Source organism: Paenibacillus haidiansis (assembly GCF_036553665.1).
Taxonomy (GTDB): Bacteria; Bacillota; Bacilli; order Paenibacillales; family Paenibacillaceae; genus Fontibacillus; species Fontibacillus haidiansis.
Window position 1 is genome coordinate 1 of the sequence record NZ_JAZHPZ010000015.1, and the last position, 115,343, is coordinate 115,343.

102 protein-coding genes, 17 tRNA genes, 1 rRNA gene, 2 riboswitches and 1 other annotated feature are annotated in these 115,343 nt (G+C 52.8%); of the genes, 89 read left to right on the top strand and 31 right to left on the bottom strand.

Going from position 1 to position 115,343, the window contains the following annotated elements:
* The 18 genes from V3851_RS21575 to V3851_RS21660 all read left to right on the top strand — a co-directional run.
* Positions 1-178, top strand: a 23S ribosomal RNA gene (locus tag V3851_RS21575); the annotation flags it as partial.
* Positions 179-252: 74 nt separating this feature from the next.
* Positions 253-325 (top strand) — tRNA-Asn (locus V3851_RS21580).
* Positions 326-400: 75 nt separating this feature from the next.
* Positions 401-492, top strand: a tRNA-Ser gene (locus V3851_RS21585).
* 22 nt (positions 493-514) lie between these two features.
* Positions 515-589 (top strand) — tRNA-Glu (locus V3851_RS21590).
* A gap of 79 nt (positions 590-668) precedes the next feature.
* Positions 669-744 (top strand) — tRNA-Val (locus V3851_RS21595).
* A gap of 90 nt (positions 745-834) precedes the next feature.
* A tRNA-Met gene (locus V3851_RS21600) sits at positions 835-908 on the top strand.
* A gap of 34 nt (positions 909-942) precedes the next feature.
* Positions 943-1,019, top strand: a tRNA-Asp gene (locus V3851_RS21605).
* 22 nt (positions 1,020-1,041) lie between these two features.
* Positions 1,042-1,117, top strand: a tRNA-Phe gene (locus V3851_RS21610).
* Positions 1,118-1,136: 19 nt separating this feature from the next.
* Positions 1,137-1,212: transfer RNA gene (locus V3851_RS21615), tRNA-Thr, on the top strand.
* Positions 1,213-1,222: 10 nt separating this feature from the next.
* Positions 1,223-1,308, top strand: a tRNA-Tyr gene (locus V3851_RS21620).
* An 8-nt stretch (positions 1,309-1,316) separates the two neighbouring features.
* Positions 1,317-1,390 (top strand) — tRNA-Trp (locus V3851_RS21625).
* A 26-nt stretch (positions 1,391-1,416) separates the two neighbouring features.
* Positions 1,417-1,492 (top strand) — tRNA-His (locus tag V3851_RS21630).
* A gap of 22 nt (positions 1,493-1,514) precedes the next feature.
* A tRNA-Gln gene (locus V3851_RS21635) sits at positions 1,515-1,589 on the top strand.
* A gap of 6 nt (positions 1,590-1,595) precedes the next feature.
* Positions 1,596-1,670: transfer RNA gene (locus V3851_RS21640), tRNA-Gly, on the top strand.
* Positions 1,671-1,680: 10 nt separating this feature from the next.
* A tRNA-Cys gene (locus tag V3851_RS21645) sits at positions 1,681-1,754 on the top strand.
* Between the two features lie 10 nt (positions 1,755-1,764).
* Positions 1,765-1,850 (top strand) — tRNA-Leu (locus V3851_RS21650).
* A gap of 11 nt (positions 1,851-1,861) precedes the next feature.
* A tRNA-Arg gene (locus V3851_RS21655) sits at positions 1,862-1,938 on the top strand.
* Positions 1,939-1,971: 33 nt separating this feature from the next.
* Positions 1,972-2,051: transfer RNA gene (locus V3851_RS21660), tRNA-Leu, on the top strand.
* A 207-nt stretch (positions 2,052-2,258) separates the two neighbouring features.
* Here the strand turns inward: V3851_RS21660 and V3851_RS21665 are convergent.
* Positions 2,259-3,920 (bottom strand): thiamine pyrophosphate-binding protein, encoded by a 1,662-nt coding sequence (locus V3851_RS21665; RefSeq protein WP_331848614.1) that lies wholly within the window; start codon positions 3,918-3,920, stop codon positions 2,259-2,261.
* A 247-nt stretch (positions 3,921-4,167) separates the two neighbouring features.
* Between V3851_RS21665 and V3851_RS21670 the strand changes: the two genes are divergently transcribed.
* The 5 genes from V3851_RS21670 to nrdG all read left to right on the top strand — a co-directional run bounded on the left by V3851_RS21670 (position 4,168) and on the right by nrdG (position 10,419).
* Complete coding sequence (locus tag V3851_RS21670) at positions 4,168-5,841, top strand: formate--tetrahydrofolate ligase (RefSeq protein WP_331848615.1); 1,674 nt, start codon at positions 4,168-4,170, stop codon at positions 5,839-5,841.
* Between the two features lie 90 nt (positions 5,842-5,931).
* Positions 5,932-6,201 carry an ACT domain-containing protein gene (locus V3851_RS21675; protein ID WP_331848616.1) on the top strand — a complete coding sequence of 90 codons (270 nt, stop codon included), beginning with the start codon at positions 5,932-5,934 and terminating at the stop codon, positions 6,199-6,201.
* 26 nt (positions 6,202-6,227) lie between these two features.
* Entirely contained in the window at positions 6,228-7,583 is a 1,356-nt protein-coding gene (locus tag V3851_RS21680) for a PFL family protein (protein WP_331848713.1), read from the top strand.
* Positions 7,584-7,716: 133 nt separating this feature from the next.
* Positions 7,717-9,897 carry an anaerobic ribonucleoside-triphosphate reductase gene (nrdD, locus tag V3851_RS21685; protein WP_331848617.1) on the top strand — a complete coding sequence of 727 codons (2,181 nt, stop codon included), beginning with the start codon at positions 7,717-7,719 and terminating at the stop codon, positions 9,895-9,897.
* Between the two features lie 6 nt (positions 9,898-9,903).
* Positions 9,904-10,419 carry an anaerobic ribonucleoside-triphosphate reductase activating protein gene (nrdG, locus tag V3851_RS21690; RefSeq protein ID WP_331848618.1) on the top strand — a complete coding sequence of 172 codons (516 nt, stop codon included), beginning with the start codon at positions 9,904-9,906 and terminating at the stop codon, positions 10,417-10,419.
* Positions 10,420-10,449: 30 nt separating this feature from the next.
* Here the strand turns inward: nrdG and V3851_RS21695 are convergent, their stop codons facing one another.
* Positions 10,450-11,583 carry an AI-2E family transporter gene (locus V3851_RS21695; protein WP_331848619.1) on the bottom strand — a complete coding sequence of 378 codons (1,134 nt, stop codon included), beginning with the start codon at positions 11,581-11,583 and terminating at the stop codon, positions 10,450-10,452.
* A 191-nt stretch (positions 11,584-11,774) separates the two neighbouring features.
* Here V3851_RS21695 and V3851_RS21700 point away from each other — a divergent pair, with 191 nt between their 5' ends.
* Positions 11,775-12,254, top strand: coding sequence for a nucleoside deaminase (locus V3851_RS21700; RefSeq protein WP_331848620.1), 480 nt, complete (start codon positions 11,775-11,777; stop codon positions 12,252-12,254).
* A gap of 195 nt (positions 12,255-12,449) precedes the next feature.
* Positions 12,450-15,554, top strand: a complete 3,105-nt coding sequence (locus tag V3851_RS21705) for a glycosyl hydrolase (protein WP_331848621.1) — start codon at positions 12,450-12,452, stop codon at positions 15,552-15,554.
* Positions 15,555-15,626: 72 nt separating this feature from the next.
* On the opposite strand, the gene V3851_RS21710 is transcribed toward V3851_RS21705, so the two are convergent.
* The 4 genes from V3851_RS21710 to V3851_RS21725 all read right to left on the bottom strand — a co-directional run bounded on the left by V3851_RS21710 (position 15,627) and on the right by V3851_RS21725 (position 19,047).
* Entirely contained in the window at positions 15,627-16,493 is an 867-nt protein-coding gene (locus V3851_RS21710) for a YitT family protein (protein WP_331848622.1), read from the bottom strand.
* A 287-nt stretch (positions 16,494-16,780) separates the two neighbouring features.
* Positions 16,781-17,275 carry a cation:proton antiporter regulatory subunit gene (locus V3851_RS21715; RefSeq protein ID WP_331848623.1) on the bottom strand — a complete coding sequence of 165 codons (495 nt, stop codon included), beginning with the start codon at positions 17,273-17,275 and terminating at the stop codon, positions 16,781-16,783.
* Entirely contained in the window at positions 17,265-17,690 is a 426-nt protein-coding gene (locus V3851_RS21720) for a hypothetical protein (RefSeq protein WP_331848624.1), read from the bottom strand. Before V3851_RS21720 ends, V3851_RS21715 begins: the two co-directional genes overlap by 11 nt.
* Positions 17,691-17,769: 79 nt before the next feature.
* A complete protein-coding gene (locus V3851_RS21725) occupies positions 17,770-19,047 on the bottom strand; it encodes an ArsB/NhaD family transporter (protein WP_331848625.1) in 1,278 nt (425 codons plus the stop codon).
* A 355-nt stretch (positions 19,048-19,402) separates the two neighbouring features.
* On the opposite strand from V3851_RS21725, the gene V3851_RS21730 reads away from it, so the two are divergent.
* From V3851_RS21730 to V3851_RS21775, 10 genes are all read left to right on the top strand, one after another.
* Positions 19,403-19,699, top strand: a complete 297-nt coding sequence (locus V3851_RS21730; protein ID WP_331848626.1) for a hypothetical protein — start codon at positions 19,403-19,405, stop codon at positions 19,697-19,699.
* 57 nt (positions 19,700-19,756) lie between these two features.
* Complete coding sequence (locus V3851_RS21735; RefSeq protein ID WP_331848627.1) at positions 19,757-20,431, top strand: PspA/IM30 family protein; 675 nt, start codon at positions 19,757-19,759, stop codon at positions 20,429-20,431.
* A gap of 5 nt (positions 20,432-20,436) precedes the next feature.
* Complete coding sequence (locus V3851_RS21740) at positions 20,437-20,970, top strand: PspC domain-containing protein (protein WP_331848628.1); 534 nt, start codon at positions 20,437-20,439, stop codon at positions 20,968-20,970.
* 3 nt (positions 20,971-20,973) lie between these two features.
* Positions 20,974-21,675 (top strand): PspA/IM30 family protein, encoded by a 702-nt coding sequence (locus V3851_RS21745; RefSeq protein ID WP_331848629.1) that lies wholly within the window; start codon positions 20,974-20,976, stop codon positions 21,673-21,675.
* A gap of 109 nt (positions 21,676-21,784) precedes the next feature.
* Positions 21,785-22,435: a cell wall-active antibiotics response protein LiaF gene (gene liaF / locus V3851_RS21750; protein WP_331848630.1), complete on the top strand. Its 651-nt coding sequence runs from the start codon at positions 21,785-21,787 to the stop codon at positions 22,433-22,435.
* Between the two features lie 20 nt (positions 22,436-22,455).
* Positions 22,456-23,541, top strand: coding sequence for a sensor histidine kinase (locus V3851_RS21755; protein WP_331848631.1), 1,086 nt, complete (start codon positions 22,456-22,458; stop codon positions 23,539-23,541).
* Complete coding sequence (locus tag V3851_RS21760) at positions 23,525-24,169, top strand: response regulator (RefSeq protein ID WP_462686689.1); 645 nt, start codon at positions 23,525-23,527, stop codon at positions 24,167-24,169. Before V3851_RS21755 ends, V3851_RS21760 begins: the two co-directional genes overlap by 17 nt.
* 115 nt (positions 24,170-24,284) lie before the next feature.
* Entirely contained in the window at positions 24,285-25,115 is an 831-nt protein-coding gene (locus tag V3851_RS21765; RefSeq protein ID WP_331848632.1) for a YwmB family TATA-box binding protein, read from the top strand.
* A gap of 220 nt (positions 25,116-25,335) precedes the next feature.
* Complete coding sequence (zwf, locus tag V3851_RS21770; protein WP_331848633.1) at positions 25,336-26,889, top strand: glucose-6-phosphate dehydrogenase; 1,554 nt, start codon at positions 25,336-25,338, stop codon at positions 26,887-26,889.
* 490 nt (positions 26,890-27,379) lie between these two features.
* Positions 27,380-28,963: a peptide chain release factor 3 gene (locus V3851_RS21775; RefSeq protein WP_331848634.1), complete on the top strand. Its 1,584-nt coding sequence runs from the start codon at positions 27,380-27,382 to the stop codon at positions 28,961-28,963.
* Positions 28,964-29,049: 86 nt separating this feature from the next.
* Here V3851_RS21775 and sspI read toward each other — a convergent pair whose 3' ends face one another.
* Positions 29,050-29,283, bottom strand: a complete 234-nt coding sequence (gene sspI / locus V3851_RS21780) for a small acid-soluble spore protein SspI (protein ID WP_331848635.1) — start codon at positions 29,281-29,283, stop codon at positions 29,050-29,052.
* A gap of 128 nt (positions 29,284-29,411) precedes the next feature.
* On the opposite strand from sspI, the gene V3851_RS21785 reads away from it, so the two are divergent.
* The 4 genes from V3851_RS21785 (at position 29,412) to V3851_RS21800 (ending at position 34,330) form a co-directional block, all read left to right on the top strand.
* Positions 29,412-30,086 carry a potassium channel family protein gene (locus tag V3851_RS21785; RefSeq protein ID WP_331848715.1) on the top strand — a complete coding sequence of 225 codons (675 nt, stop codon included), beginning with the start codon at positions 29,412-29,414 and terminating at the stop codon, positions 30,084-30,086.
* A 27-nt stretch (positions 30,087-30,113) separates the two neighbouring features.
* Complete coding sequence (locus tag V3851_RS21790; protein WP_331848636.1) at positions 30,114-30,914, top strand: TrmH family RNA methyltransferase; 801 nt, start codon at positions 30,114-30,116, stop codon at positions 30,912-30,914.
* Between the two features lie 258 nt (positions 30,915-31,172).
* Positions 31,173-32,384: a MerR family transcriptional regulator gene (locus tag V3851_RS21795; RefSeq protein ID WP_331848637.1), complete on the top strand. Its 1,212-nt coding sequence runs from the start codon at positions 31,173-31,175 to the stop codon at positions 32,382-32,384.
* A 122-nt stretch (positions 32,385-32,506) separates the two neighbouring features.
* Complete coding sequence (locus tag V3851_RS21800; protein ID WP_331848638.1) at positions 32,507-34,330, top strand: FAD-dependent oxidoreductase; 1,824 nt, start codon at positions 32,507-32,509, stop codon at positions 34,328-34,330.
* A gap of 151 nt (positions 34,331-34,481) precedes the next feature.
* On the opposite strand, the gene V3851_RS21805 is transcribed toward V3851_RS21800, so the two are convergent.
* Together V3851_RS21805 and V3851_RS21810 are read right to left on the bottom strand one after the other, a co-directional pair.
* Entirely contained in the window at positions 34,482-36,116 is a 1,635-nt protein-coding gene (locus V3851_RS21805) for a response regulator (RefSeq protein ID WP_331848639.1), read from the bottom strand.
* Positions 36,117-36,134: 18 nt separating this feature from the next.
* Positions 36,135-37,895 (bottom strand): sensor histidine kinase, encoded by a 1,761-nt coding sequence (locus V3851_RS21810; protein ID WP_331848640.1) that lies wholly within the window; start codon positions 37,893-37,895, stop codon positions 36,135-36,137.
* Between the two features lie 324 nt (positions 37,896-38,219).
* Here V3851_RS21810 and V3851_RS21815 point away from each other — a divergent pair, with 324 nt between their 5' ends.
* From V3851_RS21815 to V3851_RS21855, 9 genes are all read left to right on the top strand, one after another.
* The gene (locus tag V3851_RS21815) at positions 38,220-39,575 is read left to right on the top strand and encodes an ABC transporter substrate-binding protein (protein ID WP_331848641.1); all 1,356 of its coding nucleotides are present in this window, start codon (positions 38,220-38,222) and stop codon (positions 39,573-39,575) included.
* A gap of 78 nt (positions 39,576-39,653) precedes the next feature.
* Positions 39,654-40,592: a carbohydrate ABC transporter permease gene (locus V3851_RS21820; RefSeq protein WP_331848642.1), complete on the top strand. Its 939-nt coding sequence runs from the start codon at positions 39,654-39,656 to the stop codon at positions 40,590-40,592.
* A gap of 15 nt (positions 40,593-40,607) precedes the next feature.
* Entirely contained in the window at positions 40,608-41,447 is an 840-nt protein-coding gene (locus V3851_RS21825) for a carbohydrate ABC transporter permease (RefSeq protein WP_331848643.1), read from the top strand.
* A gap of 17 nt (positions 41,448-41,464) precedes the next feature.
* Positions 41,465-43,285 carry a heparinase II/III family protein gene (locus tag V3851_RS21830; RefSeq protein ID WP_331848644.1) on the top strand — a complete coding sequence of 607 codons (1,821 nt, stop codon included), beginning with the start codon at positions 41,465-41,467 and terminating at the stop codon, positions 43,283-43,285.
* Positions 43,286-43,307: 22 nt separating this feature from the next.
* Positions 43,308-44,444: a glycoside hydrolase family 88 protein gene (locus V3851_RS21835; RefSeq protein ID WP_331848716.1), complete on the top strand. Its 1,137-nt coding sequence runs from the start codon at positions 43,308-43,310 to the stop codon at positions 44,442-44,444.
* Positions 44,445-44,493: 49 nt separating this feature from the next.
* On the top strand, positions 44,494-46,356 hold the full coding sequence (locus V3851_RS21840) for a DUF2264 domain-containing protein (protein WP_331848717.1): 1,863 nt from the start codon (positions 44,494-44,496) through the stop codon (positions 46,354-46,356).
* A 297-nt stretch (positions 46,357-46,653) separates the two neighbouring features.
* On the top strand, positions 46,654-47,925 hold the full coding sequence (locus V3851_RS21845) for a diguanylate cyclase domain-containing protein (protein WP_331848645.1): 1,272 nt from the start codon (positions 46,654-46,656) through the stop codon (positions 47,923-47,925).
* Between the two features lie 117 nt (positions 47,926-48,042).
* On the top strand, positions 48,043-48,783 hold the full coding sequence (locus V3851_RS21850; RefSeq protein WP_331848646.1) for an SDR family NAD(P)-dependent oxidoreductase: 741 nt from the start codon (positions 48,043-48,045) through the stop codon (positions 48,781-48,783).
* Positions 48,784-48,902: 119 nt separating this feature from the next.
* Entirely contained in the window at positions 48,903-49,463 is a 561-nt protein-coding gene (locus V3851_RS21855; protein ID WP_331848647.1) for a cysteine hydrolase family protein, read from the top strand.
* Here the strand turns inward: V3851_RS21855 and V3851_RS21860 are convergent.
* On the bottom strand, positions 49,432-50,277 hold the full coding sequence (locus tag V3851_RS21860) for an AraC family transcriptional regulator (RefSeq protein WP_331848648.1): 846 nt from the start codon (positions 50,275-50,277) through the stop codon (positions 49,432-49,434). The two genes, V3851_RS21855 and V3851_RS21860, sit on opposite strands and share 32 nt — an antisense overlap.
* Before the next feature lie 202 nt (positions 50,278-50,479).
* On the opposite strand from V3851_RS21860, the gene V3851_RS21865 reads away from it, so the two are divergent.
* Positions 50,480-52,663 (top strand): alpha-galactosidase, encoded by a 2,184-nt coding sequence (locus V3851_RS21865; protein ID WP_331848649.1) that lies wholly within the window; start codon positions 50,480-50,482, stop codon positions 52,661-52,663.
* Between the two features lie 363 nt (positions 52,664-53,026).
* Complete coding sequence (yunB, locus tag V3851_RS21870) at positions 53,027-53,875, top strand: sporulation protein YunB (protein WP_331848650.1); 849 nt, start codon at positions 53,027-53,029, stop codon at positions 53,873-53,875.
* A 61-nt stretch (positions 53,876-53,936) separates the two neighbouring features.
* On the opposite strand, the gene V3851_RS21875 is transcribed toward yunB, so the two are convergent.
* Positions 53,937-54,980, bottom strand: coding sequence for a M23 family metallopeptidase (locus tag V3851_RS21875; RefSeq protein WP_331848651.1), 1,044 nt, complete (start codon positions 54,978-54,980; stop codon positions 53,937-53,939).
* A 207-nt stretch (positions 54,981-55,187) separates the two neighbouring features.
* Here V3851_RS21875 and lipA point away from each other — a divergent pair, with 207 nt between their 5' ends.
* Complete coding sequence (lipA, locus tag V3851_RS21880; RefSeq protein WP_331848652.1) at positions 55,188-56,087, top strand: lipoyl synthase; 900 nt, start codon at positions 55,188-55,190, stop codon at positions 56,085-56,087.
* Positions 56,088-56,107: 20 nt separating this feature from the next.
* Entirely contained in the window at positions 56,108-56,470 is a 363-nt protein-coding gene (locus V3851_RS21885; protein ID WP_331848653.1) for a YutD family protein, read from the top strand.
* Positions 56,471-56,537: 67 nt separating this feature from the next.
* Here the strand turns inward: V3851_RS21885 and V3851_RS21890 are convergent, their stop codons facing one another.
* From V3851_RS21890 to ylbJ, 3 genes are all read right to left on the bottom strand, one after another.
* Entirely contained in the window at positions 56,538-57,998 is a 1,461-nt protein-coding gene (locus V3851_RS21890) for a S41 family peptidase (RefSeq protein ID WP_331848654.1), read from the bottom strand.
* A 55-nt stretch (positions 57,999-58,053) separates the two neighbouring features.
* Entirely contained in the window at positions 58,054-58,857 is an 804-nt protein-coding gene (locus V3851_RS21895; RefSeq protein ID WP_331848655.1) for an NAD kinase, read from the bottom strand.
* A 68-nt stretch (positions 58,858-58,925) separates the two neighbouring features.
* Positions 58,926-60,122 carry a sporulation integral membrane protein YlbJ gene (ylbJ, locus tag V3851_RS21900; protein WP_414859345.1) on the bottom strand — a complete coding sequence of 399 codons (1,197 nt, stop codon included), beginning with the start codon at positions 60,120-60,122 and terminating at the stop codon, positions 58,926-58,928.
* Between the two features lie 465 nt (positions 60,123-60,587).
* On the opposite strand from ylbJ, the gene V3851_RS21905 reads away from it, so the two are divergent.
* Both V3851_RS21905 and V3851_RS21910 read left to right on the top strand, forming a co-directional pair.
* The gene (locus V3851_RS21905; protein WP_331848657.1) at positions 60,588-60,971 is read left to right on the top strand and encodes a globin domain-containing protein; all 384 of its coding nucleotides are present in this window, start codon (positions 60,588-60,590) and stop codon (positions 60,969-60,971) included.
* 42 nt (positions 60,972-61,013) lie between these two features.
* Complete coding sequence (locus V3851_RS21910; protein WP_331848658.1) at positions 61,014-61,712, top strand: DUF2225 domain-containing protein; 699 nt, start codon at positions 61,014-61,016, stop codon at positions 61,710-61,712.
* Between the two features lie 37 nt (positions 61,713-61,749).
* On the opposite strand, the gene V3851_RS21915 is transcribed toward V3851_RS21910, so the two are convergent.
* Both V3851_RS21915 and V3851_RS21920 read right to left on the bottom strand, forming a co-directional pair.
* Positions 61,750-61,986: a hypothetical protein gene (locus tag V3851_RS21915; RefSeq protein ID WP_331848659.1), complete on the bottom strand. Its 237-nt coding sequence runs from the start codon at positions 61,984-61,986 to the stop codon at positions 61,750-61,752.
* The gene (locus V3851_RS21920) at positions 61,983-62,150 is read right to left on the bottom strand and encodes a YycC family protein (protein ID WP_331848660.1); all 168 of its coding nucleotides are present in this window, start codon (positions 62,148-62,150) and stop codon (positions 61,983-61,985) included. Before V3851_RS21920 ends, V3851_RS21915 begins: the two co-directional genes overlap by 4 nt.
* 101 nt (positions 62,151-62,251) lie before the next feature.
* Between V3851_RS21920 and V3851_RS21925 the strand changes: the two genes are divergently transcribed.
* From V3851_RS21925 to V3851_RS21935, 3 genes are all read left to right on the top strand, one after another.
* On the top strand, positions 62,252-64,054 hold the full coding sequence (locus tag V3851_RS21925) for a M3 family oligoendopeptidase (RefSeq protein ID WP_331848661.1): 1,803 nt from the start codon (positions 62,252-62,254) through the stop codon (positions 64,052-64,054).
* Between the two features lie 127 nt (positions 64,055-64,181).
* On the top strand, positions 64,182-65,162 hold the full coding sequence (locus tag V3851_RS21930) for a copper amine oxidase N-terminal domain-containing protein (RefSeq protein WP_331848662.1): 981 nt from the start codon (positions 64,182-64,184) through the stop codon (positions 65,160-65,162).
* A 376-nt stretch (positions 65,163-65,538) separates the two neighbouring features.
* Complete coding sequence (locus tag V3851_RS21935) at positions 65,539-65,946, top strand: O-methyltransferase (protein ID WP_331848718.1); 408 nt, start codon at positions 65,539-65,541, stop codon at positions 65,944-65,946.
* 80 nt (positions 65,947-66,026) lie between these two features.
* Here the strand turns inward: V3851_RS21935 and V3851_RS21940 are convergent, their stop codons facing one another.
* Positions 66,027-66,263 carry an alpha/beta-type small acid-soluble spore protein gene (locus tag V3851_RS21940; RefSeq protein ID WP_331848663.1) on the bottom strand — a complete coding sequence of 79 codons (237 nt, stop codon included), beginning with the start codon at positions 66,261-66,263 and terminating at the stop codon, positions 66,027-66,029.
* Between the two features lie 168 nt (positions 66,264-66,431).
* Positions 66,432-67,409 (bottom strand): aldose 1-epimerase, encoded by a 978-nt coding sequence (locus V3851_RS21945; protein WP_331848664.1) that lies wholly within the window; start codon positions 67,407-67,409, stop codon positions 66,432-66,434.
* A 141-nt stretch (positions 67,410-67,550) separates the two neighbouring features.
* Positions 67,551-67,818: a binding site (T-box leader), on the top strand.
* 43 nt (positions 67,819-67,861) lie between these two features.
* Between V3851_RS21945 and trpS the strand changes: the two genes are divergently transcribed.
* The 3 genes from trpS to V3851_RS21960 all read left to right on the top strand — a co-directional run bounded on the left by trpS (position 67,862) and on the right by V3851_RS21960 (position 70,640).
* A complete protein-coding gene (gene trpS, locus V3851_RS21950; protein WP_331848665.1) occupies positions 67,862-68,845 on the top strand; it encodes a tryptophan--tRNA ligase in 984 nt (327 codons plus the stop codon).
* A gap of 226 nt (positions 68,846-69,071) precedes the next feature.
* On the top strand, positions 69,072-70,019 hold the full coding sequence (gene cyoE, locus V3851_RS21955; protein WP_331848666.1) for a heme o synthase: 948 nt from the start codon (positions 69,072-69,074) through the stop codon (positions 70,017-70,019).
* Between the two features lie 21 nt (positions 70,020-70,040).
* The gene (locus V3851_RS21960) at positions 70,041-70,640 is read left to right on the top strand and encodes an SCO family protein (RefSeq protein WP_331848667.1); all 600 of its coding nucleotides are present in this window, start codon (positions 70,041-70,043) and stop codon (positions 70,638-70,640) included.
* Positions 70,641-70,665: 25 nt separating this feature from the next.
* Here V3851_RS21960 and V3851_RS21965 read toward each other — a convergent pair whose 3' ends face one another.
* Positions 70,666-71,013, bottom strand: coding sequence for a toprim domain-containing protein (locus V3851_RS21965; RefSeq protein ID WP_331848668.1), 348 nt, complete (start codon positions 71,011-71,013; stop codon positions 70,666-70,668).
* 411 nt (positions 71,014-71,424) lie between these two features.
* The gene (locus V3851_RS21970; protein WP_331848669.1) at positions 71,425-72,588 is read right to left on the bottom strand and encodes an MFS transporter; all 1,164 of its coding nucleotides are present in this window, start codon (positions 72,586-72,588) and stop codon (positions 71,425-71,427) included.
* A gap of 225 nt (positions 72,589-72,813) precedes the next feature.
* Here V3851_RS21970 and V3851_RS21975 point away from each other — a divergent pair, with 225 nt between their 5' ends.
* The 10 genes from V3851_RS21975 (at position 72,814) to V3851_RS22020 (ending at position 83,851) form a co-directional block, all read left to right on the top strand.
* On the top strand, positions 72,814-73,254 hold the full coding sequence (locus V3851_RS21975) for a hypothetical protein (protein WP_331848719.1): 441 nt from the start codon (positions 72,814-72,816) through the stop codon (positions 73,252-73,254).
* Between the two features lie 52 nt (positions 73,255-73,306).
* Complete coding sequence (locus V3851_RS21980; protein ID WP_331848670.1) at positions 73,307-74,458, top strand: transglutaminase domain-containing protein; 1,152 nt, start codon at positions 73,307-73,309, stop codon at positions 74,456-74,458.
* Between the two features lie 154 nt (positions 74,459-74,612).
* Positions 74,613-76,688: a peptidoglycan D,D-transpeptidase FtsI family protein gene (locus V3851_RS21985; RefSeq protein ID WP_331848671.1), complete on the top strand. Its 2,076-nt coding sequence runs from the start codon at positions 74,613-74,615 to the stop codon at positions 76,686-76,688.
* Positions 76,689-77,059: 371 nt separating this feature from the next.
* Positions 77,060-78,034, top strand: coding sequence for a metal ABC transporter solute-binding protein, Zn/Mn family (locus tag V3851_RS21990; protein ID WP_331848672.1), 975 nt, complete (start codon positions 77,060-77,062; stop codon positions 78,032-78,034).
* 51 nt (positions 78,035-78,085) lie between these two features.
* The gene (locus V3851_RS21995) at positions 78,086-78,844 is read left to right on the top strand and encodes a metal ABC transporter ATP-binding protein (RefSeq protein ID WP_331848673.1); all 759 of its coding nucleotides are present in this window, start codon (positions 78,086-78,088) and stop codon (positions 78,842-78,844) included.
* Between the two features lie 5 nt (positions 78,845-78,849).
* Positions 78,850-79,821, top strand: coding sequence for a metal ABC transporter permease (locus V3851_RS22000; RefSeq protein ID WP_331848674.1), 972 nt, complete (start codon positions 78,850-78,852; stop codon positions 79,819-79,821).
* The gene (locus V3851_RS22005; protein ID WP_331848675.1) at positions 79,821-80,708 is read left to right on the top strand and encodes a metal ABC transporter permease; all 888 of its coding nucleotides are present in this window, start codon (positions 79,821-79,823) and stop codon (positions 80,706-80,708) included. The genes V3851_RS22000 and V3851_RS22005 overlap by 1 nt, the downstream gene beginning before the upstream one ends.
* 223 nt (positions 80,709-80,931) lie before the next feature.
* Positions 80,932-81,684, top strand: a complete 753-nt coding sequence (locus V3851_RS22010) for a Cof-type HAD-IIB family hydrolase (protein WP_331848676.1) — start codon at positions 80,932-80,934, stop codon at positions 81,682-81,684.
* A 17-nt stretch (positions 81,685-81,701) separates the two neighbouring features.
* Positions 81,702-82,181 (top strand): DUF456 domain-containing protein, encoded by a 480-nt coding sequence (locus tag V3851_RS22015; protein WP_331848720.1) that lies wholly within the window; start codon positions 81,702-81,704, stop codon positions 82,179-82,181.
* A 23-nt stretch (positions 82,182-82,204) separates the two neighbouring features.
* Complete coding sequence (locus tag V3851_RS22020; protein WP_331848677.1) at positions 82,205-83,851, top strand: putative polysaccharide biosynthesis protein; 1,647 nt, start codon at positions 82,205-82,207, stop codon at positions 83,849-83,851.
* 31 nt (positions 83,852-83,882) lie between these two features.
* Here the strand turns inward: V3851_RS22020 and V3851_RS22025 are convergent, their stop codons facing one another.
* Positions 83,883-85,292: a DUF2515 family protein gene (locus V3851_RS22025; protein ID WP_331848721.1), complete on the bottom strand. Its 1,410-nt coding sequence runs from the start codon at positions 85,290-85,292 to the stop codon at positions 83,883-83,885.
* A gap of 140 nt (positions 85,293-85,432) precedes the next feature.
* On the opposite strand from V3851_RS22025, the gene V3851_RS22030 reads away from it, so the two are divergent.
* The 7 genes from V3851_RS22030 (at position 85,433) to V3851_RS22060 (ending at position 91,733) form a co-directional block, all read left to right on the top strand.
* Positions 85,433-85,795 (top strand): thioredoxin family protein, encoded by a 363-nt coding sequence (locus tag V3851_RS22030; protein ID WP_331848678.1) that lies wholly within the window; start codon positions 85,433-85,435, stop codon positions 85,793-85,795.
* 167 nt (positions 85,796-85,962) lie between these two features.
* Entirely contained in the window at positions 85,963-86,928 is a 966-nt protein-coding gene (locus V3851_RS22035; RefSeq protein WP_331848679.1) for a COX15/CtaA family protein, read from the top strand.
* Between the two features lie 144 nt (positions 86,929-87,072).
* On the top strand, positions 87,073-87,789 hold the full coding sequence (locus V3851_RS22040; RefSeq protein WP_331848680.1) for a Cthe_2314 family HEPN domain-containing protein: 717 nt from the start codon (positions 87,073-87,075) through the stop codon (positions 87,787-87,789).
* A gap of 114 nt (positions 87,790-87,903) precedes the next feature.
* A riboswitch (SAM riboswitch) is annotated at positions 87,904-88,054 on the top strand.
* 109 nt (positions 88,055-88,163) lie between these two features.
* On the top strand, positions 88,164-89,189 hold the full coding sequence (locus V3851_RS22045; protein WP_331848681.1) for a methionine ABC transporter ATP-binding protein: 1,026 nt from the start codon (positions 88,164-88,166) through the stop codon (positions 89,187-89,189).
* Complete coding sequence (locus tag V3851_RS22050) at positions 89,189-89,857, top strand: methionine ABC transporter permease (protein ID WP_331848682.1); 669 nt, start codon at positions 89,189-89,191, stop codon at positions 89,855-89,857. Before V3851_RS22045 ends, V3851_RS22050 begins: the two co-directional genes overlap by 1 nt.
* A gap of 67 nt (positions 89,858-89,924) precedes the next feature.
* Positions 89,925-90,791 carry a MetQ/NlpA family ABC transporter substrate-binding protein gene (locus V3851_RS22055; RefSeq protein ID WP_331848683.1) on the top strand — a complete coding sequence of 289 codons (867 nt, stop codon included), beginning with the start codon at positions 89,925-89,927 and terminating at the stop codon, positions 90,789-90,791.
* A 168-nt stretch (positions 90,792-90,959) separates the two neighbouring features.
* Positions 90,960-91,733, top strand: a complete 774-nt coding sequence (locus V3851_RS22060; protein ID WP_331848684.1) for an SDR family oxidoreductase — start codon at positions 90,960-90,962, stop codon at positions 91,731-91,733.
* A gap of 59 nt (positions 91,734-91,792) precedes the next feature.
* Here the strand turns inward: V3851_RS22060 and V3851_RS22065 are convergent, their stop codons facing one another.
* Positions 91,793-92,038, bottom strand: coding sequence for a NifU family protein (locus V3851_RS22065; RefSeq protein ID WP_331848685.1), 246 nt, complete (start codon positions 92,036-92,038; stop codon positions 91,793-91,795).
* Between the two features lie 94 nt (positions 92,039-92,132).
* On the bottom strand, positions 92,133-93,239 hold the full coding sequence (gene mqnE, locus V3851_RS22070) for an aminofutalosine synthase MqnE (protein WP_331848686.1): 1,107 nt from the start codon (positions 93,237-93,239) through the stop codon (positions 92,133-92,135).
* 201 nt (positions 93,240-93,440) lie between these two features.
* Between mqnE and V3851_RS22075 the strand changes: the two genes are divergently transcribed.
* Entirely contained in the window at positions 93,441-93,797 is a 357-nt protein-coding gene (locus V3851_RS22075) for a HesB/IscA family protein (protein ID WP_331848687.1), read from the top strand.
* A 467-nt stretch (positions 93,798-94,264) separates the two neighbouring features.
* Here the strand turns inward: V3851_RS22075 and V3851_RS22080 are convergent, their stop codons facing one another.
* The 4 genes from V3851_RS22080 to V3851_RS22095 all read right to left on the bottom strand — a co-directional run bounded on the left by V3851_RS22080 (position 94,265) and on the right by V3851_RS22095 (position 99,617).
* A complete protein-coding gene (locus V3851_RS22080; protein ID WP_331848688.1) occupies positions 94,265-96,040 on the bottom strand; it encodes an ABC transporter ATP-binding protein in 1,776 nt (591 codons plus the stop codon).
* Positions 96,027-97,802 (bottom strand): ABC transporter ATP-binding protein, encoded by a 1,776-nt coding sequence (locus V3851_RS22085; RefSeq protein WP_331848689.1) that lies wholly within the window; start codon positions 97,800-97,802, stop codon positions 96,027-96,029. Before V3851_RS22085 ends, V3851_RS22080 begins: the two co-directional genes overlap by 14 nt.
* Before the next feature lie 248 nt (positions 97,803-98,050).
* Entirely contained in the window at positions 98,051-99,250 is a 1,200-nt protein-coding gene (locus V3851_RS22090; protein WP_331848690.1) for an AI-2E family transporter, read from the bottom strand.
* 157 nt (positions 99,251-99,407) lie between these two features.
* Positions 99,408-99,617, bottom strand: a complete 210-nt coding sequence (locus V3851_RS22095; RefSeq protein ID WP_331848691.1) for a hypothetical protein — start codon at positions 99,615-99,617, stop codon at positions 99,408-99,410.
* A 169-nt stretch (positions 99,618-99,786) separates the two neighbouring features.
* Here V3851_RS22095 and V3851_RS22100 point away from each other — a divergent pair, with 169 nt between their 5' ends.
* Together V3851_RS22100 and sda are read left to right on the top strand one after the other, a co-directional pair.
* The gene (locus V3851_RS22100; RefSeq protein WP_331848692.1) at positions 99,787-100,452 is read left to right on the top strand and encodes a YheC/YheD family protein; all 666 of its coding nucleotides are present in this window, start codon (positions 99,787-99,789) and stop codon (positions 100,450-100,452) included.
* Between the two features lie 271 nt (positions 100,453-100,723).
* Positions 100,724-100,864: a sporulation histidine kinase inhibitor Sda gene (gene sda, locus V3851_RS22105; RefSeq protein ID WP_331848693.1), complete on the top strand. Its 141-nt coding sequence runs from the start codon at positions 100,724-100,726 to the stop codon at positions 100,862-100,864.
* 385 nt (positions 100,865-101,249) lie between these two features.
* Here the strand turns inward: sda and V3851_RS22110 are convergent, their stop codons facing one another.
* Entirely contained in the window at positions 101,250-102,251 is a 1,002-nt protein-coding gene (locus V3851_RS22110) for an NAD(P)/FAD-dependent oxidoreductase (protein WP_331848694.1), read from the bottom strand.
* A 417-nt stretch (positions 102,252-102,668) separates the two neighbouring features.
* On the opposite strand from V3851_RS22110, the gene V3851_RS22115 reads away from it, so the two are divergent.
* A complete protein-coding gene (locus V3851_RS22115; protein WP_331848695.1) occupies positions 102,669-103,862 on the top strand; it encodes an NAD(P)/FAD-dependent oxidoreductase in 1,194 nt (397 codons plus the stop codon).
* Position 103,863: 1 nt separating this feature from the next.
* A complete protein-coding gene (locus V3851_RS22120; RefSeq protein WP_331848696.1) occupies positions 103,864-104,118 on the top strand; it encodes a hypothetical protein in 255 nt (84 codons plus the stop codon).
* A 96-nt stretch (positions 104,119-104,214) separates the two neighbouring features.
* On the opposite strand, the gene hemQ is transcribed toward V3851_RS22120, so the two are convergent.
* On the bottom strand, positions 104,215-104,961 hold the full coding sequence (gene hemQ / locus V3851_RS22125; RefSeq protein ID WP_331848697.1) for a hydrogen peroxide-dependent heme synthase: 747 nt from the start codon (positions 104,959-104,961) through the stop codon (positions 104,215-104,217).
* Between the two features lie 214 nt (positions 104,962-105,175).
* Between hemQ and V3851_RS22130 the strand changes: the two genes are divergently transcribed.
* The 3 genes from V3851_RS22130 to dnaI all read left to right on the top strand — a co-directional run bounded on the left by V3851_RS22130 (position 105,176) and on the right by dnaI (position 108,220).
* Positions 105,176-105,469, top strand: coding sequence for a YuiB family protein (locus V3851_RS22130; protein WP_331848698.1), 294 nt, complete (start codon positions 105,176-105,178; stop codon positions 105,467-105,469).
* A 231-nt stretch (positions 105,470-105,700) separates the two neighbouring features.
* Positions 105,701-107,224 carry a DnaD domain protein gene (locus tag V3851_RS22135; protein ID WP_331848699.1) on the top strand — a complete coding sequence of 508 codons (1,524 nt, stop codon included), beginning with the start codon at positions 105,701-105,703 and terminating at the stop codon, positions 107,222-107,224.
* 42 nt (positions 107,225-107,266) lie between these two features.
* Complete coding sequence (dnaI, locus tag V3851_RS22140; RefSeq protein WP_331848700.1) at positions 107,267-108,220, top strand: primosomal protein DnaI; 954 nt, start codon at positions 107,267-107,269, stop codon at positions 108,218-108,220.
* A 66-nt stretch (positions 108,221-108,286) separates the two neighbouring features.
* Here the strand turns inward: dnaI and V3851_RS22145 are convergent, their stop codons facing one another.
* On the bottom strand, positions 108,287-108,442 hold the full coding sequence (locus V3851_RS22145; RefSeq protein ID WP_331848701.1) for a YqzM family protein: 156 nt from the start codon (positions 108,440-108,442) through the stop codon (positions 108,287-108,289).
* 265 nt (positions 108,443-108,707) lie between these two features.
* Here V3851_RS22145 and trxA point away from each other — a divergent pair, with 265 nt between their 5' ends.
* Together trxA and uvrC are read left to right on the top strand one after the other, a co-directional pair.
* Positions 108,708-109,025 carry a thioredoxin gene (gene trxA, locus V3851_RS22150; RefSeq protein WP_331848702.1) on the top strand — a complete coding sequence of 106 codons (318 nt, stop codon included), beginning with the start codon at positions 108,708-108,710 and terminating at the stop codon, positions 109,023-109,025.
* Between the two features lie 118 nt (positions 109,026-109,143).
* On the top strand, positions 109,144-111,126 hold the full coding sequence (gene uvrC, locus V3851_RS22155; protein WP_331848703.1) for an excinuclease ABC subunit UvrC: 1,983 nt from the start codon (positions 109,144-109,146) through the stop codon (positions 111,124-111,126).
* Here uvrC and V3851_RS22160 read toward each other — a convergent pair.
* Positions 111,092-112,765: a CPBP family intramembrane glutamic endopeptidase gene (locus tag V3851_RS22160; RefSeq protein ID WP_331848704.1), complete on the bottom strand. Its 1,674-nt coding sequence runs from the start codon at positions 112,763-112,765 to the stop codon at positions 111,092-111,094. The genes uvrC and V3851_RS22160 overlap by 35 nt on opposite strands.
* A 310-nt stretch (positions 112,766-113,075) precedes the next feature.
* Positions 113,076-113,234, top strand: a riboswitch (cyclic di-AMP (ydaO/yuaA leader).
* Positions 113,235-113,303: 69 nt separating this feature from the next.
* Here V3851_RS22160 and V3851_RS22165 point away from each other — a divergent pair.
* Complete coding sequence (locus V3851_RS22165) at positions 113,304-114,638, top strand: TrkH family potassium uptake protein (RefSeq protein WP_331848705.1); 1,335 nt, start codon at positions 113,304-113,306, stop codon at positions 114,636-114,638.
* Between the two features lie 13 nt (positions 114,639-114,651).
* Complete coding sequence (locus tag V3851_RS22170; protein WP_331848706.1) at positions 114,652-115,314, top strand: potassium channel family protein; 663 nt, start codon at positions 114,652-114,654, stop codon at positions 115,312-115,314.
* Positions 115,315-115,343 lie beyond the last annotated feature (29 nt).

Here is a 115,343-nt window from a genome sequence, read left to right on the forward strand (position 1 = left end):
GCTGGGTAGCTAAGTGCGGACGGGATAAGCGCTGAAAGCATCTAAGCGTGAAGCCCCCCTCAAGATGAGATTTCCCAGTATGTAAGACCCCTTGAAGACGACGAGGTTGATAGGCTGGGGGTGGAAGTGCAGCAATGCATGGAGCTGACCAGTACTAATCGGTCGAGGGCTTATCCAAAGATAACTAAAATGCAAATTCAGTTTCGTATCCGGTTTTCAGGTGATCAATCATCTGAATATCTGATTTATTGTTCCCTGATAGCTCAGTTGGTAGAGCACTCGACTGTTAATCGAGTTGTCACAGGTTCGAGTCCTGTTCGGGGAGTCAAGTCCCCAGAAAGTGACGAATAGCTTCGATGTCTATTCCGATTACTTTCTGGGGGCCCCAACCAAATACTATGGAGAGGTGTCCGAGTTGGCCGAAGGAGCACGATTGGAAATCGTGTAGGCGTCACAAGCGTCTCGAGGGTTCGAATCCCTCTCTCTCCGCCATAATCTTTCTTTAATAATACATGGCCCGTTGGTCAAGGGGTTAAGACACCTCCCTTTCACGGAGGTAACAGGGGTTCGAATCCCCTACGGGTCACCATTTTCTAAAACTACATAGTTTTACGAAAGACTTGATTTAGTACCGATTGTTCTGGTACAATATGATTTGTGTTTCCCATGGAGGCTTAGCTCAGCTGGGAGAGCATCTGCCTTACAAGCAGAGGGTCGGGGGTTCGATCCCCTCAGCCTCCACCATATACTTCACCCCAAAAAGTGAAGTTGAGTCTCTGAAGCTTAGTCCGATTACTTTTCGGGGACCCCATAACGAAATAACCTTTTTACTGACGCGGGGTGGAGCAGCCCGGTAGCTCGTCGGGCTCATAACCCGAAGGCCGCAGGTTCAAATCCTGCCCCCGCAATTATCCCTTAATCGGGATGCAATTATCCTAGTGTGGAGCCGTGGTGTAGAGGCCTAACATGCCTGCCTGTCACGCAGGAGACCGCGGGTTCGAATCCCGTCGGCTCCGCCATTTTAAAACATCATGCAATTAAGGCTCGGTAGCTCAGTCGGTAGAGCAGAGGACTGAAAATCCTCGTGTCGGCGGTTCGATTCCGTCCCGAGCCACCATTCAACTGAATAGCAGTTAGCCGGTGTAGCTCAATTGGTAGAGCAACTGACTTGTAATCAGTAGGTTGGGGGTTCAAGTCCTCTCGCCGGCACCATTAGGAACATGGAGGCTTAGCGAAGTGGCCAAACGCAGCAGACTGTAAATCTGTTCTCTGACGAGTTCGGTGGTTCGAATCCATCAGCCTCCACCAGTTTTTAAAGGGGCATAGTTTAAAGGTAGAACAAAGGTCTCCAAAACCTTTGGTGTGGGTTCAATTCCTGCTGCCCCTGCCAGTTTTTTAGAAGTGAATATTAATATGGCGGTCGTGGCGAAGGGGTTAACGCACCGGATTGTGGCTCCGGCATTCGTGGGTTCAAGTCCCATCGATCGCCCCATATTCATCTAAAACTTCATTGTTGGGGATTAGCCAAGCGGTAAGGCAACGGACTTTGACTCCGTCACTCATAGGTTCGAATCCTATATCCCCAGCCATTTTAAGCGGACGTGGCTCAGCGGTAGAGCATCGCCTTGCCAAGGCGAGGGTCGCGGGTTCGATTCCCGTCGTCCGCTCCATTTATTATATGGCGCCATAGCCAAGTGGTAAGGCACAGCTCTGCAAAAGCTCTATCCCCAGTTCGAATCTGGGTGGCGCCTCCATCTTCTTTATGCGGGAGTGGCGGAATCGGCAGACGCACAGGACTTAAAATCCTGCGGTAGGTGACTACCGTACCAGTTCAAGTCTGGTCTTCCGCACTTTTGATTTTGTGCCCTTAGCTCAGCTGGATAGAGCGTTTGACTACGAATCAAAAGGTCAGGAGTTCGAATCTCTTAGGGCACGCCATTAAAGCTCGCATATGGAAACAATCATATATATGCCGGTGTGGCGGAATTGGCAGACGCGCGCGACTCAAAATCGTGAGGGAAACCGTGGGGGTTCGAGTCCCTTCACCGGCATCAAACTTGGAATTAAGCTCTTAGGGATGAGTCCCTAGGGCTTTTTTGTTGTATATAGAGAGGGCTGGGGATGATCAGGAAATGTTAGGATGGACACGTTATCTTTTAACTTGCCGCCCGGTTTGTAAGTCGGATTGTCATAAATATGACGGGGTTTTCAGAACTCCATACCGGGCTGCTTATTATGGTGCTGACATGGTACTTGCTTTATTTTTGAGTCTGAAAATCCGGATGCGTTATATTCGCCGTCGGGACATCAATCAAGTAAGGCTTGGAGATTAATTTTGCTTCCTCCAAGGCGGTGCGAAGCTCATCAATCGATTTTGCCCGTTTAGCAACCCATCCGGAAGCTTCCGCAATTTGGACGAAATTCGGATTGGAGATCTCAGGCCCAAATGTACTAAGCCGCTTCATCATCATTTTGTCCTGTTCCATTTGAAGGGTACCGTTATTGAAAACGACGACGGTGATAGGAAATCCGTAACGTGCGGCAGTTATCAAATCCGCCTGTACCATCCCTAATCCGCCATCCCCCGTAACACAAACGACTTGCCGGTTCGGGTATGAACATTTCGCCGCCATGGCGGAAGGCAACCCAAACCCCATTGTTCTCCAACGCTCTGACAGTACTAACTGCTGAGTTGTCCCTCTGAAATTTCTCAGAAGCCACAAGGTGACATCCCCTTCATCCAGCGCAATAATGGCATCATTATCCATGGTTTGTTCAATGGCGCCGACAATTGCCGCAGGATGAAGCGGTGACGATGTAATGGCGCGTTCGAGATTATTCTGGTCATTCCAGGCTTGTTTGCATTGATTCACGAGCTGCAGCCAATCGGGATGCGAACGATAGTCTCTCAAGCCTTCTGTAAGTGCTTGGACGATCTCTGCGATATTGCCGGCGATCCCGAATTGTGAGGGAATCACTTTTCCGAGCATTGATGTCCGTTCTTCAATATGGATCACTTGCGCATGTTCAGGGACTTTATGCTCCGGCCACCAGGATGTACCGATGGCTAGGACGAAATCGGATTGTTTGAATAGGTCGCTTGCAAAAGGATTTCCGCCTTCGCCCAAGCCATCGAGTTGATAAGGGTGAGAATGGGCTATAATCCCTTTTGCACCGTAACTCATGACAATTCCGCATCCCCAGGCGTCAGCCAATTTCCGGACCATGTCACCGGCGGATCTTGCCCGATTGCCGACAAGGATCATGGGGCGTTTCGCAGCAAGCATTAGGTTTGCCGCTTGCCGAATTTGCTCTGATCCTATGGCTTGATTTGCGATCCGAACCGGTTCGCGCGGTGTTACCCCGCAGGGAAGTGTCCATAGATCGGAGGGTATGGACAGATGAACGGGGGTCGTCTGATCCACCGCCGTAAACATGGCTTCTGTTAAGGAGTCGACAACAGCATCGGGATGAATGACGAGCCGGCTGAGTCCGGTAACCGCTTGAACCAGTCCTTGTTGGTCGATAAACTGCTTGTAGGCCGTTCCGATTTTCCGGGTGGGCGCTTGTCCGGAAATGGCTAAGAGGGGAACGCCATCCAAGTATGCATCTCCAAGACCGGTTATTAAATTGGTCAAACCGGGCCCCATTTGCGTGGCGCATACTGCGATGCGACCGGTCAATTTGGCTTCGGCGGATGCCATCATGGCAGCGACGGACTCATGCTTAACGCCGATCCATTCCAAATCATTCTGGCGGGCGAGACCATCCATCAAGCCGAAAATAGCGTCCCCTATCACCCCATAAATCCGTTTGACACCCCACAATTGCAGTTGCTTGATGATCACATCCGCAACATTTTGCATTTCGGTCCCTTTCGGGAATTTATTTTCTTGGGTAACATCCGTAAATATGCTCATTTGCTGACATCTCCTTACCTTTTTCTTAGTATGGATACGAAGGCTGTTCATTATGAACAGGCCTGGACGAATTTTCCGGCTTCCGTACCTTGCTAACGGAGCTTCTAAACCGCAAGACGGACCGATTCCGGGAGGATACGGGTGGGAAAAATAATATCATAGCCTGCTCAGCTTCGATTGGTGTAAGCTGTTTAAGAGCATTGGGAAATCCACGACTATTCTATTACTGAAAAGGTGGAAGTATAAAATGTCAGAAGTATTGAGCGATATTGCCATTGCACAAGCCAATGAAATGACGCCCATCGAGCTTGTGGCCGAGAAAATCGGTCTGCCTCAAGACAGCCTCGAATTGTATGGCAAATTTAAAGCCAAGGTTGATTATACGAAGATTTCTGCCGAAGAGAAGGCAAAGGTCATTCTGGTTACCGCGATCACGCCAACACCCGCCGGGGAGGGCAAGACAACTACGGTTGTCGGTCTTGGCGATTCGCTTAACCGGATCGGCAAGAAAGCCATCATTGCCTTAAGAGAGCCTTCATTGGGACCGGTATTCGGGATAAAAGGCGGAGCGGCCGGCGGCGGTTATGCCCAGGTAGTTCCGATGGAAGATATCAACTTGCATTTTACCGGCGATTTCCATGCGATTGGAGCGGCTAACAACCTGCTGGCAGCGCTGATCGATAATCATATTTACCAGGGGAACAGCCTCGGTATCGATGTGGGGCGAATCACCTGGCGGCGCGTTATGGATATGAATGACCGGGAATTGAGGAATATAACGGTCGGTCTGGGGGGCAGAACGAACGGCGTCCCCAGAGAGGAGGGCTTTGATATAACAGTAGCCTCCGAAATTATGGCAATTCTTTGTTTATCGACCAGCCTGGAAGATCTAAAGCAAAAGATCAGCCGCATCATCATCGGCTACAACAAAAATGACGAGCCGGTCACCGCTGGACAACTGCATGCGGAAGGAGCCATGACGGTTCTGCTCAAAGATGCCATTAAGCCGAATCTGGTGCAAACCTTGGAGCATAACCCGGCTTTCGTTCATGGCGGACCATTTGCCAATATTGCACATGGTTGCAACAGTGTACTGGCAACGAAATCCGCAATGAAGCTGGCCGATTATGTTGTGACGGAAGCCGGATTCGGCGCTGATTTGGGGGCGGAGAAGTTTATTAACATCAAATGCAGACAATCGGGCATCCGGCCGTCCGCCGTCGTTATCGTAGCCACGGTAAGAGCGCTGAAGATGCACGGCGGTCTCCCGATGGATGCTTTGCGCGATAAGAACGTCTTGGCTGTTGAGAACGGCTTGCCTAATTTACTGAAGCATATTGAGAACGTTACGCAGGTCTATGGCCTGCCTGCCGTCGTGGCTATCAATAAATTCCCTACCGACGATCCGGAAGAATTGGACCTGATTAAACGGAAATGTAAAGAATATGGAGTAAACGTAAGCGTGTCCGATGTATGGAGCAGCGGGAGCGCCGGCGGCGAAGAATTGGCGCGCGAGGTCGTCCGGCTGGCGGAAGAAGGGGAAAACAATTTCCGGTTCTTGTACCCGGATCAATTGCCGATTAAGGAGAAAATCCAACGGATTGTTGCCCAAGTATATGGCGGAGATGGTGTGGTGTTTACTCCAAGCGCCGAGAAGGAAATTGACGAGCTTGAGAAGCTCGGCTTTGGGAATCTCCCGGTTTGTATGGCCAAAACCCAATATTCCTTTTCGGACGAACCTGCCAAAATCGGCAGACCTTCCGGTTTCCAAGTAACGGTCCGAAAACTCAAGGTTTCGGCCGGAGCCGGGTTTATCGTTGTTTTGACCGGCGATGTCATGACCATGCCGGGGCTTCCGAAAATCCCGGCGGCCGAGAAAATGGATATTGATCAGGACGGGAAGATTACGGGATTATTTTAGAGTAAGAGTTACATTATCATAGCCTTTGCGTGCATTGCATGCTACCTTTTTATGAAGAGCTAAATATAACCGGGAGAGAGGATGAGCATTATGAGAGGGATCATAACTGTATTGGGAAACGACAAGGTGGGTATTATCGCAAAGGTGTGCAGTTATTTGGCAGAGCAGAATGTAAATATTCTTGATATCTCGCAGACCATTGTCCAAAATTATTTCAATATGATGATGATTGTCGATATTTCGGCGCCGGCCAAATCGTTTGAGGAGCTTGTGGTGGAGCTGCAGCAGGTGGGAGAAGAGATTGGTGTTCAAATTAAAATCCAGCACGAGGACATCTTTAATACGATGCACCGCGTTTGATAAAATGCCGAAGGAGGATTTACATGATTTCACTCGTTGAAGTGCAAGAAACAAATAAAATGATCCAGGAAATGAATTTAGATGTACGCACGATTACGATGGGAATCAGCCTTATGGATTGCGCCCATGAAGATCTAGGAACGTTTACGCGGAACATCTACGATAAAATAACTCGTACCGCCGAAAAGCTTGTGGTTACCGGCGAAGACCTGGAACGGCAGTTCGGCGTGCCGATCGTCAATAAGCGAATTTCCGTGACCCCGATTGCCATCGCCGCGGGCGGTGTTCATACCGACAGTTATGTTCCCGTCGCGGAGGCTTTGGACAAGGCCGCCAAAGAGGTGGGCGTGAACTTTATCGGCGGATTTTCGGCGCTTGTGCAAAAGGGGATGACCACCGGCGACCGGATTCTGATCGACAGTATTCCCGAAGCGTTGGCTGTGACGGAGCGTGTCTGCTCCTCGGTGAATATCGGCTCTTCGCGCAGCGGTATTAATATGGATGCTGTGAAGCAGATGGGAGACATCATTGTCCGGACGGCGGAAAGAACCAAGGACAGGGATTCGATCGGCTGCGCCAAGCTGGTTGTTTTCTGCAACGCCGTCGAAGATAATCCTTTTATGGCCGGTGCCTTTCACGGCGTAGGCGAAAGGGAGAGTGTTATAAATGTGGGCGTCAGCGGACCGGGCGTAATCAAGAGAGCATTGCAGGAGGTCAAAGGGCAGGATTTCGAAACACTTTGCGAGACGATTAAACGGACTGCTTTCAAAATTACCCGGGTCGGACAATTGGTTGCCCAGGAGGCCTCCAAGCGACTGAACGTTCCGTTCGGCATCATCGACCTGTCATTGGCCCCTACACCGGCGATAGGCGATTCCATTGCGGAAATCTTTCAAGTAATGGGGCTGGAAGAAGCGGGCGCGCCGGGCACGACGGCGGCTCTGGCGATCCTGAATGACAATGTGAAAAAGGGCGGTGTCATGGCTTCTTCTTATGTAGGTGGACTAAGCGGCGCCTTCATTCCGGTCAGCGAAGACCACGGCATGATTCAAGCGGTGGAGCGCGGCGCGCTGACGCTTGAAAAGCTGGAAGCGATGACCTGCGTCTGTTCGGTGGGCCTAGACATGATTGCCATTCCCGGCAGTACCTCGAAGGAAACTATCTCCGGTATCATTGCCGACGAGGCCGCCATTGGCATGGTCAACAATAAAACGACGGCCGTGCGCGTGATTCCGGTGATCGGCAAAGAGGTTGGAGAGATGGTCGAATTTGGCGGGCTGCTCGGATACGCGCCGGTCATGGCCGTGAATCCCTTTAACTGCGCCGGCTTCGTGAACCGGGGCGGGCGGATCCCGGCTCCGATCCACAGTTTTAAAAATTAACTATAGTGTCCATAATCACCGTGCGAATGTTCGGGAATATGCTATACTCTCTGGGCAAGCTTGGCCGAAGCCCTTCGGCTAGGCTTGTCCATTTGTATGTATGGCATAATTTTTATTGCAAAGGATGGACTTCATGTTAGTTGTAAAACGAGACGGCTCGGAAGTAGCCTTTAATCAGCAGAAAATCATCGACGCAATTTGCGCTGCCATGAACAGCACCAAGAAAAAGGTCGATTCGGAGCTGGCGCAAAAGATTGCCGACAAGGTCACCCGCAAAATCAGCAAATTCGAAAAAGTGGATATCGAACATATTCAGGACGAAGTTCAATCGGCGCTCATGAACAGCCGCAGAAAGGACGCCGCCGAGGCTTATATCGGCTACCGTGAAGTAAGAACCTTGAAACGGCGCGAACGCAGCAGTCTGGATAAGAAGGTACTGGGTCTCCTTGAGCTTACGAATGAAGAAGTGCTGAAAGAGAATTCCAATAAAGACGGCGCGACTATTCCGACGCAGCGCGATTTGCTGGCCGGGATTATGGCCAAGGATTTCGCTCAAACCTATATGATCCCGAAGCGGGTCGTCGAGGCGCATAACAGCGGGGATCTGCATTTTCACGATCAGGATTACAGCCCTTATTTCCCAATCTACAACTGTATGCTGATCGACCTCAAGGGAATGCTGGAGAACGGCTTCAAGCTCGGCAACGCCCAGATCGAAACGCCGAAGTCGATTACGACCGCAACCGCCATCACCGCCCAGATTATCGCCCAGGTGGCGAGCCATATTTACGGCGGCAATACCATTAATGAGATCGATAAGATCCTGGCGCCTTACGTGTTGGAGTCTTTTAAGAAGCATTACCGCAAAGGCTTGGAATGGCTATATATGCTGGAACCGGGCGAGATCGACGAGCTTGATATTTCCTGGGAAAACGAAGAATTACATAACAAGTACCCGCGCTGTCTGGATTATGCCAAAAAATTGACCGAGAAGGAAACGTACGACGCGTTTCAATCGCTGGAGTATGAAATCAACACGCTGGTAAGCGCCAACGGGCAAACGCCGTTCAGCACCTTTGGCTTCGGCCGCGGTTTGTCCTGGGCGGAGCGGCAAATCCAGATCGCCATCTTAAAGAACAGAATTCGCGGGCTGGGAAGAGACGGAAAGACGGCGATTTTCCCAAAACTGATTTTCGCCATGGAAGACGGCGTGAATTTAAGACCGGAGGACCCGAACTACGATATCAAGCAGTTGGCTTTAAAATGCAGCACGCTGCGCATGTATCCCGATATCATTTCCGTCCCGAAGGTTAAAGAGATTACCGGTTCGTTCAAATTTCCGATGGGTTGCCGGTCTTTTCTGGGCGTTTATGAAGAAAACGGGGAAGAGCTGCATGACGGCAGATTCAATATGGGCGTGGTGACCGTCAATTTGCCCCGCTTGGCCGTCAAGGCAGGCGGCTCGGAGGAGAACTTTTACCGGCTTCTGGATGAGCTGCTGGAGGTGTGTAAAGAGGGATTAATGTACCGCATCGAGCGTCTGACCGGGGTAAAAGCGAAGGTGGCTCCTATTCTGTATATGGAAGGAGCGGCGGGCAGCCGGCTGCAGCCCGAGGACACCATCGACCATCTGCTGACGAACGGCAGAGCGAGCATTTCTCTGGGATACATCGGCATTCATGAAACGATGATGGCCCTCTACGGGACATGTCTCTTCGACGATCCGGAACTGCGGAAGAAGGGTCTGCAAATCGTGGAGCATTTAAGCAAGAAGGCCGAGCAATGGAAAAATGAAACCGGCTACGGCTTCAGCTTGTATTCGACGCCTGCGGAGTCTTTATGCTACCGTTTTTGCAAATTGGACGAAGAGAAATTCGGCGTCATTGCAGGAGTTACGGATAAAGGCTACTATACGAACTCCTTCCATCTCGATGTGAATAAAAAAGTGACTCCTTTTGAGAAAATCGAATTTGAAAAAGATTATCCGCGTTATGCGAACGGCGGGTTTATCACCTACTGCGAATTCGACTCGCTGGTAAATAACCCCGAGGCTTTGGAAGCCGTGTGGGATTACGCCTATGAACGGGTGCCTTACTTCGGAACGAACACGCCGACGGACAAATGCCTGGAATGCGGTTTTGAAGGCGAGTTTGAAGCTACAAACAGCGGCTTCGAGTGCCCAAACTGCGGCAATGGTAATCCCAAGACCTCTTCCGTAATCCGGCGCTGCTGCGGTTATTTGTCGGAGCCGAGCCAACGGCCGTTTAATGCCGGCAAGCAGAAGGAAGTTCTCTCCCGCGTTAAGCATATGTGATATGTGATGACCATGTATATCGCGGATTACAAAAGATTTGACGTCATCAACGGAAAAGGGCTGCGCCATTCTCTTTTTACTTCGGGCTGTACGCATCATTGCAAGGGGTGCTTCAATGCCGCAACCTGGAATTTTAAATATGGGACACCCTATAGCAGTGAACTGGAAGAGCGGATTATCGCGGATTTGAATATGCCTGATGTGAACATTGCGGGCTTATCGATACTGGGCGGAGAGCCTTTTCAGAACGCCGACGGTTTGCTGGGGCTTGCCGCCCGGATTCGTCGCGACTGCCGCGGTAAAGATATTTGGATCTGGTCGGGCTACACCTTCGAGGAGATCATGGCCGATGCGGACGAAAGCAAACGGGAGCTGCTATCCTACTGCGATGTTCTTATCGACGGAAGATTCTTACTGGAACAGCGCAATTTGAAATTAAAGTGGCGGGGCTCCGAGAATCAGCGGGTGATCGATGTCAAGCAAAGTTTAATCACTAAACAGCCCGTGTTAATGAATTGCTGAAAATATACAAATAAAGAAGATGGCCGAGAGTCACTCCGGGCCATCTTCTTTATTTTCTTCTGCGGGGTTTGCTTCCAAGGAGGGTTCCTCCTTCGGTTGTTTACTCTTAAGGTAAGTATCGTAGAACTTGCTGACAATAATCTTAAGAATTAAATAGACCGGAATGATCAGCAGGATGCCGATGATTCCCCACAAATCCCCGCCCAACAGCACGAGGATGATCGTCGTGAGCGGATGAATATCCAGTTTTTTACCGAAAATGTACGGCGCGATCAAATTGTCCTGGATCTGCTGGGCAGCAAGCACGACGATAATTGACCAGACGGCCGTCGACGGAGATTCGATCAATCCGATAATGAAAATGGGCACGCTGGAGAGTATGGCTCCAATAAAAGGAATAAAGTTCATAATAACGGCTATTACCGTTAGCAAAAGGGCATAGGGCAGCCCTATAATCAGAAAGCCAACATACATTAACACACCTAGCGCAAGATTGACGATCACCCGCCCGACGATGAAGTTGCTGAGCGCATCGTCAATTTCCGCGACGATCGTATTTCCCTCCTGGCGGTAACGCGACGGAAACAAGCTTACAATGCGGCGGCCAAATTTTCCGCCCTCTTTTAACATGTAATACAGCATGATCGGGAACGTAAATAAGATGATAGCGAAATCGGAAACAAAGGAAAACAGCCCGGTGACATAATTAATCAACAGCGAGAAACCTTTATTCAAATATTCGGTTATTTTCGCAAACGGATTGGATTCCGCCGGAAACAGAGAAGAGAACCACGGGCTATCCGCCAACTTCACCAATTCATCGTTTAATGCGGCGAACAGACTGGGCGCATTGTTGACCAGATTGACCAATTGAGTTCGGAGCGATGGCCAAATCCCGGCAATAAAGCCTGTCAGCAAAACAAGTATAACGAGGTAGACAAGCAAAATGGCCAGCGTACGGTTCAGCTTCTTTCGCTCCAGCCAATTAATCAACGGGCGCAGCAGGTAATAAAAGAAACCGGCCAGCATCAAAGGAATGATGATAATACTGAACAACGACAGGATTGGGGTAAAGATGAAATTAACCTTGGATCCGAGAAAAATAATGCCGAGAACAAGCAAAATCGCAAGACAGATACGGATAAACAAATTTAGACGAGCCATAACTAATAGTACCTCCGTCATTTTCTATGAACTGATGGAACAATTTCTTTACGCAGTGAATAACGAAACGTTTCAAATTTAAAAAGTTGGTCCTCTGCCTATAAACTATAGCTTGCCAATTGGCACAGCCGGTATTCGATCGATTATAGTTAGGTTATAATGGCCTCAATAAACAAAAAGGAGAAAACCATATGACAGAAAAAGATCACAGCCATTGGATGGGAATTGCGATTCATGAAGCATATGAGAATGTTCTTCAAGGGGAAGGCGGACCGTTCGGAGCCATCGTGGTCAAGGACGGCAAAGTGATCGGAACGGGTCGGAACCGGGTAACCTCACTGAACGATCCGACGGCTCATGCGGAGGTGCAGGCGATCCGCGAGGCGTGCAGGCAACTGGGCGATTTTCAGCTTCAGGGGTGTACGATCTACACCAGCTGCGAGCCCTGCCCGATGTGCATCGGAGCGATCTATTGGTCGCGCCCCGACGCGGTGTATTATGCCGGCACGAAAGAGGATGCCGCCCATATCGGGTTTGACGATCAATTCATCTATGAGCAAATCGCCCGGCCGATGGAGGATCGTTCGATCCCCATGGCACAGATCGATACCCCCGACCGGCTGCTGCCTTTTCATGCGTGGAGCTCCTCTATCAAGAAAATCGAATATTAAACCCCGAAACCTAGGCTTAATGACCTCGAACCTCTGCCGTGTAATATGCGGTATGAGGTTCTTTTTTATGAAAACTCATGCAAAATATATTAATAAAACACAAAATAGGAATATATATCCTTTTAAGAAAAACTGCTATACTTTAAATTAAGCGCTTACAAAAATCTTGCTATTAAAATTTTAAGGAGGCAGACGATGAAGAAGCTTCGAAGTTTATTTGCAATTTCGTTGACGGCAAGCCTGATTTTGACCGCCGCGCCAACGGCATTCGGGGCTGCGGCAACCGGCGGCAACGGAACGAATAACGGCAATAAAACCGTGGACCTGGTCGACGCTGCGGCTACGGAAAGCACACGCTCCTTATTCGCTTATCTGCAAGAGGTCCGGGGCAAGCACGTGCTGTTCGGCCATCAGCATGCGACGGACGAAGTGCTGTCATCCCAGCCTCAAGGCGAGCCTCGCTCCGAAACTTATGCGGCAGTCGGCGATTATCCGGCGATGTTCGGCTGGGATACGCTGAGTCTGGAAGGTTACGAGAAGCCGGGAAATCTATCTTATACGCGGGAACAAAACCGCGATAATCTGGTTGCTTCGATGAAAGCGGCGTATAAAGCCGGAGGCGTGCTGGCCCTAAGCTCGCATATGCCGAACTTTGTGACCGGAGGGGATTTTTACGATACGAGCGGCAATGTGGTCAGTCACATTCTGCCCGGCGGAGACAAGCATGAGGAATACAATGAATTTCTCGATATGGTCGCCGATTTCGCCCTGCATTTAAAGGATGACAAGGGCAAGCCCATTCCGGTGATTTTCCGTCCGTTCCACGAGCAAAGCGGCGGATGGTTCTGGTGGGGGGCGCCTTATACGACCAAGGAGCAATATATCGAGATATACCGGTATACAGTGGAATATTTACGCGATGGCAAAGGAGTGCATAATTTCCTGTACGCCTTCTCGCCGGGAAGCCCGTTCAACGGGTTGGAAGAAACGTACCTGAAAACTTATCCGGGCGACGACTACGTGGATATTCTCGGCTTCGACACTTATTACGACGGCGCCAACCAAGGCTGGTTCGACGCAGTGATCGCCGATGCAAAGCTCGTGTCCCGAATCGCCGATGCCCGAGGCAAAGTCGCCGCGTTTACCGAGTTCGGCTATTCCGGCGTGAAGCCGACGGGGACGGCGGACAAACAGTTCTTTACGAAGCTGATCGCGGCGCTCCAATCCGACCCGGATGCCAAGCGGATGGCTTATATGCTAACCTGGGCCAACTTTAACTATGATTCGGTCTTTGTTCCATACCGGAATTCATTGCAGTACGGGGATCATGAGCTGCTCCCGGATTTTGAGAACTATTATAAAGACCCGTATACGTATTTCAGCCGTGATCTTAAGGGTGTGTATAACAAGAAAGTAAAGACGGCGAAGGAACGGCCGTTTATGCACATCGTTTCGCCGACGGGTCAGGAGACGATTCGAACGGCGGCTACCACCGTTCGGGCCAGAGTTTTAAACGAGAAGGTACGCAAAGTGGTTTACCTCGTCGGCGATTCAACGATAGAGCACAAAATGACCTTGAACGAGGCCGGCTTCTATGCGGCGGACTGGCAGCCCGCTCCGGAATTGAACGGGAAAGGGACGACATTGACGGTAAAAGTCTACGGCAAAGGGAACTCCGTGATGGAGCAGACGATTACGGTGTATGTCGGAATTGCGGAACAGGCGGTGGAGCGGTTTACGTTCGATCGGAATATCGACGGCGTACAAAGCAACGGGAATTGGCCAGAGGAGCTCGCGGCAAGCTTCTCGTATGCCGTATGGAACGGAGACGGCAAGCTGAAAATAGACGTTTCCGGGCTCCAGGCGGCGGACTCCTGGCAAGAGCTGAAAATCGGATTCCCGAATTTGGCGCAGCGGGTGAACCTGCAGCAAGTGAATCGCGTCTCGTTTGAGGCCTGGATTCCCGTGGCTGCGGGCAGCGGCAATGGAAATGCTTCCTTGCGCGCAGCGGCGGAGCTGCCGCCGAGCAGCAGCAAATTTTTAACCGCAGCGGTCACGCCGCTGTCCGAGCTTGAAACCGTCACGGTGGACGGAATCCCTTATGCCGCTTATAAGGCCTCCATCGATTTGAACGATCCGGAGCAAATCAGCGCGGCCGAGGGGCTCCAGCTCGCTTTGATCGGCAGCTATTTGCATGACGCCGGGCCGATCTACTTCGACAATATTTCGCTGATTAACGCCTATACCGGCGAAAGCGACGATCCGACGCTGGTGGACGATTTTGAAGGCTATAAAGAAAGCAACGATTTGCTGCAAGCCGGCTACAGCCCAAGCGGAGACAACAATACGATCTCCCTTGACGACGAGCATAAGGCGAGCGGAGCCTACGGCTTGAAATTCGATTACAGCCTGGCCGGTCAAGGCTATACGGGAATAACCAAAGATCTCGGCAGCCGGGACTGGACGCAAACCGGCAGGGTGAAATTCTGGCTTCAGCCGGACGGCAGCGGCAAAAAAATGGTCGTCCAGGTTAAAGCGAATGATATTTACTTCGAGTATTATCCCGATCTGACCGATACGACGGCCCGCTGGGTCGAAGTTCCGTTCAAGGACTTCGCCGTCGCTCCTTGGGACACCGCTAACCAGGACAAGAAGCTGGATACCGACAATGCGAAAAAAGTGCAGGCGTTCTCGATTTACGTAAACGCCGTCGAAGGCGATTCGTACTCGGGGGAGAATCCGTTTAACAGTACGTTGTATGTGGACAGTATCAGCGCTGTACCCGGAGAGCCGGGCGATATACCGGAAGGAGAAGGTTCCGGGGAAGGACCGGGCGGCGGAATACCGGCGGGAACATTGTATGGGTTCGAAAACGGCACCGAGGGCTTTATCGTGGAACAGAATTATGCCAATGCGGAGGTACCTACAGTAACAACGGCTGTTTATGCGGAGGGAGCCCAAGCGCTCGCCACGGCCTTCGACCTGACGGAAGGTTCCAACTTCGAGGTGACGAAATATATCGATCTTGACTTAAGCGGCCATCAGAATTTAAGCGTTAAAGTGAAGCTTGCGAGCGGCTCGGCCAATGTGCTCCTGTATGTGAAAACGGGCAACAGCTGGCAGTGGTATGACGGCGGAACGGTATTGGTCGATTCCTCGGCGGCGGAATTCACAACCCTGGAGATTGATTTGTCCCAAATCGAGGAAGCAGGCTTAGTCAAATCGATTGGTCTGAAAGTGATTCAGACGGGGGGATCCGGTCAATCCGCTTTCTATGTGGATGACTTTTCCCTTTCCTAAATGTTATACAGAAAGCCGCCCCTTCCCGGATTTTGGGAAGGGGCGGCTTTTGTTCGGATGTAGCCCTGCGGCTTAATTTCCGGTCGAAATTTTGCATGCCGGATCGCAATTTTTGGCGATGGCCTTCAGGCGGGGCGCCTCCAGACGATGACATTTATATTTCAATATCCGGAGGGGATCACCGCTTTCTCTATCCGGAAGAGACCGGACTTCTTCCGCATCCCGGTTCAAATAGAGCGCGAGCTCTCTCTGGACGGCGGCATATTCCCGGCTTTCGATCCGCACGATGACGGAGGTGCCGATCCCGAAAAGCGGAATTTTCACCGTTTCATAGGCGAGAATATAGGCGGTTACCGAGTATACGGCCTGCTCGAAGCCGAAATGAAAGCCGGCGGCCAGCAGAATCGAGCAGTTTAACAGCAAAAGCAGGACTTCCGGCGACAGGCCTCGGCGGTTGCGAAATCTTTCCGCCGCCTTTTCCGCGGCTTTTTCCGCCGTATCGAGCGCCCCTCCAAAGCGAAGGGCGAGCCCGATGCCGAGTCCTAATGAGATGCCCCCGGCCAGGGCGGCCGGCAGCGGATTGCCCATTAGAGCGGGAAAAGGATGCAGTAAAATCGTAACCAGCGAAAGTACGAGCAATCCGCACGCGGTAAAGATCGTAAAGGACGTATCGGCGTTTTTTCGTCCCAGGACAAGCAACGGCAGGTTAAGCAAAAACAAAAACAACCCGAGTCTCATTTCCGTAGAGAGTGCGAACAGCGCGGATAAACCGGTCACCCCGCCTACCACAATGCCGTGCGGCATGAGAAACAATTCCAAGCCGACGGCGGCAAGTACGGCTCCAATGATGACGCCGGTAAATTTAACGAATGCGGGTTGAACCTTCATGCGGTGACGATGCTCGTTCATTGGAGAATCGGCGGTGAGTTTGTTTTTCAAGCTCACTCCTCCTTTCCAAAGCTAACGGCAGAGCAGAAATTTAATTAAATAGTACGAACAAGATGACATTGATGAACAATTTATATGAACGGAAGTTTATTACGCGGTTAAGAGAGGGATTAGCTATTATCCGACATGGAGGCAAGAGCAACATATCTTCAAGCGTGACGGGTGTTGGCAAGCGCATTTCGCCCGAGGGAAAAGTAAAAACGAAATTTTGGCGAAAGATCGTCAGGCGGCCGCGATCAGGGCGACCGCCTGTCAATCTCAAGCTCGGTACGACCCATTCACGCACTTCCAGTCATCAGGATATGTCTGATTTGCTGTTGGTGCAGACGTTCTCCGATCACGACTACAAGTGCGTCCGCCGTCAGCAATAAGTCCGGTCCCGGGTTGACGTGTTTTTTCTGATTCTTCTCGATCACGGCTATAATGGTAGCTCCTGAACGCTGACGGATCCGCAGATCGCCGATCGTTTTGCCGATGGCTTTATATTTTGGTTCAAGACGATACCATTCGATAATTAGGTCGCCGAGAGCGACTTCGATATTCTCCAGAGCTGTCGGTTGGTAAGTTACACCGCCGACAATCGCCGAGACGTATCTTGCTTCATCATCGTCCAAAGTGACCATAGAAATGCTGTCATCATGATTATCCTTATCATAATGATAAATTTCGCGCCGGCCGTCATCATGAATGATGATCGTCATTTTTTCGCCGCTGCGCGTTTCGATGACGAATTTTTTGCCTATGCCCGGTAATTCGGTTTCTTTAAGATTCATTTGCTTTTAGCCTCCAGTTCATAATAACCAATCCATGGTATTGTCGGAAAAACAATGCCTGAAAAAGATCCACATACATACTTGTAAATTTAATCGGCCGCAGCAAAATACGCTTCTTCATCAAGTAAAAGAGCGGGTAGAAAGAAAGCCGCGGAACGGCAAGCAGAATCAAAGCGTAGACAGGGAAAACGGAAACGATCGACTGGCTCCTGTCTAAGAATAGCTTGCCCTGTTGCGAAGAATTGAGACGTAAAGTTACTTTTTGAGGGCGGCCGGTATCCTCCGGCTCATAAACATCCCTTTCCATGCCATAGGGTACACCGCCAGGCAAAGAAAAGACAGGCAGGGAGGAAAGCATGAAAAAAGCGAAAAAGATCGCCAGAACAAAGGCGGTATTTTTGGCGCTCCGGTTCAAGCTTCACCCCTCCCTTCGTTTATAGCCAGATACTAAAAGGATAGCATACAATCCCTTTTTACTCAAAAGGTTTAGAGGTCTAAAAATAACGAATTAAGATATAAATACTGGCGATTGCGACGGATAAAAGCATTAGAGGAAATCCGTATTTTAAATATCTTACGAAAGAAATCGGCTCCCCTTCCTTGGCCGACATGCCGGCGGCGATCAGGTTAGCGCTCGCACCGATCAGGGACCCGTTTCCGCCGAGACAGGCCCCGAGCGCCAGGCTCCACCAAAGCGGTTCAAGATTGGTAACGCCCATGCCGCCCATATCTTGAATCAAAGGGATCATGGTAGCTACGAACGGAATATTGTCCAGAAATGCGGAAGCGATCGCGCTAAGCCACAAAATAAGCATGGAGGTAAAGAGCGCGTCTCCGCCGGTGAGATCCACGGCTTTCTCGGCCAGCAGTTTGATTGTGCCGGTCTCGATCAATCCGCCAACCAGTACGAACAAACCGATAAAGAAGAAAATCGTCGGCCACTCCACCGTCCGGAAAGCACGTTCCATCACGTGTTCCCCCGTCAGCAGCAGCAGGATGAACGCACCGGCCAGCGCAACCGTAGCCGATTCCAAATGGAAAGTCTGGTGCATGAAAAATCCGATCAGGGTTAGCCCCAGAATGACCAGACACTTGACTAGTAGTTTCCGGTCGGTGATAAGCCCCTCCAAACTCATGTTCATCATGCTTTCTCGGTTCTCTTTGGACGAGGTCAAGCTTTTCCGGAAAACTAAGATGAGAATCGGCAAGGTAACCGCCAAGATCAGGATGGCGACAGGGGCCAAATTTTGTAAAAACGCCATGAATGTCAGTTCTTTAACGGCACTACCGATCATGATATTGGGCGGATCTCCAATCAGGGTGGCTGTGCCGCCTATATTAGAAGCAATGATCAGTGAAAAAACATATGGAAACGGTTTGACTTTTAATTGGCGCGTGATGCTGAAGGCTACAGGAATCATTAATATGATGGTCGTGACATTATCTAAAAATGCGGAGCCGACTGCGGTTATTAAGGCAAGCAGCCAAAGAATGGTGATCGGATTTCCCTTGGCCTTTTTGGCCGTCCAAATCCCGATGTAATTGAAGAGACCCGTTTCCGCCGTCGTATTTACGATAATCATCATTCCGATCAGCAAGCCGAGTGTATTGAAGTCGATGTGGTGGATCGCCGATTCCTGATCGATGATGCCCAGTATAATCATCAGAACAGCACCCGTCATGGCAAGCAGAGTACGATGAATCTTTTCCGAAATAATCAGTGCGTAGGTCAGCAAAAAGATGCCGATAGCCCAAATGGCTTGGTGTTCCATAATTCCCCTCCTGAATGAATGACAGACCTTCGAATGCCTATTAGATTTACCATGAGGGGGCCTAATTAATCTGTATAAGCCTAAAAAAAGGCAAAAAGAGCCCGCAACATGGCAGGCTCCTCCGATAACTGTCGTTTTCTATTGTTTTCTTGTGCTTTTCACATTATATTATGAGGTCTTTGAATTGTAAAGACATGGGTACGTCAGGATCGCGAATCGCTTGTCTGGCTTGGGGCGGACCGGGACCTCGACTTAGGTCTAGGATGAAAAACCGTCCCCGGTCCGTTTTGAACAAACCCGATCCAACCTAAAATAGAGTCATAAGGTTGATTACATGAGAGGCGGTGATATTGAAATGAAAACAAATCGGTCCAAAGGTTTGGCGGTTATACTTATTGCTCTGGGCGTTCTGATCCTGCTGGGCAAACTGACCCCGTTTCTGGGGAACCTTTTCGGCCTCGTTGTCGCGGCTGCGATGATCGCTCTTGGTTACTACGGAATCCGGAGAGGCAATGCCTTCATGGGCTGGATCGTATTATTCTTCGGGGTGATCTACATGATTTCCAAGCTGGCCTGGCTGATCATACCAGTGCTCGGCATCGGGTTGATCGTATACGGGGTTTCCGCGTTAAAAGGCAGACGGGGTTACTGAACACATATAGGAACCATATTCAAAGTTTGACCGAAAGGTTAGGAGGGAAAGGTAGTCATGAGTGTTTTTCGTAGAGTACGGGATATTACGATCGCAAATTTGAACGAGCGTTTGGAACAATCGCAGGACCCGGTACGCTTGATCGACCAATTCCTGATTGAAACCCGCCAGGAAATCGCCGAGGCGGAGAAGCTGCATCATCAATATTCCGGGCACACCAAACAGTTGAAGCAACAGGTTGATCAGGCAACGACGATGCGAAATAAACGGGAAGAGCAAGCGCTCCTCGCTTTAAAGGCAGGGGAGGAACACCTCGCCAAGCTGGCGCTGCAAGAAAAGATGCTGTACGACGAGAAGATCGAGCAGTATTCCGATCTGTACACGCAAAGCTTGGAGTCGCTGCAGGAGCTGGAAAATCAGCTTCATGAGCTGAAAACCGAATATCAGATTGTTTACAGCAAACGGCAGTATTATTACGCAAGAATGGAAACTCTTCGTTTACAGCAGCGGATGAATCAACGGATGAACGATTACGGAATGCACGATGTGCCCAAGATGTTCAACCGCCTCGAAGACCGGGTATCCGATATGGAATGGGAGGCCCGCAGCCTGCGCGATCTGCGCAGAGCAGGCCAGGATTTTGTGAACCAGGCCGGATCCGTGATCCAATCGACTCTGGAACAGGAGCTCTCCCGCTTGAAGCAGAAGCTGAACAACAAAGGAGAGGAGTAATGTAGATGGCCAGATTATACCGTTCAAGACGGGACAGATGGTTTACCGGTCTGCTCGGCGGACTGGGCGAGTACTTCGGAATCAGTTCCACGGCGCTGCGGATTTTGACGATCATCAGCGTACCCTTTACGGGCGGAACGACGATTTTCATATACTTGATCGCCGCATTGGTGGTTAGCAAAGAGCCTTACCAGCCGTTCGATCCTTATTACAACAACGGTTGGCAGGGAAACGGCGGGGCCGGCGGATATGGCGGTCAGGGCGGTTATAACGGCTATGGCGCCGGAAATCCGGGGAATCCCGGCAGCCGAGGTTACGGTTACGGGCCTGGGCCCGGGCAACAGCCTCCGTTCAAAGGAAACCCGTTCCAAGGAAACAATCCTTACTCGGGCACCCCTGGTGCCGGTAGCCCCGGATTTGGCGGAGGCGAAGCCTCCAACCTGGATTCAATGATGGAAGATATCGAGAAGAAAGCGATGAAAAAAGAACTGGAAGAGCTTCGCAAGAAGCTATCCGATTACGAGAAGGGAGAAGTGTAAACAATGGGAGTATTCAAAAGAATTAAAGATATTACTAAAGCTTCGGTCAACGATTTGCTGGATAAGGTAGAAGACCCGATCGTCATGCTGAACCAATACCTGCGCGATATGGAGGCCGAAATCCGCGACGCCGAAGTAACGGTCGCCAAGCAAATGGCCAACGAACGCAGAATGAAGCAGCGCCTCGATGAAGCAGTGCGCATTTCCGCACAGCGGGAAGCCCAAGCCGAAGTCGCTCTGCGGAACGGTCAGGAAGATGTGGCCCGCAAGCTACTGGAAGAAAAGATCCAATACGATCAGAAGCAAACGGAATTCGCCAAACTGCATGCCGAGTCCGAGGCGCAAGCCAACGAGCTGAAACAGCAGCTTCATGAAATGAAGGACGAATTCTACAAGCTGCGCAACAAACGCAACGAGTTGGTCAGCCGTGCGCAAATGGCCAAGGCGAGAAAGCAAATGTCGCAAATCAGCAGCCTGCATACGATCGAAAGCGGCAACGCTTCGCTCGGATTCCACCGGATGGAGGAAAAGATCATGCAGCTGGAAGCCGAAGCGGAAGTGGCCGGTTCGGTATACCGCGGGACCTCGCCTTCGACTTACATCAGCCCGGCCGACGCCGAGAAGCAGCTTAAGGTTGACGCACAGCTTGAAGCCTTGAAAGCGAAGCTGAATCCTTCCGAAACACGCGAAGAAAGCGCAGAATAACAGCTACACAGTCCGTAGGACAATGTGGTATGCTAGACCATGGTGAAGCCATACGGCATGATAATGCCGTTATGGCTTTTCCAACTTATGAACCGGCAGGAGGTGCGGCATGGATAAGCGGAAAAGGTTCCTCGCCATCATATTGATTGGCATCGGCGTATTGATGATTTTCGGGAAATGGCTGAGCTTTTTAACCATCGTCGCCCTCTTTATTTTGGGGTATGGTATTTATAAGATTCGCCAGGGGGAGGAAATCCGGACCGGTTATATTTTGCTGGCCGTCGGCGGCGGGTTGATCCTGCTGGATAATTTCATGCTGGTCGTGGCGATTCTCATGATATCCTTGGGGTTTTATTATGCGAAGATCCGAAAAACACAGCCCCAGGGCAATTATATGCAAAAGCAAAGCATCACTTCCAGCCTCCATTGGGACAGAGACCCGTGGACGCTTCGGAATACGAGCATGTGGCATGTGCTGGGCGAGATCGATATCGATATGTCGCTCGCGATTATGGAAGGTTCAAGCAGTATTCTGATGTTTCAGGGGATCGTCGGCGATATTGATCTGGCCGTATCCGAGGATTACGGAGTGGAAATCGAGGCGTTCGTCCTGTTTGGACAAATCGAATTCGGGCATGACCGGGAAACGGGGATGATGAACCGGCTGCACTGGAAATCGCCGAATTTTGATCAGCGCGAACAAAAGGTGAAAATTATTATCTCCTATCTAGTAGGGGATATTGATATACGTTTAACTTGAGATAGGAGGATCGCTTTCGCATGAAAAACAAAAAGCAAGGGAACCTGGTTTCCCGCAGTATGCGGGAGGGGATCCTCCTTTGTTTTATTATGTTGGCTGTTATCGTATATGTGCTGTATACATACGGGTATTTCAAGCCGGCAGCCGGCTGGAAAACAGGGATCCAGGCGGGGCTGACGCTGCTGACCCTGCTCCTCGGGATCGGGGCGGCTTACGGCTTTTATCAGGGCTACCGCCAGAAGCGGAGGCTCGATCTGCTGCGGGACGCGCTGCTTCAATGGGAAAAAGGAAACCAGACCGGCGCGGTCCCCGAACTCGGCGACGACGAGATCGGCGGGCTCGGGGAGCAGCTGGAGCGGATCGGCAAGCGCTGGGAGGAGCAGGTCAGCTCGCTTCAGCGCCTGTCCACGCACAACGCCCAGCTTGCGGAGCAGGCTCGGGTATCGGCCATCGTGGAGGAACGCCAGCGGCTGGCTCGCGAGCTTCACGACGCCGTATCCCAGCAACTGTTCGCGATCTCCATGACGGCTACGGCCGTAGGGCGGACGCTGGACAGAGATTTTGACAGAGCCCGGCGGCAGGTGGAGTTGATCGAGGAGATGGCCTCCGTGGCCCAATCGGAAATGAGGGCCTTGCTTTTGCATTTGCGGCCAGTCTACCTGGAAGGCAAGGAACTGTCGCAAGGCTTGACCGAACTTGTCAAAGAGCTCAAAACCAAAGTGCCGATGGACCTCTCGCTGGAGATGGACGAGGAGCTGAATCTCGGCAAAGGCATCGAGAACCATCTGTTCCGCATCATTCAGGAGGCGATGTCCAACACGCTTCGCCACGCCAAAGCCGACAAGATGGAGATCCGGATTCACCGCAGAGGAGATACGCTGAAGGTGACGCTTCGCGACAATGGGGTCGGATTTCAGCTTGACGACAAGAAGCAGGCGTCTTACGGGTTATCGACGATGCAGGAGCGGGTGGGGGAAATCGGCGGGTCGATTCAGTTCATCACCGCTCCCGGCCAAGGGACGCGCATAGAAATTACGGTACCATTACTGAATGAAGAAAGCGGAGGGGACGATCATCATGGAGATGGAAATGGACAAGATGATTAAAGTGTTGCTGGTCGATGACCATGAAATGGTGCGGATCGGCCTGGCCGCCGTGCTGGGCACCGAGGAAGGCATCGAGGTCGTCGGGGAGGCCAGCAACGGCGAAGAAGGGATCCGGCTTGCTCAGGAATACAAACCGGATGTCGTATTGATGGACCTGGTGATGGAAGGGATGGACGGGATCGAAACGACCCGGCAGCTGCTCAAGCTGCATCCGGACTGCAAAGTGATTGTACTTACAAGCTATCTGGATGACGAGAAAATGTATCCGGTTATCGAGGCCGGCGCGTTCAGCTATTTGCTGAAAACCTCCCGGGCCTCCGAAATCGCCGAAGCGATCCGGGCTGCGGTCCGGGGACAATCCGTCCTCGAATCTCAGGTCGCATCCAAAATGATGAACCGCTTCCGCCAGCCGAAGCCGGAAACCCCGCTGCATGAAGAGCTTACCGAGCGGGAGATGGATGTCCTCCGTTTATTGGCGCAGGGCAAATCGAATCAGGATATCGCCGATGAGCTGATCATCGGGATCAAGACGGTCAAATTCCATGTCACGAACATTCTCGCTAAGCTGGGGGTCGAGGATCGGACCCAGGCGGCGATTTATGCTTACAAGAACGGATTGGCGGAGTAAGGGACTCCGCTGATCCGTTTATTTTTATGGAATTTTACTTTGTCATATAAATCCACTACTATCGGGAAAAGCTGATTTCATAGATTCATAGAATCACGGGGCGGAGGATAAGGGCATGCGGAATCCGGGAAGCAAAGGGAAGAACGGCGCGGTGGCGGGAGCGGGATGCGTTTTATTGCTGATTGTGCTTTTGTGGATGGGCAATTTCACGGATGAAGGAGCGGTGTCCGTATCCGGCAAACCCGGTGATTCCGTCGGGGCGGCAGCCGATCAATGGGACAAGTTGCTTGCTTTGGGGAAAGAATTGATCGGAGAGGAAATCCAGGGTACGGTTAAATGGCAGGGGGAGTGGAACACCTTGCTTGCACCGGAAGAGGCGGCGGGCGCGCTATCTTCCCGTTTGGGGTTTTCGGCCATGCAGCGTGATCTCGTGCAGGATCATACCGTTTATTATTCGACGGGGAGCGTTCAGAGGATCGCTTCTAAATTGACGGTAACACTGATTGGGGAAGGGGAATATTATGTCGTGCTCCGAATGGAGGGGCAGGGCCAACCGGCATTGGCCGAGATGAACTCTCAAATGTCGATATACGGGGAATCCCTGGCGGACGAGGGAGTCGTGGTCCGTTGGAATGCGGCATTGCAAGGAAATCTTGAAGAGACCGCCATAGATAGCTTCGGACAGGACAACGATGAAGACCGTGGATCGCTCGAGGCAAGAATTCAGAATGTGGAAAGTTATGTTTCGCGTGAATTAAAATTGGAGCCGTTGGAAAATTATAATGAGGTAGAGACCGTCAGCCGGACCTATTCCGTTCCCGGTTTCCCGGTGAAGGTCGCCAGCGGAGAACGGCAGGTTGCGCTGCAAATAGCGGTTCACCGCAATGCGGAAACCGGACAAGAGGAAATTTCAATCGGGTCCCCGCTGTTGACAGTGGAATATTAATTTATAAGCATCTCTATATAATCATAAATATTAGGTAAAAGTTAGATAAATATTAGATGAATTTTCGGAATTCATAACTTTTTTTGATATGAATGTGATGGCAACATTTTTGTGAATATGCTAAAATGACATCACATCCAGTGATGCCCTTGTAAGTAGGTATCATTGGTCGGGAATTGAATAAATATTCACTATATTACATAGAAAGAAATGAGGAGCCATGGCTGAATTTGAAAATCAAGAACCAGTGAAGACACCAGGGGCGGTATTTTTTATATTTGGGGCTACCGGAGATTTAGCTCGCCGTAAGCTCTTCCCCGCTATATATTCGCTTTATCGCGAAGGCAAGCTCGCCGAGGATTTTGCCGTGATCGGCGTGGCGCGCCGGCCGCGTACACAGGAAGAATTCCGGGACGATCTTCATCGTTCGATCGAGGAGTTTTGCCGTTACAAGGTGGAGGATACCGCGAGCTGGACGCGGTTTGCCGAGCATTTTTCCTATAAGTCTCTGGATATCAACAATGTCGACGGCTATCATGAGCTTCGCGATTTGACGGAATCCGTGGAAGCGCGGTTCGAGATTCCCGGCAACCGTCTGTTCTACCTGGCGCTTGCGCCCGAGTTGTTCGGCAGCGTATCCTTTAACCTGCAAAAGGGCGGGATGCTCAACAGCGGGGGCTGGCACCGGCTTGTCATCGAGAAGCCGTTCGGCTACGATCTGCTCTCTGCGCATAAGCTGAACGATGAGTTGAACCAGGTATTTAAGGAAGAGGAAATTTACCGGATCGACCACTATCTCGGCAAAGAGATGGTGCAAAATATCGAGGTCATCCGCTTCGCCAACGCTTTCTTTGAACCGCTTTGGAACAACAAGCATATCGCCAATGTGCAAATAACGCTCAGCGAAACTGTCGGCGTCGAAGAGCGCGGGGGTTATTACGATCATTCCGGAGCGTTGCGGGACATGGGCCAGAACCATATGCTGCAAATGCTCACGATGATCGCCATGGAGCCGCCTAGCCGGCTGTATGCGGAGGATATCCGGGACGAGAAGGTGAAGGTTCTCCGCTCCCTGCGTCCGTTCTCCTCTCCTCAGGATGTGAAGGAGAATGTGGTTCGCGGCCAATACGTCGAAGGCGAGAGCAAGGGCAAGAAGCTGCCGGGATACCGTCAAGAGGACAAAGTCGATCCGAATTCCAATACGGAGACGTATTTTGCGGCTAAAGTATATGTGGACAACTTCCGCTGGGCAGGGGTGCCGTTCTATATCCGGACGGGGAAACGCCTTCCGGTCAAAACGACCGAAGTCGTTGTGGAATTCAAGCAAATGCCGACGAATGTGTATCTTGGACAGAAGCATAATCTGGAGCCGAACTTGCTCGTAATTCGCGTTAATCCGATGGAAGGAATCTACATCAAGATCAACGCGAAGAAACCGGGCTCCGAGTCCGAGATCGAGCCGCAGGCAATGGAATTCTGCCAAAGCTGTCTGGTCGGCATCAACTCGCCGGAAGCTTATGAACGTCTCATTCTTGATGCGGCTCACGGCGATTCGACCTACTTTACCCGTTGGGACGAAGTAGCTACCGCCTGGGCGTTCGTCGACCGCATCGCTGCGGCATGGGCGCAAAATCCTTCCGACGTAAGCACCTATCCGGCCGGTTCTTGGGGACCGAAGGAAGCCGAAGAGCTGCTTGCCAAAGACGGCTTCCACTGGTGGCCGGTCAACGGACAGGAAGAAGACGACGTAGTTTGGGTTACGCCGAAGCCTTGAACTGAATAAATATGAAATCAGTTCTATATGAAATTTAACCGCCTTTGAGCCACGCTCAAAGGCGGTTTTTTGGGTCCAATTGAATTGTTGAGTAAGCTTGGGCAAGAGATCTAATTGGATGAGTTCGGTAGGATCGGCAAAACGCTCCTCGATTTGAATGATAAAGATCCGGCTGCGAAGGTGAGCATAGACCCCTTTAAAAGTGTTATAAAAAGAGCTATACTGAGGTAAGAATAAGTAAGGTGCCGTGTTCGACACACGACTCCAAAGTACATTAACTGCCTAAAGAGCAGTCGGCAACAAGTTGGGCCATGAAATAGACCGGTTCCTTGGGTGAGGGCGGTCTATTTCTTTTTAATGCAGGTAAGAAGCGTCAAAATGAATATGCCGAACATGACATGAACGAGATAGAATCGCGATCACTGCGTAAGTAACGCTAAAATATGCTACAATAAAAAATGTGACTTTGTGGAACGAGAGGAAAGTGAGAATGAGCAAAGCATTGGAACAACAACTGCAGCAGGAAGTGGACAAACGGCGCACGTTTGCGATTATCTCCCATCCGGATGCCGGGAAAACGACATTAACGGAAAAGCTGCTATTGTTCGGGGGAGCTATCCGGCTGGCCGGTTCGGTCAAGGCGCGGAAAGCCAGCAAGCACGCGACGAGCGACTGGATGGAAATCGAGAAGCAGCGGGGGATTTCCGTCACTTCTTCCGTCATGCAGTTTGATTATAACGGCCACCGTATCAACATTTTGGATACGCCGGGCCATCAGGATTTCAGTGAGGATACGTACCGTACCTTGACGGCGGCGGACAGCGCCGTGATGCTGATCGACGTCGCCAAAGGCGTCGAAGCGCAGACGATCAAGCTGTTCCAGGTCTGCGCCAAGCGGGGGATTCCGATTTTTACGTTCATCAACAAACTTGACCGCGAGGGCCGAAACCCGTTCGAACTGATGGAGGAAATCGAGCAGGTGCTCGGCATCCGCTCCGTCCCGATGAACTGGCCGATCGGCATGGGCCGGGAGCTGAGCGGGGTCTACGATCGGATGAAAAATCAGGTCGAGCTGTTCCAAGGGGACGACCATTCGAGCATTCAGGTCAAGAAGGTCGATGGATACGAGGATCCGGTCATCAGAGAGATGGCGGGAGATTATTTGCACGATCAGTTGTGCCAGGATCTGGAACTGCTGGACGTAGCGGGGGATCCGTTCGATCTGGAAAAGGTTAAACGCGGCGAATTGACACCGGTGTTCTTCGGAAGTGCGGTCAACAATTTCGGCGTCCAGACATTCCTGGAGAACTTCCTCCAGCTTGCTCCAAAGCCAGAGCCGCGCCGCAGCACGGCCGGACTCGTGGAGCCGACCAACGAGAAATTCTCGGGGTATATCTTCAAGATTCAGGCCAATATGAACCCGGCGCACCGCGACCGGATCGCTTTCATGCGGATCGTCTCCGGCAAATTCGAGCGCGGGATGTCGGTCAAGCATGTGCGGGCGGGGAAAGAGATCAAGCTGTCCCAGCCGCAGCAATTTTTGGCCCAGGACCGGGATATCGTCAGCGAGGCGTACCCGGGCGACATTATCGGTTTGTTCGATCCGGGGATCTTCCGGATCGGCGATTCGTTAAGTCAGGGCAGCGAGATCGTGTTCGACGAGCTGCCGACTTTTTCGCCGGAAATTTTCGCGAAGGTTACGGTCAAGAACGCGCTTAAACACAAGCAGTATCAAAAAGGGATCGACCAGCTTACGGAGGAAGGAACGATTCAGGTCTTTACGACAGTGGGCTTCGAAGATACACTGCTCGGCGTAGTCGGCCAGTTGCAGTTTGAAGTGTTCGAATACCGGATGAAGGGTGAATACGGGGTGGATGTCCAGCTTCAGCGGATGCCGTTCCAATTCGCGCGCTGGATTATCGCGGATAAGATCGACCCGTCGAAATTCCGCATCAATTCCACGCTGGTGAAGGACAAGAAAGGCAATTATGTCGCTTTGTTCGAGAATGAATACGCCATGCGTACGGCGATGGAAAAGAACCCGGATGCGAAATTCGTTGAAACGGCGCCATAAGCCGCTCCCATTTCTGCTAACGACAAAACAAGCCTTGCAGCGGCATGAAGACCATCCGCTGAAGGCTTGTTTTTTTGGGCGGATACTTATTTCAACGGTGTCGGCTCGGCTTGATTCAGCTGGCCTTGCAGTACGGAGATGAGCTCATCCTGCTTGGTACGGTCGATGTTTTTCCAAATCACCTCAAACACCACACCAAGCCCCGGCAAAGCCGCTTCCTGCGCGTCGATCGAACCCTCGATCATCTCGCGCAGCCCGCTTTTGCTTTTACCGTGAACTTTGTGCAGAACGGCTTCGCGCAAACTCATGACAATTGGCATCGATACCCCTCCTTGAAATAGTGATTGCCCAACGTTTAACCTTCCCGGCGGGGAGGGCAAAAATACAAGTTTGAATGACATTGTGATATACTATAGCAATCCATTATGATGTGTGGGATGGTGAAATGATGGCGAATAAGGAGAAGAAACAGTTTGCCGTAATCGGTATGGGACGCTTCGGTTTGAGCGTGGCAGACGCGCTAAGCGGGATGGGGTTTGACGTGCTCGCGATCGATTCGGACGAAGCGAGAACCCAGGCCGTTTCCAATATAGTAACCCACGCGGTATCGGCGGATTCCACCGACGAAGAAGCGCTGCGGGCGCTCGGGATCCGTAATTTCGATGTCGTGGTCGTGGCGATCGGCGAAGATATCCAGGCGAGTATCCTTACGACTTTGATTCTGAAGGATATGGGCGGGCCTCTGATTGTGGTCAAGGCGCAGAATGAGCTGCACGGGAAAGTGCTGCAGAAAATCGGCGCGGATAAAATCATTTATCCCGAACGGGATATGGGCTTGCGCGTTGCGCACCATTTGACTTCCCCGAACATCCTCGACTACATCGAGCTGTCCGATGAATACAGCATTGTCGAGCTTCGCGCGACGAAGGCCATGCTCGGCCAAAACCTGAAAGAGCTGAACGTTCGCGCCAAATTCGGCTGCAACGTGATGGCGATCAAGCGCGGAGCGAAGATGAATATTTCGCCGTCTTCCAGCGATCGGCTCGCCGAGGGCGATGTGCTGGTCATTGTCGGCGAGAAGAATGATCTGACCAAGATGGAACTGGCTTATTCGGAGGCCTAGATTTTCACATAAAGGAATGAATGATCGATGCAAATACTGTCTCCGCAAAATCCCCGGGTAAAAGAATGGGCCGGACTGCTGGAGAAGAAGCAGCGGGACAAGCAAGGCAAATACCTGATCGAAGGGATCCATCTCGTCCAAGAGGCGCTGGCCGCGCGGGCGGATATCGAGTGCGTGTGCTATGAGACGGAAGCCGGCATTCCGGCGGAGCTTGCCGAAGCGGCCTCCGCGGGGCTGGATGTGGAGTGGATTCAGGTATCCGCGGCGGTCATCGCCAAATGCAGCGATACGAAGACGCCGCAGCCGGTGTTCGCCGTGGTGCGCAAAGGCGGCGGAGATACGGAGCCGCTCCTAACGAAGGAGCGCGGTCTTGTTGTGGTGCTGGACGGCGTCCAGGACCCCGGCAACGTCGGCACGATCATCCGCACCGCCGACGCGGTCGGTGCGGACGGGGTCATCGTCGGCGCGGGCTGCGCCGACATCTACGGGCCCAAGGTGCTGCGCGCCACCATGGGCTCGGTGTTTCACTTGCCGGTGGTACACGGCAAGCTCGGCGAGCTGCTGCCGCAGGCCAAAGCGCGCGGCATCCGGCTGGCCGGCACCAGCCTGCAGGCGGCGGTGAATTGCTACGCCTACGATTTCACCGGGCCGGTATGGCTGCTGTTCGGCAGCGAGGGCGCGGGCCTGAGCCCGGAAGTTCGCGGGCTGATGGACGACGGACTGATCATCCCGATGCGCGGCCGGGCCGAATCGCTGAACGTGGCGATGGCCGCCTCTGTACTGCTGTACGAGGCGCTTCGGCAGCGGCATTATCCCGGCAGTAAATAAGCCGAATCAAGGAAAGCCTCCAACAAGGATCGTCCCTTGGGTGGAGGTTTTTTCGTATGTATTCATTCGTGTCCGAGACGACATTCATCACAACCAGAGTTTGCAGCGGCACTCCACGGGCCTTTTTTCCGGCGAGCAATATGAACGGCGCTTTTGAAAAGTAATCCCTTGGCAGGATTGAAGGCGGGAAAGAGAGAATATAAACTAAATGGTGAAAATTTTCACGTCAAAAAGACAATGCACTAAAGGAGCGCAAACATGAGAATCGGTGAATTTGCCAAAAAGAACAATATTACGCAAGATACCATTCGCCATTACATCGATTTGGGACTGTTGGTTGTTGAAAAGCAGGGCTCCTGGTACAAATTTAGCCAGAAGGACAGCTCCGACCTCGAGAAGATTTTCATCCTCAAGCAACTGGATTTTTCCCTGGGCGAAATTCTGAAGGTTCTTAGCTTCCACCGGCTCGAAGGAGATAAGAGCGCAGAATACCGGGATTTTTACCTCTCCTTTTTGGAAAGAAAAAAAGAACAGATCATGAAGGAACAGCAAAAATTCAGGGAGATCGATTTTCAGTTGAAAGACAAAATCAGCGAAATGAAACTGGATGAGGCGAAACAGGGGACGAGGCTCGGGTTCCCTTTAAGCTCAATCGCTTTGCTGCGCTGTCCCGACTGCAAAAATATGATGGATATCCGTAGCGGAACCTTGAAGACAAATATGATTCTGGATGCAGAGATTCAATGCGCATGCGGGTATTCGGCGGCGATTGAAGACGGAATTTACATAGACAAACAAATGGCGGCAACAAAGAAAAGACTGCCGACGAAGAAACAGTTCCTGGAGGCGACTTCACCCAGGTACATTAATTTTATGTATAACGGCTCCACCATTTTAATCGACTACATCCAAAGTTACGCAAGTGGTCCGAAATACATTTTGGAGCTTGACCATTGCATCGGTCGTTTCCTTATGCAATATATTGATGAGCTGCCGGATAACTGTACCTATATTCTCGTTTGTCAGGACCGGGCCAGAATAGCCGCCGTAAAAAATGATCTGCTGCAGCATAGGCATAGCCGGTTTATCTTTTTGTGTTGCGAAGAGGACCGCCTGCCGATTGCGGACGGAGCGATGGATATCGTCGTCGATCACGGGCTAAGCAGATCTTACGCCAAAACAACCGGCCGGTTTCTGCCGGAACGATTGGGACCGCTTCTTAAAGAGGAGGGGCTGATCGCAGCCTCGTTCCCTCACGCCGGGACTGAATTTAACGGCTCAGGGAATATCGATATCGGAACGGGAGAATATTTTCATAAAGATACGATATTGGAAAAGCTAAAGAAACTTCATTTCTCGGAACTGGATATTGCCGATATCGGCCCGATTATTGAGAGCAGTCCGTATATCGAAATGAAGGACCACGAACAATATTTGACCCTGTATGTCGGAAAGAAAACTTCGGGTTAACCCCATATTTTCCGCGATTACACACGTGCATTTTTTCACAAATATACCTTGACGTGGTGATCACCCGACGATTTACACTCATGATTGTGTTGCAAGAACCATCAATTCAAGGGGGAGAAGAAATGCAAAACTCATTGAAGAAGCTTAGTCTGGTATTTCTGGCGTTTCTACTGCTGTTTAGCTTGGGCTTGGCCGCCTGTTCTCGTTCCGCGTCAAATGACGAGGCGAATTCAGCCGCGACCTCAAGCTCGGGTGATGCCATTTATAAAGCGGGTACCTACACCGCAACGGCCAAAGGCAACAACGGCAAGGTAACCGTTGAGGTCGTATTCGACGATACGTCGATCGTATCGGTGACGGTTAAAGAAAATAGCGAAACGCAAGGTCTGGGCGATGCGGCTATTGAACGGATTTCCCAGCAAATTGTCGAAGGGCAGACATTGGCGGTAGATACGGTGTCCGGAGCAACCAATTCATCGAAGGCGATTCTGGCCGCGGTGGAGGATTGCGTGAAGCAGGCCGGTGGAAATGCCGATGCCCTTAAGATAGCCGCCGTTAAAGAGAACACGCCGCAACGGGAAACGGAGCTGACGACAGATGTCGTTATTATCGGGGCCGGCGGAACGGGCCTGGCCGCGGCCGGATCGGCTTTTGAACATGGGGCCGACGTGATTGTGCTGGAGAAACAGGCAAACCTGGGCGGTTCCACGGTACTATCCGGCGGAGGCATCTCCGCCACGGGCACCCGTTTTCAAGCGGAACTGGGGATCAAGGACACGCCGGAGTCCTGGATGAAGCTGTGGAAGGAACGCCAGAATACAAGCAACCCGGACAGCCGATATCCCGATTATGAGCGGGTTAAGACATATATGGACGATGCGGTGGATACGACGCACTGGCTGGTCGACTATATGAATCATAAATACGCGCGCGTGGAAGGCTACGGTGTTGATCCGGTGGCCCGCATCCATTTCCCGGAAGCGGGGGGAGCTTCCCTGATCGCAAACCTGGAGAAGACGCTGAAGGATAAAGGCATTGACATTCTCACCGAGACAAAAGCGACCGAAATTATCACGGACGAGAAGGGCGATGTGACCGGGGTTGTGGCCGAAAATGCCGAAGGCAAGCTGACCGTTCATGCCAAGAAGGTCATTATCGCCACGGGCGGCTTTGCCAAGAGTGAGGAGCTGGTGAAGCGGTTCGTGCCGGAATTCGCAGGCCATATCAAACTCAGTGCGGCCGCTGCCGGCAGCACGGGGGACGGGATCCTAATGGCGGAAAAAATTGGCGCGGCTCTCTACGAAGATCCATGGATCATCGGACTCGGGATGACGAGCCGGGTTCCCGAAATACGCGGGCTCGAATGGGATACGACCAAGGTGTTGGTGAATGAGAAAGGCGAGCGGTTCATGAATGAGAACCAGCACTATGCCATTGTTACCAATAAAGTCGCAGAGAACGGGCAAGTGTGGATGGTCATCGATTCCGGCGAGGCCAATGCCGAAACGGTAAAAACGCTCGAAAGCGTTCTTCCGAATGAGGAAGTCGCCACCGGCGGCACCATTGCGGAATTGGCCGCCGCGATGCAGGTGCCGGAAGCCGCGCTTGTAAAGACTATGGAGACTTTTAACGCCGGCGCGGCTTCAGGGAAAGACGCATTCGGAAAAGAAACGGCTACGCTTGTTGCCGTGAACAAAGGACCGTTCTATGCCATCAAATATTATCCCCAAACGATGGGTACGTTTGGCGGGGTGAAGGTTGACGAGCATTATCGTGTGGTGAGAGAGGACGGTTCCGTCATCAACAATCTTTACGCAGGCGGCGAAGCGGCGAACCGGTATCTTTACAACCAGGTTTACATGTCCGGCAGCGCCGTACAGTATGCGCTCACCAGCGGACGCCTGAGCGGCGAACATGCCGCGAAAGCAATTAAGGCCGGAGAATAGATAACAAGCAAATTGAGCGAAAGAACCTCAAACGCTACGATAAAGGTGGTGAAGTCACCCCTAGAATTCATCGGTTTACCCAGGGGGCCGATAGCTATTCTTAGGGGGAACTTCGATCTTTTCCCGGTTTTTCACGCAGTCGGCGGTTCACTTATATCTCTTGGGGATGCATCTGACGGGTGCTCCCCAAATTCTGCATATACTCCTTTGGCGAAACGCCTTCCACTTTTTTTAATACTTTGCTGAAATAAAAGGCGCTCTCATAGCCCAATTTTTGCGAGATTTCATAGATCCGACCTTCCCCGCGCTGCATCATTTCTTTGGCCGCTGCGATTTTGATCTCTGTAACATACTCCACAAAATTGATTTTTGCGGTTTTGGCAAACAGATGGCTCAAGTAGTTGGGGCTGAAATTGAATATATCCGCAACCTGCTTTAAGGAAAGCCTGCTGTTCAAGTTCCGCTTAATATACTCCTGCACATTCTTAACCACCTGCTCCTTATAGCTCTGCCGCCTGGAAGAGAGCAGCTCGCAGCAGCCGTCCCGGAATTGCCCGAGCCAATCGACCACGCCGTCAATCGTATGTTTTTGATAGATCGCACGGTAGCCTTCCGGTTCATCGCTGAAAATTTGTTCCACCAGGTTTTCACCGTCCGAAAGCAGGGAGGTCGCCATATACAATAAGTTGCAAGCGGCGTCCGTCGCGGGCACCAGCAGCTCGGATTGACCCTTTAAGCTCTCGATTAGTTTGGAAATGATCGAGTTCAAAGCCTGAATATCCATTTCCTCAAAAGCCCGGCGGATTTCCGAACGGGAAGACGAAAAGTCGAAGAGAGGGGGATCCGGCTCCGCTCTTTTATCCTGCGTGAAAAAGGCGAAGGACTGCTGATGAACCGTTGTCGGCAACGCTTTTCTGGCGGCCAGATAGCTCTCGTGCAGCAGGTAAGGATCGTTGACGCCAATTCCGACGCCCCCGATGATCGTTACGTTAAAATAATTGTGCAGCAACGTCGCCATATCTTGAAGCCGTTTTTCAACTTCATAGTGCCACCGCTTCGGGTCCGTTTCGGGCAGGGGCAGCGTGATCGCAAAATTGCGCAGGTCGAGGCTGGTAACGTAACCTTTTCCTGAGGCTGCCAGCGTATCCTTCACCATTTGAATCGTGCTGGTACATAAGGCAACCAGTTTATCGCCGCGTGGCGGGACCGTGTCCGGACCAAGAATGCGGCAGGTGCAGACCAGATAGGCCGGGGCATCCAGTTCCAGCTCAAGGTCCTCTTTTTGCAGGAGATACTGGTCTTTGCTTTCGAACAGATGGTTGAACAAACGGATGAAGAATTTGTCGCGAAGCCCCTGAATATTACTGCGGTACAGCAGATTGGGATGCATTTCCTCCCGCGTATACTCTTTGAGCAACGAGACCGCTCTTTGAACCGACTCCTTCAGCGTTTCCGGCGTCAACTCCAACTTGACCAAATAATCGACCGCTTGCACTTCAATGGCGCTGCGCGCGTATTCGAACTCTTCATAGCTGGTCAAGATAATGAAGAGCGGGAACCGCCCATGCCTCTTTCGTACGGAGCTCGCGACCTCGAGACCGCTCTTGACCGGCATTTTGATATCGGTCAAGACAATGTCTGGGCGAAGGGTTTCGATCATTTCCTCCGCCTGGGCGCCATTGTGGGCAATGCCGACAATTCCGATGTCAAGGTCTTCCCATCTCAGCATGGATTGGAGGCCGATACAGACCAGGGCTTCATCGTCGGCAATCAGCATTTTAATCATTCAACTCACCTCGCTTGGTCAATGATTGTACGATGAAAATTCACTCTTTCGGTGAGGAATCAAAATTTTCATTTTCGTATAAACCCCTTCCAGACTCTCAATAGATAGGCCGTATTTGTCGCCGAAGGTAAGACGCAGCCTTTCATTCACGCTGCGGAGCCCGACCTTTTCAAACAGTCCTTTGTCCCCCGCTTCCTGCGATGAGAGAATCTCGGCAACTTGCTCCCGGCTTAAGCCGATCCCGTCATCCTCGACCGTTACGTATACGCCGCCATCGCCTACGCCGCCACCGCCGCTTCGCCCGATCGCTACGATAATATGACCTTTGCCTTTAGGCTCAATACCATGAAAGATAGCGTTCTCCACCAATGGCTGCAGCGTGAAGCGGGGAATCAAACAGGACAATAAATCCTCATCTTCCACGCGCAGCTCCATCGCGATATTGTTTCCGTACCGGTATTTCTGGATCAGAAAATAGTCGTCCAGCATACTTATTTCGTCCCGCAGGGCCACGAGCTTCCGGGGGTCCTTGGCGATGCTTCGCAGCAGCCGGGATAAAGAGGTGGTCATCTCCGCAATTCCGGTCGCATTTTGGATCGTGGCCATCCATTTGATCGAATTCAGAGTATTGTAGAGAAAATGCGGGTTGATCTGGCTTTGCAGCATCCTGTATTCCAGGTCTTGCTTTTGTTTCTCGTCCGCCAGGCGTGTCTCCATTAACGTGACGATGTCCTGGGACAGACGGTTGATTCCCCGGCCGACATCGCCCAGTTCGCTGTTCCATTCGATATTTCGGTCAATCAGGAAATTGCCTTGCGCGATCTTATCGATCCGCTTTTTTAATTTTTCTACGGGAAGGCTGATGGTACGTGTCAAGTAATAAGTAATAATCCCGCTCAATACGATGACAAGAACTGCGACCCCCAACACCAGCAGGAGCCAAATATTCCATTGCGGCAGGAATTCTTTGTCCGATAATGTCTGCGAAAGAGCGACGCCCGGCCGAATCTGATAAGACACCGCGACTCGTTGCTCCTGTCCATCGGCATCAAGTAAGGACACATCGGTGAGGGAGCTTCCGGACCCGTCCTTGTTATAGCCTGAAAACCGGTACTTTGCGGAAGAGGGAAGTATCTTGCCGTCTTCGATATAATAATGCCGTTCGCCAAGCGTCAATAACAGTTGAGAATCCGCAGGCAGCGAATAGCCCTTCAGTTTGTCGGTAATGACCGACACATTCGCCAGCAGGTATACGGTTCCGATCCGGGCCGAACGTTCGCCGTAAATCGGGAGCACATACGGGATCGTGCCGGAGTTGGACAAAGGATCTTTGATCACCTGTTCCCATTCCTCGGTCGCGTCTTCCGTTAATCCCGGGAGCGTATGGATGTTATGAATGTTTAAGGGGACCGAGGCGCTGACCAGGTTATCGACCTGAAAAAATTTGTCCTTATGGTCCGTAACAATCAGTCTGCGCACATAGCCGTTCGAGCGGTTGACGCGGAAATCCTCCTGCATCGAAGCAAACACCTTAACGGCATCCATGGAACTGGCTTCGGGAGAGGTGAAATACTCCGTGAGCAGCGAATTCGTGGATGAATTCGTGCTGCAGGTCATGGCCAGGACGGACAAATTCAGCAGGTCCTGTTCGATAATATGGGATACCAGCTGCAAATTGAATTCGGTGGCCTGGATCGTTGTTTTACGCTGAAAATAAGCTATTAGTTCATAGCTGACATAGGACATGAGGGTCGCGATAAGCAGTGCAAAGGCAGCCATGAGCAGGATGATGCGGCTTTTGATGGTTGACTTCCTTCTCGTGGGAGATCACCTCTTCCAGCAAGTTTGAAGCGCTTTCATAGATAATATATAACAATAACACGATTCCTGAGCCGCGTCACAGGGATAAGTTTCAGAACCAACATTTTTACATGAATAAATCACAATTTTACAGGTTCACCATGTGGAGACGGATTGGAATAGAAAAGTGAAGGATTTTGATTCAAAAAATGTATGCCCTTTCATTTGGATATCCGATACGATACAAGTAGATTCGGCGTTGGCGAATCGGGAGTTGAAAACAGGAGGAAAAGGGGTTAAGAAATGAGACTAAAAAGATTCTTAGGAATTACCCTGGCAGCGATCCTTGCGATCGGGCTACTCGCCGGATGCTCGGGCACCAAGGGAAACGGCGCAGACACCGGAACGCAAAAACCGGACAATTCCGCGGCCGCTACGAGCGATACGGGCGGGAACGGGAGCGACGGCAATGATCCCGTTACTTTAAAATGGGCGCTGTGGGATTGGGAAGCCACCGCTTATTATCAGCCGCTGATCGATGCCTACAAAACGGCCCATCCGAACGTAACGATCGAGTATGTGGATTTGGGCTCCACCGATTATATGACGATGCTGAGCACCCAGCTTTCGGGTGGCGCCGATCTGGACATCCTCACGATTAAAGACATCCCGGGCTATGCGAACCTGGTGAAGCAAAACCACCTGGAACCGCTGAAGGGCTACATCGGCGAACAAGGCATCGACACCGCCAAATACGGCGGCACCGTCGAGCAGATTCAAGTCGGCGATGAAGTGTATGCGCTTCCTTTCCGCAGCGACTTCTGGGTGATTTACTATAACAAGGATTTGTTCGATAAAGCCGGGGTGCCTTACCCGACGAACGATATGACCTTGGAGCAATACGATGAGCTGGCGCGAAAAATGACGTCCGGAAGCGGGGCGGAAAAAGTTTACGGAGCCCACTACCATACGTGGCGCAGCGCGGTTCAGCTGTTCGGCATCCTTGACGGGCAGCATACGATTCTCGACGGCGAATACGATTTCTTGAAGCCGACGTACGAACGGATTCTGAAAGAGCAGGAAGACGGAATCGTGATGGATTACGCCACCCTGAAAACGTCCAGCACCCATTATTCCGGTGTATTTTACAATAATTCCGTTGCGATGATGAATATGGGCAGCTGGTTTATTGCCACCCAAATCGAGAAAGTAAAAAGCGGAGAATCGCAATCCAAAAATTGGGGCATCGTGAAATATCCGCATCCGGACGGAGTTGAACCCGGAACCACGCTCGGGACCATTACCTCGCTGGCCGTCAACCAAAAGTCCGAGAACAAGGAAGCGGCGCTGGATTTCATGAAATTCGTCACCGGTGAAGAAGGCGCGGCCGTGATTGCTGCGACGGGCACCATTCCGGCGATAACAACAGACGAAGTCGTCAACTCGATATCCTCCATCGAAGGCTTCCCGGCCGACGAGAACAGCAAAGCGGCTTTGTCGACGGCGAAAACTTATCTGGAAATGCCGATGCACGAAAAGAGCGCGGACATCGAAGTGATCCTCAACGAGGTGCATGACAGCATCATGACCGAAAATACGTCGATCGACAAAGGTTTGGAGGATATGAAAACACGCGTACAGCAGGTCCTGAACAACTAGGAAGCTTTGTTGCTGAGAGGGCGGGCTTGTCCCGCCCCTTTCATTTTGTCATCGTCACGAAGGTTTGGAGGAGAATAAATGCAAAACGAGACCATATTAGGCACACGGAAGGCGCAGAAACCGGGACTGAAGAAAAATATGAAGGACCACCTGGTCGCCTACAGCTTCATTGCGCCGAACTTTATCGGCTTCGCCTTGTTTACGCTGGTACCCATGATATTCGCCTTCGTCCTGGCTTTCGTCAAATGGGACGGGGCCAATCCGATGGATTTCGTCGGCCTCCGGAACTTTTCCCGGTTATGGGGAGATGCGACCTTTCACAAGGCGCTGTGGAATACGATTGTATACACTGTCGGCGTGGTTCCGCTGACGATGGTATGCGCTCTGGGTTTGGCCATTCTGCTGAATCAAAAAATATTCGGCCGCAATGCCATGAGAACCGTGTTCTTCTTCCCGTATGTCGCTTCGCTGGTGGCGGTGGCCGCGGTATGGAACTTCATTTTCAGCCCGACCATGGGACCGGTCAACCAAATTCTTCATACGGTCACCGGCCTACCGCTGGAGGAGCTTCCCCGCTGGGCCGCGGATAAAGACTGGGCAATGTTTACGGTGGTGTTGTTTACGGTATGGAAAAATATGGGATACTATATGGTTATCTATTTGGCGGGACTGCAAGGCGTCAATCCCGAACTGTATGAGGCGGCCGAACTGGATGGGGCGGGTGCCTGGAAAAGATTCCGCAATGTCACCATACCACAGCTTGCCCCGACCAGCTTTTTTGTGCTGATGATTCTGATCATCAATTCGTTCAAGGTTTACGATATATTCATCAACCTATTCGCCGGTGCCGACAACCAGCTTAACGATTCCACGAGGGTGCTTGTCTACCAAATCTATAACACCGCGTTTCGTTCCCTGGATTACGGCTATGCCAGCGCCATGGCGATCGTATTGTTCCTGCTCGTGCTCGGCGTCACGATCGTTCAATTCCGCGGCGAAAAGAAGTATGGACAATAGGAGGATGACAAAGATATGGTAGGGTCAAACAAAACAGTCAAAGTCGGCATATTGATGATCGCCTATATTTTGCTGGCTGCGGTCCTGTTGTGCATGCTGGTTCCTTATTTATGGATGCTGTCTTCTTCATTAAAACTGAATAAGGATGTCTTTACCTTCCCGATGCAGTGGATTCCCGATCAGCCGCGCTGGGAGAATTACGCGGATATTTGGACGAAGATCCCGCTTGGGAGATTCATTTATAATACTGCAAAGCTGTCGGTGATCGTAACCGTGCTGCAGCTTTTGACGTCGAGCTTTGCCGCTTATGCGTTTTCCAAATTGCAATTTAAGGGGAAAAACGCCTTGTTCCTCGGGTATATCGCGACGATCGCGATACCTTGGCAAGCCTACATGGTGCCTCAATTCATCATGATGCGTTCCATGGGGCTCAACAATACGCATCTCGCCATCATTTTGCTGCAGGCCTTCTCCGCTTTCGGAGTATTCCTGATGCGCCAGTTCTATCAAGGCATTCCGGATGAGCTGTGCGAGGCAGCGCGGATCGACGGGCTCAGCGAATACGGCATCTGGGCCAAAATCATGCTGCCTCTGTCGAAACCGGCATTATCCACATTGACGATATTTACCTTCGTATCGACGTGGAACGATTTCCTGGGGCCGATGATTTATTTGACCAAGACGGAACTAAAGACGATTCAGATCGGGCTCAGGATGTTTATCTCGCAATATTCGGCGGAATACGGCCTGATCATGGCTGCAAGCGTCATTTCCATCATTCCCGTGCTGATCGTGTTTTTGGGGCTGCAGAAATATTTCGTCCAAGGCATCGCCTCATCGGGAATCAAGGGCTGATAAGAGAGGAAACAGCGATGGATATCATCCCAATTTCTGACCAGGTGCGATGCATGCCTCCTGCCGGCCTGAATTTATATTATCCGGATGGAGACGGGGATGCGTTTTGGAGCGAGGTGCGAAGCGGCGAGGAATACACTGCGGATCTCGAAGAGATTCGTTCGGAAGCGGAGCGGCTGCTCGCCGTTCCGGCCGAGGCGTTGACTTATTCGTTATTTTCCCTGTTTGCCAGGCAGGGTACGAGGCTGGAGTACGAGCGGGAATATTTCGAAAAAAGAAGGCGGCTGAACACGTTCGCGATTCTCTCGCTGTTGGAGCCGCAGAGCGAACGCTACAAGGCGGCGCTGCTCGATGCGATCTGGGCGATCTGCGGCGAAGTGACCTGGTGCCTGCCCGCTCATATCGGCGAAGACCGGCCCGTCAAGGCCGCCATCGATTTATTCGCGGCGGAGACCGGCTTTACGCTGGCGGAGCTTCGCTTGCTGTTCGGCGAGCGGCTGCCGCAGATAGTGCGCACAGTGATCGCCGAGCTGGTGGATAAGCGGCTGTTCAGGCCCTTTTTGGAGAACGGGCCCTATGATTGGGAAGAGGCTGAACATAATTGGTCGGCGGTATGCGCCGGCTCCATCGGCTCGGCCGCGCTTCTGCTGCTGAACGAAGAGACGGACCGGGAAAGACTGGAGCGGATTTTGGAGCGGACGCAGCGCTGCATGGAATTCTATTTGCGGGGCTTCGGCGATGATGGCGCCTGCCTTGAAGGGCTCGGCTACTGGAATTACGGGTTTGGTTATTTCGTGTATTATGCCGACTTGCTGTACGGAAGAAGCGGCGGAACGCTGGACTGGTTCGCCGGGGAGAAGGTCCGCCGGATTGCCGGCTTTCAGCAGAAATGCTTCCTCGGCGGCAAGGCGGTCGCCAATTTCTCGGACGCGCTGCCGTATGCGAGCATTCATATCGGATTATCGCGATATCTGGCGGGTAAATATGCGGAAGTGGAATCGCCGCCGCTAGCTTTGCGGGCGGACTTTCGCGAGGACCATTGCAGCCGATGGGCCCCGGCGCTGCGCAACCTGCTATGGCGGAGCCGCGCCGGGAACCCCGCGGATTTCGGTTCAGGGGACTACGCGCTGCGGGATGCCGGCTGGCTGATCTCCCGAAGCGTTTCGGAGAACGGCGTATTCGGCTTCGCCGCCAAAGGGGGGCATAACGACGAGCCGCACAACCATAACGATCTGGGCCATTTCATTATGGCGGGCGGAGGAGCCTTCTTTCTGTCCGATCTCGGCTGCGGCGAATATACGAAGGATTATTTCGGCGAAGGTCGGTACGACTACGACTGCAACGGGGCGCAGGGGCATTCCGTTCCGATCATCGACGGGAAGTATCAGCCCGCCGGCCGCAGCCGGACCGCGACTATCCTGGATCAGTCTCTTTCCGAATCGGAAGTCAGAATGTCGGCGGAGCTGTCCGCAGCCTACGAATGCAAGAGACTGGAATCATTGACGAGAACCTGGGTGTGGCGCAAGATGGCATGGCCGGAGCTTGAACTGTACGATGCTTACCGGTTTGCAGCCCCGCCGGATCGTCTGACGGAACGTTTCGTATCGCTTTTAAAGCCGATCAAATCGGAGGAAGCGGGCGTGCTGCTCCTTCGATCGGACAGAGCTCTGGGCGTGGAACTGCATTATGATGTCAGGCATCTAAGGGCCGAAGTGAGCGAGCGGCCGTTCCGCAATCATTTCGGGGAGAACGCCTTCTGGTATGCGATAGATTTCCATGTCATCGAGCCGAAGGCAAACGAGGATGTATATTTTCTCTTCAAATTCGTACACATCTAACGGAGCGGAGGAAGAAATGACAATGGCAAAAGAGCGGGCATGGGTAAACGAGGCTTGGACGCGATCGCTGGACAAGACGCTGAGAAATGCGAGGAGGATCGGCTCGAATTTTCCGCACGCAAGCATGGGCGGAGCTTATGATTTGGCCGAGCCCGAATGGTGGACCGCCGGATTCTGGCCGGGGATGCTGTGGCTTCTTTATAACGGGAGCGGCGAGGAGGAATTCAAGCGGATCGCCGGGGAATGCGAGGCCAAGCTGGATCGCGTGCTGGACGCTTACGTACGGTTGGATCATGATCTCGGGTTCATGTGGACGCTGACGAGCGTAGCGAATTTCAAACTGACCGGCAATGAAGCCTCGCGGGTCAGAGCGCTCAAGGCGGCCAATTACCTAGCCGCGCGCTTTAACCTGAAGGGCCGGTATATTCGTGCCTGGAATCCCTGGACGGAAGGAGAGCGGAATGAGGGCGTGGCCATCATCGACTGCTGCATGAATATGCCCCTATTGTTTTGGGCTTCACGCACGAGCGGAGATCCGCGTTATTCCCACATCGCCGAGGCGCATTTGGATACGGTCGTGAAGCATTTTATTCGGGAGGACGGCTCCGTCCGCCATACTGTCCGGTTTGATCCGGTGACGGGCGAAATGCTGGAAGGGCTGGCGGGGCAGGGGTATGCCCCGGAATCGGCCTGGTCTCGGGGCGCGGCTTGGGCCATTTACGGCCTGACCCTGGCCTACCATCACACCGGCAAGCGCGGTTATTTGTCCGCGGCGCAGCGGGCGGCAAACTTCTTCCTCAGCCGCTTGCCCGTAGATGATGTGCCGGCCTGGGATTTCCGCGCGCCGGAGGAGCTTCGGCAACTTCGCGACACGTCCGCCGGTTCTTGCGCGGCCAGCGGCCTTATGTTGCTGGCCGAGAAACTCGGCGGCGAAGGTGCCGACGCAGAGGCTTACTTGGCGGCCGGCGAGCGGATCCTTAAATCGCTGTACGAGGCGTACGGCGATTGGGATAACCCTGCGGAGGAAGGTCTCTTGCTCCATGGAACCAGCAATTATCCGCAGGGTACGAATGTCGATGTCCCGCTGATTTACGGCGATTACTTCTTCGTTGAAGGGCTCGCGCGCTTGAAAGACAGTGGACCGTTTTACTGGGAATAGACCGCCCGAGGCGTCAGTCAACCAAAAAAGAGGAGAGGGCGTGGCATCCATGGAGGGCATTTTAAAGTCGATCGATCGCAATCCGCTGGAGAGCAAACAGCATCTTCGCGAAGCTTTGCGGCAACTGGTAAGGCCGCTGAAGCCGCTGTACGAGGCGGGCGGAAGCCGGCTGCCGATCAAAGGCAGCCATGCCGGATACGGGGAGAGCATTGCCGGAATGGAAGGATTCTCCCGCATTCTATGGGGGATCGTCCCGGATTTGGCGGGAGGCGGGACGGATGAATTATGGGAAGATTGCTTGCGGGGGATTATCAGCGGAACCGATCCGGAACATAAACAATACTGGGGCGATGTAGCGGATTATGACCAGCGGCTGGTGGAGATGGCCGTTCTCGGCATGGCGCTGTGCATGATTCCGGAACGGATCTGGGAGCCGTTCGGCGAGAAGGAGCGCCGTAATTTGTACAACTGGCTGAACTTGATCAATGCCCATCCTTGCCATGATTGCAACTGGCTCTTTTTTCATGTCATGGTCAATATGGGCTTCTACAAGACGGGACAACCGTACGACAAGGTTCAGATGGAGAAGAACCTGCAGCGCATCGAGGAATTTTATCTTGGGCGGGGCTGGTACAGCGATGGGGTTGGCGGACATAGCGATTACTATGTGCCGTTTGCGATTCAGTACTACGGTCTGATTTATTCCAAGCTGATGGAAAAGGAAGACCCCGAACGCTGCGGGCGCTTCAAGGAACGCGCCAAACAATTCGCTGGTGACTTCATTCATTGGTTTTCGCCGGACGGTTCTTCACTGGCATACGGGCGCAGCATGACGTACCGGTTTGCCCAGTCGGCCTTCTGGAGCGCATTCGCTTATGCGGAAGCCTACACCGATGTTTTCACTCCCGGCGTGGTAAAAGGACTTATCATGCGCAACCTGCGCTGGTGGTTCAAGCAGCCGATCTTTGACGCGGGGGGCATCCTTACGGTCGGGTATGCGTACCCGAATCTGGTGATGGCGGAAAACTACAATTCACCGGGGTCTCCGTATTGGGCGCTGAAAACGTTTCTTGTGCTGGCTTTGGGGGATCGGGACCGGTTCTGGAATGAGCCTGAACTGGAGTTGCCGCAGCTCCCTGCCTTGTCCGTTCAACCTGAGCCGCATCTGGTGCTCTGCCGCCAAGAAAGTACCGGGCATGTCACGGCCTTTAATGCCGGTCATTTGTCGACAAATGAGCACACCCATACCTCGGCCAAATACGAAAAGTTTGCTTATTCTTCGGCATTCGGCTTCAGCGTGCCCCGGGCGGAGTGGGGACTCGGCCAGGCGGCGATGGATTCGACGCTCGGGCTAAGCGAGCGGGACAATTTGTACCGCGTCCGTAGAGTGAATAAGGAAACTTGGATTCGCGGCCGCGTCTTATATGCGAAATGGCTCCCCTGGTCCAACGTGGAGGTGGAGACGTGGATCGTGGCCGGCTTGCCGTGGCATGTCCTGATTCACCGGATTCAGACTGGCCGCAGTCTGGATGCCGCAGAAGGCGGGTTTGCGCTCGGATTGCTGGACGAGGAGACCGTCACGGCGGACGGCCTCGGCATTTCCGCCGTAAATGCGGCGGGGAGTTCGGGAATATACGGGCTTCTGGGTTATACCGGGACGCTGGCGGTTTATCCCAATGCCGATACGAATCTGCTGCATCCCCGCACGGTTCTCCCGACGCTGACGGCATCGCTCGAGCCCGGAACCCATTTGCTGGCGGCTGCCGTTTATGGACAGCCCGGAACCGCCAAGACGCCGGAGCTCGAAGAGGCGCTGATCGAGCTGGGCGTTACCGTCGGGAATGACGGGTTGTCGATCAAATGGGAAGATGGAGAATCGTTGGGCAAAGACGTAATCCATTTACGGCGCTGATTTCCCTTTATCTATAGCGATGTTTTGCCGCATAACCAAGGCAACCCCCGGTTCTCTGGAACCGGGGGTTGCTGGCTTTTACTGGAAATGATTCGTTTGATCCGGGAGCACTGGTCGGTTCATTGATTACCCGGATCAGGCAAACGAAGAAGAGCAAAAAGTCCTGCTGAATTGACCGAATCCAATCGTTGCGGCTCATTTTTAGATCCATCGGTTCAAATTTTAAATTAAATCTAATAAAACCTATGATGGATTGTCGATAAATAAATGTTGAAAGGAAAGTGAAGGAGGAACTAAATGGGCGGGTTTTTGAGCGAACAATCCGTTGATATATATAAATCCATTCTTAATTACAATTCGGACGCGATTTTTATTCTTTCCACCGAGGGGAGAATAATGGATGCAAATCAAGGATTGACAAAAATATTGGGATATTTGAAAGAGGAAATCCTGGGTTTGCCTTATGCAAATTTGATCCTTCCCGATCAGATAGAAAAAGTAAATCAGTATTTTACTAAAGTGTTGCAGGGAATTTCGTACGATTATATAGCCGAAGCTATCGCCAAAAGCGGGGAGCAGGTATCTCTGCATGTAAAAAACGTACCTTTGCTTGGAGATGGGGAGGTCGTCGGTGTTTTCGGCATCGCCGTTGATGTTACAGAACAGCAGCAGTTGGAAAGGGCCCTCAAAGAAAGCGAGGAGCGCTACCGCCTCCTAGCGGAAAATTCGCTGGATCTGATCCAACTGGTCAACCTGGACGGAATCGTCACCTTTGCTTCCCCGTCCCACAAGATGGTTCTGGGCTACGGGCCGGAAGAGTACATCGGGAAATGGGTGTTCCACAGGCCGGATGAAGGGGTCGACACGGAGTTTCAGCTCATTTTTTTCGATATGGTCGTATCCCAAAGGCCGTTTACATATGAGATTGCCCGCCGGCACAAAGAAGGACATTCCGTGTGGGTGGAGCTCAAAGGGACGCCGATGTTCGACGAAGAGGGCCATTTTAATAATATGATGCTGGTCGGCCGTGAAGTCACCGAACGCAAAAACTATCAAAACCGGCTTGAGCAATTAAGTTATCACGACACATTGACCGGGGCTCCGAACCGCAGACTGTTCAGCGTCAACATCGAGCGGATATTGCGAGAGGACGATTCGTCGTTGCAAAAGCTTGCCGTCATGTTTTTGGATCTGGACAAATTCAAGCAAATCAACGACTCGTTGGGACACGACGCCGGGGATGAGCTTCTTCAACAATTCGTAAAACGGGTCAAAGAATGCCTAAGAGAATCCGATATTCTGGCCAGAATCGGCGGGGACGAATTCGTCGTTGCTTTGCCGGAATTGGATGAAGCGGGACAAGCCGTGACAATTGCGCAGGAAATCCTTCATTCGCTGCGCAGGCCATGGATTCTGTCCGATCATGAGGTCGTAACGACCTCCAGCATCGGCATCGCTTATTACGAGCAAGGCGACCGGGAAAAGGAATTGATTCAAAAGGCCGATACCGCGCTTTATCAAGCAAAGTCCGCAGGGAAAAACACATACCGGGTTTATAATTCGACCTAGTTTCGTTATGAGAGCCGGAATTTCGCCGCCGCTGCCGGTGCGCGGGTATTGCATCGCCCTGGGTTGGGGAGAATATAACGGAAAAATCACCAGTTACTTCGAGGAGGAATTCCGTAAATGACCCAATTACAAAACAAAGTGGCGATCGTAACCGGCGGGGCTTCGGGCATCGGGCTGGCTACGGTGGAGGCGTTTATCGCCAAAGGCGCCAAGGTGGTTATCGCCGACTATAACGAGCAAGCGGGAAAAGCGAAGGAGCAGGAGCTGCAAGGCAAGGGGGACGTGACGTTCATCCTGGTCAATGTCGCGGATGAGAAATCGGTCGAAAGCCTTGTTGCTGAAACGGTCAAAAAATACGGCAAGCTGGACATTATCGTCAACAATGCAGGGGTCGGCATTTTGTCCGCTACGCATGAACTTTCTTTTGAAGACTACAACAAAGTAATTACGATCAATCAGAACGGGGTATTTTACGGTGCCAAATATGCGATCCGCGAAATGCTGAAAACGGGCGGCGGCTCCATTGTCAACACGGCGTCTATTCTGGGGCATGTCGGGGAGGCCGGCGCTTTCGCGTATAATGCATCCAAAGGCGCCGTGAATCTCATGACCAAATCGCTGGCCCTGGAATATGCCGACAAAAATATCCGGGTCAACGCCATCTGCCCGGGGTATGTCGAGTCGGGGATGGTGAACAAGGAAGCGCTGGGCGACTTCTATGACGGACTCGTTGCAAGGCATCCGATCGGCAGACTCGGCAAGCCGGAGGAGATCGCGCATGCGATCGTGTTCTTGTGCGAGAATGATTTCACGACAGGGACCTCGTTATTGGTCGACGGGGGCTATACGGCGCAATAAATCAAACGACTTCTTCGCTGTCCGAAAGATTGGAACGGAACCGGTAAATTCGCGGGTTCGTTTCAGTCTTTTCTTTTTGTTGTGATAATATGGTTAGTAAATCGGAGGAGGAATCGCTAATGACGAACGAATTCAAACGGGCTTTAATCAACATCGATTATACGCATGATTTTGTCGCGGCGGACGGCGCTTTAACCTGCGGGGAACCCGGGCAGGCGATCGAAGAGGACATCGTGCGGATCACGCGGGAATTTATTCAAAACGGCGAGTATGTCGTTTTTGCCGTCGACCTGCACAAGATGGGGGATACCCTCCACCCCGAAACGAAATTGTTCCCGCCCCACAATATTGAAGGAACGGAAGGGCGCCGGTTGTACGGCGCATTGGAGGGATTATATCAGGCGCACAGCACGGAAGCGAATGTCTATTGGATGGACAAAACGCGGTACAGCGCCTTTGCCGGAACCGATCTGGAGCTTCAGCTCCGCGCAAGGGGAATCACCGAGCTGCATCTCGTCGGCGTATGCACGGATATCTGCGTGCTGCATACGGCGGTGGACGCCTACAATAAAGGCTTCAGCCTGGTAATTCATGAAGGAGCGGTGGCAAGCTTTGACCAGGAAGGTCATGCTTGGGCCCTGAGGCATTTCAAAGGTTCGCTCGGGGCGACGGTCCGCTAGAGTTTAAGCGGTACTGCCGCGGGGACAGGCCCATTTCTTTCTTAAACATTTTGGAAAAGAGCAGCGGGTCCTCATAGCCGACCGATCTGGCGATATCGCCGATCGACAGCAGGCTGTTGCCCATAAGCCGGCACGCTTTGTTCATACGGAAGCGGATCAGGTATTCCTGTATGCTGGAGCCGGTCCGCGCTTTGAATACCGCGCAGAGGTAGCTGCGGTCCAGGCCGACGAAATCGGCGATCTGGGCGATACTGATTTTATTCGCGTAATTCGTAACGATAAAATCGGTTACCTTCTGCACATACATATCATGCCGGCCGCCTTTCGGAGATGCGAAGGGTTCGGCCGGATTTTTTTCGGCCATGTGGGAGAACAGTGTGTAGAGCAGGGCCGTCAGCTTCAAATCGCGGCCGTTCCGCATCTCTCTCGATTCATGCATTTGCCGGATGCAGCTCTCGACCAGCATCGGGCTGATGCCGTCCAGAATGGGCGAATCCATCGTCAGCCCCGCTTCGCGCAGATGATTCTCCGCCAGGATCCCTTGGAAGCCGGCCCAGCCGTATTTCCAGGGATCTTCGGGATCGGCCCGGTAGTAAGTGACAACCCCGGGGGAGATCAGGAAGGCTTGTCCTTGTTCCAGCCGGTAGACGCGGCTTCCCGTTTCGAAGATGCCCCGGCCCGAAAGAATGAAATGAATGAGATAATGGTCCCTTACGGCCGGCCCGTAATCGTGCAGAGGCGCGCACTGCTCCATACCGTATTGGGTAATGTGCAGATCCCGAAACGCCGGATTCCCGGCTAAATATTCAATCATTATTCTTAACCCTCCGCTGATTAGTAAAACCCCATTATCAAGTACGGTAACATATTATTGCGGAAAAATCCTTGATAAATTCCAAGTTATCAATCATTATGACATATTTATATAGTGCCGTTCCATTTACTGCGGTAGCTCGGGGATTTAATATGAAAGAAAGCGCTATTAAAACTGATTTTTGAAAAAGGGGATTTACGCAATGACCATTCGTTACTATGAAGCCGAGGGAATATTTCATCTTCAATCGGAGCATATGAGTTACATCTTGCAAATTGTCAACGGTTACCCAGCCCATGCCTATTGGGGGAAAAAGCTGCGCATGGAAGAGCATCCGCAGAGCCTGATCAATCTCGGAGGCAGTCTTTGGCTGGACCGGCTGCCGCAGGAATACCCGCAATACGGCTCCGGGGATTTCCGCCATCCGGCGTACCAGGTCCGGCTTGCGGACGGGTCGAGAATCACGGAGCTGGTGTACCAGGGGCACCGGATTTTCAGCGGGAAACAGGCGCTGGAAGGGCTGCCCGCGGTATATACGGAAAGCGAAGACGAAGCGGAAACGCTGGAGCTTACGCTCAAGGATGCGTACAGCGGGCTGGTCGTGAAGCTGAGCTACAGCGTATTCCGGGATTCCGACGCGGTGGCGCGGTCGGTCCGGTTCGAGAATCAAGGCGAAGGCACGCTGCAGCTCTTGCGGGCGCTTAGCGCGAGCGTGGATTTGCCCCGCTCGGATTATGAAATGATCTATCTGGCCGGAGCCTGGTCGCGGGAAGCGCATATCCAGCGCCGTCCGCTCGGCCCCGGCGGGACGATGATCGAGAGCCGCCGCGGCGCGAGCAGCCATCAGCTGAATCCGTTCGTCGCCCTGGCGACGCCGGGAACGGATGAGAATCAAGGCGAAGTTTACGGCCTTAGCTTTGTATACAGCGGCAACTTCGCCGCCGAAGCGGAAGTGGACTCCTTCGGGTCGACCCGGCTCTCCATCGGGCTGAATCCGTTCGATTTCACCTGGGTGCTTGCGCCCGGGGAGACGTTCCAGACGCCGGAGGCCGTGATGGTGTATTCGGCAAGCGGGCTTGGTGAGATGTCGCGGACATATCACCGCCTGTACCGCACGCGGCTGTGCCGCGGGGTTCACCGCGACCGCGAGCGGCCGATCCTGGTCAACAATTGGGAAGGCACGTATTTCGACTTCACGACGGACAAAATCGAGGAGATCGCCAAGGCCGGGGCGGAGCTGGGTATCGAGCTTATGGTTCTTGACGACGGATGGTTCGGCAAGCGGGACAATGACCGCTCTTCCCTCGGCGACTGGACTCCCGACTTGCGGAAATTGCCGGGCGGGCTGAAGGATTTGGCCGACCGGGTCCGGGCGCTGGACATGAAGTTCGGCCTGTGGGTCGAACCGGAGATGATTTCGCCGGACAGCGATTTGTACCGGGCCCATCCCGACTGGTGCATCCATGTGGAAGGGCGGCGCAGAACGGAACAGAGATGGCAGCTTGTGCTGGACTATTCACGGGCCGAGGTGCGCGATTATATATTCGACACGCTGAGTGGAATATTCGGTACAGTGCCGATTTCCTATATCAAATGGGATATGAACCGCTTCCTGACGGAAGTCGGCTCGGCGGCGGCCGGGCCGGAGCATCAGTCGGAAATCGCCCACCGTCATATCCTCGGCCTGTACGAACTGCTTGAGCGGCTGGTGACCGCCTTCCCGGACATTCTGTTCGAGAGCTGCTCCAGCGGCGGCGGCCGGTTCGATCCCGGGATGCTCTATTACATGCCGCAAACTTGGACCAGCGACGATACCGATGCGGTGGAACGCCTGAAAATCCAGTACGGAACCAGCCTCGTCTATCCGGTCAGCACGATCGGCGCGCATGTGTCCGCAGTGCCGAACCATCAGGTGCACCGGATGACTCCGCTGAAAATGCGCGGCGATGTGGCGATGTCCGGCAATTTCGGCTATGAGCTGGATTTGACCAAGTTCACGGAGGAAGAGAAGGAAATCGTCAAAGCGCAGGTGAAGATGTACAAAGAGATCCGCTCGCTGGTGCAGCAGGGCGATTTGTACCGGCTGCTCAGCCCGTTTGAAGGCAACGAATCGGCCTGGATGTTCGTCTCGGCGGACGGCAAGGAAGCGCTCGCCTTCTATTTCCGGGTGCTTGCCGAGCCGCATGCGGCGGAGAAGCGGCTGAAATTTAACGGCCTGAATCCGGACTTCGATTATCGCGTGGAAGGCCCGGATATGGATAGCGGCAGTGCCGGCTCCGGCTCCGTATGGTCCGGCGACCGCCTGATGCAGCACGGTCTGGTCGTCCCCGAGCTCAAAGGCGATTATGCCAGCACGTCGTTCAGATTGACGGCGGTTCAGCGATAAAACTTGGCGGGCTTCAACGGTAGGATAGTCATTGCCATGATGAACTAGCTGTATTTCCTACAGTTATTTTTCTCGATAATCATAGTTACAGAAAATTAAATGGATAACCTGCAGTTATTTCCGCCTGTTCCGGACAAAAGGGACGCAAAGCCGGAAATTAGCTGCAGGTTTTCCCGTTATTTCGGTAAAGAGGCGCCTGAGCACCAAAATAACTGTAGATTATGCAGTTAGTTATGCGGCTTCCCGCGCTTGAACGATGGACCAGTGCAGTACCTACCCTTTGCACACCTTCTTCTTTTTTCGCTTTGTCCCGCATAACTTGTATAGAAGCTCCGCCGCGGACAGGGCAGGGGGGATGAAGCGATGCGGTTCAGAAGGGGATTTCGCAGCCGCAGAAGGAGATGGCAGATCAGACGGAGAGGAACGATAAGCAGGCGGAAATTATGGTTTATCGCCCTGATTATCGTATTTATTGCAGTCTTTCAGTTTTTTCAATATGTGGAGCGCCATATGAGAGAGCCGATTATGCATCTGGCGAAGATTCGGGTCAAGCAGATCGCTACGGAATCGATCAATGAGGCGATCACCTCCCAGGTGGCCAACGAACAGCAGGTCGGAAACCTGATTGACTGGAAAACCGACGATAACGGGAAAATCACGGGTTTTATGCTCAATTATTCGGCGCATATGCGAATTACTTCCGATACGATCCATACGGTCAGATCTACGCTCGACGAGGTTTCCCGGCTGTCGGAGCATATCCCGCTCGGCCAGGCGCTCGGCAGCCCGATTATCGCCTCCTTCGGTCCGGAAATTCCTATAAAGATCGAGCCTAAAGGCGATGTGAAGGTCGATCTGAACACGCGAAGACAGGATGCGGGAATCAACAATATTCTGGTCGAGGTTTATTTGCGCGTGCGGACGGAACTGGCCGTCGTCGTGCCTTTTGATATGGAGCCGCAGGCCGTGGAGACGGAAATTCCCGTTTCGTATCTGCTGGTCGTCGGCGATGTTCCGATGTATTATTACGACAGCAAAGGCAATCCGGTCGGGGAACAGGCCGGCGCGCCCAATATCGCGCTGCCCCCGGTGTCCGGAACGGCGGAACCATCCGAAGCAGAAACAACGGAACAAGGCCGAAATGGAGCCTCCGGGGAAGAGGAACACGGGCAGGAACCGGATACGGAGCCGACCGGCAAACCGGCGGAATGAATACGGCCGCTCACGAAGTGCTTTGCTTGCGCTTCGGGAGCGGCCTTGTCTTCATAAACGATCACTGTTTCTTTCCGTGGTCCGCCTGTTCCCACTGTTTGAGCAGGGGATACGGATCAAAAGCCCATTCCGCCGCTCCGGTATCCCGGTAAATGCCGTAGTGCAGGTGGGGCGGAAATCTGCCCTGCGTTCCGGGCGGGCCGTATCCGCTGCTGCCGACCCAGCCGATCGTTTTGCCCGGCTCGATGGTATCGCCGATTTCGATGTTTTTCGCGTAGCCTTGCAGGTGCGCGTAATAATGGTAGCGGTTGTTCAAATCGCGGATGCCGATGCGCCAGCCGCCGTACGGATTCCAGCCTTTCGTTTCAACAATGCCGTAGCAAACGCTGCGGACGGGAACGCCATAGGAGGCGAAGATGTCCGTTCCCTCGTGGGTCCGCAGACCGCCCCACCCGCGCCGGTCGCCCCAAGTGTCGCGGTAAGTGTATGTACTGCTTACGGGCAGCGGAAAAGCGTTCTCCAAGAGATCGACCTTGCCGTAGGTTTTGTAGATTTTCGCAAACTGGCGGATTCGCGTCACGGCGGAATCGTTCTGATAATACCGCCACAGGGCGATTCGGAAATCCTCTTCTTCGTAACCGAAACTGCCGATATACGACGCAAGTGTAAACAGCGCATCCCGGTCGTTGTCGGGATCGGCCGCGCCGTCGGCGGTGGCGTCTTTGCCGAGGCCGCCGAACAGCCCGATCGTCGCCGGAACCGTATCGGCGGGATTGGGGTTCAGCGGGCCAGCCCAGACAGCCTCCTTGAAGTTTAGGCCGATGAGCCGCTTCTTGGTCTTTTCCGCTTTTTTTCGCGGAGTGACCGTCCGTTCATATTGATCCACCGCAGCGAGCCAATACCACGGAATCTGCGTAAGCATCCCCGTTTCCCGGTACAGGCTGTACCGCTGTTCGTGTATGCTTTTGCCCGAGGATGACACCGGAGTTCTCGGGGCCCGGGCGCTAGCCGCGCCGAAGCCGGGAACCGTCGTCAGCGAAGCGAGCGCGATGATGCTGATAAGGCAGTGTACGACTTTCCTCCCGGATATGCCAAAAGATCTCAAGGTTAAGCTCTCCTTCCTTCGGTTGGGATGGCTGTCCCTTAGGTTGAGACAAATTCTGTGTTTTTATTCCATTTTTAGAATCGATTTCATCCGGATAAGTTAGTGCTTATAAATTTTAAATTTGACTTATAAAGTAGGTATTTCCAGACCATTCATGGTATAATAAATGGCGCTATAGCTTATTCCACGAGAAGGAAGGTTTCGGACTTGTCAAAACCCGTTAGCGAACCTAAACCGGACTGGATTCGAATTAAGCTGACCACCGGAGACAATTATCAGGACATCAAAAATATGATGCGCTCCAAAACGCTCCATACCGTTTGCGAAGAAGCGCGCTGCCCGAATATATATGAATGTTGGGCCAACCGTACCGCCACTTTTATGATTTTGGGCGAAACCTGCACCCGGGCTTGCCGCTTTTGCGCGGTGAATACCGGCATGCCGACCGAATTGGATCTCGAAGAACCGAACCGGGTAGCCGAGGCCGCCGTCAAGATGAACCTGAACCACTGCGTCGTCACCAGCGTGGCCCGGGATGATCTACAGGACGGAGGCGCCGCAATTTTCGCGGCGACGATTTCGGCGCTACGTTCCCGTTTGCCGCTGTGTTCGGTGGAAGTATTGATTCCCGATTTCCTCGGCAATGAAGATTCGCTGCGGATTGTGATGGAAGCGAAACCGGATATCTTGAATCACAATATCGAAACCGTCGAACGCCTGTCCGACCGGGTCCGGGCGAAGGCCAAATACCGCCGTTCCCTGGAACTCTTGTACCGGGCCAAGGCGATGAAGCCGGATATTCCTACCAAATCGAGCATCATGCTCGGAGTAGGAGAAGAATGGGAAGAAATTTTGCAGGCCATGGACGATCTCCGCGCGGTGGATTGCGATATTTTGACGATCGGTCAATATTTGCAGCCTTCGCCGCAGCATTTGCGCGTGGAGAAATACTATACACCGGAACAATTTGCGGAGCTCAAAGCCGAAGGCCTGAAGCGCGGCTTCAGCCACGTCGAGTCGGGGCCGCTGGTCCGCAGTTCGTACCATGCCCATGAGCAGGTCAAATCGGCAAAAAGACATAAAGACGGCATCACCGCTTCAACATAGCGGCCAAGGAGGTTGGGTCATTGATTCAAATCGGAAACAGAACGTACGAGCTGATTCAAAACTATAAGGATGCCTGGGATCCCGAGGCATTTAAGCAGAGATACAGCGAGGTGCTGGACCGGTACGACTATATTATCGGAGATTGGGGATACGAGAAGCTGCGGCTCAAGGGCTTTCTGCGCGACAATCATCCGAAGGCGAACCGGGATACGGCTTACTCCGGCATTACGGATTACATTAACGAATACTGTAATTTCGGATGCAAATACTTTGTTTTGCAAAAGGTGAAAGAAAATCATAAAGAACATCATAGAGAGCACGGCAAAGAACATCATGGCCACGCCAAACATGCCGGCGAAGAAAAAACGGTTCCCGAATCTTGATCGGGAACCGTTTTTTGAATAATGGCCTTCCGGATTACCGGATATGGTATAAGTGCTGAATGCTATGCTACCGGGTCAAGGTAATGGTTCCTTGATTGTAGCTCCATTTCAATTCAGGGAATTTCTTCTGGAATTCGTGCATTTCGACATATGCTTCGCCGTCTACGAGCTTGACCGTATTGGCCGCGATCGTAAAGCCTCCCTGAACGCCGCTGCTGTTCGTTATAGTCAGCTTCTGGTTCGAGGATGTCCAGGTGGTGTCCGCTTTGATCATGGCGGCGAGAATGCGGGAAGGTACATATACATTGTTACCGCTTTGGAACGTATCGACGTATCCGCTGAAAGCGACTCCGTTGAGGCTTAAGGAAGCGGCGCTTCCCTTCAGTTCCATGCTGCGCGCACCCGCTTTGTACAAGCCGGTAATCAGCTGGGCCGTAGGATTGTTGATCACTTCGATATCCGGCTTCAAGCCGACATGGTTGAAGTCGATCATGTTCGGCGTCAGGTAGCGCAACACCGTGAGCTTCAACGAGCTGCCGTTGGAGAGCGTGAACACATTTTGAATCCGGGCCTTGCCGTAGGTTTGCGCGCCTACGACCGTGGCGATCCCGTTGTCATGCAGGGCGCCGGTCAAAATCTCGGAGGCGCTTGCCGTCAGCTCGTTGGTCAGGATGACGACCGGCATGCCGATGTCCTGTCCGTCGGAAACGGTCACCGCCTCCAGCTCCCCGCTTTGGTCCGCAGTATACATCAGAGTGCCGCTTTCCATAAAATACGAGGCGATATTTGCTGCTACATCCACGTACCCGCCCAGATTATCCCTGAGATCGAGCACGAGCGATCTCATCCCTTGACCGCGAAGCTTGTCCAATTCGAGAGCAAACTCCATATCCGCCGTATCGGAGAAGGAAGATATCGCGATGTAGCCGATCCGCCCCGAGGAGAAATAGCTTCCCGTGACCGCAGGCAGGGAGAAGTGGGCGCGCTCGACGGGGATCGTCATGCTGCTGCCGCCGCGGGTGATATTTAATGTCACCTTCGTGTGTTCCTCACCCTGAATTTTAAGAATGTCCTCGCCGCTTACTACCGGGTCGCCGTCCACTTTGGCGATGATATCGCCCTTTTTCAGTCCGGCGGCGCTTGCCGGCGAATCCGGAAGGACATCGGTAACATACAGTTTGTTGCCCGTAAATCGAAGGGTTACGCCGATGCCGACATATTCCTGGTTGACGCCGTCCTCGAAATCCTTCAATTCCTCGGCGGTATAATAGTCGCTGTATGGATCGTCGAGCGAGTATACCATTCCGCGAATCGCATTTTCCAGAAACACATCTTTCTCTACACCTTCGATATTATACATCTCCAAATAATCGAGCACTTCCTGAAACGCCTGCAGCTCGGAAGCTTGCTGCGTCAATTCGGCGCCGGCATTGCTTTCCGCCGCTCTCGCCGCGTCCGGCTGGAGAAGCAGCGGGAAGGCGAGCAGCGGGACGAGTGCTTTTTTGCACAATTTGCTTAATTTCATCATAGCTGGTCCTCTTCTTTATTTAGTTTAGCCCTTTTAGTACATAGCCCCATCACATCTAACCCAAGAAGGCGTTGCGGACCCGGTTCCAGAAAGGGAAAGGCCGGTACCGGACAAAGCTGATTTTCTGCACGGCTACCTGACAGCGGACCGAAATGAGGTCATCCACGGGCAGATTAAGATGATCGATCGTAAGCATCAAATTTTGTTCTTTTCTGGAATAGATATCGCAGTGATGATGCTTCGGCAGTACCAGGGACGAGCCCATCGTCCGGAACACGCGATTGTTGATCGAAGCGATTTCCGAGATTTGCAGCGCCTCGATCGAAGGGTGGATCATGGCTCCGCCCAGGCTTTTGTTGTAGGCCGTACTGCCGGATGGAGTGGATACGCAAATGCCGTCGCCGCGGAACATTTCAAATAAATGATCATTGATGTCAACTTGAGCCACGACCGTTCCGTCAACGCTTTTGAGCGTAAACTCATTCAGGCAAACATAGGACGAGGTGCCCGATTTTTTGCGGATTTCCAGATCGACGAGCGGGTAGCGGACAATTCGCGGCTTCAATGTTCCTTCATCATTATGTCTGCACATCATTTGGATCAATTCCGGAATTTCATCCGCCCGCCAATCGGCATAGAAGCCGAGGTGGCCCGTATGCACGCCGACGAACGCGATCGACGGGATCCGGTCGATAAAGCTGTGGAAGGCATGAAGCATCGTGCCGTCTCCGCCGATGGATACGACGATATCCGGGGATTCGGCATCAAGCTGCAGCCCCTGCTCGGCCGCAAGTTTGTGGAAGGATTCGCTTAAATCAACGGACAGTTGATCTCCGCGGTCCAGAACGTAGTATCTCAAGATGACAGGCTCCTTTATTTTTCCTTTATGTAACGATCATAATCAATTCTGAAACAGAACACAATGTTTCATTTTTCAGTCTTTTTCTTTATATAAACGACGATCCGATGAATGATTACGGCAAGCAGCGATAAAATAACCAGTGATGCGGCAATGATCAGAAACAGGGTGAACATGCCGGGAACCGCGCCCCATCCCCGATGGGATCCAATCTCCAGAGCTTCCGGAACAAAAGCGGGCACCGATCCCATTAGCGGCCGCCACAGCAGCAGCAGAATGATGGAGGATAAAAAAGCGTGAATGATTCGCGCAATCAAAAAGGGAAAATAACGCAGGTCCGCTCCGTTTAGGATGCTGGCGACCTGGGCGTGGACCGACAGTCCTCCCCAAGACAGGATGAAGGCCGCTGCGGCGGCCTTGAACATCAGCGGCACCCCTTGCGGGGCGGCTGACGCTTTGGCGCCGAGCGTCACTTCAAAGAGGCCGCCGACCAGTGAATCGGCGAGCTCGGGAGGCAGCGCCAGAGCCGGCAGCAAGAGGCGGACTCCGCTATGCAGAACGTCTATGACCCGGGAAGCCGTCAGCACTTCCAGCATTACGGAGAAGAACACGACCAGCCCGCCGACGACGGTCATAAGCTTCAGCGAGGAGGCGATCGCCTGGCCGAGCAGCTCGCCGAGCCCGCGCCCGTCCAGCATGCGGGCTTCATGCATCGCCTTGACCGCCGCCCGCAGGCTGAACCGAGGGGCGGCCTCAGGCCCCGGGCAGGGCGCGGAATCCGGGGCGCCTGTCTCCGCGGTGGAAGGTGCGGCTTTGGCGCCGTAAAAGCGCATCAGAACGCCGACGAGCAGAGCGCTGCCGTAATGGGCGACGGCCAGTGCGCCGGCGAGCTTGGGATTGCCGAAGAAGCCGACGGACACGGCGCCGATCAGAAAGATCGGATCCGACGAGGTCGTGAAGGCGACCAGGCGCTCGCCCTCCTCGCGGCTCACGAGCCGCTCTTCTCTAAGCTTGGTCGTCAGCTTGGCGCTGACGGGATATCCGGAGGCGAAGCCCATAGCCATGACGAAGCCGCCGCTTCCCGGGATGCGGAACAGCGGTTTCATCAACGGATCAAGCAGCTTGCCGAGAAAATGTACGATCCCGAAGCCGAGCATGACTTCGGAGATGACGAAGAACGGAAACAGGGACGGGAACAGCACGTCCCACCAGATGGCGAGCCCTCTGACGCCGGCTTCCCAAGAGGCCCGGGGGAACCGCAGCATGAGGACCGCCAATGCCAATATGGCGATGACAAGCACAAATGTGCTTGAGCGATGTTTCGGATTCATAGCAGCGCCTCCACAAGGATCATAATGAAGTGTATGAATCGAAAGGGACAAACAGCACAAAAAAACAAAGAAAGCGGTTACAAATGGGGCTGTATTTTTCGCTTCTATATGATAAAATAGAACTACAAAATCGCTAACGGATGGAGTGTTGAAAATGAGTATTGTCGCCGGTGTTCTCGTATGCGCCTTCGTGTACGTCATTCGCGCTTCTCTCGTCCATTCCGGTGAAGAGGATTGGCGCAGCTATTGAATATCCCTCACTGCAAGAGGTTACCTGATACATGAAAGCCCCGTTTCGGGGCTTTTATTTTTTTGCCGTGTTTCTGGTATAATTCTGGTATAATAAGGTACAGTTGCAATCCGATTTGAACTACAACTTGAGAAAGATGGAGATGACCTGTGAATCCAAGCTTAAGCGTGTACGACAATTTGGGTGGAGCCACGGCGATTCGGCGTCTGGTGGAAGCCTTTTATCCGAAGGTTCAGGCTCATCCGCTGCTCGGCCCGCTGTTTCCCGAGGACATTACTCCGGTCATGGAGAAACAGTATATGTTTCTGACGCAATTTTTCGGCGGTCCCGCTTTATATTCGGAGGCGCATGGACATCCGATGATGCGGGCGCGCCATCTTCCTTTTCCGGTTACCCCGGAACGGGCGGAAGCCTGGTTAGGCTGCATGTCTGAGGCACTGGAGGAGATCGGGATCGATCTTCCGCTCCGCGAGGCTGTGCTTCAGCGTTTATCGGGCCCTGCTTTTCATTTCGTCAATACTACTGAAGAATGATTTGAACTTAATTTAGGGCGGATACGAAAGGAAGTTAGTCTAGTGGAATTGGAACCTCTATACCAGATCAAAGTGACATGCGGCAATTGCGAGCAGACCTTCTCGACTTCGCGTGTTCGGCCGAGCTTTAAACGGGCGGTGCGGACGGACACGGATTTCTGCGGATATTACCGGGCCGAGAACCCGGATTTTTATGTGGTGCGGGTGTGCCCTTACTGCGGCTTCGCCTCCACGGAAAATTTCAATCCCCGGCTCAGCGACATGCAGCGAACCAAGTTTTATGAGGGGATCGGCAGCAAATTCGTCCAGCGGGACTACGGCGGCCATCGGGACTGGGAAACCGCGCTGGAAGCGTACAAGCTCGGCTTGCTGTGCGCCCAAACGATCGGGGAAAAGGAGCGGATCGTCGCAAGCCTTCTGCAGCACATTGCCTGGCTTTACCGTTACCGGGAAAACCGCGAGCAGGAGCAGCGATTTTTAAAATTTTCCCTTGAATCTTATATTCGCGTCTACGAGCTCGAAGATTCGCAGGGAAGCGATGCCCGGCTCATGTATCTGATCGGCGAGCTTCACCGCCGGACCGGGAATTACAATGAGGCCGTTAAATGGTTCTCCCGCGTCATTAACGACAAGCGGATTATGGATGCGGCGATGATCCGGGCCTGCCGGGAGCAGTGGGCGGCCGTTCGCGAGGAAATGTTGAACGGGGGACAGGAATTGCCTGAAGAAATGCGGGGTTGAATCCAACCCCGCTGTTTCATTGCTAAGTGTTGAAAAATTAAGATTTGCGCAAAATAGTATCGGTCAGCAAATAATCGGCATCGCTGTCGAGGATCGTGACCTTGTTCCCGCAGCAGGGGAAAACGAGCAGCTTTTTTTTGCCTTCGCGGGCATTTTTTATATCCTGCGGTTTAATGGGAAGCAGAACATTATTGCTGTGGCAAAACGGGCATTCGAGCACATATACATCGCCCATAATAATATCGTAAGGCAGCGTTCTCTCGAAAGGGATCATGGGGTCTCGTCCGGCTTGGCGGTCGGTTCCCCGGCTTCTTTCTTGGCCAGCTCCGCGATTTTTTGGAGTAATATATGTTGTGGCATATGCATAAGATGCTCGATGGGCACCTTTAGTTCCGCAGCCAGTTTGATTGCCGTTTCCGGCGAGATTTGCAGCGGCATACAGATAACCTCCTAGTATTATGGAATCGAACATGTACTTATAGTTATACACTTTTATTCCGTCAGGTATCAATATGGCGGACAAGAAAGGATGAAAATAGATGGAACAATTAAAGAATCCGGCTACCCCAACCTGGGAGCTCGAATCGATTTTTCCGGGGGGCTCATCTTCGGAGGCTTTCCGGTCTTTCCTTGACCGGTTGGGAGCGGATCTCTCGGGGCTGAACGAAAGTCTGAAGCAAGCAGCGGCTCCGACGAACAGCGAAGAAACGAAAGCTTATGATAAAATCATCGCGGACTTGCAGTCGTCGGCCGCCCGGCTGATTGAAGCCGACAGCTTCGTCGGTTGTTTAACCGCGCAGGATCAGCACGACAAAAAAGCGGTGCAGCTTGCGGCCAAAGTCACCTCGCTTCGGGCGGCGTTTGAAAATGTGATGACCCTGTTTCAAAATGTGCTGCGGAAGACGGAAGATGCCGTATGGGAGGTCTGGATGGAGCGGGCCGACATCTCGCCCATCTCTTTCGTGCTGAGCGAGAAGCGCCATGCCGCTAAGGAGAAGCTGGCCCCCGAGCTGGAAAGTCTGGCCGCCGAGCTTGCCGTGGAGGGATATCATGGCTGGAGCCAGCATTATGATACGATCGTCGCCAAAGTAAGCGTTCCGTTTACCGAAGCGAACGGGGAGATCAAACAGTTGTCCGTCGGACAGGCGGCCAACAAGCTGGACGATCCGGACCGGAGCGTCCGCGACGCGGCATTCGCGAAATGGGAAGAGGCGTGGGGGAACGTTGCCGACTACTGCGCCGACACGCTGAACCGGTTGGCCGGCTTCAGACTTAAATTGTATGAAAAGCGCGGCTGGCACGATGTGTTGAAAGAACCGCTGGAGATCAACCGGATGTCGCGGCAAACCCTGGATGCAATGTGGCAAGTTATCGAAGAATCCAAGCCGATCTTCGTCTCGTATTTGGAACGTAAAGCGAAGCTGCTCGGCCTCGAGAAGCTGAATTGGAGCGATGTGGATGCTCCTCTGGGCGAAGCGACCGGCAAGATAACTTATGATCAGGCCGCCCGGGAAATCGTCAAGCAGTTCGGCAAATTCAGTCCGAAGCTGGCCGACTTTGCCGCGCAGGCGTTCAATAAGCGCTGGATTGAGGCGGAGGACCGTCCCGGCAAGCGTCCTGGCGGATTCTGTACTTCTTTGCCGGTCAGCAAGGAGACGCGGATCTTCATGACCTTTGGCGGAACCGTATCGAATATGGCGACGCTGGCGCATGAACTCGGCCATGCTTATCATCAATATTTGATGGATGAGCTGCCGCAGTTCAACCAGGATTACGCCATGAACGTTGCCGAAACGGCATCGACCTTTGCGGAAATGATCGTCGCCGACGCATTGGTGCAAAACGCGGCGAACGAGCAGGAAAAGATCAGCCTGCTGGCGGATAAAGTGCAAAGCGGTATTTCCTTCTTCATGAATATCCATGCCCGCTTCCTGTTCGAAACCCGGTTTTACGATAAGCGGAAACAAGGGATGCTGGACGCCGCGGAGCTGTGCGATTTGATGGAAGAAGCGCAACGGGAGGCATACCAAGGGGCTTTGGGAGGATACCATCCTCATTTCTGGGCCTCCAAATTGCATTTCTACATTACGGACGTTCCGTTTTACAATTTCCCGTACACTTTCGGATATATGTTCAGTACCGGAATTTACGCGCGCGCAATTCGCGAGGGTGCGGGTTTTGCCGACAAGTACGATGCGCTACTGATGGATACCGGGCGGATGACGGTCGAAGAATTGGCCGCCAAGCATTTGAACGCCGATTTGACCAAGCCGGACTTCTGGCGGGAAGCAATGTCGGTCGTGGTTGACGATGTGAAGCTGTTCCTCGATTTGACCAAATAAACCAAAAGCATAAACCTGTCCTTTGGCTGTGAAGCCGGAGGACAGTTTTTTTGTTTTCCTCTACAAAAATGACTTACCCGATTCCGATAATTAATGTCAAAGGCATAAATAAAGGAGGCATAATGTAATGAAAAAAATCTTGGCGATCGCTTTATCCTGCATCTTAGTAATGAGTTTAAGCGGTCCTGCAATGGCTAAAAACGACAAAGCCAATAAAGCGGACGCCAAAGTAGCCGAGCAGCAAGCAAAAGAAAGAGAAAAATCGGAAAAAGAAATCGAAAAGCAGCAAGAGGAAAAAGATAAGCAGATTGAAAAGGAAAAAGAAGAACGCGAAAAGGAACTGGAGAAGCAGGCAAAGGAAAAAAAGAAGCAGGAAAATAAGAATCGGAAAAATGAGGAACAGCAAGGGAAACCTACAGTAACCGAGGACACATACGGCATCGACGGACGGCAAGGCTATAAAGGCTTGCTTCGCGCCATCGAGAACGTGAAGGACAAGCCGGCAGGGGCTGTTGTCGCGGAAATTTTACTGACGAAATACGACTCCCAATTGACCGAAGAAGCGAAAGCCAAACTTGAGGCTATTATTGAAGCCGACGCCGCATTGTCCGAAGCGGCCAGTCTGCTGGATCAACAAGGGAGCGTAACCGACGCGGTTTATGTTCAAAAGGAAGCGATCCGAGCCAACAAGAAAAACCTGGATGCATACAAAAAGCTCGGAAAATATTACGAAAAGCTTGGCAAACATGGGATGAAGCTGTTCGTGAACGGGGAAGAGCAAACCCTTGAAACCGACCCTGTCGTTCAAAACGGCAGCAGTTTGATTCCATTCCGGACGATAGCAGAAGCCCTCCAAGCCGAAGTGGTCTGGAATCAAAAGAGTCATACCATCACAGTAATGAAAGACGATATTACAATCGTGCTGCAAATTGGCGGCAAGAAAGCCTATGTCAATGGCGTGGAGAAATCGCTGGACGCGCCGGCTCAAATCATCCAGAATACAACCCTTGTCCCTGCACGGTTTGTAAGCGAATCCCTGGGAGCAGAGGTGGTATGGGAACCGGAATTCCAAACGGTTGTCGTTTATGAAGACGAGGCTGCCGAATAAATCAATCCAAGGTCGGAGGAATAAATCCTTCGGCCTTTTTTGTTCCAAACGAGCATGCTTAGATCTCGTCCGGGGCGGGCAAGCTACGGAAGAAATCGCGATAAGGAGAAGAACTGCTCACTACAAAAATCGATGTGCTGAGGCTGGCATCCCGGTTTTTGAACATAGGAATAAAGTGATAATCCGCAATGTATCTTAGGGAGTGTCAAATAAATAATATTCATGACGAATATTGGAATAAAAAGGGGAAAAAGAAGTGTTTTATATAGTAATAAATAACCAATTTTGTTGTATATTGTTGAACGTCAAAAAGTAATCCCCTATAATCAGACGTAAGCCCTAGTATTAGGGGATTATAGGGGAAGGGAGGGTGAATATGCTAAATACCGAGCAGCTTTCACTCGCCAGACAAGTGGACATGGTTTTTAAAGAGTTGGAGACAGAGCTAAGCGGAATGACATCGGGCACCGTATTCATCCAAATCCGAAACAATTCGATCGGCAAATTCGGTATCCGTCATAATCCGATAGCGGGCAGGAACGGACATATGTCCGAGGAGGATAAAGGATTGTCCGCGACACAGCTGAATTCATTCCGGCACATGGCGATTGAGGCGTTGAAGTACAAACGGTACTGGACCCATGGCGAAATTAGCTATGATTTTGCGCTGCGGCAGGATACGATCATCGTTGATGCCGTCCTGGAATCCAATTATAATATGGCAAACCTGATGATCCAGCGATATCAGCGGAAGAATAAGTCCAATACATACCAAGAGATTTAAGTGTTTCCTGCATCAAAAAGACAGGCGACCTGCCGATGCAGACCGCCTGTCTCCCTATAGTTTAAATAGGGGAATGCCGATTACAGGTTCGAACGACCCGACAATTGCTGCTCCGCCAATTGTACCAGACGTTTTGTGATATAACCCCCGAGGGAGCCGGTTTCGCGGGAAGTGTAGTTCCCGTAGTAACCGTCTTGCGGGATTTGCACGCCCAATTCTTGTGCGGCTTCAAATTTCAACTGTTGCAGTGCAGCAGTTGCTTGAGGAACGACAAGGTTGTTAGAGCGGCTACCGCGGCCTTGGTTTTGACCTGCCATGTTTGTCACCTCCTTTGGCCTTTGTGATGTTAGTATGGTTTGTGAGGCCCAAAATATTCGGATGATCGTCAAACTAGAGCAGTGGTAATAATTGCATTTCTTATTTTAAAATCATGATAAAGAGCCCTACTCCGCTTTTCGGAATAGGGCTCTATCGCTTTCTACCGGCTAGGCTTCGTCCGCCGGATAGATTATATCCAGATCCACGTTCAGTTCAAGACTTTGGCCGGGCTTAAGGTCAATCAGACCGGTTTCCGAATCGGGAAGTCCTGAATTCGGGGCATCCGGCAGCCAAGTGTAAGGTTCGATGCATAGATATTCCCCGGCTTCTCCTTTGGTATAAAGTACCCAATGATTAAAGTAAGCCGGGTCGGCGGAATAATGCAGGCCGTAGCCATCGCTGCGCATCAATTCGGCCCGGACGGGCCGGTCGCCGATTTTGAACAAAGTGTCGAAATTCGTTCCCTGCAAGTTGAGGCCCTCGTTAAGGGCTTCAAGCTCTCCGAGCGGGGCAGTTCCCCCCGTAGGGATCAGTTCTTCGTCGGAAACATAAATTCCTTCCACCGGCAACTTAAGATTCCACTCCCCCGGTTCGCCGTCAATCAGGAACCAGGTGTGAAGCCCGAGCCCGAACGGGGCGGGGCGGTCGCCGAGGTGGCTTATTTTGAAGGTTTGTTTTAAGGATGAACCTTGAAGACGAAGCGTCATTTCCAATTTGAGCGGCATCGGATACTGACGCAGCCAATTCGGGTCGTCTTTCGTACTGAACTCCGTTGTGATGGCGCAGCCTTCATCGTCTTCATCAATGTCGCTGACACACCATGCCTGGGTGCGGTGAAGTCCGTGAATGTGATTATCGTTCGCCGTGTTGCGGTCGAACCGGTATTCCTCGCCGGCGTAAGTAAATTGGCCTTTACGAATCCGGCCCGGGGGAATCAACAGCGGAATGCCGAAATGATAAGGCTTTTGCAGATAAAATTCCAGATCGCCTTCCTCCGGACGGCGAAGCACATCGCGCTCCCGGATACGGTCCCATATTCTAATGACATTATTTCCAAGGCGGGGTAGCAGTGTGACTTCAAGATCGCGGCTATGTAAGATATACGTATCGTAACCGTTCCATTGCCCTTTGGTCACTTTTTTCATATCGTTGCTCCTTTTCCCACATAATAATCGTATCCCTAAGCTTGAGACTATAATAACACTTTTTCTTTGGGACGAAAAATGGATTTGACATGGCGCCTTGAGAAACTATATGATGATCCTATATTAATGGATGAATATTTGCTGAATGCGATGACAGGGACAAGTAAGCAAAAGCTCCTTTCCTGCAGAAAGCCGGTGGATGATGCGAACCGGAGGAAATCCTTTGCCGAATGGACCCTGGAGCGCCGGGCGGAACATGAGGAAGCTCTCTCTCCTTATAAGTATGCTGGCCGTCCGCCTCCACGTTACGGAGGATCAAGGCCGAGGAATGTAACGGCGAGGCGCACTTTGCCCCGCGTAAGCTCTTTCCCGGCGAATAAGGGTGGTACCACGGTCTCACGTCCCTTGCGGATGTGAGGCCTTTTTACTTTTACTTCCGGAGGCTGATAATAATGAAAAGAGTCCTTTCCGGCATCCAGCCCAGCGGCAAGCTGACGCTCGGCAATTATATCGGTGCCTTGAAAAACTTCGTTAAACTGCAGCATGATTATACATGCAATTTTATGGTGGTCGATCTTCATGCGGTGACGGTTCCGCAGGATCCCGCCGACTTGCGGGAGCAATCCGAAGCGGTGGCGGCGCTGTTCGTTGCAGCCGGCATCGACCCGGACAAAGCAAACGTGTACATGCAATCCCATGTACGGCAGCACTCCCAGTTGGGATGGCTGCTGACGACGCTGACCTCGATGGGCGAGCTCGAGCGGATGACCCAATTCAAAGACAAGGCGGCCGGCAAGGATTCCGTCGGCGCGGGCCTGTTCGTGTATCCGGCGCTGATGGCGGCCGATATCCTGATTTACAACGCCGATCTGGTCCCCGTAGGGGAAGACCAGAAACAGCATCTGGAATTGACCCGGGATTTGGCCGGACGGTTCAATCACCGCTTCGGCGATTACTTCACGCTTCCCGAACCGTACATCCCTAAAGTGGGGGCGCGGATCATGTCGCTGGACGACGCTTCGAAGAAAATGAGCAAGAGCAATCCGAATGTCGGCAGCGCGATTTACCTGCTCGATTCGCCTGACGACATCCGCAAAAAAATCAGCCGGGCCACAACCGATTCGGGGCGGGAAGTGAAATACGACCCGGCGAATAAACCGGAAGTGAGCAACCTGATTACGATCTACAGCCAATGCTCCGGCCTGTCGGTCGCCGAAATCGAGCGGCGCTATGAAGGGCAAATGTACGGACCGTTCAAGAAGGATTTGGCCGAAGTCGTGGTTGGGGAACTGGAGCCGATCCAGCGCCGTTACCGGGAAATCCGCGAATCCGGCGAAATCCGCAGCATCCTGCGGCAAGGGGCCGAGCGAGCGTCGGAAATGGCGGAGAAGACGCTTCGCGATGTTCAGCAATTGATGGGCTTTTTGCCGGAATGACGGATAAGATCAATAAAAATTAACGCTTTAGACTATCCGGGCAAGATTACTTGCTCGGATTTTTTTGTCACCAAATTGTCAAATACGCGGATTTCGATCAAATGATTGTCAAACATTTTTAGATATGGATGTGATAAAGTTAATAGTGAGGTCATAATTTTATTGATTTTTTGTGAATTTATTATATATGCAACCTCTATCTCAAATCAGGAGGTCTAAAGCACAAGTGGATAAACAATTGACTTATCAAGCGCCCGCGGACTCCGCGACGTTGTCCGTAAGACCTTCTCCTCCGGGAGAAACGGCAACGTGGAAGGATTTTGTGGCGCTGACCAAACCTGGAATATTGCGTTCCAATCTCATTGCTGTATTTGCCGGTTTCTGGGTGGCTTCCCATTGGCAGCTGCAATATGTAACCCTCATTCTAACCTTATTGGGAACCGTCCTTGTCATGGCTTCCTCCTGCGTGTTCAACAATTATTTCGACCGGGATCTCGATGCGAAGATGGCACGTACGAAAAACCGCGCATTGCCTATCGGCAAACTGTCCCCGAAAACGGTGCTTTGGTATGCCGTGATTTTGGGTGTTGTCGGGCTGTCGGTACTGTTCATCTTCTCCGGGCCGCTCGCCGGTGTTTTCGGTGCCGTCGGCATGTTCGTATATGTCGTCGTTTACACGCTCTGGCTAAAGCGGACCTCGACCTGGAGCACCTCCATCGGCGCCATTTCGGGCGCGATGCCTCCGGTGATCGGTTATGTTGCGGCATCGGGAAAAGTCGATCTCGGCGCGTTTCTGGTGTTCGCGCTGCTGTTCCTGTGGCAGCCGCCCCATTTCTGGGCGCTCGGCATCCGGCGCGTGGAGGAATACCGTGCGGCCGGCTTCCCGCTGCTGCCGGTAGTCAAAGGCATTCCAAGAACAAAGCTGCAGATGATCCCTTACCTTGTTTTGCTGATTCCCATTCCCGTTTTAATGTATGTATACAATTATACGGGCATGTGGTTTCTCGTGATCGGGGAGCTTTTGTCGGTGGCTTGGCTCTTTATGGCGCTTAAGGGCATTTCTTCAAAAGACGAAGCGGCCAACGACGCCTGGGCCAAGAAAGTATTTATTTTCTCGGTCAACTATTTGACGATCGCATTGCTTGTCATGATTTTGGATACCAAGTGGATGTAACGGAGGACGGAGGGCTTTACCATGACCCTTTTGAAAAAGTACAAATGGACCTGGATATTGCTGGCGATCTGTATCGTACTGGCGGGATACCTGCTGTGGGATACTTACGCCAAGCCGAAGCTGCCGGTGATCCGGCCGGTGGAAAACTTCAGCATGGAAAATGTGGACGGGAAAACCGTGACCCTGGAGAATACGAACGGCAAAGTGCGCCTGTTCTACTTCTTTTTCTCCAATTGTCCTGACGTATGTCCCATCACGACCTTCCGGCTGAGCCAGGTTCAGGATATCCTGAAGGAAAAGGGCCTGTTCGGCACGGACGCCTCGATCGTCTCCGTCACCTTTGATCCGGAACGGGATACTTTGGAGCAAATCAAAGCGTTCGGCGACAAATTCAAGGCGGATTATTCGGGCTGGTATTTTCTGCGGGGCGATCAGCAACAAACGATCGATCTGGCCATGAATTCGTTTAAAATATTGATCAACCAGGATCAGGACGGCAATTTCGTCCATATGGACCTGATCGGTTTGGTCGACCGCGAGGGCAATCTGCGCGAGATTTACCGGCCGGAAGTTTCGGCCGAAGAGATTGCCCGGGGGGTTGCGGACCTGGCCAAGGAATAAACACGCAGTGGATTATAACGGAAACCTAGAACGGGCTGGCCGGAGGATAAAGGATGTATTCCTCCAGGCCGGCCTTTTCCAATTGGGCGATAACGTATTCATCGGGCGTACCTTCGACGCCCGCATATCCCCGCCGGGTATAGATCTGCTCGGCATCCGGGAAAGCGTCCCGCAGCACGCCGCGGATTCTTTTGCCTGAAGGATCGTTATCCAGAAACAGAAAGACCTCGTCGTCCCGGACGCGTTTGCGGAGGTCTTCCAGCTTCAAGGTATTCAGCGTCCCGAAGGTGCAGTGAATCCGCACCTCCTCGCTAATCAGCCTGCGCAGCTTGCTGCGGTCGTTCTTGCCTTCCACAATGATGCTTACGGACAATCGGATCACCTCGGTCTTTCAAGTGCTGGAACTTTAATGAAAATGAATCAGTATTATTTAGTTTATACCGGGTGCACCGCATCATGCAAAAGGTGTGAAAGCTACAGTCAGGAAACACAAATAGAGCTGTTCCCGGGCAGCTGAGAAGCTACTTAAGGACAGCTCTATGCGCTGTTTTTTAACAGTAGAAAAACGGGGAGCGGAGGATAATTACGAGCAAAATGTACAGGACAAGGATCGCCCCTGTCGAAGTCCAAATACCTCCGACCGGCCCTGGACCATTACCGCAACCGTCAACGTGGCCCATAAGTTCACCCCACTTTCAAAACCGGGATCTTTACTACACGATATACTATGCGGGACTCCCGGCCATGCTCTGTGCGGCAGCCTACGGGTTAAAAATCTTGGCGCCTATAGATGATTCGGTCCCACGGCAGCGGGAGGAACCGGCGTGGTCGCGGATTTGCGGGGCGGAATGAACAAGAGCACGGTCATCAGCAGGAGAAACGCCAGGAAATAGGGCGAGTGGGAATTGTGCAGCATCCCCGCCGCGATCGGCCCGACAAAGGAGCCGACGGACATGGCGATCGATTGCAGCGAAAACACGGTGCCAAGGCGCTTGCCGCCGCTGAGCTCGATAAACATGGAAGCGATGGCGGGAAAGGTAACCCCTTTGGCCATGCCGAGCGCAAACAGCGATACCGGGAGCGGGATAAAGTCCAGCGCAGCCAAAGCGAAGAAGGAAAGGGCGATGCCAAGAATCCCTGCAAGCCCGCGGATATAAGGGGAAAAGCGGTTCAGGAACAGCATGGACAATGTCACCAGCGCCCCGATGCTGATGATCGAAAAATAAATTCCGGTATTCAGAATGCCGGACGTTCCGCCCGCCTGCAAAGGCAATTCAAAGAAGAGGATGCCCTGAGAGCAGGAGACGGCGAACGGAAGGACATAGAATTTAAGCGGAATAATATTCAATTTGACCGGGACCGCGGTTTTCGGTTTGCTTAAAGGAAGCAACGGTTTCGCTTTTTGCGGTTCGCGGATCATGAAAATGGCGATCACACCCGTGGCGATCAAGAGCCAGCCGAGAAACCGGAAAGCCTGGCCGTAACCGGTTTGGGCGACCAAAAACGCCCCGGCCGCGGGCGACACGACGGAGGCCAGCGTATGGACCACTCCGTGGCCGGCCATCAATTTTCCTTGCGCGACCTGATTCTGCGTCAGGGAAGCGAGCATGGCGAGACACGCCGGAGACAGGAAGGCGAGCACGAACCCGCTGATCGAGCGCAGCACGAGCAGCTGCCAGGGCGCGGTGACATAAGCCTGCAGCAGCAGGACCAGGCCTGCGCCGATCAGACTGAAGATCATGTAGCCCCGGCTGCCATGCCGGTCCACCCCTTGCCCCGCGAGCAAATTGCCGGGCAAATGAGTCAGCGCATAAATGCCCATCATCCAACCGATAAACGCGGGAGTTGCGCCGAGCGACAGCGCGAACGGCGTCAGAATCGGGTATTGGGCGTGCAGATCGAAGAAAGCGAGGAACATAAAGAAGTAAAGCCAGAAAGCTATTTTCATGATATGAGGCCTCCCAGAAAGTCCTTATGCTCTACTTGTACGTTTTAAAGGACGAACTTATTACCGCAGAAAGCGGGCGGATTGAAAATCCTGCCTTTTATAGAAAAACGGGGTTAAGCTGACACCGGCCTGGGCCATCATGTATAATGGATAAGGCGCAAGACATTGCGCGGTTGCGGGCTCCGGCCCGGCAATATCGATTTGGGAGCGTGGGTCATGTTGGATTTGGATTTTCAAGTATGGATCGAATTTCTGAAACAGAACTGGCTGGTGATCGTCGTCGCCCTGGTCGTCCTGTTCCTGATTTTGAATTTTGTGAAGACGGTGGTGAAATGGGCGCTTGTGCTCGTGATTGCCGCATTCATCATCATTTATAGCGGAATTACGCTTAAAGACATCGGGGACGCCGTTGGGGCGGTTAAAGAGCAGGCGGTCGATATCAGCAAATCGGAAGTATTGAACATGATGAAAAAAGAAGCCGCCGAGGCGAAAATGACGCGGAACGCGGACGGTACATTTACGATTACGACCCCGAACCTGGAGGTTACCGGTACCGATGGCGCGGATAAAGTGAAAGTGGTGTTTCACGGCGTCTCCTTGGGGGAATGGAAAGTAAGCGACACCCTGGAAGCATTCATCCAGGAAGCGAAGCGCAACGCTCAATAACGGGCGGTCCTTCGCGTGAGAAACAAACAGGGCATCAAGAGGAGGCTGACGGATGACGGAAAATTGGTTGCAGAGCATAGGAAACTTTAACCTTGTTTCCGCTGTGTTGTTAATAATCCTGTTGGGCTCTATCCTGCAGGGATTGTTGCGGGGAGCTTCCCGCAGCGCCGGCAGACTCGTGTCTTTATTGACCGGAGGGGTAATGACGGTGCTGGGACTGCTCGCGTCCATTCCGCTTACCCTTTGGTTGTCACCGAAGGTGCAGGAATGGCTGTCCGGGGTAGCGGCGCCGGAGCGGGAATTGTCAAGCTGGGAGCAGCTTTATTATACCTTGCTTACGGCCATCCGCGATTTCCCGCTCATGCGCTTTGCGGTGCTGTTCATGCTAGGATACTGGCTGATCCGAACCGTGCTCGGCCTGGTCTCGGCCTTTGCCTTCGGCGGCGGCTCGCTGCTCGGCCGGCTGGCCTTCGGCGGTGAGCGGCCGGCCACCCTGCTGAGCCGGCTTACAGGAGCGGCAATCGGCGGCATTATCGGCGCCGGCCGCTGCCTGGTGATTATCGCCGTATTGTTCATCGCGGTCACGCTGTTTCCGGGCAGCGAATTCAGCCGTTATGTCCAGGCATCCCCGGTATACCAGCATGGAGCGCGCAGCGTGATCGAACCGCTCTCCGGCAATTTGATCAAGGAGAAGCTCCCGGTATTCACCCGCGGCGTCGAAGAGGAGCTTAACGGGATTCTCCAGCGGAGATACGAGCTGATCGACGCGGAGATTCCGCAGGATATCGGACAGGCCGCCGCCCAAATTACGGCCGGGGCCAAGACCGATGAAGCCAAAGCCCGGGCTCTGTATGACTGGGTCGGATCGAGGGTGACCTACGATTACGATAAGGCCGACGATTACGAGCAGAACGGAAACTGGCGCGAACAGACGCCGCAGATGACTTTTGATACGAAGCGCGGTGTTTGCATCGATTATTCCCGCCTTTACGCGGTGATGGCCCGTTCCCAGGGGCTGCAGGTCAAGGTGGTGACCGGACTCGGCTATGACGGCCGGGGCGGTTACGGACCGCATGCCTGGAATGAAGTCTACTTGTCCGAAAAGGATACCTGGGTTCCGCTCGATTCCACCTGGGCCGGCAGCGGCGATTGGTTCAATCCGCCGGCGTTCAACGAAACGCATATTCCCGACACGATCGTTTGATCGTAAAACTCCATCCATTTCTTGGGTTGCTGGCTGAAAGAAATGGATGGAGTTTTTCCGGTTCATTTTTCAATGATTGGCTGTAACTTCGCCATGCTTCATTTCGTTATGTTAATATATAAATGAAATATTGGGATAAAAGAGGAGAACGAGGATGAAAAGTGTGTACTCTGACGATCCGCGCGAACAAGAAGCGGCCATGCAGCGACATTTTAATATCCGCTTGAATTTATTTTTCTTTAGTGCGTTCGCGATTTTCACGGTCATCATCGTCCGACTGGCGATTCTGCAGTTCGTGGAGGGCCCGAGCCTGTCGCAACAGGAAACGCAAATGCGGGTGAAGGATGTTCCCTTGGCGCCGGTCCGCGGAACGATCCTTGCCGCCGGGGGCGAGAAGCTGGCCTACTCGACGCCTGTGCAGTCATTGTACATCACCTTGCAGAAAGACTATAGCAATAGTACCGATAAGGGCAAGGCCAATCGTCCCGAAGCTCTGGCTCTGGCCGACAAGCTGAAGGAAGTTTTTGATAAGTATGGGGATCCCAATGCTACGCCGATGACCAAAGAAGAGATCATTGAGGCGATGGATATCGATTACCGGCAGAATGGCGGTTTTACCCCACGCCGGATTAAAATGGATCTGACGAAGCAAGAGGTCGCCTATTTCCTCGAGCGCAAAGACCAGTTTCCGGGAATAGAAATTGTGGAAGAAAGCATCAGGCATTACGATAAAGATACGGTGGCCGTTCAGGCGATCGGATATTTGAAAAAATTCAAGTCGACGAACGATGTCTCTTTTTATGACCCAATACGGGAAGCGCAAGGGGAAGATCCTGCATTGGAGTATACTCAGGAGGAATTTGTCGGATTTGACGGTCTGGAAATGTACTATCAGAATGAACTTCGCGGGAAAAACGGATACAAGAAGGTGCCGATCGATCCGCGGAATATGGCATCCGGCGTTTCGGAGATAGTTCCGCCGCAGAAAGGGTACGATCTCCATACGACGATCAATAAAAATGTTCAACTGGTAGCTGAACAGGCCATCCTGGATCAAATTGATTGGGTGCACAACAATAGGGTGTCCGGTGAAACACACCCCAACGCCAAAACCGGCTATGCAGTAGCCATGGAAGTCGACACCGGGAATGTAGTTGCCATGGCCAGTATGCCGGATTACGACACGAACTTGTGGCAAACCGGCAGTATATCCAATGAGGCATGGAGCAAAATTAGCACAAATTATCAAAACGGTACGATAACACCGTTTAGCTCGGGGCGATCGGGACATGATTTCGATTCCGCCGTACTGCTGGGTTCAACTATCAAGCCGCTGTCAGTGTTAATCGGATTGAATGAAAACCTATTTACTACAAGCACTTATTATACCGACCGAGGAATCGCATATTTCGGTAAGAACGATTCCTCCAGCGTTCGGAACTCCCAAGGTCACGTTTACGGCAAATTGTATCCCGCCGATGCGATTCGCAATTCGTCGAATGCTTTCATGGTGGATATGGTCGGTGAGAAGCTGTACAAAAAATATGGCTCAAAAGGTATCGAGGTTTGGGATAACTACATGAAAGAGTTTGGCCTTGGCGTTTCGACCGGAGTGGATTTGCCGAAGGAATATCTCGGAAAATTGGGATATAATGATGAATCCGAAACCGTCCTTTCACGGCTCGTTTATGCTTCCTTCGGTCAGCAGGGCGGTTACACCACAATGCAACTGGCTCAATATGCTTCGACGCTGGCTAACCGGGGCAAACGGATCCAGCCGCATTTGGTCAGCAAAATTACGGACGAGAATGGGAATGTCGTAAAAGAATTTACACCGACGGTTCTGAATGAGGTCAACTTTAAGGACGCTTACTGGGATGAAGTAATCGACGGTATGCAAACCAATGTGTCAACGGCCTTTAGCGGTTTCCCTTATGATTTTGCGCGTAAGACGGGGACCTCCCAACAATACGGTAAAGGAGCAAATAGAGATAACGGGGTGTTTATCGCCTTTGCGCCTCGGGAAAATCCGAAGCTGGCCGTGGCCGTTATTATCCCGGAAGGCGGATTCGGCTCATACAGCGCCGCGCCGGTGGCGCGCAAAATTTTCGACGCTTACGACCAGGAGTACGGGCTGGACGGAGTGCCGAAGAAGACGCTGAACCAGCAGTCCGGGCAAAATAACGGAACTACCGGTACAGCGGGAACTACGGGAACTGACGGAAACTAACTAAATACCAAAAAATCAACATTAGCTGGAGAACCTACAGTTATTTCTCGGAAATTCTGAAGAATTCTAAAAATAACTGGAAAACCTCCAGCTATTTTTTTGTTTTTCGCTGAGTTGGGAGGATGTCGGTGTAATTAACTGGATATTTTCCAGCTAATTGTTCCGAATCTATCGGGCAGCCTGAAATTAGCTGGAGGAAATACATTTATTTCAAGCAAGAGGAAATTTCCTCTTGCTTTTTGGTATGTTTACCCTTTAAAATTTGCATCAAGGAAACAATTTTAAACTTAACTAAAAATTAATTATCAGGGAAACAAACATTTACTTGTACAAAAAAAAGGCGCAAGGCGAAAAAAGGAGGAGTGATGAAAATGGAAGAGATAAAGGTAAAGAAGGGGCCACTGCAACGGACGAAAATGACGTTAAGTATCCTGGCGCTTATCGTGATCGCGGCTTGCTCCAAGGTGGAGGGGGAGCCCGGTCAGCAGCGGAGAGCTGAAGGCGATGGCAAAATTCAGATCGTCGCGACGACCGGTATGATTACGGATGCCGTTCAGGAGATCGGAGGCGGTGAAGTGGAGGTGCAGGGGCTGATGGGACCCGGCGTTGACCCCCATCTTTATAAGGCATCGCAAGGCGATATCGAGAAGCTGGGCAACGCGGAAATCATTTTTTACGGCGGTCTTCATTTGGAAGGAAAGATGACGGAAATCCTCGAGAAGCTGGAAAAGCGAAAACCGACGGTGGCCGTTTCGAAAGGTATCGATCCCTCGCTGCTGCGCTCCGGCGAGGATGCAGGCGGTTCCCAATATGATCCGCATATTTGGTTTAACGTCAAGCACTGGATTTCCGTTTCCGAGACGATCCGGGATACATTAGCGGAGTACGATCCGGATCATGCCGCGGAGTACGAACGGAATGCGGAAGCTTATATTGCGGAGCTTCATGCGCTCGATGCGGAGGTTAAGGAGCGGATCGCCGAAATCCCCGAAGCGGGTCGCGTGCTTGTAACGGCGCATGATGCTTTCGGTTACTTCGGCGATGCGTACGGCATCAAAGTGATGGGACTTCAGGGCATCAGTACGGCGGCGGAATACGGTTCCAAGGATGTCGGCCAATTGCGCGATTTCCTGGTGGAGAACAAAATCAAGGCGGTATTCGTGGAATCCAGCATTCCGACCAAATCCATGGAAGCCGTCATCGCGGGGGCGAAGGAAATGGGGCATGACGTCCGCATCGGCGGGGAACTGTATTCCGACTCCATGGGCGAGCCGGGATCGGATGCGGACACCTATATCAAAATGATCCGTCACAATACAGATACCATTGTCGAAGCTTTGAAATAACCGACGGGGGAGGCGGTATTCATCAGCCCCCGAAAAGGAGCGAACATCAAAATGAACGATTATCCTCTTGAAGTCCAAGGTTTAACGGTCGCTTATCAGAAAAAGCCGGTGCTGCGCTCGGTTTCGTTTCAAATTCCCGCAGGCCAGCTGATCGGCGTGCTCGGTCCCAACGGGGCGGGAAAATCGACCTTGCTTAAAGCCGTGCTAGGCTTGACGCCCAAGGTGGAAGGGGAAGTGAGCATCTTCGGCCGCCCTTACCGGGAGCAGCGAAAAAGCGTCGGTTATGTTCCGCAGCGCGAATCGGTCGATTGGGATTTTCCGACGAACGCGCTCGATGTCGTAATGATGGGGCGCTACGGCCATTTGGGCTGGTTCCGGCGACCGGGAAAGGGGGAGCGGGAGGTGGCCCTGGAGTGCTTGACCCAGGTCGGAATGGCGGATTATGCCGGGCGGCAGATCAGCCAACTGTCGGGCGGACAGCAGCAGCGGGTGTTTCTCGCCAGGGCGCTGGCGCAAAACGCGAGGCTGTACTTTATGGATGAGCCGTTCGCCGGAGTCGACGCCACTACGGAAAAGGCGATCATCGGCCTGCTGCACGAGTTGAAAAAGCAGGGTAAAACGGTCCTTGTCGTTCATCACGACTTATCCACGGTGCGGGAATACTTCGACCATGTGCTGCTGCTGAACGGTGAACTGATCGCGGCGGGACCGACAGCGGAAGTGTTTACCCCGGATTATCTGCAGCGAACATATGGCGGGCGGATCGCGATACTCCAGGATTTCGCCGCCGTCCCGGTAGGAAAGGTGTGAGCCTAATGATTAACACAATGGTCCATTGGTTTGCCGACCCGAACATGCGGTGGATCCTGATGGGCTCGCTGCTGCTCGGTTTGGGGAGCGGGGTGATCGGCTCCTTCGCCTTCCTGCGCAAGCAGAGCCTGCTCGGCGATGCGCTGGCTCACGCCGCGTTGCCGGGAATCTGCATCGCCTTCATGCTTAGCGGCGTAAAATCGCTCGGCCTGTTTATGATCGGAGCCGTCATATCCGGCGTGATAGCTACGTTTGGAATTCATGTCATCACCCGTTATTCCCGGATCAAGCAGGATGCCGCGCTCGGCATCGTGCTGTCGCTCTTTTTCGGGATCGGCGTCGTGCTGATGACCAAAATCCAGCATAGCGGCAACGGGAATCAAAGCGGTCTCGATAAATACATGTTCGGCCAGGCGGCGTCGATGATGCTCTCCGACGTTTATTTGATCGGCAGCGTATCGCTGGTGCTTATCGCCGTATGCACATTATTGTATAAAGAATTTAAATTGGTCAGCTTTGATCCGGGCTTTGCCAGGGGGATAGGGTTAAAGGCAGGGCTGCTGGAGCAATTGCTGCTTTTAATGACCGTGATCGCGGTCGTTGTCGGCATTCAGGCCGTCGGGGTCGTACTGGTGGCCGCATTGCTGATTACGCCCGCCGTCGCGGCCAGATACTGGACCGACGCTTTGGGCGTCATGATCGTGTTGGCGGGCCTGTTCGGGGCCTTGTCCGGCGCGGCCGGAACCCTGATCAGCGGGACGCTGTCAAACCTGCCGACCGGACCGGTGACGGTGCTGGCGGCCACCGCGTTGTTTCTCGCGTCGGCGGTTTTTGCGCCCAACCGGGGATGGCTGGCGAAGCAGCTTCGCCTTTTAAACCGGCGGAATGAGATGAAACGCGGGTTTGAATTATCGGCCGAGGATAGCAGAGCGCTGATTTCAAACAGCGGGCATTCGGCGGAAAGGAGTGCGGATTAATGGCTGATTTTTGGATCATTTTGACCGGCGCGCTGGTCGCGGCCACCTGCGGGATACTGGGCTGCTTCCTGGTCCTGCGGAAAATGGCGATGGTGGGGGACGCGATCAGCCATTCCGTACTGCCGGGGATCGCAATCGCCTTTTTGCTCAGCGGGACGCGGGATTCCTTCCTGATGCTTGCGGGAGCGGCGGCGCTGGGGCTCATCACGGTATTTCTGATTCAGACGCTCCAGCATGGCGGGCTACAGTCCGACGCTTCCATCGGGATCGTATTTACGGCGCTGTTCTCCGTAGGCGTAATTCTTATCAGCCGGAATGCGGCGAACATCGACCTGGATCTCGACTGCGTTCTGTTCGGAGAAATCGCCTATGTGCAATGGGATACCCTTATCATTAACGGTTATGATATGGGGCCGGCCGCCGTTTGGATGCTGGGCGCGACGCTTTTGCTCGTACTTGCTGTGATCGGTTTGTTCTATAAGCAGTTCAAGCTTTGCGCTTTCGATCCGGCGCTCGCCGCCGCCTTGGGCATTCCCGTCGCATTGTTTCACTATCTGCTTATGGGGCTGGTCTCCTTATCGACGGTGGCCTCGTTCGAGAGCGTCGGGGCTATCCTCGTCGTTGGCATGCTGATCATCCCGGCTTCCACCGCTTATCTGCTGACCGACCGGCTGAGCATTATGCTGCTGTACAGCGTTCTGATCGGCATCGCCAGCTCGGCGGGGGGCTATTACGCCGCCAAGTGGCTGGATGCCTCGATCGCGGGCGCAATGATCAGCGTGGCCGGCATCCTGTTTGCGCTGGCGTTCGTTTTTTCGCCGCTGCACGGGCTGCTGGCGCGTTACAGGAAACACCGCAGCTTGAAGACGGCATCCGCCCGGGCATAACAGCAATTAGTAGAAATAAGAGATAGTAGTTCCGTATGCCGTTATAAAACTCCGACGCCGATATATTAACCATTGAACCTGGGCTGCCCCCCAGGTTTTTTGATATTTGTCCGGGATTGTTTTTTTGCGGTTTCCGTATCGGTGCGGCTACTGTCTTTGTTGGGCTAGGGGGTTTATGTTAAAATGTCGTTATGCTATCGGATTATAACGGAAGTGGAGCAGAATGGGGGATCATTTGTTGAAGTATAAATTGCTGGCGTTGGATATGGACGGGACACTCTTGAACGACAATCATCAAATCTCGCCGGAAACGGAGAAATGGGTTCTTAAAGCGGCTGAAGCGGGGGTGCATGTGTGTTTGTCGACCGGGAGAGGTTACAACGAGGCCGCGCCTTTCGGTAAACAATTAGGGCTGGACACGCCGATGATCACCGCAAACGGCAGCGAGATCTGGAAATCGCCGCGGGAATTGTACCGCCGGGAGCTGCTGGATAAGGCGATCATCGCAAAAATGTACGATATCGCGCAAGAATACGGTATCTGGTTCTGGGCGTATTCCGTAGAGGGAAGCTATAATGAGACCAACTGGAAACCCGAACTGTTGGAGCGCAATCAGTGGGTGAAATTCGGCTACCATACCGAGGATGACGGGATCCGCCACCAGCTTATGCTGCGGCTGCAGGATCTCGGCGGGTTGGAAATCACGAATTCTTCCCCGTATAATTTGGAGATCAACCCGGCAGGCGTCAACAAGGCGAGCGGAATCCGCACGGTATGCGGGTTGCTTGGGCTCGACATGTCGGAAACGGTGGCGGTCGGCGACAGCCTGAACGACCTGGCGGCCATTCAGGCGGCGGGTCTCGGCGTCGCGATGGGCAATGCGCAGATTGCGGTGAAGGAGAACGCCGATGTGGTGACCGCCTCCAACAATGACGACGGCATCGCCTTGATTATCCGCGATTATATTTTGAGTTAAGGAGTGGCCTAACGATGGTGGCTGTGCTCGGCTGGATTTTGGTGGTCGGTTTGTTTCTCGTCGGAATGGCAGGGGCGGTGTACCCCGTTTTGCCGGGGGTTCTCGCCGTATACGCCGCTTTTTTCGTCTACGGGTGGTTTTTCTCGTTTGAACCTTTTGGCTGGGTATTTTGGACCGTTCAAACCTTGATCGTCGTAGCACTGCTGGTGGCGGACTACGCCGTCGGGGCCTGGGGCGTCAAGAAATTCGGCGGCAGCAAGCTGTCCGTATGGCTCAGCACGATCGGCATCATCGTCGGACCTTTTGTGATTCCGGCCTTCGGTCTGGTTCTGGGTCCGCTCCTTGGAGCGATGCTCGGGGAATTGATCAAGGGAGAGAGTCTGGGCAAAGCGTTTAAAGTGGGCGTAGGTTCGGTGGTCGGCCTGTTCAGCAGCGTCGTCGTGAAAATTATCCTTCAGCTCGCCATGATCATTGTGTTCATCATCTGGATTATTTAGTTCTTAGAAAGAAGGAATTTTCGTTGTCCAAGAAAGAATCGTTTATCAAAGGCACGCTGATCCTGGCGGGGGCCGCGCTCCTGGTCCGCCTGCTCGGTCTGTTTCAGCGGGTTCCTCTGGAGCATGTGTTCGGCGACACAGGGAACGCGTCCTACGGGCTTGCCAACAATGTTTATTTAATGCTGCTGACGGTCGCTTCGGCAGGCATTCCGAGCACCATCAGCAAAATGGTGTCCGAGCGCTATGCGCTGAATAAGCCGGAAGAAGCGAAGCGGATTTACAATGCGGCGCTGATGTTCGGCGCGGTATCCGGGGTTTTGATTACGGCGTTCCTCTACCTGATCGCCCCGTACTATGCCACGAATATCGCCAAAGTGCCGGAGGCCTCGACGGCGATCCGGGCGATCGCCCCCGCCCTGCTGCTGTTCCCGACGATCGCGATGATGCGGGGGTATTTGCAGGGGCGCGGCAATATGTCGGCCTCGGGCGTCTCGCAAATCATGGAACAAATTCTGCGGGTCATTACGGCGATCGGCCTCGCTTTTGTCATGTACGGCATGGGTTATTCCGACCGCTGGCTGGCGGCCGGCGCCTCGTTCGGCACCGTGTTCGGCAGCATCGGCGCTTTCGCCGTAATGGTGTATTACGGCCTGAAAATGCGCAAAGAGGATGAACGCAAGCTGCCGCTGGAATATGCAGCGGCTAACGGGCCGGTCGTTCCTTATAAACGCATTTATATGGATATCTTTAAATTGTCGATCCCGATCGTACTGACTTCCTTGACCGTCTCGGCGGTGAATTTCATCGACGGCTCGATCGTCAAAACGCTGCTCATCGGCCATATCGGCGAGGACGCGGCCGAGCAGGCGCTGGCTTTCCTGACCTCGCGGGCGCAAATGGTCGCCGGCATTCCGCCGATCCTGGCCATCGCGCTCAGCACTTCGCTGATTCCGGTCATCTCGGCGGCGTTCGTCAAGAAGGATGAAGCCCACTTACGCAGTCAAGTGACGCTGGCGATGCGGATTTCCATCCTGTCGGGTCTGCCGGTCGTCATCGTGCTCGGAACGGCCGCCTACTCCGTCAACGGCCTCCTGTTCAAATCACTGGACGGCAGCGGAATCGTCGGATTTCTGACGTTTATGACCATCTTTCAGATTACGATGATGACGAGCAACTCGATTCTGCTCGGTGTCGGCAAACCGTATTTGTCGATGGTTCACGTCATCGTCGGGATCGTCGTCAAGCTGGCAGCGAGCTACGCGCTGGCGCCGCTCTGGGGCATTTATGGCATCATTGCCGCCACCGGGCTGTGTTTCCTCGTCATCACGCTGCTGAATTTGTGGGCGATGAAAAAGATCGTGCCTTTCTCGCTGATGGGCAGCCGTTGGCCCGGCTTCCTGCTGACCACGGCCGTGCTCATCGGAGCCGGATACGGGCTCAACCAGGCGGGGATTCAAATGGTTTCGTTCATGCCCGCCCGGCTGGCGTTCTTCCTGACCTGCGGCATCGTCGGCGTCGCCGTTGCCGTGCTCTACCTGGTGCTGCTTGTCCTGATGCGCGTCGTGCGTAAGGACGAGCTGTCCGGTTACCCGGCGCCGCTGCGCAAAATTTTGTCTCCGCTGATGCGGCTGCAGCGTTCCGGCGGGACGGGATCGGGTTCGGCCAAGTAAAGCGAAATCGCTGTGACAAGCAAAGCATCGCTTAAAGCTCGCCGCCACCGTCGTCACCGCCGCCGCCCAAGCCGCCGTCGGCGTTCCCGGCGCCGCTGCCGCCGGCCGCGACATCGTGGGCGAGTGCGGCCTTCAGGATGCCGCCGCGGTGCTCGCGACTGATGTCGCACAGGTACGGCGGCTGGGGCGCGCTGATGCCGTCCAGCGCGCTGTGGTCCCTCAGCCAATCCTCGCGAGTGATTGGCTCATAGGGCGTGTCGCCCCAAGCGTCCAGCAGCTTGGGGCTGTAGAGACGCGCGTCCAGCGGCAGCGTCTCGCCCTCCAGAAGCTCTGACCCCTGTACCGGGGAGGTCAGAGCTTCTTCTTTATTGGCCGTGAACAGCTCCGGCCAATAGTCTGCGCGCGAGCCGCTGTGCGGCACGCGGTCGGCGAAGCGTTGCGCGCCGGATTTCACGGCGCGAAGGCCCATCAGCATCGCGTACAGGCCCTTGCCCAGCGCGATGCGGTCGGCGAGGCTGCCGAAGTCGGACACGACGCGCCCCGCCAGACGGCGTACGCGGCGGCCCCCGGCCCGGTCGCCACCCTCGCTCGCTTGCGGAGGCCCGCTCTCCTCATCTCCGTCCGCGGCCTCCTCCCATAGCGGGAACACGATCTGATTCAGCCCGGCCAAGCTGTTCAAGTGAAACGAGGCCTTGTCGGCGGCGTATTTTTGGTAATACGGGTGGCGCATCACCCGCTTTTCGATGTAGTTCTGCTCATTGATAATAAGCCCGACCGTCAGCAGCGCGCTGCCCCGGTCGATCCAGAACCGTTCCCAGAACGGGCGCATAAACCGGGAGACATGAAAAAAGGGAAGCAGATGGAATTGGCTTGATCCAAGCTCCCGGCTTTTCATGTACAGCATCAGCTGCGGATACGCATCCTGAAAGATCAGCGCGTTGCTGCGTTCAAGGAACCGGTAAAAGGACCGCTTATCGTTCTCGTCCAGCAAATCCGCGAGCCTGCCCCTGAGGTCCGTCATGTTCCAGCCCGCGTTCCGGGACACCATATGGGCCAGGAAGGCCCATTGCAGCTCCGGGTAGGCCTGGTAGCAAGCGAGATAAGCCTCGGTGCGGGTAATATTGCTGCTCCCGGCCCGGCTGGTCGCAAGCGCGATTTCTTCGGCAAGGGCGAGGTCCTGCTCGCTCCAGCTTCCCTCGAGCAGCGCTCTCGCCGCCGGACCCCGCCGCAGCAGGTCTTCGATTTCCGCGGCCACCGTACGGGCCGAAGCCTCATTCCAGTCCAGGGGGACGCGATCCTCACGCAGCTTGCTGGAATCGGCGATATCGGCGGCCTTGCCCTTGACGGCTTCCCCGATGACGGAAGGCAGGCGGCGGAGTATATCTTTTAGGCCCGGGGCCTGTCCCTGGGGGTCCGGGTCATGGGGGAGTTGTTGTTTCATGAGCAACCTCGCTTTCTTATTTGAAACCTTTACTAATTCCGCTTCTTTTATTACAAGTATGACCATTTATTTGACTTCCACTCCGGCATTTGGTTGACTTAAGGGGAAGGCAAAATTGAAACCGGAAAGGACTGAATCCGATGAAACAAGTGCAAAACGAAGCCGAATTCAATGTGAGCATTCAATCCAGCAGCCTTGTGGTCGCGGTTTTTAAAGCGGACTGGTGCGGGGATTGCAAGTATATCGATCCGTTCATGCCGGAGGTCGAGCAGAAATATGCGGACCGCCTCACTTTGATCGAAGTGGACGTGGACAAGGTCGGCGATGTTAGCCAGGAGCAGAACATCCTGGGTATTCCTAGCTTCGTCGCTTATGCGGACGGCCGGGAACTCGTGCGTTTCGTCAACAAGCTCCGCAAAACGCGGGAAGAAATCGAGGATTTCCTGAACAAGGCGCTCGATGTATACCATACCCTGCATGATACCCCGGAAAAAAGAGATTAAATTATTGCTCATCCGAAAATAAAACGAAAAAAATCACATCGCCCCTGGCAAAGCAGGCGGCGATGTTTTGCATTAATGAACATTCTTTAACAGTTTCTCTATCCTTCCCTTATCCGATCAGGTATAATGAAATATGGTCTATACTCTGATATAGCGGGTGAGAAACCTTGAATACGAAGCAATTAAAATGGCTCAGCTATTTTTCCTGCCTTGTGATGTTTCTGGCTACATTAGGCGGCAGCGTCGTAACGAAAACCGAATCGGGACTCGGCTGCGGCAGCGAATGGCCGCTGTGCAACGGAAAATTTGTCCCCGCCCATACGGTGGCCTCAATGATCGAGTACTCGCACCGTGCGGTCAGCGGAGCGGCGGGATTGCTTTCGCTCGCTGCGTTCGTAGCCTTTTGGATGTACCGTAAACAGCGCCGGGACTTGCAGTTTTACTCTTTCCTCGCGCTTGTATTTGTGATCGTTCAGGCTTTCATGGGCGCGATGGCGGTGATCTACCCAACCTCCGCGGCCGTAATGGCGCTGCATTTCGGCTTCTCCCTCATCGCGTTCGCCAGCTCGGTAATGCTCGTGCTCGGCATCCGCGAGGAAGAAGCGAGAGAGAAGCAGGTGCCGCCGCTTCCGCGATATTATGTCTCCAAGAGCTTCCGCAACCTGACCTGGTTTGCGGCGGCCTATACGTATATTGTCGTTTATCTCGGGGCGTATGTGAGCCATACGGATTCCGCCGGGGGCTGCACGGGCTGGCCGCTGTGCAACGGGGAACTGGTTCCCGAGCTGTCGGGCGGCGTAGGGATCGCATTCGTGCACAGGGTCGCGGCGGCGCTGCTGTTGATCATGGTGGCCGCCGTCGGCCATTTTGCCTACAGAAAGCACCCCGGGAACCGGGAAATCCGCATGCTCGGCGTGGCGGCGACGATTTTGGTCATCGTGCAGGTATTGACCGGTGCCGGCATTGTGTTTACACTGAACAATTACGAGGTATACTTGTTTACTTCTCTCGCCCACATCATTGTATTGGCCGCTCTGTTCGGAGTGCTTTGCTACATGAGCGTGAGAACTTGGCAACTGAGCAGAAGTACCGGAGGCGACGTGGAGAATGGCCGTAATCGGCAAGCTTCCTGAAGCCTTATTAGCGGAGCCGACCGCAAGGACAGGTAGCGGAACCCGGGAATGAGACCGGAGCGAATCGGGAAGTGTTATAAGATAAGGTTATCCGCGAATAGACCGTCTGGCCCTGTTCGTGCGAAAAAGCGGAGGGAAATGTTGATGCTGCGAAGCTTGCTTGGCGAACCGCCGAGACAAAATGAAGGCTTGCTTAGAGAAACGATCGACGCCATGGTGATGACGACAAAGCTGCTGCGTAAGGAGACGGAGCTTCATCAGGACCCGACCCACGATTTCCGGAAGCTGGAGATCTGGACGCTCGGTCTGATCTCTTCGCTCGACGAATTGGAGCAATGCCTGCATGCGTCGGCATTTTTTCGCCGGAAAGTCGTTCACGATTCCGTGGAAGATATGGACCCGGCGGAGCGGGAGGATTATGCCCGGTACGTGTTTTTTTACAAGGACGGGTTTATTCGCGTGTTTTCCATCCTGGATAAACTGGGGACGGTGCTGAACGAGCTGTACGAGCTCAACACGTCGAAGGTGAAGGCGCATTTCTCCTACTTTACGGTGCTTCGCCAATTCCGCTATATGAATGTACATAAGGAGCTGGGAGACCGGCTCGTATCGATCAAGGAGAAGTACAAGGAATCGCTGGATATATTGCGCCGGCGCAGAAACACGGAGATCCATTATATGAATTCGGAGATGAAGGATGATCTGTGGCAGCGGCACCAGACTTTGCAGGGGAAGATCGAGCTGGAGGATCTGGATCAGCATCTGCTTGATCTGGAACGGGGTTATACGATGGTCTGCGAAACGCTGAAAACGGTGTTCGTATACACGAACCAGCGCTGGAAAAAGGTCGCGATGAAATAGAATATATTTCCGATCGGAATTAAATATATTTTTCCTTTGACAAAAACCCGCAAAGATCTTATACTCAAAAATAGTTTACAGCTAGCAATTGACGTTCATCATAAATTTCATATTTTCTTATCGAGAGAGGCGGAGGGAAAGGCCCGATGAAGCCCAGCAACCGATTCGAATTCCGGTACAAGCCGGGGCGAATGTCACGGTGCTAATTCCTTCAAGACCTGATGGTGCTTTGGACACAAACACATCCGGTTTTGGCAGATGAGAAGGCATTGTCTTTACGTAAAGAGAGCCCTCGGATCTGCGGGGCTCTTTATTGTTTTTAGATGGTAGATAGATTTTATTTTTATTTCTAGAAAAACAGGAGGCTAACTCGTTTGATTGAACTCAAACAGATAACGAAAATATACGGCGGCAAAAAGAAGTCGACCACCGCGTTATCAGGACTGAACCTGACGGTGAACAAGGGTGAAATCTTCGGCGTCATCGGTCATTCCGGCGCGGGCAAAAGCACCTTGATCCGATGTATCAATTTGCTGGAGCGCCCCACCGAGGGCGAGGTTTGGGTCGGCGGGATCGAAATGACGAAGCTCGGCAAGCGGGAGCTGCAGCAGCGGCGCCGCAAGATCGGGATGATTTTTCAGCATTTTAATTTGCTGGCGTCGGCAACGGTTTACGATAATGTGGCTTTTCCCTTGACCCTGATCGGGACGCCGAAGGGGGAGATTCAAAAGAAAGTAACCGAGCTTCTGGCCTTGGTCGGCCTGGAGGAGCATCGCGGCAAATACCCCGCCCAATTGTCCGGCGGGCAGAAGCAGCGGGTCGGCATCGCCCGGGCGCTCGCCAGCGATCCGGATGTGCTGCTCTGCGACGAGGCGACGTCCGCGCTGGACCCGCAGACGACGGATTCGATTCTCAAGCTGCTGCTCGATATCAACCGGAAATTCAACTTGACGATTTTGCTGATCACGCATGAGATGCACGTCATTCAAAGCATTTGCGACCGGGTGGCGGTCATTCACGAGGGCGGCATCGTCGAAGAGGGGCCGGTTACCGAGGTGTTTCTGAAGCCGAAGCACTTCGTTACCCGGGAGTTTATCAACCGCGATACTGCGGGGTCGACCGGAGAGGAAAGCTTGAAATTGGCCGGATCGGTCCCCCGTCCGGAATGGTCGAAGCTGGTGAAGATCACGTTCCTGGGCGCCAAGACTTATGAATCGGTGCTGTCCCAGGTAGTCCGCGAAACGGGCGTCAACTTTGCGATATTGCAAGGGACGATCTCGACGATCAAGGATGTGCCGTACGGCAAACTTACCGTTTCTTTCGAGGGCGACGACGACAAGGTAGAACGCACGCTTGCGCTGCTGCGGGAGCGGGATCTTGATGTGGAGGTGATCGGGTAATGGAAGGCTTGGATTTTTCCAAAATCGATTGGTCCGAGATGGGCACGGCTTCCGTGGACACGCTGCAAATGATGGGCTATGCCACCCTGTTCACATTCGTAATCGGACTGCCGCTTGGCGTGCTGTTATATATCTTTTCCCGCTCCAATTCACCGGTGCTGAGCTGGATCTACCGGGTATTGTCCCTGATCGTCAACATTATCCGCTCCGTGCCGTTTATCATTCTGATCGTGGCGCTCATCCCGCTTACCCGGGCGATTATGGGCGTGTCCTCCGGTGTGGAAGGGACGATTCCGCCGCTCGTCATCGCGGCCGCTCCGTTCTTCGCCCGGCTCGTCGAGACGGCGCTGCGCGAGGTTGACCGCGGCGTCATCGAAGCTTCCCACGCGATGGGGGCGACGACCTTCCAAGTCATCCGCAAGGTGCTGCTGCCGGAATCGCTGCCCGGCCTGATCGCGGGCATGACGATTACCGCGGTAACGCTCGTTTCCTATACCGCGATGTCGGGGATGGTCGGCGGCGGCGGGCTTGGCGACCTGGCCATTCGTTACGGTTATTACCGTTACGAGAGTGAAGTCATGATCATCTCCGTGATTTTCATGGTCATTCTGGTGCAGGTGCTGCAAATGCTGGGAGACCGGCTGGTCATTTATTTTACGCGGAAATAAGGAACTACAAATATAGAGTTAAGTTACACGATCCTTATTCAAAAAATTATTGGGAGGTCATACTGTTATGAAAAAATGGACATTCTCGTTGTTGACGCTGGCTTTGGTTCTGGTCCTGGCCGCTTGCGGAAACAACAATGCGAAGAACGGCAACACCGCCGCGGACAATACGCCGGCCGCCGGGAACAACGCCGCGAACACGGAAACGTCATCCGAACCGGTTAAGCTGGTCGTCGGCGCGACGGTGCCGCATGCCGATATCCTGAAGTTTATTGCCCCTACGCTGAAAGAACAGGGCGTAGAGCTCGAAGTAAGAGAGTTTACCGATTATGTGCAGCCGAACGTACAGCTGTATGAAAAACAGCTCGACGCAAACTATTTCCAGCATCAGCCTTATCTTGACGAGCAAAACGCCCAAAACAACTTCGACCTCGTTCCGGTTGTAGGCGTTCATGTGGAGCCGTTCGGCGCCTACTCCAAGAAGCTGAAATCGGTCGACGAAATTCAGGACGGCGCAAAAGTGGCCATCCCGAACGATCCGACCAACGGCGGACGCGCGCTGCTGCTGCTTGAGAAGCAAGGTCTGATCAAGTTGAAGGAAGATGCCGGTATCACGGCAACGAAGAGCGATATTACCGAAAATCCGAAAAACCTGGAAATCATCGAAGTTGACGCCGCCATGCTGCCGCGCCAATTGGAGGAAGTGGACCTGGCTTTGATCAATACGAACTATGCGCTCGAAGCCGATCTCAATCCGACGAAGGACGCACTGTTCATCGAGGATAAGGATTCGCCGTACACCAACATTTTGGTCGCCCGTCCGGACAACAAAGATTCCGATGCGATCCAAAAGCTGGCCAAAGCATTAACTTCCGACGAAGTCAGAACCTTTATCAACGATACGTATAACGGCGCACTCGTACCGGTATTTTAAGAAGCAGGCTTCAAGTAATATTGTCCTTCTTTTTGGAAACCCGCTGCCTTAAAGGCAGCGGGTTTTTTGTGCCCTCCCGTTCGGTTCGGCGAGTGCCTTATGGTTTGTGGGAAAGCTCTAAATCTTTTATACTTGGATAGAAGGCACATTGTAAGGAGGAGAAGGACGTTGACGGGAAAAGTCGCCCTGATTACGGGCAGCGCGAAAGGATTGGGCAAGAGAACCGCGCTGACGCTTGCGGAGCAAGGCTGTCATATCGCTCTGAATTACGTACATAGCGAATCGGAAGCGTACGCCCTTCAATCGGAGATTGAAGGGATGGGGGTGCGGTGCATCGCCGTTCGCGCCGATATTTCGCGCATTGAGGAAATCGAGGCTTTGGCGGAACAGGTAGACCGCCGTTTGGGAAGCATCGATATCCTGGTGAACAATGCCGGGCCGTTTATCCGGGAACGCCGTTTGTTCGCCGACTACAGCCGGCAGGATATTATGGCGATGATCGACGGCAATCTCGTCGGCACGATGCTGCTGGATCATCTGGTGCTCCAGGGCATGCGCGATAAGCGCTGGGGACGGATTATCCATTTCGGCTTCGGGCATGCCTCGGAATCCCGCGCCTGGCCTCATCGCGCGGTATATGCCGCGGCCAAAACCGGGCTGGTCTCCTTTACGAAGACGCTCGCGGTGGAGGAGGCTCCGTACGGCATCACGGTCAATATGGTGTGCCCCGGGGATATCCGCGGCCGGAACAAGGAAATTTCCATCCGGGAAGCCCGCGGGCTGCCGGATCAAGAGACTCCGCTCGGCCGGCCGGGCAGCGGAGAGGATATCGCCAGGGTCATTTCGTTCCTGTGCCATCCCGATTCCGATTTTATAACCGGCAATATTATGGACATATCCGGCGGGCTTGATCCGATTCGTCCCTGGATCAAACCCATCTAAAAAAACACGGTTCATCCGGCAGCGCCGGAGAACCGTGTTTTGACTTGAACTGTATATCATTAGAATACTTGTACGACCTCTTGCACGCCTTCCACTTCTTCAAACAGCGCGCGTTCAATCCCCGCTTTGAGGGTGATGGTGGAGCTTGGGCAGCTGCCGCATGCGCCCATCAATTTCAGCTTCACGATACCGTCTTCCACGTCAACCAGCTCGACGTCGCCGCCATCGCGTTGCAGGAACGGGCGAAGTTTATCCAGCACCTCGGCCACTTCGTCATACAATTTATCTTGTACATTTTCGCTCAATGTTTTCAACTCCTTTCCTTTCCTATTTATTATATTACAAAAAACTTTAAATTTAAATGCATTTGCTCCAATGGAGAAAGTTTGAATTTACGCTTTATTCGTAAACTTCAATTTCATTATAGAAAGTATCGCGCTCGACCGGAATCCGCCCGGCCCCTTTAATGAGCCAGACCAGCTCTTTGCGGGTGAGGCCGTCGGGAGTCAAGGCCCCTGCCGCGTGGCTGATTTGTTCCTTCAAAATCGTGCCGTGCACATCGGAAGCGCCGAAGGTCAGCGCCACCTGGGTCAACTGAACGCCGATGTTGATGAAATAGGCCTTGATATGCTGAATATTATCCAGCATGAGCCGGCTGATGGCGATCGTCTTGAGATCTTCGTACGCCGAGTTCCGCCGCATGATGCCGGCATTTTTGTTACGCGGCTGCATGGACAGCGGAATGAATACCATGAAACCGCCGGTTTCGTCCTGCAGCTCGCGGATTTGCAGCATATGGCGGATCCGGTCCTCATGCGATTCGATCGAACCGTACAGCATGGTCGTGTGTGTCTTCATCCCGAGCTGATGAGCGGTGCGGTGTACATCGAGGTACTGGTCGACATTCGCCTTTTCGACCTTCATCTTTTCCCGGTATTGGTCGGACAAAATTTCCGCGCCGCCTCCGGTGAGCGATTGAAGCCCGGCTTTTTGCAGCTCCGTCAGCACTTCCTTGGTGCTAAGGCCGCTAAGCCGGGTGAAGAATTCGATTTCCGCGGCCGTATACGCTTTAATGGTGACGTCGGGGAACCGCTCATTCAGCGCTTTGAGCGAATCGACATAGTATTGGAACGGAACATGCTGGTTATGCCCGCCGACAATATGGAATTCGCGTACGCCCGGCGTAATGTGCTGCTCCACGTAAGCGACCATTTCTTCGCCCGACAAGGTGTAGGCGCCCTCTTCTCCCTGATCCTTGCGGAAATTGCAGAATGCGCAGTGCGATTCGCAAACATTAGTGAAATACAGGCTCATATTTTCAATGAAATAAACCTTCTTGCCGTTCTTTCTGAGGTTGACCTCATTCGCCATCTGACCGATGGTCAGCAAATCGTCGCTCTCATATAGATATACCCCGTCTTCCAGGGTGAGCCGCTCTCCCCGCCTTACTTTTTCCACAATTTCGGCCATTCTTTTATCGATGCTTGGTGATACAGCAGTGATCATTTATGATACCTCCGTTTCCTTGTGATGTTCCTGCGGATCATCCATAAGGCATTTTAAACCACCTAACTATTATAAACCCCGATCGTGAAAGGAACAACAAGCGGAACGAGAGGAATTGAATTTCGCTGCTAGATAAATCACACCAACTTGAAGGGAAGTGCGGTTTGGGGGTATACTTTAAAGTATAGAGGAGGGTTAAAGATGATTGAAATCTCTGATAGCGCCGCCGAGCGGATTAAGGATATGATTGCGGGAGCCGAGATGCCGGATATGTTTCTCCGCCTTGGTGTAAATCCCGGAGGATGCAGCGGTTTTTCATATAATATGGGCCTGGACGATCAGGAAGACGAGAACGACGTTTATCTTGACGTGAAAGGAATTAAAGTCGTCATTACTAAAGACGACGTACGTTATCTGAATGGGCTCGAAATCGACTTTCAGGAGTCCGGCATGTCCGGCGGCTTCACCATCCACAATCCGAACGCGATCGCTTCCTGCGGCTGCGGCCAATCGTTCCGCATGCGCGACGAGGAAGGGCGCCCGGAAGTTTGCGATTGAGAAACGCAATAACAGCGCGGGTTTTCCGGTTTTCCTTTCCGTTGATCTGAACGGAAGCTAATACCGAGAGCCACTAACTTGAGCGTTATCAACCCGGAATTGTGCAATTAACAATCCCAAATAGCTTAGGGTTGAGAATCACGGCCTCTATGCGTGTAATCTTGCGATTATTCGTATGGGAGGCCGTTTTATTATGTCGTGCGCTTGATTTCGCGGTCGCTGAAAGAAAGGAGAGATTCATTGTCAAAATAACAGGAAAAAGCGCCGCAATCTCGACGCTCTTTTTCGCTGGCCATAGGTGAAATTTACATTAAAAATATTAGCACGTGTTAATATACGTGTAAATTACGAATGACCTGTCATCCCCGAATGTTATCAGAAAAGGCACAGGCCAGGGCATTTTTCAATAGGTATAAAAAAGACTTTCATTCGAATAACCGAATGAAAGTCTTTTTGTGATATCCGCTTTACGCTTCCATCTTCTGAGCCGTATAGAGACGGTAGTACAGGCCGCGGCGGGCCATCAGCTCGTCGTGAGAGCCGCATTCCGCGATGCCTTTGTCGGACACGTACATGATGCGGTCGCAGTTCTTCACCGTGGATAGACGGTGCGCGATGATGAAGGACGTCCGGCCCTTGAGCAGCTCGTTCAGGCCCTGCTGCAGCAGCCGCTCGGTCTTGGCGTCGATCGACGACGTCGCTTCGTCCAGAATGAGGATGCGCGGATCGGCCAGCAGCGTCCGGGCGAACGAGATGAGCTGCCGCTGTCCTTGCGACAGCTTCGAGCCGCGCTCGTTGACCTCGGTCTGGTAGCCTTGCTCGAACTCGCGGATGAACTCGTCGGCGCATACCGCTTTCGCCGCAGCGATGATCTCTTCCTCGGTGGCATCGAGCCGGCCGTAACGGATATTCTCGAGGATGGTGCCCGAGAAGATGAAGCTGTCCTGCAGCATGATGCCCATCTGGCTGCGCAAGGACTTCAGCGTCACCTGCGAGATGTTATGCCCGTCGATGAGAATTTTGCCGCCGGTCAAGTTATAGAAGCGCGAGATCAAATTGACGACCGTCGTTTTGCCCGCGCCCGTCGGGCCGACGAGGGCGATGCTTTCCCCTGCCTTGATATCGAAGGAGAGATTTTCGAGAATGTTGATCCCCGGATCATAGGCAAAGGTGACATCGTCGAAGGTCACATGGCCTTCGATCGGAGGCAGCTCTTTCGCGTCCGGCACGTCGTTGACGGTCACCGGTTCGTCCAGCGTCTCGAAAATCCGTTCGAGATAGGCGACGGCGTTGATAAAGTTGTTGTACAGCTGCGAAAGGTTCAGGATCGGCTGCCAGAAGCGGGCCGCATAGCTGCTCATCGCAATAATGACGCCGAAGGTGACGTCCGCCGGATTCAGCGCCAGCAGACCTACCAGATAAATCGATGTCGTCACCAGAGTAGCCAGGTTATCGACGGTGAACGGAATTAACGTGTTGAACCCTACGGCCGTAATCCACTCCTTGCGGAAATTGGTGGCGAGCCGTGTAAAGATGCCTTCGTTATGCGACTCGCGCGAGAAAATTTGCGTTACGCGGATGCCGCTGATGCTCTCCTGCAAATAAGCGTTCAGGTTGGAGCTCTTGTTCGATACCGCCTGCCACGCCCGCCGCTGCTTGTTCTTGATCAGCAGCATGATGCTCAGGAAGACCGGCAGCCCCGCCAGAATTACGAACGAGAGTCTTACATCCACGGCGAACATGAAGATGGCGATGAAAATCAGGTTTACGATTTCGAGAATAAAGTTGATAATCCCGTTGGACAACACGTCCGATACGGAGTTCACATAGTTGACGACCCGGATCAGAATTTTGCCCTGCGGGCGGTCGTCGTAATATTTGAACGGCAGCTGTTGCAAATGCCTGAACAGATCGCTCCGGATATCAAAAATGATATCTTGCCCGACGCGGGTCATCATGCGCGAGCGGATCGTGGCCAAGTAGACGCTGACCACGATCGTCACCAGCAGCAGCGCCGACCAGCCGACCAGCGGAAGGGCGTCCTTCGCCGGAATCGTCACGTCGATGACGTGCTGCATGATCAGCGGCGCCGAGAGCGAGATGGCCGCCGAAAGGGCGCTCAGCACGAACGCGATAATCATCGGCTTTTGCTGCCGTCTGATGTATATCATCGCGCGGCGGAAATGCTTTATGTCAAAAGGCGACTCCAAATTTTCGTCGATGTCGAATCTATTTCGTGCCATGCTCGGTCACCTGCCTTCCAATCCCCTCGTTCTGCAGCATAAATACCTCGTAGTAATAACCGCGCTTCGTCAGCAGCTCGGCATGGGTGCCTTCCTCGATTACGCGGCCTTCGTCCAGGATCAGGATGCGGTCGGCCTCCGCGGTGGTCGAAACGCGCTGGGCGATGATGATCTTCGTACAAGGGTAGTCAAGCTCCCGCAGACTTTTCTGGATATGCTCCTCGGTTTCCAGGTCGACGGCGGAGGTCGTATCGTCCAGAATGAGGATCGGACGCTGGACCGCCATCGCGCGGGCGAGCGCGATCCGCTGCTTCTGTCCGCCGGACAAGCCGACGCCCCGTTCCCCTACGATCGTGTCATACCCTTCCGGCATCTTGGTGATGAAATCATGCGCGGCCGCAAGTTGGGCGTATCCGATCGTCTCTTCCTCGGGCAGGTCGGGATCGCCGTAAGCGATGTTTCCGTCGATCGTGTCGGAGAAGAGCAGCACATCCTGAGTCGCCACGCCGATATTCCCACGCAGCTCATCGAGCTCAAGCTTGCGGACATCGATGCCGTCGACCAGTACGCGGCCCTGCGACACATCGTAGAAGCGCGGAATCAGGTTGACGAGCGTTGTTTTGCCCGAGCCGGTCGAACCCATGATGGCAACGGTTTCACCGGGATGAACTTTGAAACTGACATCATGCAGCACCTGAACACCGCCGTATTTGAAGCTGACATGGTCGAATTCGATGCTGCCGTCATAGCGGCGTTTCTCCACGAGCTTGTGCTCGTTGACGATGCCGGGACGGGCGTAATAAACTTCGATAATCTTGGTCAAGCTGGCGAAAAAGCGCTGAATATCGTTGATGATGATGCCGATATTGCGCATCGGGTTGGAAACGGCCCAGATGAGCGCCGAGAAGGCCGAGAACTCGCCGAAGGTAATCCGGCCGTTCATCACAAACAATCCGCCCGCCAGCATCAGGATGACGTTAAAAGCCTGCGCGAAGGTTTCCAGGTACGGGAAATAATCGAGCCAGACGAGCGCGGCGGCCTTGTTCGCCTTGGAATAGCTGACATTCTTTTCGGTGAACTTCTCCACCTCGAATTCCTCGCGCGCGAAAGCCTTGACGACCCGGTTGCCCGCGATGTTCTCCTGCGTGGTCGTATTGAGCTGGGACAGCCGCTCGCGCAGATCCACATACATCGGCCGCACACGCTTGGCAAAGATATAGGCCACGATAAAGATCGGCGGAGCCAGAATCAGCAGCCACAGCGTCAGTACGGCATCGATGGTGAAAAAATAAACGACGGCGGCGAGAAAAATCGTGAGCGATTCGATGATCGTCTTGATAATCCACGCCATGGAGTGGCGCACCATGTCCAGATCGCCTGTCATCTTGGTCATTAGGTCGCCGGTACGATTATGATCGTAATAGTTCATGTCCTGCTCTTGAATCTTGTTGTACAGATAGATGCGGACCCGGTAGAGCATATTCTGGGAGGAGTGCTCGTATTGCATCGTTGTCAAATAGGCCAGGCCGGTACGCAGCAGGGAAAAGCCGATCATCGCCAGGCAGAGCATGATCAGCAGCCCCCGCTCATCGGTAAGATTCTGCAGCGCATTGTCATTGGCGATAAACGTATCGACGATGCGCTGGCCGATGTAAGGATTCACGATCGTGAGCGAGGAGCCCACCACCGAGAGGCATAGCGCCAGGATGTACCGCGTACGGTCTCCCTCCAGGTTCTTCCACAGCCACTTTAGTTCGAACATCTGATCACCTGCTTCTGATTGTTGTGCCTTCTTGTTGGATAACCTTAATCTCCCAATCGACAAACTAACGTGATTATATCACACATTAAATTTTCGGATAGTATGAAAACTAAAGAATATTTAACGTTTTTTCAGCCGATTTAAGGACCGCCTGAAAGACCCGGATTTTACGTAAAACAAAAGACGCTGCGGGCAGTTTTTGCCCGAGCGCCTTGCAGTGCAGTGATGCGTCATATGCGCATGTTGCGTTACCTTTGTTCCGGTTCCGATACCTTTACGGTGACTTCCACCTCCGGCTCGGCCCCTTCCGCCTTCTCCTCGTCGTACAAATGGGAGCGCAGCTCAAACCATTTGAACAGATGGCTGACGATGACCTTCAGCACCGCATAGCCGGGAACGGCCAAGATAATGCCCGCAATGCCGAACAGATTCCCCGCGGTCAGGATGACGAAGATAATCGTGATCGGGTGGACCCGCAGCGACTTCCCCATGATTTGCGGCGAAATGAACTTGCCTTCGACGAACTGGACCACCGTCCAGACGACGATCAGCTTCAGCAGCATGAACGGAGACGTTACGATCGCGATGATCAGCGCCGGGGTGATGGCGATGGCCGGCCCCAGATAAGGAACGATGCTGGTACATGCGGCAATGATGGCAAGGATCAGCGAATAATCCATGCCGATAATCAAAAAGCCGATATACAGCAGAACCCCGATGCAGAAGCTGACGATAATTTGTCCGCGGATATAGGAGCTGATTTGTCCGTTCATTTCCGACATTACGCGGCCGGTCGTTTTGCGCAGACGAACGGGGATGTACCGCAGGATGAACCCCGGCAGCTTTTTGCCGTCCTTGAGCAGATAGAACAGAATAAACGGTACGGTCACGATCGCAAGAACGATATTTTTCAACGCGCCCAGAAAACCGCCTATCCCGGACCAGGCATTGTTCAAAAGCGAAGCGGCCTGTTCGGAGATGGTTTCCCCTAATTTTGTCGGATTAAAGCCGGTCGATTCCTGAACCTGATGGAAAAAATTGCTTCCAATAATGTTTTCGAACTGCAGCTGCACCTCATAACTGTATTTCGGGAAATTGTCGATCAGATCGGTGATCTGTTTCTGCACAATCGGTACAACCGAAATAACCACGATCGCGATGATCCCGATAATCAGCAGATAGAGGGCGATAATCGTATAGACCCGGGGAATCCTTTTGCGCTCCAGCCAATCCACCAGAGGATTCAGCAAATAATAGATTGCACCCGTCAGCAAGATCGGAAGCAGCACGGTTTTCAGCAGCACGGTCACCGGTTTGAACACGAACGAAATTTTGCCCAGTACCATAATATTCAGGCCGATGAGCAGCAGGATCAACAGAAAGATGACGAACCGGTTGCCGAGAAAAAATTTCCTGAAACGTTCACTCCATATGCGCGCGCTTCCCATGAAAGCAAAGCCCCCCTTGGTGTTTATGTGTCTTACTATATTATTACGCAATAATTTGAATAGGTTTCAAAGTTTTATGAAAAGGTTACTGAAAATAAAAAAGATTCATATCGCTTCTTTTCGAAAGGATATGAATCCCCGGCCGTTCGCTCCGGCTTCAAAAAAATTGCTTATCCACCATCATAACGACCATGCATGCGGCGGCGAGCGAAAAAACGATGCAGCCTGCGCCGAGCCCCTTGCGCGGCCCTTTCGCAAATTTAAGCCCCGTGATAAACAGCAGGACGGTGATCGCGGCCAGCATCAATGACATGGCGATCATCGCAAACCAGTACAGCACTTCAAAAATTGCCGCTTCATTGCTCAAAGGGATCCTCCTCCCGCGCGAATATCCTATTAGCCCTTACTATACGATAATTTGTCCAATTTGAAAACGGGGCGAAGGAAGTAAAACAGGCTTACGCCTCGGACAAACATACAAGAACCCCCTAAGCCGTTTGAGTATGAATATTTTATAACGGAAAGGGGATGGTGTCATGGCGGGAAGACAACTGGCCAACAAGTGGTTGAAAACGGAAGCGTTACTCAGCAACGCAAGCGTGGCCGCCCACATACCGCAAACCCGTTTGTATAGCGCCGAGGCGTTAAAAAGCATGCTTCACCAATTTGGCATGGTGGTCATTAAACCGCTGCGGGGAGGCGGCGGATATGGTGTCATAAAAGTAACATATGCAGGCGGGGTTTACGCGTTCACTTATATGTCCGCCCAAAAAAGCTATCGCAGCTTTGACGCGATGGTTCAGGCTTTGAACCGGGTAAAGGTCAAACGCAAATATATGATCCAGCAGGGCATTCATTTGGCCCGGATCGGCGGGCGTCCGATCGATTACCGGGTGAAGGTGGTAAAAACGGGCGGAAGCTGGGTATACCGTTCGATGGTAGGGAGATTGGCGAGACCGGGGCTGTTCGTCACGAATCTGTGCAAAGGCGGCACCCAATTAACCGCAAGACAAGGCTTAAACATGTCGTTCAGGAAAAAAGGAATCGGGCGCCAGAAGCGCCAGGAGATGCGCAATCTTACGAATACGTGCATCGGCATCCTGGAGTCGTCCTTCCCGGGCATCGGCCAATTGGGATTTGATTATGGCATCGACACCGGCGGGAAAATATGGATCTTTGAAGTCAACACGCGGCCGCAATAAACGGCGGCAGGGTGCTCCAACATTTGACAGGTTCGGCGAATATGCCAACTATTTTTCCGTTTACAAAAAAAAATTTTTACGGAATCAGGGCGAAAAAAATCCTGTGAATAACTTTTATCCACATTATCCCAGCTTATTCTACAATGAACGAGCAAATTTACTAACAAGTTATTCACAGGATTTCCACAGCCTTTTGTGGATAAGAGGAACGCTTGTTCTACAAGTGGTTTCTTGTTATGATGAGGAAAAATATAGAAAGGATGTGTGATTAATGGCGATGTTGACAGACGAGTTGCTGCTTGAATCCTATCATATGGCTACCCTGCTGGATTTGGACCGGGAGTTCATCGCACTGCTGTTGGCAGAGATCCATCGACGTGAACTGATAACGGAACCGCCCGTTTTGCATTAGGATTAACGGAAACGGCGATTTATGCAGGACAAGCTCATATTCAAGGCGCTTCCCAAGCGTTGACATGATATATATAAGCTTCATGGCAATGCGGGCACATAACGACATGTTCGCAGCCGGAAGGAGCATTAGCGGTATATACCGACGTATATTGGTCCGCTGAACCGTAGGGGCTGTAAGGCCCGGCATAATCCTCCTTTTTCCCGGCGTTTTCCAGAACGTATCCACAGTCGGGGCAGGTGGCGGTCAGTGGGGCCATTCCGTTGCATAACGGGCAAATATAGGACAAGGGGTATCTCTCCTTTACAGCAAGGTTTTCCTGCGTAAAGTTAAGATACCCCTTTTTATTTCAACTCATGCTAGGCTATATGAAGGCCGCAAAGTTTTACAGCTTCAAGTTGCTGCTGTGTCCCGGCGACAATTTGGCGTCCGGATCGATGTATACTTTCGCGTTGTTGACGGCGGTCGGCGCTTCGCCGAAGCCGACGGCGATCAGATCGAGCTTGCCGGGATACGTGGTGATGTCTCCCGCCGCAAAAATACCGGAAATCGAGCTCTCCATCCGGGAGTCGACCACGATGGCGTTGGATTCGATCTCAAGTCCCCATTCCGCAATCGGGCCGAGCGAGGAGACGAACCCGAAGTTGACGATCACATCGTCGACTTCGATTTCCTGCGTCTCCTGCGTCTTGACATGCGAAAGGGTAACGCGCTCGATGTTGTCTTCCCCGTGCAGTCCCGTAATCTCCGTCGGAGTGATGACTTGGACGCTGGAGGCCATCAGGTTCTCGACGCTGTGCTCATGAGCGCGGAATTTGTCACGGCGATGAATCAGCGTAACTTGTTCGGCGATCGGCTCGAGCATGAGCGCCCAGTCGACGGCGGAGTCTCCGCCTCCGCTGATCAGTACGCGGCGGCCCTGGAATTTGCTAAGATCGCTGACAAAATAGTGAAGGTTGGCTTTCTCGAATTTCTCCGCATTTTCCACTTCCAAACGGCGCGGTTCAAATGCGCCGACCCCGGCGGTAACGATCAGGGCGCGGGCATAGTGCACACCCTTGTCCGTCGTGACGACGAAATGGCGTTCCTCTTTCTTCTCGATGGATAGCACCTTTTCTTCCAGACGAATATCCGGGTCGAACATTTTGAGCTGTTCATGCAAGTTATGAATCAGTTCCTGGCCGGTGATCTTGGGGAAGCCGGCGATATCGTAAATATATTTCTCAGGATAAAGGGCAGCGACCTGTCCCCCTAGCTGAGGCATACTTTCAATTAACTTCACGGATGCTTTCCGCATTCCGCCGTAAAAAGCGGCAAACATGCCTGCCGGCCCGCCGCCGATAATGAGCAGGTCGGTGAACTCGCCGCTTGCTGGTTGGGATGACACAGGTAAACACCTCCGGTTGATTTACAAAACTTTTTATATTGTCATTTCTACTTTATTATAGCCATCAATTCCTCCCTTGCAAAGCAGACCAAATATTGTCAAACTTGGTGTCAGGAAAGCCTGTAAAATCGCGGAATTGGGCGTAAAATAAGACTTGATCTTTTATACAAAAGCCGATATTATTCAAATGTATGCACACTTATTTGTGACGAAATAAGCACATTTGTGATCATAGTGTGTATTTTTTTGATAATTATCCTCTAACCGTTTAAAATAATTGTGACAAATGTCGCAAAAATAAGAAAAAGACGTATAAAAGATGTAAGGTGGAGACTCTTTTTTTATGTGTTTATTTTCACATTGAGGATTTGTTTATAATAAATATAGAGCTTCAAACCCGGAAGGAGAACAAGCCTGATGAGTACCATACCTAAAATCGTCATTCTTGGAGCGGGATATGGCGGTATCTTGACTGCGCAACGGCTGCAAAAAGAACTGAATTATAATGAAGCCGACGTAACGCTGGTCAACCGGCACGATTATCATTACTTTACAACGCATTTGCATATGCCGGCCGCCGGAACCGATTCTATAGAGCATACGCGCGTACCGATTTCGAAACTGATCGACGAATTCAAAATTGACCTTGTCAAATCGAATGTTCAGGAAATCCGCCTCGCGGACAGAAAAGTGGTACTCCAGGACGGAACGCTATCCTACGATTATTTGATCATCGCACTCGGCGGTGAACCGGAATCGTTCGGGATTCCGGGGTTGTCGGAATATGCCATGACCATCCGCAGCGTCAACTCGGTGCGCTTGATCCGCCAGCATATCGAATACCAGTTTGCCTTGTTCAAAGCGGATGAGAGCCGGACGGACCGGCTTAATTTTGTCGTGGGCGGCGCGGGCTTCAGCGGCATCGAGTTCGTTGCCGAGCTGGCCGACCGTATCCCTCAACTGTGCAAAGAATACGATGTCGATCCTAATATGGTGAATGTATATAACGTGGAGGCCGCTCCAACCGTGCTGCCGGGCTTTGATCCAGAGCTGGTGGAGTATGCCGTAAACGTGCTTGAGAAGAAAGGCGTGAAGTTCAAGATCGGCGTCGCCATCAAGGAGTGCACGCCGGACGGGGTGATGCTTGCGACCGGCGAGGAGATCCGCTCCGCCACCGTCGTCTGGACCGGCGGGATCCGCGGCAGCCGGCTGATCGAAGCGGCCGGGTTTGAAACATCCCGCGGCCGCGTCAAGATCGACGATTATTTGCGCGCCCCGGGGCATGACCATGTGTTTATCATCGGCGACAATTCGCTGATGTTCAATCCGGAAGGCCGGCCTTATCCGCCTACGGCGCAAATCGCCATGCAGCAGGGCGTCATCTGCGCGCAAAATGTCGTGGCGTCGATCCGCGGCAAAGAGCTGAAGAAGTTCGTGTTCAGCAACAAAGGCACTGTCGCTTCTCTCGGCAAGGGTGAAGCGGTGGCTTCGGCCTTCGGCAAGAAGTATAAGGGCTGGGTGGCCGCCCAGCTTAAGAAGATGGTGGATATCCGCTATCTGTTCATTATCGGCGGGATTCCTCTCGTCTTGAAAAAAGGCAGATTCCTGTAAAATGCGGCACTGCAGTGTACAAGTCCGGGGGCTGTTGACAAGAAGCGAGCTGGACCGCTATAACGCCTTGATGGAGGTCGGATCTTATCTGGAGTCCCAGCTGCAGTATGACCTGGCTTATACCGTCCAGAAGGAAGTCGATATTTTGATCCTCCCGGCAATCGAGCGCTTGAAGGAGAAGAGCCGGGATCGCGACCGCGCGACCGAGGAATTTCTCAAATCGCTGCGCGAGATGCAGGATGAGGATGAATCGTAAGTATACCCGACTTAAAAATAAAAAGGCTGTCCATCCGTTGATCTAAGAATTAGGAATGGGCAGCCTTTTTCGTTTGTGTTTTAGCCTGGGTTGCAATTACAGTTTAAGCATTTCCTCGAACAATTGCTCGTTCAGCAGGCCGCCGACATAGAAGGAGCCGAATTCCCCGAAGCGGGCGCTCACTTCGTCGAAGCGCATTTCATAGACCAGCTTCTTGAATTGCAAGGCGTCGTCCGAGAATAGCGTCACGCCCCATTCCCAGTCGTCGAGCCCGACGGAACCGGTAATGATCTGCTTCACCTTGCCGGCGTAGCTGCGGCCGATCAGTCCGTGGCTGCGCATCATTTCCCGGCGCTCTTCCATCGACAGCATGTACCAGTTGTCGCTAAGGTCGCGTTTCTTGTTCATCGGATAGAAGCAAATATATTTCGATTTCGGCAAAATCGGCTGCAGTCGGGCCAGCACGGCCGGATTTGCCTTCGGGTCGCCGTCTCCCGAGCCGAGATAATTGCTCAGCTCCACGACGCTGACGTAAGAATAGGCCTTGATCGTATATTTGGCGAAATCCGTTTTGTTAAAAGCGTTCTCCAAGGCGTTCAACTCTTCCAGAGTTTCGCGCAGGTGCATGAACACAAAATCAGCCTTCTGTCCTACAATGGAATAAACGGCGGTACTGCCCTCATTATTTTGTTCGAGGACATTCCATTCCTGCAGGAAATTGTGCAGCTCTTCCAGGGCGCCCGCGCGCTCCTCGTCGTCGGCCGCTTTCCAGGCCGTCCAATCGATGGACCGGAAATCGTGCAGGGCATACCAGCCCTCCAACGTGGATGTTGCTTCGCTCATGTATAATCACTCCCAAATCGTAAGGTTGTTCTTTTCTCCAAAAATGCCGGATGCTCTTTTATTGTATCGTACTGTGAAATCTGGAGCAAACAGATTCATCGTTTCTTCAGGATAAGTTCATTGATTCGCAACATATTTTTTAGTAAACTATCTACTAGTTCTTGAAGTTGTGATATATGTTATAGTGGAAATGATGGAAAGGTGGGGAACGAGGTTGGGCTGGCTGATCGTTTTGGTGCTGATGGTTCTGTTTTTCGTGATGATGTTCGGCATCGGATTTATTCTTAATATGCTTATGAAGACAACCTGGTTTCCGGCTTACATATTTGTGATCGTCATTTTGCCGATCGTCGTATACAGCTTGTGGGACCATGAACTAGGGTTCGGCGCTTATCTCGCATCCTTCCGCGTGGTTGATTACTTGACGGCCCTGGCGGGGCTGGCGGGCGCGGTGTTAAGCGGGTGGACGATCAAGAAGCTGCGGCTCGGCGGTTATAAAATGTTTTAATATATTCAACACTGCAACAGCTATAGTACTAGCTCCGGACGGGGTCGTCCGGGGCTTATTTGTCTGCCGACAAAAAGCGAGGATGCCAAAAAGCAAGCATTCCCGCCTGCCGTGGTGAGGGAAGAGAATTTTTGGCGTTTTTTGTAGGGATTTAACGATTCGAGGTTGAAGGATTTATGATAGAATAGAGAAAGTCTAAATGTTCATGAAAGGGAAGGGAGCGTTTAAGCCGTGCGCATGAACAACCTGCTGCATTATACCGAAAATCACCGCTATTGCGTATACCGGGACTTCTCTCTTAGCCCTGTGGATAATAAGATGCTCGGACTGATTTATCAGCCGATGGTCGGGGCGCTGGCCATAGCGTTGTACCGATTGCTCACGGAGCAGGTGCAGGCGGACCGGGTCGGCTATTCCGCGATTGAACAACAGCGGAGCCTGTTTTTGACGATGGGTTTGGAGCCGAGCGAGAAAGGCCGCTCCGTACTGATTGAACAAACATCCAAACTGGAGGCCGTCGGACTTCTGCAAACGAGCCGCTTATACATACCGGATGGCGATGATTATCTGTATGAATATGAGCTTCAGCCGCCGCTGTCTCCGGATGAATTTTTCCGTACTCAGCATCTGACGCTGCTGCTTCGCGACAAGATCGGTAAATTCGCGCTGTTGTCGCTGCGGGAGCGGTTTTTTTGCCCCGAGCCCGGGGATATATACGGTTTGGCTTACAATAAAGAGAATATATCGGTACCGTTTTACGAGATATTCGAGTTAAACACGCATTCGATCGATTATGAGCTGGAGCAGGCGATCCACGAGACCTCCGTCGCAAGGCGGCCGGGGATCAAAACGGAGCCGGAAGAGGACGATCTCAATTATGCCGACATCATCATCCGGTTTCCGCGGGAATCCGCCAACCGCAGCTTCGTGGAAAGACTTCGCTTCGATCCCGAAGGCATGGGCATCGTCAATTTTGTCGCCCGGAAATACGATCTTGGCGTGCAGGATTTATGCCGGCTGCTGGATGAAGACGGCGTGTTCGATATGAGCGGAACGCTGCTGCTGGACGAGCTCCAATACAAAGCGAATCTGCACTTCCGCCAAGATAAGCGGCGCCGGGAGCAGCGGGACAAGGCGTTCGCCAAAGCCGTTTCGATCCGGGGCGAGGCGGCGGAGCCGGAGGACAGCGTTCACCCGGAAGAAATCGCCGTGCAGATGGAGTATTATGTCGAGGTTCCGCCTCAGTTCATGAATAAATGCGATATTCACCAGTACAATATGATGCTCCGGAACGAGCCGTATACCCGGCTGCTTAAGACGTTTTTCCCGGGAGCGGTGCCGGACAATCTGCTCGATATTTTCGAGAAAATCGATTTGAATTACAAGCTGCCGGGCGAAGTCATCAATGTGCTGATCCATTATTTGATGAGCCTGTTGACGACCGGCGGCGAGCAACGGATCAACCGCAATTTTATCGACGCGATCGCGTCCAACATGCTGATGAAGCAGATCAATACTTACGAGAAGGCTGTTCAATATATCCGGGACCAGGCCAAGGTGAAGGAGAAGGCGGCGGCCGGGCCGGCGCCCGCCGGAAACGGCCGCGGCCGGAGTTACAATGGCCGCGGCGCGAAGCCGAAGCCGGAAATTCCGATCGTGGAGAGCACGGGCGGCGAGCGGGGCGTGTCCGAAGAGGAATTCGCCGAACTGCTCAAAATGGCCGAACGGATGCAATCCAGCAAGAAAAAAGGATAAGCCCGGGCTTATCATCTATTCGGTAAGAAGGTGAGATAACGTATGGAATCCCTCGGGGAATTGCTGTCGCAAATGAATAACTCCCAGCTCCGGCGGCGTTCGGACGAATTGAAAGCGAGAATGATGAACGAGCCGCTGGTACGCGATTTGTGCATCCGTCATCCGGAACTCGGCGAGGAGCAGTTGAATCGCGGAATGGCCAAGCTGTACCAGTATGTGAACGACAGCCGCCACTGCGCGAACTGCCCCGGACTCGACCGCTGCCCCAACGATTTCCCGGGGCATTATACGAAGCTGACGGTCGAGAATGCGGGCAATGTGGTGCAATTGGTAGACTGCCAGGTTCCTTGTTCCAAGCAGGTCAGGTATGAACAGGAATTAATGGTGAAGAAGAGAATTCAGAGTTTCTATGTCGACGAACGCGCTTTGAGCGAGGGGTATAAAGAAGTGGAAATTTTGACCCGGGACAGCGTCCGTGCTCCCGCGGTCGGTCAGGTGTTCCGTTACATCAACGCCACGAAGGAAGCCGGCTTGCAAACCCGCGGGCTCTATCTCGAAGGCCATTTCGGCACCGGCAAAACGTTTTTGATGTGCTATCTGCTGCATGAGCTGGCCAAGGAAGGCTATTCCGGGGTCATTGTGTATATGCCGGAATTCGTCGAGGATCTGAAGTCGATGCTGCAGGACAGCCAGAAGCTGAAAGAAACGACGGAAATCATGAAGCAGGCGGATCTTTTGATCTTTGACGATATCGGAGCGGAAAATTTGAATCCGTGGGTGCGCGACCATGTGATGGGCTCGATTTTGAATTACCGGATGAACCGGAAGCCGACCTTTTATACATCGAATTATTCCCTGAGCGCTTTGGAGAAGCATCTCAGCTTCACGAGCAAGGACGGGGAGGAAATCAACAAAGGCCAGCGGCTGATGGACCGGATCGCTCCGTTTGTGGACGTGGTTACCGTAAGCGGCAGCAATAAGCGCGGGCGTGCCTAAAATGCATAAAGCCGGGATCTTCACGGAAGATCCCGGCTTTACTTGTAACGGCATAACGATCCCGGCTTAGCCGGCAATAAATTTCACGATTACCATTCCGAAGAAAACAACAACCATAAACGTGAGCATCCCGAAGAAACCGTTCATCAGGTCGAACAAATCGTTGCGGGGCTCTTCATTAATATGCTCCCGGGGGTCGGTTACATGATTGTTTGCATCCATGGCGACGGGGCCTCCTCGCAAAATAAATCGCTGTCAATAATAAACATCATAGACAAATCGATTTTTGGTTATCATTAGTATAACCAATCGTCTTGAATTTTGTAAAGCAGCCGGGATTGGTTACGGTTTTTCTTTTACTATAAAATTGTGGTATAATTATCAACACGCCTGCCCTCGGCGGGTTTGCAGCATCATATTTTCGGTTATTAATACTTGTCTCAGCGGCATGTTGACGACTGGGCACGATATAAGGAGGAGATTGCAGATGGCAATTGTTAATGTATCCGATCAAACTTTCAATAGCGAAGTCGAAGGAAAGGGCACCGTCCTGGTGGACTTCTGGGCGCCTTGGTGCGGACCTTGCAAAATGATCGCTCCGATTCTTGAGGATTTGGCGAATGAAGTCGGCGATTCCGTGAAGATCGCCAAATTAAATGTGGACGATAATCCGGAGTCCGCTTCCCGTTTCGGCGTGATGAGCATTCCGACGCTGATTTTCTTTAAGGACGGCCAGCCGGTGGATAAAGTGGTCGGCTTGAACTCCAAGGAAAACCTTAAAAACCTGATCGCCAAACATCAATAAACGTTTTAGATGAGGGTGTACTTGTTTTAACTTTTGAATCTCGCGCCTCCGGCATATCCGGGGGCGTTTTCTGCGTAGAAGCGGCAGCCTATTTGCATGCGGAGAGGAGGAATACAACATGGGTTCGGCAACGAAGGAAGATGCCCGGGAACGGGAAAAGGCGATGGAGAATATCCGCAACAAGCTTGCGCTTTTGCCCGATCTGCCGGGCTGTTACCTGATGAAGAACAGAGAAGGCACGATTATTTATGTCGGCAAGGCCAAAATTTTGAAGAACCGGGTCCGGTCCTATTTTACGGGGAGCCATGACGGGAAAACCCAGCGGCTCGTCTCCGAGATCCGCGATTTCGAATATATCGTCACCGGCAGCAATATGGAAGCGCTCATTCTGGAGTGCAATCTGATTAAGACGCATTACCCGCGTTATAACATCCTGCTGAAGGATGACAAGACTTTTCCGTACATCAAAATCACGAACGAACCGCATCCCCGGCTTGAGGTCACCCGCCGGCTTTTGAAAGATAAGGCGAAATATTTCGGCCCGTATCCGAACGCCTACGCCGCGCAGCAGACGAAGAAGCTGCTGGACCGGATGTACCCGCTGCGCAAATGCAATGTCATGCCGAAGGAGGTCTGTCTCTATTACCATATGGGCCAGTGCCTGGCACCTTGCGTGAAGGAAGTGCCGCAATCGGAGTACGAACGGATGATCCAGGAGATTACTTCCTTCCTAAGCGGCGGGCATGAGGAGATCAAGAAGGATCTGCAGCGCAAAATGCAGGAAGCGGCCGAAGAGCTGAATTTCGAGCGGGCCAAAGAGCTTAGAGACCAGATTATTAACATCGATGCGCTGATGGAGAAGCAGAAGATCACGACCTCGGACGCCAAAGACCGCGACGTGTTCGGGTTTGCGGTCGACAAAGGCTGGATGTGCGTGCAGATTCTTTACATGCGCCAGGGGAAAATGATCGAGCGCCATGCGTCCATCATTCCTTACTATGGGGACGCGTATAGTGATTTCCTATCCTACGTGACCCAGTATTACAGCGATAACCCGGCCCTGCCGAAGGAAATTTTGCTTCCGGAGATGGGAGCGCGGGAGGCGGCGGCAGGGGAGGAAGAGCCCGCGTCGGCGCCTGACGGCTCCGCCGACGCCGAAGACGCGGCGGCCGCCGCGGGCGAGCCTAAGCCTGACGAAGGCGCAGCCGCTGCCGCTGCATCCGCGGACGGCGAAACGCTGGACGCGGCCAGCGGGGCCGCGGCGCTGCACGAGTGGCTCGGCGTGAAGACGCTCGTGCCGCAGCGCGGGCTGAAGCGGCAGATGGTGAAGATGGCCGAGGATAACGCCCGCGTCGCTTTGAACGAGAAATTCCGCCTGTTCGAGCGGGATGAGGAGCGGACGCGCGGAGCATCCGCCAACCTGGGCCAGGCGATCGGCCTGGAAAGCCTGTCGCGGATCGAGGCGTTCGACAACTCCAACATTCAAGGGGCCAATCCCGTGTCCGCGATGGTCGTGTTCATCGACGGGAAACCGGAGAAGAAGGAGTACCGGAAGTATAAAGTCAAGACCGTCCAAGGTCCGGACGATTACGAAACGATGCGCGAGGTTATCCGCCGCAGATACGAGCGGGTGCTGAAGGAAAATCTGCCGCAGCCCGATCTGATCATCGTCGACGGCGGCAAAGGCCAAATCTCCGCGGCGGTCGACGTTCTGGAGAACGAGCTGGGCTTGTTCATTCCGGTGGGCGGCCTTGTCAAGGACGCCAAGCACCGGACCGCCCAACTGATGGTGGGCGATCCGCCGGAGCCGATCCATTTGCCCCGCGACAGCCAGGAATTCTATTTGCTGCAGCGGATTCAGGACGAGGTGCACCGCTTCGCCATCTCGTTCCACCGCGAGCAGCGCGGCAAATCGATGGTCGCTTCGCGCCTCGATGCCATCCCCGGCATCGGGGAGAAGCGCCGGAAAGCGCTGCTTAAGCATTTCGGCTCGCTGAAAAAAATAAAAGAGGCCTCCGTCGAAGACTTCCGGCCTCTTTCCATTGGCGACAAATTAGCCAAGCAAATTATAGATGCCCTCCGGGAGGAAGAGGAGTCGTGAACAACGGCTCTTCTTTTTTTTGCGGCGGAACGGGCGGCCGTTCCTTCCCCGGAGGATTGAACAGATAGATGACATATGCGACGATCGCCGGCAGCGCGATAAAGAAGATGCCGGCCGCGATATTCAGCGCACCGCCCGTAAACATCACGCTGATCGACATCAGCAGGCTATCGAAGATGACGTGGGCGAACATGACGGTAATAAAGCCGTAGCGCAGGAAAATGAAACTGAACAATAAGCCGATGAACAGCAGCTCGATCGGGCGGGAGATGACCGGGTAGATCGGGTACAGCGTGTGCCCGAACGCCCAGATCAGCGTCGTGATCACGCTGGCCGCAACCGTGCTGCGGAACATTTTCTTCAGCATCGGGATGCCGAACAGCCGGTATACGGCTTCCTCGCCGATCCCCGCCACCCAAGCCAGCAGCGGGAGCAAGGCGGGATAGAGCATATTGTAGGTCGATTGCGAATCGTCCGTGGTGGACCACATATGGATCGTATTTTCCAGCACGAGAAAGATGACCGACTGGACGCCGAGCAGGATAAGCGCCCAAGCGTAGCCGTCCCAAACCGCGGACAGCACATGGCGTCCGTACCCTTGTTCTTTGGCGCGAGGCCACAGAGCAATCCCCTGTTCGCGCCAGAGCCCGTCGCCGCCGACCAGCGAGAAATAAATCGACGCGGCCATGATCAGCGTGACGATGCCTTGGATGAACATGCTAAAGATCAGAATCGGACCGCTGATTCCCTCTTTTTCAAAATAAGGGAGCATATTGATCGCGGAGCCCAAGGAAATAAGGAAATATACCGAAGCCAGGATAATGCCCCGTTTGAACGAAGTATGTATTCTTTTCAGGGCGCTGTACACGATAGCGAGAATGCCGAGCACAAAAGTCATCAGCGCATAACCGACATAAGTGAGCCAATTGGCGATCGTGGTCTGGCGATCGATATAATCCGTATAGCTTTGCGGTATGTCAAAATAACTTTCAACCATGGTAACCCGTCCCCCGTCGTAGGTTACGCCGACTTCCGCCTGAGCTTCGCCGACGGTATAACCGGAGAGCGTAAGCAACAGCCCGTTTGGAACCTCGTCCACGACCATCTCCGTATTTTCGTCGAATCCCAGCGCCGACAGGATCGGATTCGCCTGCTCGAGAATTTGTTCCCAGCTCGAGCTGACGGATAGCTCGTAATCCCCGGTTTTCTCAAAGCCGACCACCTTCCCCGTCGTCATATGAACATCGACCGTCAAGGCGCTTGTCTCCGCGTCCGGATGTTCAAACCGGACCTGGAACACGTCGTAAGGAAACTGTTTGTCGTATTTTTTCAAGAAATCCGCCATCAAATCTTCCCGGGTCAAATACCCGTAAACATCGGAGTCGGTATCGTAGGTAACCAAAGCTTCCCCCAAATCGCCGGCGTAGCCGAGCGCCGTTGCCGCGAATTTGGCGGCGGATTCCCGGGCCTGCTCCTTGGTGATGATCTGAGTCGACTGCTGAACTTGCAATGATTCGGAATCGGTGGTGGGCAGAAGCTGCACCCAGATAAACACGATGAAACCTATCGCGGCGAGGAGCCACAGGGTCCGGGTCTTTGGCCTGCGCCCGTACGGCTCTGGATGTGGGTCGGAATACATGCAAAAACTCCTTTAAACAATATTTTTTTGGCAATACGGTATGATTTTGGTGTATCCATGTCACAGTAAAGATAACACAGGGCGGATTTCTGCGCCAGAGACGAGGGGCTTTTCTTGAAATACCGCAATAACTCCGGCAAACAAAAGCATGGCTTAGAGAAGCGATCACCTTTGCGCTTGTTTCATCCGATTTCAGTTATTATCGATGTTTTTCATCCAAAAATACCTTTGTAGCGGGGGGAAATAAAGCTTATAATCCATTTGACGAAAATGAAATGAAAAATGATGAAATTAAAATAATCGCGATAAATGAATAGTTTGGCCGAATTTCAACCGAAAACGGGGGAACCGATTTTTTGGGGTGAATTTCGCTGATTCGTCCGGCTTCGGCCTGGTGAAGATGCGAATAGGGCAGCCGTGCAAGCCCGAATCCGTCAGCTAACCTCGTAGGCCTTTGCAGCAGGGACCAATCTAAAGGCATTGGATTTCCAGTGCTTTTTTCTTTTTGCTTTTCAAACCGATAATGAGGTGAACAACATTGCTTTCCAAATGGTTCAAATTCTCTCCTCCCCAGGTGTTAGTGCTGGGATTCGCGCTTATTATTCTCGCCGGGGCGCTGCTCCTGATGCTGCCGATTTCGAGCGCCACCGGGGAGTCGCTGCCTTTTGTCGATGCGTTCTTTACGGCTACCTCGGCAACCTGTGTAACCGGACTGGTCGTCGTGGATACGGGAACTTATTTCTCCACCTTCGGACAGGTGGTCATCATGCTGCTGATCCAGATCGGAGGCCTCGGCTTCATGACGATGGCGACGCTGTTTGCCCTAGTATTCAAACGGAGAATCTCGCTCAAGGAGCGCCTGCTGCTGCAGGAAGCAATGAACCAGAATACAATGGAAGGCATCGTTAGGCTGATCAAAAAAGTGCTGATGTATTCCCTCGTCATCGAAAGCTGCGCCGCGCTGCTGTTCGCGATCCGCTGGTCGTTCGACATGCCGTTTGGCCGGGCGCTGTATTTCGGCGTTTTCCATAGTGTCTCCATGTTCAACAACGCGGGCTTCGATTTGTTCGGCGAGTATCGCAGCCTTACGCAGTATGTCAGTGATCCGCTTGTCAATTTTGTGGCGATATTCCTTATTGTTTCGGGCGGGTTGGGCTTTATCGTTCTGTCCGACCTGATCGAATTCCGGAAACGCCGCAAGCTGTCGCTGCATTCCAAAGTGGTGCTGTCGATGACCGCCGCGTTGATCGTGATCGGCGCGCTGGTAATTTTCGTGTTTGAATTCACCAACCCTAAGTCACTTGGCTCACTGGGCTGGTCCGGGAAATTCTGGGGCTCGCTCTTTCAGTCGGTCACGCCGCGGACGGCGGGTGCCAATACGCTGGACATCGGCGGGCTTCGTCAAGCCACGCAGTTCTTCATAATTATTCTGATGTTCATCGGGGCTTCGCCTAGCTCCACCGGGGGCGGGATCAAGACGACGACATTTACCATTCTGGTCGGGGCGGTGATCTCCATGATCCGCGGACGCACGGACCTGGTGCTTTTCCGTTACCGGTTTGCCCAGGAAAGAATTTTCAAAGCGGTCACGATCACGATGCTCGCTTTGTTTCTGGTCGTTGCCGTCGCGATGGTGCTGTCCACGACGGAGGATGCCAGCTTCCTCAGCATCCTGTTCGAAACGACGTCCGCCTTCGGCACGGTGGGGCTGTCCATGGGGCTTACGGGTAAGCTCACCGTCCTGGGGAAAATCATTATCAGCTTCACCATGTTTGCCGGACGGCTCGGTCCCTTGACGCTCGCTTATGCGCTTGGGCCGAAGAAGGGTAAAGAATTGTATAGACATCCCGAAGGCAAAATGATTATAGGATAAGGGGAAAAGAAAGATGAAAACACAGCAGTTTGTAGTGATCGGATTGGGGCGGTTCGGCTCCAGTCTGGCGCTTGAGCTGATGAACCTCGGTTATGAGGTGCTTGGCGTGGATCGCAATGAAGAAGTGGTCGACGAATGGAGCGATCGGCTCACCCATGCCGTGGTGGCGGACGCCACCGATGAAGAGGTGCTGAAATCGCTCGGCGTGCGGAATTTCGACTGCGGCATTGTGGCGATCGGCAACGATATCCAAATGAGTATTCTGAGCGCCATCCTGCTTAAGGAGATCGGTATTAAGACGGTGGTGGCCAAGGCGATATCCGTCCTTCATGGCCGGGCCCTGGAGAAATTGGGCGTGGACCGGGTCATCTTCCCCGAGCGGGATATGGGGGTGCGCGTCGCTCATCAGCTTGTCACGCCAAACTTGCTGGATTATATTGAGCTTTCCAAAGAATACAGCATAGTCGAACTCAGGGTGCCGGGATGCCTGGACGGGAAAAATGTGGGCGATCTGAATCCGCGCGCCCGGTTCGGCTGCAGCATCGTCGCCATCCACCGGGAGAATGGCGTTATTGTCGCCCCCACGGCGATGGATCATCTGGCTCTTGACGACATTATGGTCATTATCGGGGCCAAGAAAAATATAGAAGAATTTGAGAAAGTGCTAATTCAATAAACGCCTTTTTTGCGTTGGAGTGGAGAGTA

What these genes read in the sequence shown, in the direction of transcription:
- V3851_RS21665 (WP_331848614.1), bottom strand. Translation starts at nt 3,920, where the DNA reads ATGAGCATATTTACGGATGTTACCCAAGAAAATAAATTCCCGAAAGGG.
- V3851_RS21670 (WP_331848615.1), top strand. Translation starts at nt 4,168, where the DNA reads ATGTCAGAAGTATTGAGCGATATTGCCATTGCACAAGCCAATGAAATG.
- V3851_RS21675 (WP_331848616.1), top strand. Translation starts at nt 5,932, where the DNA reads ATGAGAGGGATCATAACTGTATTGGGAAACGACAAGGTGGGTATTATC.
- nrdD (WP_331848617.1), top strand. Translation starts at nt 7,717, where the DNA reads ATGTTAGTTGTAAAACGAGACGGCTCGGAAGTAGCCTTTAATCAGCAG.
- nrdG (WP_331848618.1), top strand. Translation starts at nt 9,904, where the DNA reads ATGACCATGTATATCGCGGATTACAAAAGATTTGACGTCATCAACGGA.
- V3851_RS21695 (WP_331848619.1), bottom strand. Translation starts at nt 11,583, where the DNA reads ATGGCTCGTCTAAATTTGTTTATCCGTATCTGTCTTGCGATTTTGCTT.
- V3851_RS21700 (WP_331848620.1), top strand. Translation starts at nt 11,775, where the DNA reads ATGACAGAAAAAGATCACAGCCATTGGATGGGAATTGCGATTCATGAA.
- V3851_RS21705 (WP_331848621.1), top strand. Translation starts at nt 12,450, where the DNA reads ATGAAGAAGCTTCGAAGTTTATTTGCAATTTCGTTGACGGCAAGCCTG.
- V3851_RS21715 (WP_331848623.1), bottom strand. Translation starts at nt 17,275, where the DNA reads ATGAATCTTAAAGAAACCGAATTACCGGGCATAGGCAAAAAATTCGTC.
- V3851_RS21725 (WP_331848625.1), bottom strand. Translation starts at nt 19,047, where the DNA reads ATGGAACACCAAGCCATTTGGGCTATCGGCATCTTTTTGCTGACCTAC.
- V3851_RS21730 (WP_331848626.1), top strand. Translation starts at nt 19,403, where the DNA reads ATGAAAACAAATCGGTCCAAAGGTTTGGCGGTTATACTTATTGCTCTG.
- V3851_RS21735 (WP_331848627.1), top strand. Translation starts at nt 19,757, where the DNA reads ATGAGTGTTTTTCGTAGAGTACGGGATATTACGATCGCAAATTTGAAC.
- V3851_RS21740 (WP_331848628.1), top strand. Translation starts at nt 20,437, where the DNA reads ATGGCCAGATTATACCGTTCAAGACGGGACAGATGGTTTACCGGTCTG.
- V3851_RS21745 (WP_331848629.1), top strand. Translation starts at nt 20,974, where the DNA reads ATGGGAGTATTCAAAAGAATTAAAGATATTACTAAAGCTTCGGTCAAC.
- liaF (WP_331848630.1), top strand. Translation starts at nt 21,785, where the DNA reads ATGGATAAGCGGAAAAGGTTCCTCGCCATCATATTGATTGGCATCGGC.
- V3851_RS21755 (WP_331848631.1), top strand. Translation starts at nt 22,456, where the DNA reads ATGAAAAACAAAAAGCAAGGGAACCTGGTTTCCCGCAGTATGCGGGAG.
- V3851_RS21760 (WP_462686689.1), top strand. Translation starts at nt 23,525, where the DNA reads ATGGACAAGATGATTAAAGTGTTGCTGGTCGATGACCATGAAATGGTG.
- V3851_RS21765 (WP_331848632.1), top strand. Translation starts at nt 24,285, where the DNA reads ATGCGGAATCCGGGAAGCAAAGGGAAGAACGGCGCGGTGGCGGGAGCG.
- zwf (WP_331848633.1), top strand. Translation starts at nt 25,336, where the DNA reads ATGGCTGAATTTGAAAATCAAGAACCAGTGAAGACACCAGGGGCGGTA.
- V3851_RS21775 (WP_331848634.1), top strand. Translation starts at nt 27,380, where the DNA reads ATGAGCAAAGCATTGGAACAACAACTGCAGCAGGAAGTGGACAAACGG.
- sspI (WP_331848635.1), bottom strand. Translation starts at nt 29,283, where the DNA reads ATGCCAATTGTCATGAGTTTGCGCGAAGCCGTTCTGCACAAAGTTCAC.
- V3851_RS21785 (WP_331848715.1), top strand. Translation starts at nt 29,412, where the DNA reads ATGGCGAATAAGGAGAAGAAACAGTTTGCCGTAATCGGTATGGGACGC.
- V3851_RS21790 (WP_331848636.1), top strand. Translation starts at nt 30,114, where the DNA reads ATGCAAATACTGTCTCCGCAAAATCCCCGGGTAAAAGAATGGGCCGGA.
- V3851_RS21795 (WP_331848637.1), top strand. Translation starts at nt 31,173, where the DNA reads ATGAGAATCGGTGAATTTGCCAAAAAGAACAATATTACGCAAGATACC.
- V3851_RS21800 (WP_331848638.1), top strand. Translation starts at nt 32,507, where the DNA reads ATGCAAAACTCATTGAAGAAGCTTAGTCTGGTATTTCTGGCGTTTCTA.
- V3851_RS21805 (WP_331848639.1), bottom strand. Translation starts at nt 36,116, where the DNA reads ATGATTAAAATGCTGATTGCCGACGATGAAGCCCTGGTCTGTATCGGC.
- V3851_RS21810 (WP_331848640.1), bottom strand. Translation starts at nt 37,895, where the DNA reads ATGGCTGCCTTTGCACTGCTTATCGCGACCCTCATGTCCTATGTCAGC.
- V3851_RS21815 (WP_331848641.1), top strand. Translation starts at nt 38,220, where the DNA reads ATGAGACTAAAAAGATTCTTAGGAATTACCCTGGCAGCGATCCTTGCG.
- V3851_RS21820 (WP_331848642.1), top strand. Translation starts at nt 39,654, where the DNA reads ATGCAAAACGAGACCATATTAGGCACACGGAAGGCGCAGAAACCGGGA.
- V3851_RS21825 (WP_331848643.1), top strand. Translation starts at nt 40,608, where the DNA reads ATGGTAGGGTCAAACAAAACAGTCAAAGTCGGCATATTGATGATCGCC.
- V3851_RS21830 (WP_331848644.1), top strand. Translation starts at nt 41,465, where the DNA reads ATGGATATCATCCCAATTTCTGACCAGGTGCGATGCATGCCTCCTGCC.
- V3851_RS21835 (WP_331848716.1), top strand. Translation starts at nt 43,308, where the DNA reads ATGGCAAAAGAGCGGGCATGGGTAAACGAGGCTTGGACGCGATCGCTG.
- V3851_RS21840 (WP_331848717.1), top strand. Translation starts at nt 44,494, where the DNA reads ATGGAGGGCATTTTAAAGTCGATCGATCGCAATCCGCTGGAGAGCAAA.
- V3851_RS21845 (WP_331848645.1), top strand. Translation starts at nt 46,654, where the DNA reads ATGGGCGGGTTTTTGAGCGAACAATCCGTTGATATATATAAATCCATT.
- V3851_RS21850 (WP_331848646.1), top strand. Translation starts at nt 48,043, where the DNA reads ATGACCCAATTACAAAACAAAGTGGCGATCGTAACCGGCGGGGCTTCG.
- V3851_RS21855 (WP_331848647.1), top strand. Translation starts at nt 48,903, where the DNA reads ATGACGAACGAATTCAAACGGGCTTTAATCAACATCGATTATACGCAT.
- V3851_RS21860 (WP_331848648.1), bottom strand. Translation starts at nt 50,277, where the DNA reads ATGATTGAATATTTAGCCGGGAATCCGGCGTTTCGGGATCTGCACATT.
- V3851_RS21865 (WP_331848649.1), top strand. Translation starts at nt 50,480, where the DNA reads ATGACCATTCGTTACTATGAAGCCGAGGGAATATTTCATCTTCAATCG.
- yunB (WP_331848650.1), top strand. Translation starts at nt 53,027, where the DNA reads ATGCGGTTCAGAAGGGGATTTCGCAGCCGCAGAAGGAGATGGCAGATC.
- V3851_RS21890 (WP_331848654.1), bottom strand. Translation starts at nt 57,998, where the DNA reads ATGATGAAATTAAGCAAATTGTGCAAAAAAGCACTCGTCCCGCTGCTC.
- ylbJ (WP_414859345.1), bottom strand. Translation starts at nt 60,122, where the DNA reads ATGCTGCGGTTCCCCCGGGCCTCTTGGGAAGCCGGCGTCAGAGGGCTC.
- V3851_RS21915 (WP_331848659.1), bottom strand. Translation starts at nt 61,986, where the DNA reads ATGATCCCTTTCGAGAGAACGCTGCCTTACGATATTATTATGGGCGAT.
- V3851_RS21920 (WP_331848660.1), bottom strand. Translation starts at nt 62,150, where the DNA reads ATGCCGCTGCAAATCTCGCCGGAAACGGCAATCAAACTGGCTGCGGAA.
- V3851_RS21925 (WP_331848661.1), top strand. Translation starts at nt 62,252, where the DNA reads ATGGAACAATTAAAGAATCCGGCTACCCCAACCTGGGAGCTCGAATCG.
- V3851_RS21930 (WP_331848662.1), top strand. Translation starts at nt 64,182, where the DNA reads ATGAAAAAAATCTTGGCGATCGCTTTATCCTGCATCTTAGTAATGAGT.
- V3851_RS21935 (WP_331848718.1), top strand. Translation starts at nt 65,539, where the DNA reads ATGCTAAATACCGAGCAGCTTTCACTCGCCAGACAAGTGGACATGGTT.
- V3851_RS21940 (WP_331848663.1), bottom strand. Translation starts at nt 66,263, where the DNA reads ATGGCAGGTCAAAACCAAGGCCGCGGTAGCCGCTCTAACAACCTTGTC.
- V3851_RS21945 (WP_331848664.1), bottom strand. Translation starts at nt 67,409, where the DNA reads ATGAAAAAAGTGACCAAAGGGCAATGGAACGGTTACGATACGTATATC.
- trpS (WP_331848665.1), top strand. Translation starts at nt 67,862, where the DNA reads ATGAAAAGAGTCCTTTCCGGCATCCAGCCCAGCGGCAAGCTGACGCTC.
- V3851_RS21960 (WP_331848667.1), top strand. Translation starts at nt 70,041, where the DNA reads ATGACCCTTTTGAAAAAGTACAAATGGACCTGGATATTGCTGGCGATC.
- V3851_RS21970 (WP_331848669.1), bottom strand. Translation starts at nt 72,588, where the DNA reads ATGAAAATAGCTTTCTGGCTTTACTTCTTTATGTTCCTCGCTTTCTTC.
- V3851_RS21980 (WP_331848670.1), top strand. Translation starts at nt 73,307, where the DNA reads ATGACGGAAAATTGGTTGCAGAGCATAGGAAACTTTAACCTTGTTTCC.
- V3851_RS21985 (WP_331848671.1), top strand. Translation starts at nt 74,613, where the DNA reads ATGAAAAGTGTGTACTCTGACGATCCGCGCGAACAAGAAGCGGCCATG.
- V3851_RS21990 (WP_331848672.1), top strand. Translation starts at nt 77,060, where the DNA reads ATGGAAGAGATAAAGGTAAAGAAGGGGCCACTGCAACGGACGAAAATG.
- V3851_RS21995 (WP_331848673.1), top strand. Translation starts at nt 78,086, where the DNA reads ATGAACGATTATCCTCTTGAAGTCCAAGGTTTAACGGTCGCTTATCAG.
- V3851_RS22000 (WP_331848674.1), top strand. Translation starts at nt 78,850, where the DNA reads ATGATTAACACAATGGTCCATTGGTTTGCCGACCCGAACATGCGGTGG.
- V3851_RS22005 (WP_331848675.1), top strand. Translation starts at nt 79,821, where the DNA reads ATGGCTGATTTTTGGATCATTTTGACCGGCGCGCTGGTCGCGGCCACC.
- V3851_RS22010 (WP_331848676.1), top strand. Translation starts at nt 80,932, where the DNA reads ATGGGGGATCATTTGTTGAAGTATAAATTGCTGGCGTTGGATATGGAC.
- V3851_RS22025 (WP_331848721.1), bottom strand. Translation starts at nt 85,292, where the DNA reads ATGAAACAACAACTCCCCCATGACCCGGACCCCCAGGGACAGGCCCCG.
- V3851_RS22030 (WP_331848678.1), top strand. Translation starts at nt 85,433, where the DNA reads ATGAAACAAGTGCAAAACGAAGCCGAATTCAATGTGAGCATTCAATCC.
- V3851_RS22040 (WP_331848680.1), top strand. Translation starts at nt 87,073, where the DNA reads ATGCTGCGAAGCTTGCTTGGCGAACCGCCGAGACAAAATGAAGGCTTG.
- V3851_RS22050 (WP_331848682.1), top strand. Translation starts at nt 89,189, where the DNA reads ATGGAAGGCTTGGATTTTTCCAAAATCGATTGGTCCGAGATGGGCACG.
- V3851_RS22055 (WP_331848683.1), top strand. Translation starts at nt 89,925, where the DNA reads ATGAAAAAATGGACATTCTCGTTGTTGACGCTGGCTTTGGTTCTGGTC.
- mqnE (WP_331848686.1), bottom strand. Translation starts at nt 93,239, where the DNA reads ATGATCACTGCTGTATCACCAAGCATCGATAAAAGAATGGCCGAAATT.
- V3851_RS22075 (WP_331848687.1), top strand. Translation starts at nt 93,441, where the DNA reads ATGATTGAAATCTCTGATAGCGCCGCCGAGCGGATTAAGGATATGATT.
- V3851_RS22080 (WP_331848688.1), bottom strand. Translation starts at nt 96,040, where the DNA reads ATGGCACGAAATAGATTCGACATCGACGAAAATTTGGAGTCGCCTTTT.
- V3851_RS22085 (WP_331848689.1), bottom strand. Translation starts at nt 97,802, where the DNA reads ATGTTCGAACTAAAGTGGCTGTGGAAGAACCTGGAGGGAGACCGTACG.
- V3851_RS22090 (WP_331848690.1), bottom strand. Translation starts at nt 99,250, where the DNA reads ATGGGAAGCGCGCGCATATGGAGTGAACGTTTCAGGAAATTTTTTCTC.
- V3851_RS22100 (WP_331848692.1), top strand. Translation starts at nt 99,787, where the DNA reads ATGGCGGGAAGACAACTGGCCAACAAGTGGTTGAAAACGGAAGCGTTA.
- sda (WP_331848693.1), top strand. Translation starts at nt 100,724, where the DNA reads ATGGCGATGTTGACAGACGAGTTGCTGCTTGAATCCTATCATATGGCT.
- V3851_RS22115 (WP_331848695.1), top strand. Translation starts at nt 102,669, where the DNA reads ATGAGTACCATACCTAAAATCGTCATTCTTGGAGCGGGATATGGCGGT.
- V3851_RS22120 (WP_331848696.1), top strand. Translation starts at nt 103,864, where the DNA reads ATGCGGCACTGCAGTGTACAAGTCCGGGGGCTGTTGACAAGAAGCGAG.
- hemQ (WP_331848697.1), bottom strand. Translation starts at nt 104,961, where the DNA reads ATGAGCGAAGCAACATCCACGTTGGAGGGCTGGTATGCCCTGCACGAT.
- dnaI (WP_331848700.1), top strand. Translation starts at nt 107,267, where the DNA reads ATGGAATCCCTCGGGGAATTGCTGTCGCAAATGAATAACTCCCAGCTC.
- V3851_RS22145 (WP_331848701.1), bottom strand. Translation starts at nt 108,442, where the DNA reads ATGGATGCAAACAATCATGTAACCGACCCCCGGGAGCATATTAATGAA.
- trxA (WP_331848702.1), top strand. Translation starts at nt 108,708, where the DNA reads ATGGCAATTGTTAATGTATCCGATCAAACTTTCAATAGCGAAGTCGAA.
- uvrC (WP_331848703.1), top strand. Translation starts at nt 109,144, where the DNA reads ATGGGTTCGGCAACGAAGGAAGATGCCCGGGAACGGGAAAAGGCGATG.
- V3851_RS22160 (WP_331848704.1), bottom strand. Translation starts at nt 112,765, where the DNA reads ATGTATTCCGACCCACATCCAGAGCCGTACGGGCGCAGGCCAAAGACC.
- V3851_RS22170 (WP_331848706.1), top strand. Translation starts at nt 114,652, where the DNA reads ATGAAAACACAGCAGTTTGTAGTGATCGGATTGGGGCGGTTCGGCTCC.